This is a genomic window from Streptomyces sp. NPDC001796, assembly GCF_042892355.1.
Lineage (GTDB): Bacteria > Actinomycetota > Actinomycetes > Streptomycetales > Streptomycetaceae > Streptomyces.
On sequence record NZ_JBIAUC010000006.1, the window covers coordinates 291,897 to 405,534 of the forward strand.

General features: G+C 70.8%; 99 protein-coding genes, 2 pseudogenes and 1 riboswitch (1 of these 102 running past the window's edge). Of the genes and pseudogenes, 34 read left to right on the forward strand and 67 right to left on the reverse strand.

Going from position 1 to position 113,638, the window contains the following annotated elements:
• From ACFYZE_RS15520 to ACFYZE_RS15530, 3 genes are all read right to left on the reverse strand, one after another.
• Positions 1-1,093, reverse strand: a 1,093-nt coding sequence (locus ACFYZE_RS15520; protein ID WP_388993074.1) for an NADH-quinone oxidoreductase subunit C, incomplete at its 3' end; no start/stop codon positions are given.
• The gene (locus ACFYZE_RS15525; RefSeq protein ID WP_388993077.1) at positions 1,090-1,713 is read right to left on the reverse strand and encodes an NADH-quinone oxidoreductase subunit B; all 624 of its coding nucleotides are present in this window, start codon (positions 1,711-1,713) and stop codon (positions 1,090-1,092) included. The genes ACFYZE_RS15520 and ACFYZE_RS15525, both read right to left, overlap by 4 nt.
• Positions 1,704-2,105 (reverse strand): NADH-quinone oxidoreductase subunit A, encoded by a 402-nt coding sequence (locus ACFYZE_RS15530; protein ID WP_103841246.1) that lies wholly within the window; start codon positions 2,103-2,105, stop codon positions 1,704-1,706. Before ACFYZE_RS15530 ends, ACFYZE_RS15525 begins: the two co-directional genes overlap by 10 nt.
• Positions 2,106-2,529: 424 nt before the next feature.
• Here ACFYZE_RS15530 and ACFYZE_RS15535 point away from each other — a divergent pair, with 424 nt between their 5' ends.
• The 5 genes from ACFYZE_RS15535 (at position 2,530) to ACFYZE_RS15555 (ending at position 9,327) form a co-directional block, all read left to right on the forward strand.
• Positions 2,530-3,726 carry a sensor histidine kinase gene (locus tag ACFYZE_RS15535; RefSeq protein WP_388993080.1) on the forward strand — a complete coding sequence of 399 codons (1,197 nt, stop codon included), beginning with the start codon at positions 2,530-2,532 and terminating at the stop codon, positions 3,724-3,726.
• Positions 3,727-3,867: 141 nt separating this feature from the next.
• Positions 3,868-5,217: a sensor histidine kinase gene (locus ACFYZE_RS15540; protein WP_388993084.1), complete on the forward strand. Its 1,350-nt coding sequence runs from the start codon at positions 3,868-3,870 to the stop codon at positions 5,215-5,217.
• A gap of 159 nt (positions 5,218-5,376) precedes the next feature.
• Positions 5,377-6,036, forward strand: coding sequence for a LuxR C-terminal-related transcriptional regulator (locus ACFYZE_RS15545; RefSeq protein WP_388993475.1), 660 nt, complete (start codon positions 5,377-5,379; stop codon positions 6,034-6,036).
• A 290-nt stretch (positions 6,037-6,326) separates the two neighbouring features.
• Entirely contained in the window at positions 6,327-8,255 is a 1,929-nt protein-coding gene (locus tag ACFYZE_RS15550) for a 2-oxoacid:acceptor oxidoreductase subunit alpha (protein WP_388993087.1), read from the forward strand.
• Entirely contained in the window at positions 8,248-9,327 is a 1,080-nt protein-coding gene (locus ACFYZE_RS15555; RefSeq protein WP_388993090.1) for a 2-oxoacid:ferredoxin oxidoreductase subunit beta, read from the forward strand. Before ACFYZE_RS15550 ends, ACFYZE_RS15555 begins: the two co-directional genes overlap by 8 nt.
• A gap of 28 nt (positions 9,328-9,355) precedes the next feature.
• Here the strand turns inward: ACFYZE_RS15555 and ACFYZE_RS15560 are convergent, their stop codons facing one another.
• Positions 9,356-9,766: a winged helix-turn-helix transcriptional regulator gene (locus ACFYZE_RS15560; protein ID WP_388993093.1), complete on the reverse strand. Its 411-nt coding sequence runs from the start codon at positions 9,764-9,766 to the stop codon at positions 9,356-9,358.
• A 92-nt stretch (positions 9,767-9,858) separates the two neighbouring features.
• Between ACFYZE_RS15560 and ACFYZE_RS15565 the strand changes: the two genes are divergently transcribed.
• Positions 9,859-10,713, forward strand: a complete 855-nt coding sequence (locus ACFYZE_RS15565; RefSeq protein WP_388993096.1) for an SDR family oxidoreductase — start codon at positions 9,859-9,861, stop codon at positions 10,711-10,713.
• A 136-nt stretch (positions 10,714-10,849) separates the two neighbouring features.
• A complete protein-coding gene (gene rarD, locus ACFYZE_RS15570; RefSeq protein WP_388993099.1) occupies positions 10,850-11,842 on the forward strand; it encodes an EamA family transporter RarD in 993 nt (330 codons plus the stop codon).
• Between the two features lie 12 nt (positions 11,843-11,854).
• Here the strand turns inward: rarD and ACFYZE_RS15575 are convergent, their stop codons facing one another.
• A complete protein-coding gene (locus ACFYZE_RS15575; RefSeq protein WP_388993102.1) occupies positions 11,855-13,105 on the reverse strand; it encodes a tetratricopeptide repeat protein in 1,251 nt (416 codons plus the stop codon).
• Positions 13,106-13,502: 397 nt separating this feature from the next.
• On the opposite strand from ACFYZE_RS15575, the gene ACFYZE_RS15580 reads away from it, so the two are divergent.
• Positions 13,503-14,042 carry a hypothetical protein gene (locus tag ACFYZE_RS15580; RefSeq protein WP_388993105.1) on the forward strand — a complete coding sequence of 180 codons (540 nt, stop codon included), beginning with the start codon at positions 13,503-13,505 and terminating at the stop codon, positions 14,040-14,042.
• Between the two features lie 2 nt (positions 14,043-14,044).
• Positions 14,045-14,587 carry an NUDIX hydrolase gene (locus tag ACFYZE_RS15585; RefSeq protein ID WP_388993108.1) on the forward strand — a complete coding sequence of 181 codons (543 nt, stop codon included), beginning with the start codon at positions 14,045-14,047 and terminating at the stop codon, positions 14,585-14,587.
• A 52-nt stretch (positions 14,588-14,639) separates the two neighbouring features.
• Here ACFYZE_RS15585 and ACFYZE_RS15590 read toward each other — a convergent pair whose 3' ends face one another.
• From ACFYZE_RS15590 to ACFYZE_RS15605, 4 genes are all read right to left on the reverse strand, one after another.
• Positions 14,640-15,515 carry an ABC transporter permease gene (locus tag ACFYZE_RS15590; RefSeq protein WP_388993111.1) on the reverse strand — a complete coding sequence of 292 codons (876 nt, stop codon included), beginning with the start codon at positions 15,513-15,515 and terminating at the stop codon, positions 14,640-14,642.
• Positions 15,502-16,500 (reverse strand): ABC transporter ATP-binding protein, encoded by a 999-nt coding sequence (locus tag ACFYZE_RS15595; protein ID WP_388993114.1) that lies wholly within the window; start codon positions 16,498-16,500, stop codon positions 15,502-15,504. Before ACFYZE_RS15595 ends, ACFYZE_RS15590 begins: the two co-directional genes overlap by 14 nt.
• Positions 16,501-16,540: 40 nt before the next feature.
• The gene (locus tag ACFYZE_RS15600) at positions 16,541-17,776 is read right to left on the reverse strand and encodes an outer membrane lipoprotein carrier protein LolA (RefSeq protein ID WP_388993117.1); all 1,236 of its coding nucleotides are present in this window, start codon (positions 17,774-17,776) and stop codon (positions 16,541-16,543) included.
• Positions 17,777-18,090: 314 nt separating this feature from the next.
• Positions 18,091-19,101, reverse strand: a complete 1,011-nt coding sequence (locus tag ACFYZE_RS15605; protein ID WP_388993120.1) for a polyprenyl synthetase family protein — start codon at positions 19,099-19,101, stop codon at positions 18,091-18,093.
• A 945-nt stretch (positions 19,102-20,046) separates the two neighbouring features.
• Positions 20,047-20,212, forward strand: a riboswitch (cyclic di-AMP (ydaO/yuaA leader).
• Between the two features lie 4 nt (positions 20,213-20,216).
• Here ACFYZE_RS15605 and ACFYZE_RS15610 point away from each other — a divergent pair.
• Positions 20,217-20,732: a transglycosylase SLT domain-containing protein gene (locus tag ACFYZE_RS15610; protein WP_388993123.1), complete on the forward strand. Its 516-nt coding sequence runs from the start codon at positions 20,217-20,219 to the stop codon at positions 20,730-20,732.
• Positions 20,733-20,782: 50 nt separating this feature from the next.
• Here the strand turns inward: ACFYZE_RS15610 and ACFYZE_RS15615 are convergent, their stop codons facing one another.
• The 3 genes from ACFYZE_RS15615 to ACFYZE_RS15625 form a co-directional block, all read right to left on the reverse strand.
• The gene (locus tag ACFYZE_RS15615; RefSeq protein ID WP_388993127.1) at positions 20,783-21,595 is read right to left on the reverse strand and encodes an HAD family hydrolase; all 813 of its coding nucleotides are present in this window, start codon (positions 21,593-21,595) and stop codon (positions 20,783-20,785) included.
• A gap of 257 nt (positions 21,596-21,852) precedes the next feature.
• A complete protein-coding gene (locus tag ACFYZE_RS15620; protein ID WP_388993130.1) occupies positions 21,853-23,055 on the reverse strand; it encodes an FAD-dependent oxidoreductase in 1,203 nt (400 codons plus the stop codon).
• A 116-nt stretch (positions 23,056-23,171) separates the two neighbouring features.
• On the reverse strand, positions 23,172-24,416 hold the full coding sequence (locus ACFYZE_RS15625) for an ATP-grasp domain-containing protein (RefSeq protein ID WP_388993478.1): 1,245 nt from the start codon (positions 24,414-24,416) through the stop codon (positions 23,172-23,174).
• Between the two features lie 254 nt (positions 24,417-24,670).
• Here ACFYZE_RS15625 and fahA point away from each other — a divergent pair, with 254 nt between their 5' ends.
• The 7 genes from fahA to ACFYZE_RS15660 all read left to right on the forward strand — a co-directional run bounded on the left by fahA (position 24,671) and on the right by ACFYZE_RS15660 (position 32,997).
• Entirely contained in the window at positions 24,671-25,918 is a 1,248-nt protein-coding gene (fahA, locus tag ACFYZE_RS15630) for a fumarylacetoacetase (protein WP_388993133.1), read from the forward strand.
• A 237-nt stretch (positions 25,919-26,155) separates the two neighbouring features.
• Entirely contained in the window at positions 26,156-26,947 is a 792-nt protein-coding gene (locus tag ACFYZE_RS15635) for a GntR family transcriptional regulator (RefSeq protein WP_388993136.1), read from the forward strand.
• A gap of 51 nt (positions 26,948-26,998) precedes the next feature.
• On the forward strand, positions 26,999-27,226 hold the full coding sequence (locus ACFYZE_RS15640; RefSeq protein WP_388993139.1) for a ferredoxin family protein: 228 nt from the start codon (positions 26,999-27,001) through the stop codon (positions 27,224-27,226).
• Positions 27,227-27,241: 15 nt separating this feature from the next.
• Positions 27,242-28,585, forward strand: a complete 1,344-nt coding sequence (locus ACFYZE_RS15645) for an ABC transporter substrate-binding protein (protein WP_388993142.1) — start codon at positions 27,242-27,244, stop codon at positions 28,583-28,585.
• Positions 28,582-29,457 (forward strand): ABC transporter permease, encoded by an 876-nt coding sequence (locus tag ACFYZE_RS15650; protein WP_388993145.1) that lies wholly within the window; start codon positions 28,582-28,584, stop codon positions 29,455-29,457. The genes ACFYZE_RS15645 and ACFYZE_RS15650 overlap by 4 nt, the downstream gene beginning before the upstream one ends.
• On the forward strand, positions 29,441-30,208 hold the full coding sequence (locus ACFYZE_RS15655) for an ABC transporter ATP-binding protein (protein WP_388993148.1): 768 nt from the start codon (positions 29,441-29,443) through the stop codon (positions 30,206-30,208). Before ACFYZE_RS15650 ends, ACFYZE_RS15655 begins: the two co-directional genes overlap by 17 nt.
• A gap of 32 nt (positions 30,209-30,240) precedes the next feature.
• Entirely contained in the window at positions 30,241-32,997 is a 2,757-nt protein-coding gene (locus ACFYZE_RS15660) for a fumarate reductase/succinate dehydrogenase flavoprotein subunit (RefSeq protein ID WP_388993481.1), read from the forward strand.
• A 30-nt stretch (positions 32,998-33,027) separates the two neighbouring features.
• Here ACFYZE_RS15660 and recQ read toward each other — a convergent pair whose 3' ends face one another.
• A complete protein-coding gene (gene recQ / locus ACFYZE_RS15665) occupies positions 33,028-35,019 on the reverse strand; it encodes a DNA helicase RecQ (protein ID WP_388993151.1) in 1,992 nt (663 codons plus the stop codon).
• A 197-nt stretch (positions 35,020-35,216) separates the two neighbouring features.
• Here recQ and ACFYZE_RS15670 point away from each other — a divergent pair, with 197 nt between their 5' ends.
• Positions 35,217-35,819, forward strand: coding sequence for a Uma2 family endonuclease (locus ACFYZE_RS15670; protein ID WP_388993154.1), 603 nt, complete (start codon positions 35,217-35,219; stop codon positions 35,817-35,819).
• Positions 35,820-35,888: 69 nt separating this feature from the next.
• Here the strand turns inward: ACFYZE_RS15670 and nuoN are convergent, their stop codons facing one another.
• Genes nuoN through ACFYZE_RS15740 form a run of 14 tightly spaced genes read right to left on the reverse strand, consistent with a single transcriptional unit; the run spans position 35,889 to position 51,960 of the window.
• Entirely contained in the window at positions 35,889-37,538 is a 1,650-nt protein-coding gene (nuoN, locus tag ACFYZE_RS15675; protein ID WP_388993157.1) for an NADH-quinone oxidoreductase subunit NuoN, read from the reverse strand.
• Positions 37,535-39,106, reverse strand: coding sequence for an NADH-quinone oxidoreductase subunit M (locus tag ACFYZE_RS15680; RefSeq protein WP_388993160.1), 1,572 nt, complete (start codon positions 39,104-39,106; stop codon positions 37,535-37,537). The genes nuoN and ACFYZE_RS15680 overlap by 4 nt, the downstream gene beginning before the upstream one ends.
• Before the next feature lie 5 nt (positions 39,107-39,111).
• Complete coding sequence (nuoL, locus tag ACFYZE_RS15685) at positions 39,112-41,058, reverse strand: NADH-quinone oxidoreductase subunit L (protein WP_388993163.1); 1,947 nt, start codon at positions 41,056-41,058, stop codon at positions 39,112-39,114.
• 15 nt (positions 41,059-41,073) lie between these two features.
• Positions 41,074-41,373, reverse strand: a complete 300-nt coding sequence (nuoK, locus tag ACFYZE_RS15690) for an NADH-quinone oxidoreductase subunit NuoK (protein WP_023547474.1) — start codon at positions 41,371-41,373, stop codon at positions 41,074-41,076.
• Positions 41,370-42,209 carry an NADH-quinone oxidoreductase subunit J gene (locus tag ACFYZE_RS15695; protein ID WP_388993166.1) on the reverse strand — a complete coding sequence of 280 codons (840 nt, stop codon included), beginning with the start codon at positions 42,207-42,209 and terminating at the stop codon, positions 41,370-41,372. The genes nuoK and ACFYZE_RS15695 overlap by 4 nt, the downstream gene beginning before the upstream one ends.
• Positions 42,206-42,847, reverse strand: coding sequence for an NADH-quinone oxidoreductase subunit NuoI (gene nuoI / locus ACFYZE_RS15700; protein ID WP_388993169.1), 642 nt, complete (start codon positions 42,845-42,847; stop codon positions 42,206-42,208). The genes ACFYZE_RS15695 and nuoI overlap by 4 nt, the downstream gene beginning before the upstream one ends.
• Complete coding sequence (gene nuoH, locus ACFYZE_RS15705; protein ID WP_388993172.1) at positions 42,840-44,204, reverse strand: NADH-quinone oxidoreductase subunit NuoH; 1,365 nt, start codon at positions 44,202-44,204, stop codon at positions 42,840-42,842. Before nuoH ends, nuoI begins: the two co-directional genes overlap by 8 nt.
• On the reverse strand, positions 44,201-46,705 hold the full coding sequence (locus ACFYZE_RS15710) for an NADH-quinone oxidoreductase subunit G (RefSeq protein ID WP_388993175.1): 2,505 nt from the start codon (positions 46,703-46,705) through the stop codon (positions 44,201-44,203). The genes nuoH and ACFYZE_RS15710 overlap by 4 nt, the downstream gene beginning before the upstream one ends.
• The gene (gene nuoF, locus ACFYZE_RS15715; RefSeq protein ID WP_388993178.1) at positions 46,702-48,078 is read right to left on the reverse strand and encodes an NADH-quinone oxidoreductase subunit NuoF; all 1,377 of its coding nucleotides are present in this window, start codon (positions 48,076-48,078) and stop codon (positions 46,702-46,704) included. The genes ACFYZE_RS15710 and nuoF overlap by 4 nt, the downstream gene beginning before the upstream one ends.
• Positions 48,078-48,953, reverse strand: a complete 876-nt coding sequence (nuoE, locus tag ACFYZE_RS15720; RefSeq protein ID WP_388993181.1) for an NADH-quinone oxidoreductase subunit NuoE — start codon at positions 48,951-48,953, stop codon at positions 48,078-48,080. Before nuoE ends, nuoF begins: the two co-directional genes overlap by 1 nt.
• Positions 48,950-50,275: an NADH-quinone oxidoreductase subunit D gene (locus ACFYZE_RS15725; protein ID WP_388993184.1), complete on the reverse strand. Its 1,326-nt coding sequence runs from the start codon at positions 50,273-50,275 to the stop codon at positions 48,950-48,952. The genes nuoE and ACFYZE_RS15725 overlap by 4 nt, the downstream gene beginning before the upstream one ends.
• Positions 50,272-51,036, reverse strand: coding sequence for an NADH-quinone oxidoreductase subunit C (locus ACFYZE_RS15730; RefSeq protein ID WP_388993187.1), 765 nt, complete (start codon positions 51,034-51,036; stop codon positions 50,272-50,274). Before ACFYZE_RS15730 ends, ACFYZE_RS15725 begins: the two co-directional genes overlap by 4 nt.
• Positions 51,033-51,587, reverse strand: coding sequence for an NADH-quinone oxidoreductase subunit B family protein (locus ACFYZE_RS15735; protein ID WP_007383964.1), 555 nt, complete (start codon positions 51,585-51,587; stop codon positions 51,033-51,035). Before ACFYZE_RS15735 ends, ACFYZE_RS15730 begins: the two co-directional genes overlap by 4 nt.
• Before the next feature lie 13 nt (positions 51,588-51,600).
• Positions 51,601-51,960, reverse strand: a complete 360-nt coding sequence (locus ACFYZE_RS15740) for an NADH-quinone oxidoreductase subunit A (protein ID WP_359887413.1) — start codon at positions 51,958-51,960, stop codon at positions 51,601-51,603.
• Positions 51,961-52,765: 805 nt separating this feature from the next.
• On the opposite strand from ACFYZE_RS15740, the gene ACFYZE_RS15745 reads away from it, so the two are divergent.
• The gene (locus tag ACFYZE_RS15745) at positions 52,766-53,572 is read left to right on the forward strand and encodes a C40 family peptidase (RefSeq protein ID WP_388993190.1); all 807 of its coding nucleotides are present in this window, start codon (positions 52,766-52,768) and stop codon (positions 53,570-53,572) included.
• Between the two features lie 87 nt (positions 53,573-53,659).
• Here ACFYZE_RS15745 and ACFYZE_RS15750 read toward each other — a convergent pair whose 3' ends face one another.
• The 3 genes from ACFYZE_RS15750 to ACFYZE_RS15760 all read right to left on the reverse strand — a co-directional run bounded on the left by ACFYZE_RS15750 (position 53,660) and on the right by ACFYZE_RS15760 (position 57,201).
• Complete coding sequence (locus ACFYZE_RS15750; protein ID WP_388993193.1) at positions 53,660-55,480, reverse strand: FAD-dependent oxidoreductase; 1,821 nt, start codon at positions 55,478-55,480, stop codon at positions 53,660-53,662.
• Between the two features lie 246 nt (positions 55,481-55,726).
• Positions 55,727-56,377 carry a hypothetical protein gene (locus ACFYZE_RS15755; RefSeq protein ID WP_388993196.1) on the reverse strand — a complete coding sequence of 217 codons (651 nt, stop codon included), beginning with the start codon at positions 56,375-56,377 and terminating at the stop codon, positions 55,727-55,729.
• Positions 56,378-56,640: 263 nt separating this feature from the next.
• Complete coding sequence (locus ACFYZE_RS15760; protein ID WP_388993199.1) at positions 56,641-57,201, reverse strand: hypothetical protein; 561 nt, start codon at positions 57,199-57,201, stop codon at positions 56,641-56,643.
• 670 nt (positions 57,202-57,871) lie between these two features.
• On the opposite strand from ACFYZE_RS15760, the gene ACFYZE_RS15765 reads away from it, so the two are divergent.
• The gene (locus ACFYZE_RS15765; protein WP_388993202.1) at positions 57,872-59,083 is read left to right on the forward strand and encodes a hypothetical protein; all 1,212 of its coding nucleotides are present in this window, start codon (positions 57,872-57,874) and stop codon (positions 59,081-59,083) included.
• Positions 59,084-59,163: 80 nt separating this feature from the next.
• On the opposite strand, the gene ACFYZE_RS15770 is transcribed toward ACFYZE_RS15765, so the two are convergent.
• On the reverse strand, positions 59,164-60,453 hold the full coding sequence (locus tag ACFYZE_RS15770) for a geranylgeranyl reductase family protein (RefSeq protein WP_388993205.1): 1,290 nt from the start codon (positions 60,451-60,453) through the stop codon (positions 59,164-59,166).
• Between the two features lie 158 nt (positions 60,454-60,611).
• Here ACFYZE_RS15770 and ACFYZE_RS15775 point away from each other — a divergent pair, with 158 nt between their 5' ends.
• On the forward strand, positions 60,612-61,118 hold the full coding sequence (locus tag ACFYZE_RS15775) for a GNAT family N-acetyltransferase (RefSeq protein ID WP_388993208.1): 507 nt from the start codon (positions 60,612-60,614) through the stop codon (positions 61,116-61,118).
• A gap of 120 nt (positions 61,119-61,238) precedes the next feature.
• A complete protein-coding gene (locus ACFYZE_RS15780; RefSeq protein WP_388993211.1) occupies positions 61,239-61,556 on the forward strand; it encodes a PASTA domain-containing protein in 318 nt (105 codons plus the stop codon).
• Here the strand turns inward: ACFYZE_RS15780 and ACFYZE_RS15785 are convergent.
• The 5 genes from ACFYZE_RS15785 to ACFYZE_RS15805 all read right to left on the reverse strand — a co-directional run bounded on the left by ACFYZE_RS15785 (position 61,543) and on the right by ACFYZE_RS15805 (position 65,844).
• On the reverse strand, positions 61,543-62,238 hold the full coding sequence (locus tag ACFYZE_RS15785; RefSeq protein WP_388993214.1) for a demethylmenaquinone methyltransferase: 696 nt from the start codon (positions 62,236-62,238) through the stop codon (positions 61,543-61,545). The two genes, ACFYZE_RS15780 and ACFYZE_RS15785, sit on opposite strands and share 14 nt — an antisense overlap.
• Before the next feature lie 46 nt (positions 62,239-62,284).
• Positions 62,285-62,926 carry a hypothetical protein gene (locus tag ACFYZE_RS15790; RefSeq protein WP_388993216.1) on the reverse strand — a complete coding sequence of 214 codons (642 nt, stop codon included), beginning with the start codon at positions 62,924-62,926 and terminating at the stop codon, positions 62,285-62,287.
• Between the two features lie 7 nt (positions 62,927-62,933).
• Entirely contained in the window at positions 62,934-64,148 is a 1,215-nt protein-coding gene (gene mqnC, locus ACFYZE_RS15795; RefSeq protein WP_388993219.1) for a cyclic dehypoxanthinyl futalosine synthase, read from the reverse strand.
• 88 nt (positions 64,149-64,236) lie between these two features.
• The gene (locus ACFYZE_RS15800; RefSeq protein WP_388993222.1) at positions 64,237-64,962 is read right to left on the reverse strand and encodes a prepilin peptidase; all 726 of its coding nucleotides are present in this window, start codon (positions 64,960-64,962) and stop codon (positions 64,237-64,239) included.
• Between the two features lie 33 nt (positions 64,963-64,995).
• Entirely contained in the window at positions 64,996-65,844 is an 849-nt protein-coding gene (locus tag ACFYZE_RS15805) for a menaquinone biosynthetic enzyme MqnA/MqnD family protein (RefSeq protein ID WP_388993225.1), read from the reverse strand.
• 287 nt (positions 65,845-66,131) lie between these two features.
• Here ACFYZE_RS15805 and ACFYZE_RS15810 point away from each other — a divergent pair, with 287 nt between their 5' ends.
• The gene (locus ACFYZE_RS15810; protein ID WP_043442843.1) at positions 66,132-66,335 is read left to right on the forward strand and encodes a cold-shock protein; all 204 of its coding nucleotides are present in this window, start codon (positions 66,132-66,134) and stop codon (positions 66,333-66,335) included.
• Positions 66,336-66,476: 141 nt separating this feature from the next.
• On the opposite strand, the gene ACFYZE_RS15815 is transcribed toward ACFYZE_RS15810, so the two are convergent.
• Positions 66,477-67,052, reverse strand: coding sequence for a helix-turn-helix domain-containing protein (locus tag ACFYZE_RS15815; RefSeq protein ID WP_388993228.1), 576 nt, complete (start codon positions 67,050-67,052; stop codon positions 66,477-66,479).
• 69 nt (positions 67,053-67,121) lie between these two features.
• Between ACFYZE_RS15815 and ACFYZE_RS15820 the strand changes: the two genes are divergently transcribed.
• Entirely contained in the window at positions 67,122-67,838 is a 717-nt protein-coding gene (locus ACFYZE_RS15820; protein ID WP_388993231.1) for an AzlC family ABC transporter permease, read from the forward strand.
• Positions 67,835-68,149 (forward strand): AzlD domain-containing protein, encoded by a 315-nt coding sequence (locus ACFYZE_RS15825; protein ID WP_388993234.1) that lies wholly within the window; start codon positions 67,835-67,837, stop codon positions 68,147-68,149. The genes ACFYZE_RS15820 and ACFYZE_RS15825 overlap by 4 nt, the downstream gene beginning before the upstream one ends.
• A gap of 15 nt (positions 68,150-68,164) precedes the next feature.
• Here the strand turns inward: ACFYZE_RS15825 and ACFYZE_RS15830 are convergent, their stop codons facing one another.
• From ACFYZE_RS15830 to ACFYZE_RS15840, 3 genes are all read right to left on the reverse strand, one after another.
• Entirely contained in the window at positions 68,165-69,370 is a 1,206-nt protein-coding gene (locus ACFYZE_RS15830) for a cytochrome P450 (RefSeq protein WP_388993237.1), read from the reverse strand.
• Between the two features lie 70 nt (positions 69,371-69,440).
• Entirely contained in the window at positions 69,441-70,451 is a 1,011-nt protein-coding gene (locus ACFYZE_RS15835) for a DUF1259 domain-containing protein (protein WP_388993240.1), read from the reverse strand.
• Positions 70,452-70,597: 146 nt separating this feature from the next.
• On the reverse strand, positions 70,598-72,535 hold the full coding sequence (locus ACFYZE_RS15840) for an AMP-dependent synthetase/ligase (protein ID WP_388993243.1): 1,938 nt from the start codon (positions 72,533-72,535) through the stop codon (positions 70,598-70,600).
• 282 nt (positions 72,536-72,817) lie between these two features.
• Between ACFYZE_RS15840 and ACFYZE_RS15845 the strand changes: the two genes are divergently transcribed.
• Both ACFYZE_RS15845 and ACFYZE_RS15850 read left to right on the forward strand, forming a co-directional pair.
• Positions 72,818-73,105 carry a hypothetical protein gene (locus ACFYZE_RS15845; protein WP_388993492.1) on the forward strand — a complete coding sequence of 96 codons (288 nt, stop codon included), beginning with the start codon at positions 72,818-72,820 and terminating at the stop codon, positions 73,103-73,105.
• A complete protein-coding gene (locus ACFYZE_RS15850) occupies positions 73,105-73,941 on the forward strand; it encodes a MaoC/PaaZ C-terminal domain-containing protein (RefSeq protein ID WP_388993246.1) in 837 nt (278 codons plus the stop codon). The genes ACFYZE_RS15845 and ACFYZE_RS15850 overlap by 1 nt, the downstream gene beginning before the upstream one ends.
• Positions 73,942-73,945: 4 nt before the next feature.
• On the opposite strand, the gene ACFYZE_RS15855 is transcribed toward ACFYZE_RS15850, so the two are convergent.
• The 12 genes from ACFYZE_RS15855 to ACFYZE_RS15910 all read right to left on the reverse strand — a co-directional run bounded on the left by ACFYZE_RS15855 (position 73,946) and on the right by ACFYZE_RS15910 (position 90,798).
• Positions 73,946-74,233: a hypothetical protein gene (locus tag ACFYZE_RS15855; protein WP_388993249.1), complete on the reverse strand. Its 288-nt coding sequence runs from the start codon at positions 74,231-74,233 to the stop codon at positions 73,946-73,948.
• Between the two features lie 73 nt (positions 74,234-74,306).
• The gene (locus ACFYZE_RS15860; RefSeq protein ID WP_388993252.1) at positions 74,307-80,354 is read right to left on the reverse strand and encodes a DNRLRE domain-containing protein; all 6,048 of its coding nucleotides are present in this window, start codon (positions 80,352-80,354) and stop codon (positions 74,307-74,309) included.
• Between the two features lie 327 nt (positions 80,355-80,681).
• On the reverse strand, positions 80,682-81,371 hold the full coding sequence (locus ACFYZE_RS15865; protein ID WP_388993255.1) for a TetR/AcrR family transcriptional regulator: 690 nt from the start codon (positions 81,369-81,371) through the stop codon (positions 80,682-80,684).
• Between the two features lie 39 nt (positions 81,372-81,410).
• Positions 81,411-81,710 (reverse strand): DUF4229 domain-containing protein, encoded by a 300-nt coding sequence (locus ACFYZE_RS15870; RefSeq protein ID WP_388993258.1) that lies wholly within the window; start codon positions 81,708-81,710, stop codon positions 81,411-81,413.
• A gap of 106 nt (positions 81,711-81,816) precedes the next feature.
• Positions 81,817-82,341, reverse strand: coding sequence for a GNAT family N-acetyltransferase (locus ACFYZE_RS15875; RefSeq protein WP_388993261.1), 525 nt, complete (start codon positions 82,339-82,341; stop codon positions 81,817-81,819).
• A gap of 8 nt (positions 82,342-82,349) precedes the next feature.
• Positions 82,350-83,513 carry an aminofutalosine synthase MqnE gene (gene mqnE / locus ACFYZE_RS15880; protein WP_388993264.1) on the reverse strand — a complete coding sequence of 388 codons (1,164 nt, stop codon included), beginning with the start codon at positions 83,511-83,513 and terminating at the stop codon, positions 82,350-82,352.
• A 41-nt stretch (positions 83,514-83,554) separates the two neighbouring features.
• On the reverse strand, positions 83,555-84,010 hold the full coding sequence (locus ACFYZE_RS15885) for an Lrp/AsnC family transcriptional regulator (RefSeq protein WP_351844867.1): 456 nt from the start codon (positions 84,008-84,010) through the stop codon (positions 83,555-83,557).
• A 104-nt stretch (positions 84,011-84,114) separates the two neighbouring features.
• Positions 84,115-84,804 (reverse strand): UbiX family flavin prenyltransferase, encoded by a 690-nt coding sequence (locus tag ACFYZE_RS15890; protein WP_388993267.1) that lies wholly within the window; start codon positions 84,802-84,804, stop codon positions 84,115-84,117.
• A gap of 159 nt (positions 84,805-84,963) precedes the next feature.
• A complete protein-coding gene (locus tag ACFYZE_RS15895; RefSeq protein ID WP_388993270.1) occupies positions 84,964-87,210 on the reverse strand; it encodes an ArnT family glycosyltransferase in 2,247 nt (748 codons plus the stop codon).
• Between the two features lie 344 nt (positions 87,211-87,554).
• Positions 87,555-88,127 carry a Uma2 family endonuclease gene (locus tag ACFYZE_RS15900; protein WP_388993273.1) on the reverse strand — a complete coding sequence of 191 codons (573 nt, stop codon included), beginning with the start codon at positions 88,125-88,127 and terminating at the stop codon, positions 87,555-87,557.
• Positions 88,128-88,441: 314 nt separating this feature from the next.
• Entirely contained in the window at positions 88,442-89,344 is a 903-nt protein-coding gene (gene mqnP / locus ACFYZE_RS15905) for a menaquinone biosynthesis prenyltransferase MqnP (RefSeq protein WP_388993275.1), read from the reverse strand.
• Positions 89,341-90,798: a menaquinone biosynthesis decarboxylase gene (locus tag ACFYZE_RS15910; protein WP_388993278.1), complete on the reverse strand. Its 1,458-nt coding sequence runs from the start codon at positions 90,796-90,798 to the stop codon at positions 89,341-89,343. Before ACFYZE_RS15910 ends, mqnP begins: the two co-directional genes overlap by 4 nt.
• 190 nt (positions 90,799-90,988) lie before the next feature.
• Between ACFYZE_RS15910 and ACFYZE_RS15915 the strand changes: the two genes are divergently transcribed.
• The 4 genes from ACFYZE_RS15915 to ACFYZE_RS15930 all read left to right on the forward strand — a co-directional run bounded on the left by ACFYZE_RS15915 (position 90,989) and on the right by ACFYZE_RS15930 (position 96,803).
• Positions 90,989-91,387 carry a PLD nuclease N-terminal domain-containing protein gene (locus ACFYZE_RS15915; RefSeq protein ID WP_388993281.1) on the forward strand — a complete coding sequence of 133 codons (399 nt, stop codon included), beginning with the start codon at positions 90,989-90,991 and terminating at the stop codon, positions 91,385-91,387.
• Between the two features lie 552 nt (positions 91,388-91,939).
• Positions 91,940-92,905: an isopenicillin N synthase family dioxygenase gene (locus tag ACFYZE_RS15920; RefSeq protein ID WP_388993284.1), complete on the forward strand. Its 966-nt coding sequence runs from the start codon at positions 91,940-91,942 to the stop codon at positions 92,903-92,905.
• 156 nt (positions 92,906-93,061) lie between these two features.
• The gene (locus tag ACFYZE_RS15925; RefSeq protein ID WP_388993287.1) at positions 93,062-95,173 is read left to right on the forward strand and encodes a hypothetical protein; all 2,112 of its coding nucleotides are present in this window, start codon (positions 93,062-93,064) and stop codon (positions 95,171-95,173) included.
• Between the two features lie 85 nt (positions 95,174-95,258).
• The gene (locus tag ACFYZE_RS15930) at positions 95,259-96,803 is read left to right on the forward strand and encodes an ABC transporter substrate-binding protein (RefSeq protein WP_388993483.1); all 1,545 of its coding nucleotides are present in this window, start codon (positions 95,259-95,261) and stop codon (positions 96,801-96,803) included.
• Here the strand turns inward: ACFYZE_RS15930 and ACFYZE_RS15935 are convergent.
• The 8 genes from ACFYZE_RS15935 to hemL all read right to left on the reverse strand — a co-directional run bounded on the left by ACFYZE_RS15935 (position 96,800) and on the right by hemL (position 105,280).
• Complete coding sequence (locus ACFYZE_RS15935; protein WP_388993290.1) at positions 96,800-97,219, reverse strand: SRPBCC domain-containing protein; 420 nt, start codon at positions 97,217-97,219, stop codon at positions 96,800-96,802. The two genes, ACFYZE_RS15930 and ACFYZE_RS15935, sit on opposite strands and share 4 nt — an antisense overlap.
• 118 nt (positions 97,220-97,337) lie before the next feature.
• The gene (gene ccsB, locus ACFYZE_RS15940) at positions 97,338-98,420 is read right to left on the reverse strand and encodes a c-type cytochrome biogenesis protein CcsB (protein ID WP_388993293.1); all 1,083 of its coding nucleotides are present in this window, start codon (positions 98,418-98,420) and stop codon (positions 97,338-97,340) included.
• A complete protein-coding gene (locus ACFYZE_RS15945; RefSeq protein ID WP_388993296.1) occupies positions 98,417-100,282 on the reverse strand; it encodes a cytochrome c biogenesis protein ResB in 1,866 nt (621 codons plus the stop codon). Before ACFYZE_RS15945 ends, ccsB begins: the two co-directional genes overlap by 4 nt.
• A gap of 3 nt (positions 100,283-100,285) precedes the next feature.
• Positions 100,286-101,056 (reverse strand): cytochrome c biogenesis CcdA family protein, encoded by a 771-nt coding sequence (locus ACFYZE_RS15950; protein WP_388993299.1) that lies wholly within the window; start codon positions 101,054-101,056, stop codon positions 100,286-100,288.
• Position 101,057: 1 nt separating this feature from the next.
• Positions 101,058-101,693, reverse strand: a complete 636-nt coding sequence (locus ACFYZE_RS15955; RefSeq protein ID WP_388993302.1) for a TlpA family protein disulfide reductase — start codon at positions 101,691-101,693, stop codon at positions 101,058-101,060.
• Between the two features lie 66 nt (positions 101,694-101,759).
• Positions 101,760-103,079 carry a polysaccharide deacetylase family protein gene (locus tag ACFYZE_RS15960; RefSeq protein WP_388993305.1) on the reverse strand — a complete coding sequence of 440 codons (1,320 nt, stop codon included), beginning with the start codon at positions 103,077-103,079 and terminating at the stop codon, positions 101,760-101,762.
• Between the two features lie 195 nt (positions 103,080-103,274).
• Complete coding sequence (locus ACFYZE_RS15965) at positions 103,275-103,964, reverse strand: histidine phosphatase family protein (protein WP_366024205.1); 690 nt, start codon at positions 103,962-103,964, stop codon at positions 103,275-103,277.
• A complete protein-coding gene (gene hemL, locus ACFYZE_RS15970; protein ID WP_388993309.1) occupies positions 103,961-105,280 on the reverse strand; it encodes a glutamate-1-semialdehyde 2,1-aminomutase in 1,320 nt (439 codons plus the stop codon). Before hemL ends, ACFYZE_RS15965 begins: the two co-directional genes overlap by 4 nt.
• Positions 105,281-105,419: 139 nt before the next feature.
• Between hemL and ACFYZE_RS15975 the strand changes: the two genes are divergently transcribed.
• On the forward strand, positions 105,420-106,100 hold the full coding sequence (locus ACFYZE_RS15975) for a hypothetical protein (RefSeq protein WP_388993312.1): 681 nt from the start codon (positions 105,420-105,422) through the stop codon (positions 106,098-106,100).
• A gap of 242 nt (positions 106,101-106,342) precedes the next feature.
• Here ACFYZE_RS15975 and ACFYZE_RS15980 read toward each other — a convergent pair.
• A pseudogene (locus ACFYZE_RS15980) lies at positions 106,343-106,456 on the reverse strand (carboxymuconolactone decarboxylase family protein); the annotation flags it as partial.
• A 1-nt stretch (position 106,457) separates the two neighbouring features.
• Between ACFYZE_RS15980 and ACFYZE_RS15985 the strand changes: the two are divergent.
• A pseudogene (locus ACFYZE_RS15985) lies at positions 106,458-106,562 on the forward strand (transcriptional regulator); the annotation flags it as partial.
• Between the two features lie 125 nt (positions 106,563-106,687).
• Here ACFYZE_RS15985 and ACFYZE_RS15990 read toward each other — a convergent pair.
• Together ACFYZE_RS15990 and ACFYZE_RS15995 are read right to left on the reverse strand one after the other, a co-directional pair.
• Positions 106,688-107,050, reverse strand: a complete 363-nt coding sequence (locus tag ACFYZE_RS15990; protein ID WP_388993315.1) for a DUF952 domain-containing protein — start codon at positions 107,048-107,050, stop codon at positions 106,688-106,690.
• A 140-nt stretch (positions 107,051-107,190) separates the two neighbouring features.
• Positions 107,191-107,661: a hypothetical protein gene (locus ACFYZE_RS15995; RefSeq protein WP_388993318.1), complete on the reverse strand. Its 471-nt coding sequence runs from the start codon at positions 107,659-107,661 to the stop codon at positions 107,191-107,193.
• Between the two features lie 415 nt (positions 107,662-108,076).
• Between ACFYZE_RS15995 and ACFYZE_RS16000 the strand changes: the two genes are divergently transcribed.
• Positions 108,077-110,032, forward strand: a complete 1,956-nt coding sequence (locus ACFYZE_RS16000) for an amino acid transporter (RefSeq protein WP_388993321.1) — start codon at positions 108,077-108,079, stop codon at positions 110,030-110,032.
• A gap of 5 nt (positions 110,033-110,037) precedes the next feature.
• Here the strand turns inward: ACFYZE_RS16000 and ACFYZE_RS16005 are convergent, their stop codons facing one another.
• The 4 genes from ACFYZE_RS16005 to ACFYZE_RS16020 all read right to left on the reverse strand — a co-directional run.
• The gene (locus ACFYZE_RS16005) at positions 110,038-111,555 is read right to left on the reverse strand and encodes an ATP-binding protein (RefSeq protein ID WP_388993486.1); all 1,518 of its coding nucleotides are present in this window, start codon (positions 111,553-111,555) and stop codon (positions 110,038-110,040) included.
• Between the two features lie 50 nt (positions 111,556-111,605).
• Positions 111,606-112,316 (reverse strand): response regulator transcription factor, encoded by a 711-nt coding sequence (locus tag ACFYZE_RS16010; RefSeq protein ID WP_388993324.1) that lies wholly within the window; start codon positions 112,314-112,316, stop codon positions 111,606-111,608.
• A 435-nt stretch (positions 112,317-112,751) separates the two neighbouring features.
• On the reverse strand, positions 112,752-113,519 hold the full coding sequence (locus ACFYZE_RS16015) for an FMN reductase (protein WP_388993327.1): 768 nt from the start codon (positions 113,517-113,519) through the stop codon (positions 112,752-112,754).
• A protein-coding gene (locus ACFYZE_RS16020) for an LLM class flavin-dependent oxidoreductase (RefSeq protein WP_388993330.1) crosses the window boundary here: on the reverse strand, positions 113,516-113,638 show its 3' portion. It continues 999 nt past the right edge of the window; the window shows 123 of its 1,122 coding nt (coding positions 1,000-1,122); the start codon falls outside the window, past its right edge; the stop codon is at positions 113,516-113,518. Before ACFYZE_RS16020 ends, ACFYZE_RS16015 begins: the two co-directional genes overlap by 4 nt.

The following is a 113,638-nucleotide window of genomic DNA, read 5'->3' on the forward strand; positions in this document are numbered from 1 at the left end:
ACGCCGGTTTCGCCGGTTCGGTCGCGGGTTTCGCCGGACCTTCTGGGGCGGTGGGTTCCGGCTTGTCGAAGGCCGGGCGGGCGTGGTGCCAGGGGGCGTCCGAGCTGCGGGGCGCGACGTCGGGCCTCCGGGGCGTGCCCTCGGCTACCGGGGCCCCGGCTGCCGGGGCCTCGGCTCGCTGGGAGGCCGAACCCTCGGAGGCACTCCGCGCACGGCGGGGCCCAGCGGAAGGTGTCGCCGGCTCGGCACCGCCCTCGGCTCGTTGCGAGGCCGAACCCTCCGACGCGCTGCGGGCACGCCGGGGACCGGTCGGCGTAGTCGCCGTGTCCCCAGCCGCACGCTGCGACGCCGAACCCTCCGAAGCGCTCCGCGCACGCCGCGGCGGCGGCGCCGGCGTCTCGGTGGGCTCGCCCGCGGCCGGGGCCTGGCTCGCGGAGCCCTCCGCTGCCGTGCGGGTGCGGCGTACGGGGCGTTCGCCCGCCGCTCGGCCTGCGGCGCGGGCCGGGCGGGCGGGGGCAGGAGGGAGCTGTCCCTTGAGGGGGCCCCACTCGTTCGGGTCGGGGACGCCCGGGGGCAGCATCTGGCGGCGCTTGGGGCCACCGTGGTCGGACTCGCCCGGTTCCTTCGCACCGGGCCATGCCTTGGCGACCCGGGCCGCCAGCACGAAGTCCTTGCGCAGCGGGTGGCCCTCGAAGCCCTCGGGCAGGAGCAGGTGCTCCAGCGAGGGGTGGCCCTCGAAGGCGATGCCGAACATCTCGTGGGTCTCGCGTTCGTGCCAGGCGGCGCCCGCGTAGACGTCCACGGCGGACGGCAGGACGGGGGCCTCGTGCGGGACGGTCGTACGGACGAGGAGGCGGCGGACCGGGGACAGGGCCACCACATGGGCCGAGACGCGCAGGCCCGTGCCCGGCTCGTCGACCGCGCTCAGCCAGTCGAAGTACGTGCAGCCCAGCTCGTCGCGCGCGACCCGGAGCGCCTCGGTCCAGCCCGTCGGGGCTACGTCGACGGTCAGGACCTCGTACGACTCCTCGGCCGTGGCCTCAGGGCCGAAGAGTTCCTCGGCGGACGCGGGCAGCCAGCCGACGGCGGTCATCGCCCCTCCCGCTGATCCGGTTCGGGGGCCGACGACGGCGGCTGGACCAGGCCGCTCTGCAGGGCCGCGGTGGACGGCCGCGAGGATCCGTACCGCTCCCCCAGCGACTCGCGCGCGATCTTCTCCTGGAGCTTGAGGATGCCCTGGAGCAGTGCCTCGGGACGCGGCGGGCAGCCGGGGACGTACACGTCCACCGGGATGATCTGGTCGACGCCCTTGGTGACGGAGTAGGAGTCCCAGTACGGGCCGCCGCAGTTGGAGCACGCGCCGAAGGAGATGACGTACTTCGGCTCGGGCATCTGCTCGTACAGGCGTTTGATGGCCGGGGCCATCTTGTCCGTGACCGTGCCGGACACCACCATCAGGTCGGCCTGGCGCGGGCCAGGCGCGAACGGGATGACCCCCAGGCGGATGAAGTCGTGGCGGGCCATGGACGCGGCGATGAACTCGATCGCGCAGCAGGCGAGGCCGAAGTTGAAGACCCACAGCGAGTAGCGGCGTCCCCAGTTCAGGATCACCTTCATCGGCTCGGGGGCCAGGCGGGCCAGTGCGCCCAGCCGCTTGGGCTCCGGAAGCAGCACAGGTCCGGTGGCCTCGGTGGTCGAGGGGTTCACGTCCATGTCAGGACCCCCTTCTTGTACGCGTAGAGCAGTCCCACGGCCAGGAAGCCGAGGAAGACGAACATCTCCACGAGGGTGGTGGCTCCGTACCGCGGATCGGCGAAGACCGTGGCCCACGGGAAGAGGAAGATCGAGTCGACGGCGAAGATCACGTACAGGAACGCGTAGACGTAGTAGCGGACCTGCGTATGGGCCCAGCCCTCGCCGACGGGGTCGACGCCGCACTCGTACGTCAGCAGCTTCTCCGGCGTGGGCACGACGGGGCGCAGCAGCCGGCCCGCGCCGAAGGCGACGGCGACGAAGAGCACGCCGACGACGGCGAGCAGCCCGACGACGGAGTAGGACTGGAAGTAGTCCGCCGCCACGACAGCGACGGCGGTCGGATGCGGCACGTCAGCCCCTCGCTCCCTGACCTCGTGACCCTGGTGAATCCTGTGATTCGACGATCTGTACGCACGGGAGTCTAGGCCCTGCTAAAGAGAGGGTAAGCAGCCCGTCGCACGTTGAGATGCCCTGGTACGCGCCCCACTCGCCGGACGGCTCGCATCGCGTACCCCTGGCACGGCTCGGATCACCTCTCGCGGCGGTCGGATCGGCGGAGGGTGGGGAAACCCCGAGGAAGTCATGGCGGTCGGCCTCATGGTGCGGCGGCGCGGGGCGCGGCAGGCTGGCGGACATCACCGCACGAGGCCGGAACGTGACCGGACTAGACCAGGGGATATGACCGAACGGGGGCGGAGGGCCATGAACGAACGGGGTCGCGGGGCCATGAACGAATCGGGTCGGGGGGCCGTGGCCGAACGGGGTCGCGGGGCCGTGAACGAACGCATCACGAGCCGGGGCGTGCTGGACGGCGAGCGGCCGCCGCCCGTCCGCCCGGCGCTGGAGGAGCACACCTGGCGGGAGATCGCGCACCTTCTGGCGAACCTGCCGATGTCGCTGATCGGGTTCGTCTACGTGGTCACGGTGCTGTCCACGGGTGGGACGCTGACGGTGACCGTGATCGGTGTCCCGCTGCTCGCGGCCGGTCTGCTGGGCGCGCGGCAGCTCGGCAAGCTGGAGCGGGCGCGGGCCAGGGCGCTGCTCGGGGTGCGGGTGGAGGAGCCGACTCCGCTGCCGTTGCGCAGGAGCGGCGGGATGGTGCAGTGGCTGTCGATGACGCTGAAGGACCCGGTGGGCTGGCGGACCCTCCTGTACGACTTCATCCGGCTGCCCTGGGGGATCCTGAGCTTCACGGTGACGTTCACGTCGCTGTTCGTGCTGTGGCCGGTTCTGCCGTGGCTCGCGCGCGGGCTCAGCAATGTGGACCGGGCGATGGTGCGCGGTCTGCTGTCCCCCTCCGACGAGTTGGAACGGCGTATCGCCGAACTGGAGTCCGACCGTGGGGTGGTGGTGGACACGGCGGCGGCCGATCTGCGGCGCATCGAGCGCGATCTGCACGACGGAGCGCAGGCGCGCCTGGTGAACCTGGCGATGGGGCTCGGCCTCGCCAAGGAGAAGCTGCTCGAGGACCCGGACTCGGCGGCGGCCATGGTCGCGGAGGCGCACGGCGAGGTGAAGCTGGCGCTGCAGGAGCTGCGGGACCTCGCCCGCGGCATCCACCCCGCCGTCCTCACCGACCGCGGCCTCGACGCCGCGCTGTCGTCGGTGGCCACGCGCTGCACGGTGCCGGTGAAGGTCACCGTGGACCTCGACACGAGACCGGCCGCGGCGATCGAGGGCATCGCCTACTTCACGGTGTCGGAGCTGTTGCAGAACATCAGCAAGCACAGCCGTGCCGGGTCCGCCTCCGTGGAGGTGTGGCGGACGGACGAACGACTGCTCATCCAGGTCTGGGACGACGGCCGCGGAGGCGCGCGCCTCGACGGCGGCACGGGCATGGCGGGGCTCGCGGAGCGGCTGGACGCGGTCGACGGCCTGTTCGTCGTCGACTCGCCGGTGGGCGGCCCCACGACGATCACGGCGGAGCTGCCGTGTCGGGACCGCGGGGACGAGGGACGGCGGCGGAGGTAGCGACAGACCCGGTCCTGGTGTGTCCGGGGTGGGGAAAACCCCCGGTTGAAGACGCCGACGCGCTGCATGGCCGGGCCGGCGCGGGCACAGCAGGGTGGAGACACGAACCGGGATGGACGAACCAGCAGAACGGACAAGCCGATGGCCACGCAGTACGGGCAGGGGTACGGAGAGTGGGGCGGCCCTGGATCCCAGGGCGCCGGGGGGCGGCCGCACCGGCTTCCGGTGGCGCTGCGGGCACCGGTCGAGGCGCGCAGCTGGGGCGAGTTCTGCTACGTGCTGCTGAGCCTGCCGATCGGGATCGCGATGTTCGTCTACAGCGTCACGATGTTCTCGATCGGGGCGGGCCTGCTGGTGACGTTCCTGGGCATCCCGGTGCTCGCGGCGGCGCTCGCCGGGTGCCGTGGGTTCGGGGCGCTGGAGCGGGCCCGGGCGCGGGGGCTGCTGGGGCTGGAGGTGGCCGCTCCGGAGCCGCTGCGGACGAACGGGCGCGGGGCGATGGCGTGGATGGGGGCGATGCTCAAGAGCGGGACCTCCTGGCGGCACATGCTGTACACGGTGCTGCAGTTCCCGTGGGCGGTGTTCTCGTTCTCGGTGGGGGTGAGTTTCTGGACGTGCGGGTGGGCGCTGCTGACGTATCCGCTGTGGTTCTGGGTGTTCCCGATGTACGCCGGTCAGGACGGCATCCAGCTGTACGGCGACGAGACGCACCACGTGTACCTCGACAACCCGTTCGAGATCACGGTGACCGCGCTGGTCGGGCTGCTGATCACACTGGCCACGCCCTGGATCGTCCGGGGGCTGACGAGCGTGGACCGGCTGCTGGTGCACGGGCTGCTCGGGCCGTCGCGGCTGGCGACCCGGGTGGTGGAGCTGGAGTCGGACCGCGGGGCGGTGGTGGACACGGCCGCGGCGGATCTGCGGCGCATCGAGCGCGACCTGCACGACGGGGCGCAGGCCCGGCTGGTGGCGTTGGCCATGGATCTGGGGCTGGCGAAGGAGAAGCTGGCCGAGGATCCGCGGGCGGCGGCGCGGATGGTGGAGGACGCGCACGGCGAGGTGAAGACGGCGCTGCAGGAGTTGCGGGACCTGGCCCGTGGGATCCATCCGGCGGTCCTCACCGACCGCGGCCTCGATGCCGCGCTGTCGGCGGTGGCCTCGCGGTGCGCCGTGCCGGTGGAGGTGGAGGTGGACCTGCCGTCCCGGCCGGCACCGGCGATCGAGGGGATCGCCTACTTCACGGTGTCGGAGCTGTTGCAGAACGTGAGCAAGCATGCGCGGGCGTCGCGGGCGACGGTGGATGTGTGGCAGGCGGAGGACCGGCTGCTGCTGCAGGTGACCGACGACGGCATCGGGGGCGCCGACGCCTCCGGCGGGTCGGGGCTGGCGGGGCTGGCGGGACGGCTCGATGCGGTGGACGGCGTGCTGGTGGTGGATTCACCGGTCGGGGGGCCCACGCGGATCACCGCTGAGTTGCCCTGGCGGGCATAGCCCCCGGCGGTGCGGCACCGGATGGTTCCGCCCATCCGCCTGACACACCCCTCTTTCGCCCTCGCAGCGACCCCGCGCACGTCCCGATGCTGGAATGCTGGAGCCTGTCGTGCGGACCGGAGACAGGTTGCGGGGGTCGGGGGGATCGTGGAGGACAGGGTGCGGGTCGTCATCGCCGAGGATTCTGTGCTGCTCAGGGAGGGACTGACCCGGTTGCTGACCGACCGTGGGCATGACGTCGTCGCCGGTGTCGGGGACGCGGAGGCGCTGATCAAGACCATCACCGAGCTCGCGGACCAGGGCGAGCTGCCCGATGTCGTCGTCGCCGACGTGCGGATGCCGCCGACCCACACGGACGAAGGAGTGCGGGCCGCGGTCCAGCTGCGCAGGGCGCATCCCGGACTGGGTGTGCTCGTGCTGTCGCAGTACGTGGAGGAGCGGTACGCCACCGAGCTGCTGGCCGGCTCCAGTCGCGGCGTCGGCTATCTGCTCAAGGACCGGGTCGCCGAGGTGCGCGAGTTCGTGGACGCCGTGGTGCGGGTCGCCGAGGGAGGCACCGCGCTCGACCCCGAGGTGGTCGCACAGCTGCTCGGGCGCAGCCGCAAGCAGGACGTGCTGGCGGCGCTCACCCCGCGGGAGCGGGAGGTCCTAGGCCTGATGGCCGAGGGGCGGACGAACTCAGCGATCGCCCGGCAGCTCGTCGTGAGCGACGGAGCTGTCGAGAAGCACGTCAGCAACATCTTCCTGAAGCTCGGTCTGTCCCCGAGTGACGGGGATCACCGGCGTGTTCTGGCCGTGCTCACCTATCTCAACTCCTGATCGGCTGACACTGTGCCAGGTGGCGGGGGCCGGTTCCGGACATCACCGGGGCTCCGGCGTCGCCCGGCGCCACTGCGGTACCGAGCACCAAAGGATGAGCGGGGCGCGTCTTCACGAGCAGTCCGGGAGGTGGGGCACATCATGGCAAATCGGGGCGCCGGACCGTCTCACGATGGTGTCCATCATGCGAACGGCCGAGGGAAGGCGACCCTTACCGACGTAGGGTTGATCCTGGGAAGGCCGGTGGGACGGCCACTCCCAGACAGCCGCCTCGAGGGAGGTCCAGTTCAGTGACCAGCCAGGTCAGCAGTCCAGCGGGACAGGCGGACGGAGCCGTCGTAGGAGAACAGCGCAAACCGGCGGGCTCGAAGGACGTGCGCCGGCTGGACCGGGTGATCATCCGGTTCGCGGGGGACTCCGGTGACGGTATGCAGCTCACGGGTGACCGTTTCACCTCGGAGACGGCGTCCTTCGGCAACGATCTGTCGACGCTGCCGAACTTCCCCGCCGAGATCCGCGCGCCTGCCGGGACGCTGCCGGGTGTGTCGTCGTTCCAGCTGCACTTCGCCGACCACGACATCCTCACCCCGGGCGACGCCCCGAACGTGCTGGTGGCGATGAACCCGGCCGCGCTGAAGGCCAACGTGGGCGACCTGCCGCGCGGCGCGGAGATCATTGTCAACACCGACGAGTTCACCAAGCGCGCGATGCAGAAGGTCGGCTATGCCGCCTCTCCCCTTGAGGACGGCTCGCTCGACGGCTACAACGTCCACCCCGTGCCGCTGACCACCCTCACCGTCGAGGCGCTGAAGGACTTCGACCTCACCCGCAAGGAGGCCGAGCGCAGCAAGAACATGTTCGCGCTCGGCCTGCTGAGCTGGATGTACCACCGGCCCACCGAGGGCACCGAGGCGTTCCTGAGGACGAAGTTCGCGAAGAAGCCGGACATCGCCGCGGCGAACATCGCCGCCTTCCGGGCGGGGTGGAACTTCGGGGAGACGACGGAGGACTTCGCGGTCTCCTACGAGGTGGCCCCGGCCGTCAAGGCGTTCCCGGTGGGCACCTACCGCAACATCTCCGGGAACCTGGCCCTGGCGTACGGCCTGATCGCCGCCTCCCGCCAGGCGGACCTGCCGCTGTTCCTGGGCTCGTACCCGATCACTCCGGCCTCGGACATCCTGCACGAGCTGTCCAAGCACAAGAACTTCGGTGTGCGCACCTTCCAGGCCGAGGACGAGATCGCCGGCATCGGTGCTGCCCTGGGGGCGGCGTTCGGCGGGTCGCTGGCGGTGACGACGACGAGTGGCCCCGGTGTCGCGCTCAAGAGCGAGACGATCGGGCTGGCGGTCTCGCTGGAGCTGCCGCTGCTGATCGTCGACATCCAGCGCGGCGGGCCGTCCACCGGTCTGCCGACCAAGACCGAGCAGGCGGATCTGCTGCAGGCGATGTACGGCCGCAACGGCGAGGCCCCGGTCCCGGTGATCGCCCCGCGCACCCCGGCCGACTGCTTCGACGCGGCCCTGGAGGCGGCCCGGATCGCGCTGACCTACCGCACCCCGGTCTTCCTGCTCTCCGACGGCTACCTGGCCAACGGCTCGGAGCCGTGGCGCATCCCCGAGCTGGAGGAGCTGCCCGACCTGGGGGTGCAGTTCGCGCAGGGCCCGAACCACACCCTGGACGACGGCACCGAGGTGTTCTGGCCCTACAAGCGCGACCCGCAGACCCTGGCCCGCCCGTGGGCGCTCCCGGGCACCCCGGGCCTGGAGCACCGCATCGGCGGCATCGAGAAGCAGGACGGCACCGGCAACATCTCCTACGACCCCGCCAACCACGACTTCATGGTCCGCACCCGCCAGGCGAAGGTCGACCAGATCGTGGTACCCGAGGTGGAGGTGGACGACCCGCACGGCGCGAGCACCCTGGTGCTGGGCTGGGGTTCGACGTACGGGCCGATCACCGCGGCGGTACGCCGGCTGCGTGCGGCCGGGGAGTCGATCGCGCAGGCCCATCTGCGGCACGTCAACCCGTTCCCGCCCAATCTCGGCGCGGTGCTGGGGCGTTACGACAAGGTGGTGATCCCCGAGATGAACCTCGGCCAGCTCGCCACCCTGATCCGGGCGAAGTACCTGGTCGACGCCCACTCCTACAACCAGGTCAACGGCATGCCGTTCAAGGCGGAGCAACTCGCCGCGGCGTTCAAGGAGGCCATCGATGACTGAGACGACCACGGAAGGCACGGGCACGATCGAGGCGCTCTCGCTCGTCCCCAAGGCCGTGGCCAGGCAGTCCATGAAGGACTTCAAGTCCGATCAGGAAGTGCGCTGGTGCCCCGGCTGCGGTGACTACGCGATCCTCGCCGCGGTCCAGGGCTTCATGCCGGAGCTGGGCCTGGCGCGGGAGAACATCGTCTTCGTCTCCGGGATCGGCTGCTCGTCGCGCTTCCCGTACTACATGAACACGTACGGCATGCACTCCATCCACGGCCGGGCGCCCGCGATCGCGACCGGTCTCGCGGCCTCGCGGCGCGATCTGAGCGTGTGGGTGGTCACCGGTGACGGTGACGCGCTGTCCATCGGCGGCAACCACCTGATCCACGCGCTGCGCCGGAACGTGAACCTGAAGATCCTGCTGTTCAACAACCGGATCTACGGCCTGACCAAGGGCCAGTACTCGCCCACCTCCGAGGTCGGCAAGATCACCAAGTCGACCCCGATGGGCTCCCTCGACGCGCCGTTCAACCCGGTCTCGCTGGCGCTGGGCGCGGAGGCGTCCTTCGTGGCCCGCACGATCGACTCCGACCGCAAGCACCTCACCGAGGTGCTGCGCCAGGCCGCCGCCCACCCGGGCACGGCGCTGATCGAGATCTACCAGAACTGCAACATCTTCAACGACGGCGCCTTCGACGCGCTCAAGGACAAGCAGAGCGCCCAGGAGGCCCTGATCCGGCTGGAGCACGGGCAGCCGATCCGGTTCGGGGCGGACGGGGCGCGCGGTGTCGTACGGGACCGGCGGACCGGCGACCTGAAGGTCGTCACCGTCACCCCGGAGAACGAGGCGGACATCCTGGTCCACGACGCGCACGCCGCCTCCCCCACCACGGCCTTCGCGCTCTCCCGCCTCGCCGACCCGGACACCCTGCACCAGACCCCGATCGGGGTGTTCCGGTCCGTGGAGCGGCCCGTCTACGACACCGCGATGGCCGACCAGCTCGATGCCGCCATCGAGCAGAACGGCAAGGGCGACCTGGCCGCCCTGCTCGCCGGCGGGGACACCTGGACCGTCGTCGGCTGAGCACTCCGCTCGGAAACGACGGTGCGCTTCACGAGGCCCGGGCGGACAGCGCCCGGGCCTCGTCGTATGCCTGGCGGGCCTTCTCCACGTCCGCCATGCGGTCGTGGGTCCACAGCGCCAGCGCCCGTACCTGCTCGGCGGCCTCGCGGCCCAGGCCGGTGAGGGAGTAGTCGACACGCGGCGGGATCACGGGCTTGGCGTCCCGGTGCACCAGACCGTCGCGTTCCAGGGTCTGCAGGGTCTGGGTGAGCATCTTCTCGCTGACGCGGGCGGTCCGCCCGATCGCACGGCGCAACTCGCTGAAGCGGTGGGGGCGGTCGAGGAGCTCGATCAGGACGAGCACGCCCCAGCGGCTGGTGACGTGTTCCAGGACGAGGCGGTAGGGGCACATCGCCTCGGCGGCGTCGCGCCTGCCGGCGGTCCCAGTGCTTACTGTCATGCCAGTACCTTACTTCAAAGTGGGTACTTTCGCTTAGTTAGCGCACCTCCTAGGGTGAGTGTCGGAAAGCACCCCACAAGGAGATCCAAGTCATGAGCATCGTCGTCACCGGAGCCACCGGACACCTCGGCCGTCATGTGGTGGAGCAGTTGCTGGAGAAGGTTCCGGCCGAGCAGATCACCGCGGTCGTCCGCAACCCGGAGAAGGCCGCCGACCTCGAGGAGCGCGGCGTGCGGATCGCCGTCGCCGACTACAACGCTCCACAGACCTTCGACGGACTGTTCTCAGCCGGCGACAAGGTGCTGCTGATCTCCGGCAACGAGTTCGACAAGGGCCGCGTCCAGCAGCACCAGGTGGTCCTGGAGGCCGCCAAGGCCGCCGGCGTCGCCCTCCTCGCCTACACCAGCGCGCCCGGCAGCCTGAAGGCCGCCCTCGCCGACGACCACCGGGCCACCGAGCAGGCGATCCTGGACTCGGGCGTGCCGTACGTGCTGCTGCGCAACGGCTGGTACCACGAGAACTACACCGAGAACCTCGCCCCGGTCCTGGAGCACGGCGCCGTCGTCCAGGCCGCCGGCGCAGGCCGCGTCTCCTCCGCCTCCCGCGCCGACTACGCGGCCGCCGCGGTCGCCGTGCTGACCGGCGAGGGCCACGAGAACAAGGCGTACGAGCTGGGCGGCGACGAGGCGTGGGGCTTCGCCGAGTACGCCGCCGAGCTGAGCAGGCAGACCGGCAAGGAGATCGCCTACAACCCCGTCTCCGTCGAGACGTACGTGGAGATCCTCAAGGGTGCCGGGCTGCCCGAGCCGCTCGCCGCGGTCTTCGCCGGCGTGGACGCGTCCATCGAGAAGGGCGAGCTGGAGGTCACCACCGGCGACCTCTCCCGCCTCGCCGGGCGTCCGACCACCCCGCTCGCCGAGGCGATCACCGCCGCGCTCAAGGGCTGAACTCCCCCTTCGGGCCCTTGAGCTTCCCGACCCCCGCCTGTCATGACCGTATGCCGATACGGGCATGACAGGCGGGGGTCCTCGCGCTACCTTCGTGGAGGCTGCATCGGGCAGCCGCGAGCGTGAGGGAGGGCCCGTGGCCGGGGAGCCGAAGGGTGAGCGACGGACAGGTCTGCTGAACGGCTTCGCCGCGTACGGGATGTGGGGGCTCGTCCCGCTGTTCTGGCCCCTGCTGAAGCCCGCCGGGGCCATGGAGATCCTCGCCCACCGGATGGTGTGGTCCCTGGTCCTGGTCGCCGTCGCACTGCTGGTGATGCGGCGCTGGGCCTGGGCGGGCGAACTGCTCCGGCAGCCGCGCCGGCTCGCACTGATCACGGTCGCCGCGGCCGTCATCACCGTCAACTGGGGCGTCTACATCTGGGCCGTGAACAGCGGGCACGTGGTGGAGGCCTCGCTCGGCTACTTCATCAACCCTCTCGTCACCATCGCCATGGGCGTGCTGCTGCTGAAGGAACGGCTGCGGCCGGTGCAGTGGGCGGCGGTCGGGGTCGGCTTCGCCGCCGTGCTCGTCCTCACGATCGGCTACGGCCGTCCGCCGTGGATCTCCCTGTGTCTTGCGTTCTCCTTCGCCACCTACGGACTGGTGAAGAAGAAGGTCAGCCTCGGCGGTATCGAGTCGCTGGCCGCGGAGACCGCCGTGCAGTTCCTGCCGGCGCTGGCGTACCTGCTGTGGCTTTCGGCGCACGGCGAGTCGACGTTCACGTCCCAGGGGGCGGGGCACGCGGCGCTGCTCGCGGCCACCGGGGTGGTCACCGCACTGCCGCTCGTCTGCTTCGGGGCCGCGGCGATACGGGTCCCCCTGTCGACGCTGGGTCTGCTGCAGTACCTGGCGCCCGTCTTCCAGTTCCTGCTGGGCATCCTCTACTTCCACGAGGCGATGCCGCCCGAGCGCTGGGCGGGCTTCGCGCTGGTCTGGCTGGCCCTGTCGCTGCTGACGGCGGACGCGTTGCGCACCGCGCGGCGGGCCACGCGGACGCTCGGCGGGGCGATCCCGGCTGCGCGCGCCACCACGGCGACGGTGAGCGGGGCCGCGGACGCAGACGCGGACCCGGTGGACGCCACGCCGTAGCCGCCGTAGCGCCTACTGGACGGCAGGCCGCTCGCCGGACGCCTTGCGGGCGCGCTCGGCCAAGCGGCCCATGCGGCTGCGGGCCTTCTCGAGCTGGTCGAGGTCGTCGGCGGCGGGGCCTTCCTGGGCCGCGAGTTCGCTCCATACGGCGATGAGGTCGCGGCCGAGGTCCAGCCCCTGGACCGGTTCGCGTACGGCACGCCAGGCGGCGGCCGCGCTCTGCACATTGCCGTAGGCCCCGCGCGGGTCGCCGAGGCGGTACCGGATGCGGGCCAGGTCGAGCGACAGGTGGAAGGAGCGCAGGGGGTCCGTCGCCAGGTAGGCGATGTAGGCGGTGAGTTCGCGCAGGTGCAGGACGTCGGGGTGCTCGTCGCCGAGGGTCGCGGCCGACTCGGCGACGGCCTGCTCGGCCAGCCCGGATGCCTCCTCCAGACGGCCCTGCTTCACGGCCGCGCTGATCTTGGCCATGGGCTCCGCGACGGGCCCGTCAGCGCCGCCGGCCGGCCCGTCCCCGAGCACGGCTTCCGCCACGGAGTCGAACTCCCGCACGGGCGGCTCCTTGACCTCGTCGTCCTGGCCGACGGCGACGGGGGCGATCTCGGGGGCGATCTCGGGGGCGGGGGCGGGGGCGGAAGTGCGGTCGGGGGCGGGCTTCCAGTCGGGGGCGGAGTGGGCGCCGAGGTCGGGGGTGGGGTCCGCTTCCGTGCCGAGGTCGGAGGCGGGATCCGCTTCCGTGGTGGGAGGCGCGGCGACTTCGGGGGCCTGAACGGAGGAGTAGGGGGGCGTGGGCCCGGCGGTGGGATCGGGGGCTGCGGCAGCGGCGGGGGTGGTGGACGGTGCGCTCGGCATGACCGGCGGTGGGCCGAACGTTCCTGTCGGCGGGGAGACGGTGCCAGGGGCCGGCGGTGCGGGCGGCGGCGGGGTGCCACCGTGGTTCGGGGCACCGGGCAGGGCCTGGGCCGGCCCGGACGTCGCGGTGATGAAGGCGACCTGCTCGGGCAGGGCCTGGAGAGCGAACGGGGCGACGGCACGGCCGGGGGACGCGGGGGCGGCTGCGGGCGCCGCTCCCCTCCGTACCGGCTCCCCAGCGAACTCGCTGGAGCCGTCGACGTGCACCCGGATCGGTACGACGTAGCCGATCCGTTCGTCGTGCACCGAGGCGAGGACCGGGTGGCCCGTGGCGCGGGCCATGCGGTGGAGGTGGTCCAGGACGGCCTGCTGGACCGGCTCCCCGGGTCCCGCGGCCACCGGTGACCCGCCCACGGTCGCTCCCGGGCCCGGCACCCCGTCGCATGTCCCCGCAGGCACCCGGACCTCGATCGGCGTCACCCCGGACCCCACGCCCCCGTCGGATGCGGCCCCCACGAAGGAGCGGCCCCAATTCTGTCCGCGGCTGAGTCGAGACATCGTTCCCTCACTCGGGTCGGTCGGTCGGGGAAAGGCGCCGAAGTCCTCCGCCTCCATTCGGCGTCGGCTCCCCTCGTCTCCGTCCCCGGCCCTGGGTGCGGGGACGCACGGCACACCCCTTCGAGTCTCCCGCCCCCGTGCTCGTCCCCGCGTCACCGCCGCGTCACAGCCTCGTCCCAGGTGCCGGAGCCCGGTACCGAACCCGCACACCTCGGGTGAAGATCGAGGGGCGAGGAGCGACCGAGGAGAGGCGATGCAGGGGATCGCGCGGCAGGGGCCCGGAGGGCCTGAGATCTGGATCCGCGGGCCGGTGGCCGACGCGGCACGACCGCCGTCCCACGGGAGCGCGAGCCCACGCCGGTTCGCCTGGGTGGCCACCCACGGCGGCGCCGGCACCTCGACGCTCGCCACCGTCTTCGGCGGCTTCGACGCGGGCCGCGGCTGGCCCCGTCCCGAGCACGACGAACCCTCCTCGGTGCTGCTGGTCGCCCGCACCCACGCGACCGGCCTGGGGTCCGTCCTCCGGTCCCTCGACGTCTTCCGGCGCGGCGCGGCCCCGCCCGGCCTCACCCTGGACGCCGTCGTGCTGGTCGCGGACGCGCCGGGCCGGCTGCCGCGCCCGCTCGCCCAGCGCGTCAAGGCGATCGAGTCGATGATCGGCGTCCATCGTGTGCCCTGGGTGCCCGCCTGGCGCACCGGCGACCTGGGCGGCCGGCCACCCCGCGAGTGCGACCCACTGGCCCGCCTGGTCGGCCCGTTCACGCCCTCGGGCGGCGGATCGGGGGTGCGCTGAGCATGCGCTGGACCGTGCACGGCGAGCGGGCGCTGTACGAGACGCCCTGGGTGCGGCTGCGGGCGCTCGACGTCGAACAGCCCGACGGGACACGCTGTGAGTACCACGTGGTCCGGCTGCGGGACGTCGCCGTCGCAGCCGCCGTGGACCGCGAACAACGCGTGCTCATGATGTGGCGGCACCGCTTCGTCACCGACACATGGGCCTGGGAGCTGCCCATGGGCCTCGTCGAGGACGGCGAGGAGCCCGCCGCGGCGGCAGGGCGCGAACTCGAGGAGGAGACCGGATGGCGCCCGGGCTCACTGCGGCCGCTGATGTGCGCCCAGCCCGCGGCCGGTGTCACCGACTCCCGGCACTTCGTGTTCCGCACCGACGACGCCACGCGCGTCGGCGAGCCGACCGAGCGCAACGAGTCCGACCGCCTGGAGTGGATCCCGCTGCCGGAGGTACGGGCGATGATCGAACGCGGTGAGATCGTCAGCAGCGCCACGCTGGTGGGTGTGATGGCCCTGCTGCTCGACCTCGGGCCCGGCCCGGGCGGCTGACCGGCGGGGACGGCGGACCGTGATGGCGCGGCCGGCCCCTGCCCGCCCGCGCCTAGGCCGTGATGTCCTTCGCCGTGAACCGCGCCCACGCCGCCGAGCCGAAGACCGCCGCGTACAGGGCCTGCAGGCCGAGGTTGCGTATCAGGTCGTCCCAGTAGACCGGGTCGCGCATCAGATCAGCGAACGACAGCCAGTAGTGCGAGAAGAAGTACGGCTGGAGCGCGTGCAGCTGCGGTATCTGGTCCATGATCTGGACCGTGATGAGCAGGCCCACCGTCGTCGCCATCGCCGCGATGCCGCTGCTCGTGAGCGTGGAGATGAACAGCCCGAGGGCCGCGACCCCGATCAGGGACGCGGCGACGACCAGCGCGATCAGCAGGGCCCTGCCGAGGCCCTCGGCGAAGCTGATGCGCGTACCGGAGATCGTCGTCAGGTCGCCCAGCGGGAAGAGCAGGGCGCCCACCGCGAGCGCCGAGACGGCGACGACGAGGGTGGCGATCAGGCAGAAGGCGATCGTCGTGGCGTACTTGGTGAGCAACAGCCGGGTACGGCCCGCGGGGGCGACCAGCAGGTAGCGCAGGGTGCCGGAGTTCGCCTCGCCCGCGATGGCGTCGCCCGCGATGACGCCGATCGCCATCGGCAGGAAGAACGGGAGCGTCGCCGCGAGCGCGGTGAACACCAGGAACAGGCCGTTGTTGGTGATCTGCGCGATGAACGCGGGGCCACCGCCCCCGCCCCGCCCGCCGGCCCCGTCGCTCGTCTCGATCTTCACGGCGATCCCGACCAGGATCGGCACGGCGGCGAGCACGGCCAGCAGGGCGAGCGTGCGCCAGCGCCGGAACGTGGTCACCAGCTCGCTGCGCAGCAGCCCGAAGGTCCACAGCGGGCTCGTCCGGGGCAGTACGCCGGCCGGCTCAGCCTGCGACATCGAACCCCTCCCCCGTGAGCGCCACGAACGCATCCTCCAGGGAGGCACGTTCGACGCCGAAGCCGCGTACGCGGACTCCCTCCGTGACCAACGCGGCGTTCACATCGGAAAGTTCCCGGTCGTCAGGGTCGGCCGTCACCCGGTTCTCCTCCACCACCACATCGGCCACGCCCTGTTCCTTCAGGACGCGTGCCGCGTCGGTGACGTCCGGGGTGGTCACGACGAGGCGTCCACGCGCCCCGGCCACCAGGTCTCCCACCGCGCCCTGCGCTATCAGCCGGCCCTGCGCCATCACCGCCGCGTGCGTGCAGACCTGCTCGATCTCGTCCAGCAGGTGGGAGGAGAGGAAGACGGTCGTGCCGTCGGAGGCCAGTTCCCTGACCAGGGCGCGGATCTCCCGCATGCCCTGCGGGTCGAGGCCGTTGGTCGGCTCGTCCAGGACCAGGAGCCTGCGGGGCTGGAGCAGGGCGGCCGCGAGACCGAGGCGCTGCTTCATCCCCAGGGAGTACGCCTTCGCCTTCTTGCCCGCGGCCGCCGTGAGCCCGACCCGGTCGAGGGCGGCCGCGACACGCGTCCGACGGGTGCCCGGGTCGGCGGTGGGATCGGCGGCGTCGTAGCGCAGGAGGTTGTCCCGGCCGGAGAGGAAGCCGTACAGCGCCGGGCCCTCGATGAGGGCGCCGACCTGCGGGAGCACGGTGCGCGCGGCCCGGGGCATGGGCCGCCCCAGCACGCGTGCCGAGCCCGAGGTGGGCTCGATCAGGCCCATCAGCATGCGGATGGTGGTCGTCTTGCCGGAGCCGTTCGGCCCGAGGAAGCCGAAGACACTGCCCGCCGGGACGGTCAGATCGAGCCCGTCCACGGCGAGCTGCCCGCCGCGGTAGCGCTTGGTGAGGGCGCGGGTGGCGATGACCGGGGCCTCGGGGTCACTCGCCGCCCGCGCCGGTGAGTCCTTCGACTCCGCTTCCGCGGCGGGCAGTTCCTCCATGGGCTCTCCTGCTCCCCTTCGTCCGTACGCCGTACGGGGGTCACTTCCCCGCGTTCGCCGCCTTCACCAGCGCGTCCTTGGTGACCGCGCCCGCGTACACCTTGCCGTTGTCCGTGATCAGGGCGTTGACCAGGCGGGTGGAGAAGACCGTGCCCGAGCCGAACTTGCCGGTGACGTGGTCGCCGAGCGAGTTCAGGAAGCCGGAGGCCGCGCCCTCGCCGGACGGCGATCCGGACGGCACGCCGCCCTTGCTGCCGGTGTCGAACACGTAGATCGCGTTCCAGCCCTCGCCGATGGTCTTCGACGCGCTGCCCCAGGGAGTTCCCCCGGTGTCCTTGTGCTGCGCCTCGCGCCCGGCCCCCTCGTGCCCGGCCTTCAGGTCGTCGCCCTGGGTGACCTTCGTGCCCTTGGGCGGCGTGAAGTCGAACGTCGACGCGGCCGGCTTGGCGAACGAGACCTGGGTGAAGCCCACGTCCAGCACCGCCGCGCCGCCCTTCGCCGGGGTCAGCGTGAACTTCAGCGGCAGGCCGGTCTTCGCGTCCACCGCGATGCTGATCGCGCCGACCGTCGTACCCGACTGCTTCGGCCGGATGAGCAGCTTGTAGGCGTCCCGGCCCGCGACCTGGGCCGTGCCGTCGACCGCCACGGAGGTGGTCTTGTCGGCCGCCTTCAGGGCCTGATCGGCGAAGTCCCTGGGTGTGGCGGGCACGTCCTTCGGCGCCGCTTCGCCGCTCTTGTGCTCGCCCGCGCCGGTCGCGTGGTACGCCTGGTTGGACGCGCTGTCGTACGCCCACACCTGGTCGCCGTTGCGGATGACGCTGTACTCGGCGGCCTTCTCGATGAGCGAGAGCTTCTGCTTGTCCTGGCCGTCGGCGGCGACCCGCACGGTGTGGGTGCCGGAGGCCAGCTCCAGCAGCTTGGAGCTCGGGTTTGCGGCCGAGCCACCCTTGCCCTGCTCGCCCTGGGAGAGCGCGCCCGAGGCCAGGCTGTCCTCGAGGCCGCCCAGGTTGGGCAGGCCCAGGTCCGTGCTGATCGTCACGGTGCCGGACATCTGCTGGACGTCCGACTTGGCGATCTTCTCGATGAGCTGCTGCGCGCTGATCTTCGGCAGGTCGGGGTCCCCGGAACCGGCGAACGCCGGGACGAGCCCGATGGTCGCCGCCGCCACGCCCACGACCGTGACCGGGACGACGTACCGAGCGGCCCTGCGCCGCCCGTCGCGTACGTCCTCGACCTCCCGGGCGGGTGTGCTGTCGTCGGATTCGTACGGTGCCATGTGTGCCTTACCTCCGTCGTCGGCGGCGGCCTGTTGTCTGTGCACTCTCCCCAAGCTCTCGACTTCGCTCGAGCAGGGAGGTGCCCCCACCCCCTACGCCGCCATTCTCACCCGGACTCCGGTGAGGGGGTCCCCTCCATATGACCAAATCACCGGGAGGGAAGCGTCAGACCGCGGGGCCAACTCCGCGTACTTCTGGGGTATGACATGACGGGCGGGGCACGGTGCCTCACCCGTAGGGGTCGTCAGGGCGGGCCGAGAGGCGTGTGACGTGGCGCACGTCAGGCGCGGGGCTCAGTGGGGCGCGTGGCGCGTCACCCTGCCCGGTGCACCACCGCGTCGCACATCTCCGTCAGGGCCGCCTTCGCGCCGCAGTCCGGGAGCGGGGCCAGGGCCGAGCGGGCGTCCTGCGCGTAGCGGACGGCGTCGCGGCGGGCCTGCTCGAGAGCCGGATGGGCCCGGAGCCGGGCGAGGGCGTCGGCGTGGCGGGCGTCGTCCGTGAGGTCGGAGTCCAGCAGCTCGCACAGGGCGACGTCCTCCGGCAGCCCGTGCCGCTGGGCGCGCTCGCGCAGGCGCAGGACCGGGAGGGTCGCGATGCCCTCGCGCAGGTCCGTCCCCGGCGTCTTGCCGGACTCCTGGGAGTCGGAGGCGATGTCCAGGACGTCGTCGGCCAGCTGGAACGCCACGCCGAGACGCTCACCGTACTGCGTCAGCACGTCCACGACCGTCTCGTCGGCGCCCGACATCATCGCGCCGAAGCGGCACGCCACCGCCACCAGGGAGCCCGTCTTGCCGGCGAGGACGTCGAGGTAGTGCTCCACCGGGTCACGGCCGTCCCGCGGGCCCGCCGTCTCCAGGATCTGGCCGGTGACGAGCCGTTCGAACGCCTCCGCCTGGATACGGACCGCCTCCGGGCCGAGGTCGGCCAGGATGTGGGACGCGCGGGCGAACAGGAAGTCACCGGTGAGGACCGCCACCGAGTTGCCCCAGCGGCTGTTCGCGCTGGCCACCCCGCGCCGCACCTCGGCCTCGTCCATCACGTCGTCGTGGTACAGCGTGGCGAGGTGGGTGAGCTCCACGACCACGGCCGAGGGGACGACCCCCGGCGCGTACGGGTCACCGAACTGTGCCGCGAGCATGACGAGCAGCGGCCGGAACCGCTTCCCGCCCGCCCGCACGAGATGCTGCGCGGCCTCGGTGATGAAGGGCACCTCGCTCTTCGTGGCGTCGAGCAGCCCTTCCTCGACAGCGGCCAATCCGGCCTGGACATCGGCTTCCAGAGCCTGGTCCCGCACGCTCAGCCCGAACGGCCCGACGACGGTCACGTGAGGTCTCCTGTCTGCTGACGTCTGCTGACGATCACACGGTCGGTATCGAGGTCGGTCACTTGATCGATGACGTCGTCAGGCCGACTCGGCTCACCGAGTTTGTCGATCTGTCGCCGCCATCACTCAAGTCAGCGTATCCGGTCAGGTTTCGATCACCACGAGTGCCCGCTGTTCCAGGCCGGGCCGTATCGGATCACGAGAGGCATGTTCTTGATCAGGTGATACGAGCGGGTTTGGAGCGACATAGCGGAAAGCTCCCCCGCCCGGGGGCCGGCGACGCGCTCCGGCCCCCGGAAGCGCCCCTCGCATCCCGCTTCCGGAGCAGCCCCGCAACCCCCGAAGGCCTCCGCAGGACCACACGGCCCCCGGCCGCCCCGCTCGGCGCCATCACCCGGCCGGGCCCACGTCCGGTCCCGACGGGGACGCCCGGCACCCCGAGGCACGCGCGCGTACAGATCCGTACGGCTCTATACGGCCCGGCCCTTTACGGCTCCCTACGGCCCTCCATGGCTCTCCATGCCTCTCTACGGCATAGCGAGTGACGTCGGTCACGCGTTTCGATCCGGGATGAGGATTCCCGCAGATCCGGAGCATGTCCGAATTGCCCATTTTGAGCCCCATAAAAACCGCCACTCACAGGCGATCGCCGAACCTTTTGTCCGAATTGCCGCTTCAGGGCCCCGAATTACGGGTGGCGATCAAGAAAAGTGCGAGTGAATTAGGTCACGCCACCACAGAGCAAGGCGGGGCATCCGGAATCTCAACTTCCCATTTACTTATGCCAAGTTTAACCTTCCTCAACGAAATGGATCACATCCCTTATTCCCGCATTTCAAGGTCATTTACCTCGGAGTGTGACTTCCAGTCTTGTTCCCGACATGTGCTCTCGCATACCTTCCCAATCGATCCGAGCGGACCGCCGAATCCTGCCGCCGCTCGCGAGCCCATCCACCACCAACGGCAGGAGCGGGGGACCCAGGTAAGTCGCCGGACCGGACACAGCGCCGGAACGGCTTGGGGTGAAGCCGATTCCTCGGCACCGAGGACAAGGCCGGGCACCTCCCCGCCCGAACCCGACAGCTCACCTCGCAGGCGCCGGAGAGGACTACGACATGCCCGCTTTCGCCCTGCCCGCACGCCGTCGGGACCGCCGCTCCAAGGCCGCGCGCCTCACCCGTGCCCTCGCTGTCGCGGGGACGGGTGCCGCCGTTCTGGCCCTTCCGGTCCTGGGCGCCACCAGCGCTTCCGCCGCGACCCCCGCCTCCACGACGACCACGACCGCCGCCGCCAAGACCATGACGACGCGCGCCGGAAACCTCGACAGCTGGATCCGTCAGTCGCTGGTCGTCATGCGGCAGCACCGGATCCCCGGCTCCTACTACGGCATCTACCGCAACGTGATGCGTGAGTCGTCGGGCAACCCGTCCGCCATCAACCTCTGGGATTCCAACGCCCGGATGGGCATCCCGTCCAAGGGCCTCCTCCAGGTCATCGACCCGACCTTCCGCGCGTACCACGTGCCGGGCACGTCCTGGAACATCTACGACCCGGTGGCGAACATCACGGCCGCGTGCAACTACGCAGCCCACCGGTACGGCTCCATCGACAACGTCCACAGCGCGTACTGACGCTGTGCGCCGCGCGTACCGAGGCTGAGGCCGAAGGCTGAAGCCGAGGTCTAGCGGCCCCTGAAGAGTCTTTCGAGGACGACGGCGATGCCGTCGTCCTCGTTCGACTCCGTGATCTCGTCGGCGACCGCCTTGAGTTCGGGGTGGGCGTTCGCCATGGCGACGCCGCGCGCGGCCCAGTCGAACATCGGGATGTCGTTCGGCATGTCGCCGAACGCGATGGTCCGGGACGGCCCCAGACCCAGGTACTCGGCGGCGAGCGCCAGCCCCGTCGCCTTGGTGATACCGCATGGCTGGAGTTCGACCGTGCCGGGCCCGGACATGGTGACCGTCGCCAGCGAACCGACCGCGCTGCGCGCCGCCGTCGCCAACTCGTCGTCGGTCAGGGCGTGATGGCGCAGCAGCACCTTGCTGATGGGCGCGCACCACAGGTCGTCGCGCCGTTGGACCCGCACCGCGGGCAGCGTGGGGTGCGGCATGCGGTATCCGGGTTCGATGAGGGTGAGCCCGTCCACGCCGTCCTGGTCGACGGCCGCATACACCTGCCCCACCTCTGCCTCGATCTTGCCGAGCGCGGTCTCGGCCAACTCCCGGTCCAGGGTGACGGAAAACAGCAACCGGTCCGCGCCGGCGTCGTACACCTGCGCGCCCTGTCCGCACACCGCGAGCCCCCTGCCGCCCAGGTCGTCGAGCAGCGGCCGCACCCTGGGGGCAGGACGCCCCGTCACCACGAGGTGCTGCGCGCCGGCCGCGGCGGCCCGCGCCAGCGCGTCCCTCGACCGGTCGGAGAGCGTGTCGTCGCCGCGCAGCAGCGTCCCGTCCAGGTCAGTGGCGATGAGTGAATATGCGAGGGGTGCGGCCATGATCAGAGAATACGGATGGAACACCCCCACGACTCACCACGGACCAGCCGACGTCCGGCCACCCGTCGTGAACCGGCCGACCTGCGACTGACGTACGGCTGACCCCGGCCGGCCTCCGGCCCTTCTGCCGAGAACCCGTCGGCATCCGGGGCCCCTCCGGAGAACCCGTCGGCATCCGGCTCTGCAATCGTGGCCCTGTGGCCCTGTGGCCCTTCCGAGGGGGAAGGGCCACGCGGTGGTCCGGTGGCCGGCCGGGGTCAGCCGTGGGCCGTCGCCAGGTGCTTCGCCAGGCGCGGCGACGCGAACTCCGTGCCACAGACGAACCGCATCACCGGTCCGTAGGAGGCCGCCGCCGGCAGGCCCGTGAAGTACAGGCCCGGGACCGAGGACACGTAGCCGGCGCCGAGCCGGGGGGCGCCCCGGCTCACCGCCAGGCGTGTGCGCAGCTCATGGCCCAGGAAGTCCATCGCGGAGATGTCCACGCGGTAGCCGGTCGCGGCGATGACGTGGTCCGCGGTCATCTCCTCGGTGCGGCCCGTGTGGGTCCGGACCGTCAGGGCCGGGCGGCCGTCCGCCACGGACGCGCTGAGGATGCCGACGACCTCACGCACCTGCACGTTCTCCTGGAAGCGGTCGCGCAGCCACCACGCGCCGAGCGGGCCGAGGACGCGGCGCACCAGGTAGTGGCGGGTCCGGGCGGGCAGGAAGCGGTAGGGGTGGGGGTAGTAGCTCAGCGCCCACAGGGACCAGGCACGGCCGAAGGGCGACTCGGGGCGCAGCTTCGGCTGGTCCCACGGGGGCGCGCCGAAGGCGACCCTGCCCTGCCCGCGCGCCACGACGCGCACCCGTGCGCCCGCCTCGGCCGCCAGCGCCGCCGTCTCCAGCGCGGACTGGCCGGCGCCGACGACCAGCAGCTCCTTGCCGGAGAACCTGCTGAGGTCATGGTGCTGGGAGCTGTGCGAGACAGGACCGGTGGGCGTGGGGCCGTCGGCTGCCGCGGCGGCCAGCTCCGGCGGGAGGTGGGCGAGTCCCGACAGGCCGGTCGCCACCACGACCGCCCGGGCGGTGAACAACTCGCCCGAGTCCAGCTTGAGATCGAAGCCACCGCCCTTGCGGCGGTCCACGGAGACCACCCGGACCCGCTCCAGCTCGGGCACCAGCTTCTGCTGGAACCACTCCCCGTACGCGGTGAACGTCTCGACCGGGATGATGTCCTCGTCCGTCACCAGCCGGCGGATGCCCGCCGCGTCGCAGTAGTCGGCCAGGGTGTGGCCACGCTGGGGCGCGTCGATGTTCGAGGCGACCGGAGTGGACTTCAGGAGCATGCCCGCGGGCATGTTGTCGCGCCAGCTGACCATGGGCTCGCCGAAGACGCGGACCGGGATACCGCGCCCGCGCAGATGGGCGGCGGTGGACAGGCCGAACGGCCCGGCGCCGATGACTGCTACCGGTTGAATCACGAAGTCCCTCCCCAGGACGCAACGTGCCTACTTCGTGGTGGAGCGTGTACGCCTCGACGTACCGGTCGACCGCCTGCGATGTACCGGTCGTACGCCTCGACGTACCGGTCGTACGCCTACGACGTACGGGTCGTGCTGCCGCGGCGGTTGGTCCGCCACAGCTGATAGAGGTGCTTCGCGCCCGGCCGCACGAAGCGCGCGAGCATCGTGACGAACGGCAGTGGGTCGTCCCCCGCGAACCAGGCCAGTTCCGTGCCGCTCGCACGGACCGGCGCGTGCGGTGTCGTGTAGCCGCTGCGGCGGTAGGCGAGCAGGGCCGGCAGGTCGATGTTCTCCACGATGTACCGGTGGCCGGCGCGCTGTTCCCCCTCCGGTACGGCGCGGCCGGTCAGGTCCAGGTGCATGGCGCGGACGACGTCCACCCCCGACTCGTTCTCGAACAGCCGGAACTGGGCGCCCATGCGCGGGTTGAAGTCGAGCAGTTTGTACTGTCCGTCGCGCCGGTCGAAGCGCAGGTCGAGGTCGACGATGCCGGTGAAGCCGATCTGTTTGATGAAACGTGCGGCGAGGTCGGCGAGTTCCGGGTTGTCGACGACGTACGCGTTGGCCGTCATGCCAGCGTGGGGCGGCCAGGAGCGCACCTTGACGCCGGTGAACAGGGCGAGCGGGGTGGAGTCCTGGCCGAAGTAGGCGTGCACGATCCAGTCCTCGGCCTGCTCCCGGGGCAGGTACTCCTGGAGGATCACGCCCGGCCTCTCGCCCCAGTCGCGGGCGAGCCTGAGCAGCCCCTCACGGGTGGTGATCTTCGTCGTGCCGCCCACCGCGGGCCGTTGGCGGCGCACGAACGCCTCGCGGTTCTTCGCCACGAGCGGGAAGCGGGCCTCGTCGGCGAAGCGCAGAATGTCGTCGTACGACTGCGGGAAGGCCGCCCGGGGGCTGGGGATGCCGTGTTCCACGCACAGTTCGTGCAGGCCCTGCTTGCTGGCGAGGCGGCGTGGGAGCCCCGCCTCGACCCTGGGTAACAGGAAGGGTCCGGTCAGGGCGTCCTGGTGCTCGGCGATCAGGACCGCTGCCTCCTCGTCGGTGGGGACGAGGACCGTCGGTCGGCCGATACGGTGCCCGACGCGCAGCAGGCCCTCCACGAGCCGCTCCGGCTTCTCGGTCCCGGTGGTCGGCCACACGAAGGCGCGCCGCAGATAGCGGGAGGCCGCGGCCGGCGTGTAGCGGTCCTCCGTGATCGCATACATCGGTATACCGAGCCGGCCGAGGCTGCGGATCGCGCCGACCCCGCCGTGGTGCAGCGGGTAGTCGCCGAACTTCACGATGAGCCCCGGCACGTCGCGGTCCGCGTCGAACGGCACACCGCCGGTGCTCCTGGCCACGGGTCCCCCCACGTGTCCCCCCTACGGACCGGACCCACCCCGCCCGTGTCCCCCAAAGGACGCTAAGCCGGAATTGCCCCCTCCGACAAGACCAATACGGACATTGCAAACTCTTTAGACACTGCCCAAGACAGATGACTCACCCGTAACGTGTGCGGCGACCACATGGAACGCACTGGAACGCACCCCCATGCACGGCACACCCGAAGTGCACGAAAGCGAGGCAGCATCCCATGCCCCCCTTCGACGTCCCCGAGGGCGACCCCTTCGGCCCGCACAACCTTCCCTACGGCGTCTTCTCCCCCGCCGGCTCCGACGAGCGGCGCGTCGGCGTCCGTCTGGGCGACCATGTGCTCGACGCGGGCGCGGCGGCCACGGCGCTCGGCTCCCCGTACGCCTCCCTGCTGGCGCGTCCGTCCCTGAACCCGCTGCTGGCCGCGGGCCGCACCACCTGGTCGGATGTGCGGCGGGCACTGACGGCGTGGGTGACGGTGCCCGCGCACCGGGAGACCGTGGAACCGCTGCTGCACCCTCTCTCGGAGGTGACGCTGCACCTGCCCTTCGAGGTCGCGGACTACGTCGACTTCTACGCCTCCGAGAACCACGCCCGCAACGTCGGGCAGATCTTCCGCCCGGACGCGGCGGACTCCCTGACCCCCAACTGGAAGCATCTGCCGATCGGCTACCACGGCCGGTCCGGCACGGTGGTGGTGTCGGGCACGGATGTCGTGCGGCCGTCGGGACAGCGCAAGGCGCCCGCCGACCCGGCACCGGTGTTCGGGCCGTCCGTCCGTCTGGACATCGAGGCCGAGGTGGGCTTCGTGGTGGGCGTGCCGTCACGGCTGGGGCGGCCGGTGCCGCTCACGGCCTTCCGCGACCATGTGTTCGGGCTCTGCCTGCTCAACGACTGGTCGGCGCGGGACATCCAGGCCTGGGAGTACGTGCCGCTCGGGCCGTTCCTCGGCAAGTCGTTCGCCACGTCGGTCTCGGCGTGGATCACCCCGCTGGACGCGCTGGAGGAGGCGCGGGTGGCCCCGCCCGAGCGCACGCATCCGCTGCTGCCGTACCTGGACGACTCACAGGAGGAACCGGGTGGCTACGACCTGCGCATCTCCGTCGCGATCAACGGCCATGTCGTCTCCGAGCCGCCGTTCTCCACCATGTACTGGACGGCGGCCCAGCAGCTGGCGCACATGACGGTGAACGGCGCGTCCCTGCGCACGGGCGACCTCTACGGCTCCGGCACGGTGAGCGGCCCGACGGAGCAGGAACGCGGCTCACTGCTGGAGCTGACGTGGAACGGGCGCGACCCTCTCGAACTTCCGGACGGTAAACGGACGTTCCTGGAGGACGGGGACGTGGTGACACTGACCGCGTGGGCGCCGGGTCCGGGTGGGACGCGAGTGGGTCTCGGGGAGGTGACGGGGCGGGTGGTGCCCAGCCTGACCCAGGGGCTTTCGTCCGGATCGGGCCGGGCCTGATCCAACGAGAGGCCCTGGCCGCGGGCGGTCGGCCGTCGCTGCGGGCAGCCGTGCCTCCCCCGGAGCCTCAACGGCCTGGGGCCCCGGGGGCGGCACGGGTGGGCACTTACCCGGCAGTGGCAGATCTTGCCCTCGCGGCCATGGAACGCGCAGGTCACGAGCGTATGTGACGCCCCGGTACATGGCGCAACACTTCGGCAACACAGCTTTCCCTACCGCCTCGGTATGGTTCAAAACATGCCACCCACCGACCGCATCCGAGACCACGCCGGTCAGGGCGCCACGACCACCGTCGCCGCCCACCGCACGCGTCGCCGGCTGCGTGCGGACCAGGCCAGGCAGCTTGCCGATCTCCTCCGCCACCAGATCCTCACCGGTGGCTTCCCGGACGGCACGCTCCCGCACGAAACCACCCTCGGCACCGACTACGGCGCCTCCCGCAACACCGTCCGCCAGGCCCTCGACCTCCTCCGCGCCGAGGGCCTGGTGGACCGGCTGCCGGGAGTCGGCACGATCGTCGCCGCCCGCAAGTACCCCCACGGACTGGACCGGCTGATGGGCCTGGCGGAAACCCTGCACGAACACGGCCGCGTCACCAACGAGGTCCGCACCCTGGGCCCCGCCCCCGCACCCGCCCCCGTGGCGGAGCGCCTCCACGTCCCACCCGGCGCCGACGTCCTCTACATCGAACGCCTGCGCAGACTGAACGGCCTCCCCCTCTCCCTGGACCTCACCTACATCCCCCTCGACATCGGCACCGCCCTCCTCGACGCCGACCTGGAGAACACCGACGTCTTCCGCCTCCTGGAAGCCGTCACCGGCCAACACCTCGGCCACGCCGAGATCACCCTGGAAGCGGTGAACGCGGACGCCCACTCCTCCGCCGTGCTCCAGGCCCCCCGCGGCGCCGCCGTACTGATGCTGGAACGCCTCACCCACCTCGCCGACGGCCGGCCCGTCGACCTGGAGTTCATCCGTTTCCGCGGCGACCGCATCACCATGAGCGGTCTGCTGCACCGGTCTCTGTAATCCCTGTTCGCCCCCCTTTCGCCCTGTCCGGGCACCTTCCTGGAGACAGCCATGCCCTTGGCGCCCCAGCGGGCTGACGTGCCCGTGACCATCGACGAGTTGAAGTGCATCGACGGCTGCACCCTGTGCGTGGACATGTGCCCGCTGGACTCCCTCGCCATCGACGAGAGCAGCGGCAAGGCGTACATGCACGTCGACGAGTGCTGGTACTGCGGACCGTGCGCGGCCCGCTGTCCCACCGGAGCGGTCACGGTCAACATGCCCTACCTGCTCCGCTGAGAGGCCCGAACTCCCATGAAACGCACGACAGTCCCCCTCGCCACGGCCGCCCTCCTCCTTCCGCTCGCCGCCTGCGGCACGAGCGCACAGGCGGGCACCGGCTCCACGATCACCGTCACCGTCGGTTATCAGTCCAAGACCATCAACACCGTCACCGCGGGCACCCTCCTGCGCTCCCTGGGCTACTTCGAGCAGCAGCTGGGCGCCCTGCACGACGGCCACACCTACAAGGTCGTCTGGCAGGACTACGCGACCGGAGCCCCCATCACCGCGCAGATGACCGCCGGGAAGATCGACATCGGCTCGATGGGCGACTTCCCGCTCCTCATCAACGCGGCCCGGGGAAGGCAGCTGGGCCGCCCCACCCACCTGGTCTCCGTCACCGGCTACAACCTGCGCGGCGGCCTCAACACCATCGTCACCGCACCCGATTCGAAGCTCTCCTCCCTGCAGGACCTGAAGGGCAGGAAGGTCTCCACGAGCGTCGGCTCCGCCGCGGACGGCACCCTCGTACGAGCCCTTCAGCGCGCCGGCATCGACCCGGACAAGGGCGTCGAGAAGCTCAACCAGCAGCCCGCGGTGGGCGCTTCGGCGCTCGCGGCGGGCAGCGCGGACGCGCTGAGCCAGTTCGTGGCCTGGCCGGGCCTGCTCGCCTACCAGGGCAAGGCGAAGGCGCTGTACGACGGTGCGCAGCTGAACCTGCCGACGTTCCACGGCGTCACCGCCCGCGAGGACTTCGCGAAGCAGCGTCCGGCCGTCCTGGAAGCCTTCCTGAAGGCGCAGGCGCAGGCGACCGACTACCTGAACGCCCATCCCGTGGCCGCGGCCGAGAACGTCGCGAAGGCCACCGGCCTGCCCGCCGAGGTCGTCTACCTCTACAACGGCGCCCACGGCATCTCCACCTTCGACCCGGCCGTCAAGCCGCAGCTGGTGTCCGCGCTCAAGCAGGACGTGTCGATCCTTGAGTCCGAGAAGCTGACGGGCGACATCGATGTGGACTCCTTCGTCGACGACCAGTACGCGAAGAAGGCACTCGGCTCGGCGTACACGAAGGATCTCGCCGCGACGCCTCCGCCGGCCGCGAGCGAGGTGTGGTCCAAGGGCGCCGACACCACGCGGACCTTCAAGACCCCCGATGAGCTGCTGAAGTACGTGGCGCAGCACCGCTCGGACATCCGGGCCGCATACGTGCCCGACACCACCACCGGCACCCTGTGGTTCGCCGACAGGGCGGTGTGGGTGGTGGACGGCAGCCGGCTGCTCCCCTTCGTCGCGCCGTCCACCGCGCAGACGTACGTGGCGGCGCACCCGGGGACGCGCACGATCTCGTACGCCGACGCGCTGGGACGGGCGTCATGAGCCGGTACCGCCGGTATGTGCTGAGGGTGGCGTCCCTGGCCGCCGCCCTCGGTCTGTGGCAGCTGCTGACCGGCCTGAACGTCGACGTGTGGCTGCGCTTCTCGCAGTTCCCCACGGTCACCGAGGTGGCCCGCGCCTTCGCCGGCCGGCTCTCCGGCGTCGACTATTGGACGGACCTGACCGACAGCCTGACCCGCATCCTCACGGGTTTCCTGCTGGCGGCGGTCCTCGGGGTGGCCATCGGCGTGCTCGTGGCCCGCTCCCGCGTCGCCGAGGACCTGCTCGGCCCGCTGCTGGAGGTGGTCCGCCCGATCCCTGCGATCGCACTGGTTCCCGTCGCGATCCTCCTGTTCCCCAGCAACGAACAGGGCATCGTCTTCATCACCTGCACGGCCGCCTTCTTCCCCGTGCTGGTCTCGACCCGGCACGCGGTGCGCGCGCTGACCCCGGTGTGGGAGGAGGCGGTGCGGACCATGGGAGGCGGCCGGTGGCGGGTCCTCGGCTCGGTCGTCCTGCCGGGCGCGCTGCCCGGCATCTTCGGCGGCCTGTCCGTCGGCATCGGCGTGTCGTGGATCTGTGTGATCTCCGCAGAGATGATCTCCGGCCAGTACGGCGTCGGCTACCGCACCTGGCAGGACTACACGGTCGTCGACTACCCGGACGTCTTCGTCGGCATGGTGACGATCGGCGTGCTCGGCTGGGTGACGTCCACGGCGGTGGAGCTGCTCGGGCGCCGTCTGACCCGTTGGCTCCCGCGGACCTCCCACACCGCCGCAGACCGCGTTCCCCGGGAGCGCTCGGCCGCTTCCGCGCCGCTGACGCGCAACACCCGTACAGCCGTTGCGGAGGTCCCCGATGACCAGCTCGTCTGACGTCCTGTCGCCGTCCCGCACCGGTGCCGGCCTCAGCCTGCGGTCAGCCACGCTCGGCCGCCCGGGGGCACCGGCCCTCGAGGGCGTCGACCTGGACATCGCCCCGGGCGAGATCCTCACCGTCGTCGGCCCCTCGGGCTGCGGCAAGTCGACCCTGCTGCGGACGCTGGCCGGGCTGCTGCCGACGCTCGCCGGGACGGTGGAGCAGGACGGCCACCCCCTGAACGGGCCCGCCGCGGACCGGGCGCTGGTGTTCCAGGAGGACGCCCTGCTGCCCTGGCGCACGCTGCGCGCAAACGTCGAACTTCCCCTGGCCGTCAAGGGCGTTCCGCGCGCCGAGCGCCGTACCCAGGCCGACGCCTGGCTGGGCCGGGTGGGACTGGCCGACCGCGCACGGCACCTGCCGCACCGCGTCTCCGGCGGCCAGCGCCAGCGCGCGCAACTGGCGCGCGCCCTCGCCGCCGGCCCGAGCACCGTCCTCATGGACGAGCCCTTCGGCGCCCTCGACGCACAGACCCGCGCCGGCATGCAGGACCTGCTGGTGGAGGTGCTGCGCGGCACGGGCGCGACCGTCGTCTTCGTCACCCACGACGTGGACGAGGCCCTGTACCTCGGCGACCGGCTGGCGCTGCTCGGCACGGGCCGGCTCCTCGCCGTACGGGACGTGCCGCGCCCGCGCGACCGTACGGCGCACGACGACCCGGCGCGGCTCGCCCTGCGCCGCGACGTCCTCTCCTCACTCGGTTCCTGAGCACGCGAAAGGCGACCCTGGTGGACACCCCGATGGAGATCCCCGCCCTCACCGACGCCGAGGAACTCTCCTGTGACGTCCTGGTCATCGGCGGCGGCACGGCCGGCACCATGGCGGCACTGACGGCCGCCGAACACGGTGCGGACGTCCTGCTGCTGGAGAAGGCGCACGTCCGGCACTCCGGCGCGCTCGCCATGGGCATGGACGGCGTCAACAACGCGGTCGTCCCCGGGCGCGCCGAGCCCGACGACTACGTCGCCGAGATCACCCGCGCCAACGACGGCATCGTCGACCAGTCGACGGTCCGGCAGACCGCGACCCGCGGCTTCGCCATGGTGAAGCGGCTGGAGTCGTACGGGGTGAAGTTCGAGAAGGACGAGCACGGCGAGTACGCGGTCCGCCAGGTGCACCGGTCGGGCTCCTACGTGCTGCCGATGCCGGAGGGCAAGGACGTCAAGAAGGTCCTGTACCGGCAGCTGCGGCGGCGCGAGATGCGGGAGCGGATCCGGATCGAGAACCGCGTGATGCCGGTCAGGGTGCTGACGTCCGGGGGCCGGGCCGTGGGCGCGGTGGGCTTCCACACCCGCACCGGACGCTTCGTGACCGTCCGAGCGGGCGCGGTGATCCTCGCGACCGGCGCCTGCGGCCGCCTCGGCCTGCCCGCCTCCGGCTACCTGTACGGCACCTACGAGAACCCGACGAACGCCGGCGACGGCTACGCGATGGCCTACCACGCGGGCGCCGAGCTGACCGGCATCGAGTGCTTCCAGATCAACCCGCTGATCAAGGACTACAACGGACCGGCCTGCGCCTACGTGGCCAACCCCTTCGGCGGCTACCAGGTCAACCGGCACGGCGAACGCTTCGTCGACTCCGACTACTGGTCCGGGCAGATGATGGCGGAGTTCGCGCAGGAGGTGGCCTCGGACCGAGGCCCGGTGTACCTCAAGCTGAGCCATCTGCCGGAGGAGTCGATCTCGGCGTTGGAGTCGATCCTGCACTCGACGGAACGCCCGACGCGCGGCACCTTCCACGCGGGCCGCGGCCACGACTACCGCACCCACGACGTGGAGATGCACATCTCGGAGATCGGCCTGTGCGGCGGCCACTCGGCCTCGGGCGTCCGCGTCGACGACCACGCCCGGACGACGGTCCCCGGCCTGTACGCGGCCGGTGACCTCGCCTGTGTGCCGCACAACTACATGATCGGCGCGTTCGTGTTCGGTGAGCTGGCCGGCCAGGACGCCGCGCAGTACCAGACCTACGAGGGCGAGTTGCCTCAGGACCAGCTCCGCGAGGCGCACGAGCTGATCTACCGGCCGCTGCGCAACCCGGACGGCCCGCCACAGCCCCAGGTCGAGTACAAGCTGCGCCGCTTCGTGAACGACTACGTGGCCCCGCCGAAGTCCGGCGCCCGGCTCTCCCTGGCGCTGGAGGCGTTCGAGCGGATGCACGCCGACATCGCCTCGATGGGCGCCCGCACCCCCCACGAGCTGATGCGCTGCGCGGAGGTGACCTTCATCCGCGACTGCGCGGAGATGGCGGCCCGCGCCTCCCTGGCCCGCACGGAGTCCCGCTGGGGCCTCTACCACGACCGCATCGACCACCCGGAGCGCGACGACGCGTCCTGGTTCCACCATCTCGACCTGCACAAGTCCCCCTCTGGTGCGATGGAGTTCACGGCACGCCCCGTGGCTCCCTACCTGGTTCCGGTGGAGGGCTTCGCCCCCTTGGGGGGTGCCTCCCGGCGACTCGGCGAGGTGCGTCCCGAGCAGGTGGCGACCGCCGGGGCGCGGGATGTGGCACCCACCGCGGTGCGGCCGCGGCCCACGGCGGACGACAAGGCCGTCGCCTCCGTCGCCGACCGGGACGCGCCGACGTCGCCCCGTCTGCTCGACCTCCTCGCCCTGGCGGACGAACAGCCGGAACTCGCTGCTCTGCGGCCCTACTTGGCCGACCCCGACCCCTCCGTCCGCCGCACCGCCGTCACGGTGCTGACCGAGACCGTGCCGCTCGGCACCGGTCCGGCGCTCGCCGCCCTGCTCAGCGACGCGGACGCCGACGTACGTGTCGCCGCTGCCGCCTCCCTGCGGGAACTCGTCGAGACGCTGCCACCGGAGCCGACCCTGCGCGATGGCCTCGCCTGCGCCGTGTCCGAGCCCGACGCCGTCGTCCGAGCCGCCGCGCTGGACGTCCTGAGGGCCCTGCGGCTGGGCGACGCCGAACTGTTCACCGGTGCTCTCGCCGACTCCGACACGGCGGTCCGCATCGAGGCTGTACGGGCCCTGGTCTCGGTCGACGCGGTCGCACCGCTGGTACGAGCGGCGACCACCGACCCGTCCCGCGAGGTCCGCGTCACGCTCGCCAAGGCCCTCGGCACAATGGGCGCAGGAGGCTCCGGCGGCGGGGACTCGGCAGGACCGGACGGCGTCCTACCCGCCCTGACCACCCTCACCGACGACCCGGACGCGCTGGTCCGTGCGGCCGCCTACGGCGCACTGGCCGCTGTCGGCTGCCCGCCACCGCTCGCCGACCGCGCCACGGACGCCTTGTCCGACCCGGCCTGGCAGGTCCGCGCCGGGGCAGCCGCCGCGCTCACCGCAGCCGACCCCGAGGTGGCGGTCCCCGCCCTTGCCAAAGCCCTCGCCGACCCCAACGCGGACGTCCGGAAGGCGGCCGTCCTGGCGCTGACCCGGCACACCCGCACGGAGGACGCCCGCGCGGCCCTCGCCACGGCCACGACGGACTCCGACGCGGATGTCAGGGCGTACGCGGCACGTGCGCTGTGAGCCCTGCCGACCGCCTCATGGCCGGGCGGCTCATACCCAGTCGTCCGGCTCCGGCTCGCCGTCCGTCCCGGGCCAGGCGTCCGGCTCCGGTTCGTCGCTCGGCGCCGCGGCCTGCCGGGCGGCCGGCGCTCCGCCCAGCGAGGCGAGCACGCCGAGCACACCCTCCCCGTAGGTGGTCAGCTTCTTCTCGCCGATCCCGCTGATACCGCCGAGCTGCGTCATCGACGTGGGCCACACGGTGGCGATCTCCCGCAGCGTGGCGTCATGGAAGATGACGTACGCCGGGACGCCCTGCTCCCGGGCCTGTTCGGCACGCCAGGCACGCAGGGCCTCGAAGGCGGGGGCCAGCTCCGGGGGCAGCTCGGCTGCGGCCGCCTTCGGCCTGCGGTCGGACCGCGCGGACGGCGACGACGACCGGGGAGCCGCCGCCGGCTTCTTCGGCTCCTTGCGCAGCGGTACCTCACGCTCCCGTCGGAGCACCGCACCGCTGGCCTCGGTCAGCCCCAGCGTCCCGTACTCACCCTCGACCGCGAGCAGCCCCTGCGCCAGCAACTGCCGGATGACGCCCCTCCATTCGCCCTCGGTCAGCTCCTCGCCGATGCCGAAAACGGACAGCTGGTCGTGGTCGAACTGGATGACTCTGGCCGTGCGCCGCCCCAGCAGGATGTCGACGATCTGGACCGCGCCGAACTTCTGCCGCCGCTCCCGGTCCAGCCGCCACACCGTGGACAGCACCTTCTGCGCCGCGACCGTCCCGTCCCAGGTGTCCGGCGGCTCCAGGCACGTGTCGCAGTTGCCGCAGCCGCCCGACTCCGGGTCCTGGCCGAAGTAGGCGAGCAGTTGGCCGCGGCGGCACTGGGCGGTCTCGCACAGCGCCAGCATGGCGTCCAGGTGTGCCTGGGCCCGGCGGCGGAACGCCTCGTCGCCCTCACCCGACTGGATGAGCTTGCGCTGCTGTATGACGTCGTTCAGCCCGTACGCCATCCAGGCCGTGGACGGCAGTCCGTCACGGCCCGCCCGGCCCGTCTCCTGGTAGTAGCCCTCGACCGACTTCGGCAGATCCAGGTGCGCCACGAACCGCACGTCCGGCTTGTCGATGCCCATCCCGAAGGCGATGGTGGCGACCACCACCAGGCCGTCCTCCCGAAGGAAGCGGGACTGGTGGGCGGCGCGGGTGCCCGCGTCGAGGCCCGCGTGGTACGGCACGGCCTCGACGCCGTTGCGGGTCAGGAACTCGGCCGTCTTCTCCACCGAGTTCCGCGAGAGGCAGTAGACGATGCCGGCGTCGCCCGTGTGCTCCTCGCGCAGGAAGGACAGCAGCTGCTTCTTGGGGTCGGCCTTCGGCACGATCCGGTACTGGATGTTGGGCCGGTCGAAGCTGGCCACGAAGTGGCGGGCCCCCGGCATGTTCAGCCGCTGGGTGATCTCCTGGTGCGTCGCCCGGGTCGCCGTCGCCGTGAGCGCGATGCGGGGCACGTCCGGCCAGCGCTCGCCGAGCAGGGACAGTGCCAGGTAGTCGGGGCGGAAGTCGTGGCCCCACTGGGAGACGCAGTGCGCCTCGTCGATGGCGAAGACGGAGATCTTGCCGCGGGAGAGCAGGTCGAGGGTGGACTCCAGGCGCAGCCGCTCCGGCGCCAGATAGAGCAGGTCCAGCTCGCCGGCCAGGAACTGCGCCTCCATCACGCGCCGCTCGTCGAAGTCCTGCGTGGAGTTGACGAACCCGGCGCGCACGCCGAGCGCGCGCAGGGCGTCCACCTGGTCCTGCATGAGGGCGATGAGCGGGGAGACCACGACTCCCGTACCGGGTCTGACCAGGGCCGGGATCTGGTAGCACAGCGACTTGCCGCCGCCGGTCGGCATGAGCACGACGGCGTCGCCGCCGGCCACCACGTGCTCGATGACCGCTTCCTGCTCACCGCGGAAGGCGTCGTACCCGAAGACCCGGTGCAGGGTGGCCAGCGCCTCGCTCCCACCGTCCACCGCCGGCGCGCCCACCTCGGTCATCACAGCCGTCCCGTCCATCGCCCGTCCCCCGTCGGTCGTCCTTCGACCACTGCGTCCACGATAGGGGTCACTGCCGACAGCCCTGGAGTTATCCACAAGCGCCTCTCCGACCTCGGTCAAGGACACGACCATCGTTCACACGTGCGTGGGAGACCTGCCCGTTTCCGGTCGATAGTCTGAATGAACCGGCGAGACTCCGTCCCATGGGAGCACTGATGAGCGTCGCACCGAAGGCGTCCACGCCCACCTGGCCGATCCCGCCGGAGGGCGGCTGGACCGCCGACGACCTGGACCGGCTTCCGAATCTGCCTCCGCACACGGAACTGATCGACGGGAGCCTGGTCTTCGTGAGTCCGCAGACCATCTTTCACGAGCGTGCCATCGATTTCTTCAAGTGGCAGCTCCAGTCTCTGGCGCCTGCGGACCTCGAGGTGTTCCGCGAGTTCACCATCGACCTCGACCGCCAGAACAGGCCGGAGCCCGACGTGGTGGTGGTGCACGCGGACGTGGTGGAGGACCCGGGTCAGACCCGGTTCCCGGCAGAGGCTGTCGTCCTGGCCATCGAGGTCGTGTCGGAGGACTCCGTCTCCCGTGACCGCGAGACCAAGCCCCTCAAGTACGCCCGGGCCGGGATCCCCCACTACTGGCGCGTCGAGAACGAGAAGGGCCGCGCAGCCGTGCACGCCTTCGAGCTCGAGCCCACGACCGGCACATACACCAGCGTCGGAATCTTCCGCGAGCGGATGAAGATGGACGTTCCGTTCCCCGTGGACCTGGACCTCACCCAGATCAGGACGCGTCGCACCGACGAGCAGTAGCCCGAGCAGCGCACGGCCCGGCACCCCCCGAGCGGGTGCCGGGCCGTTGCCCGTAAGCGGCCGAACGCCTCAGCGCACGAACACCCCCGCCTGGTTCGCCAGGTCGAGGAAGTACTGCGGGGCCACACCCAGCGCCACGGTGACCGCCACGCCGAGCCCGATCGCCGTCATCGTCAGCGGGGACGGGACCGCGACCGTCGGGCCCTCGGGGCGCGGTTCGCTGAAGAACATCAGGACGATCACCCGGATGTAGAAGAACGCCGCCACGGCGGACGAGATCACACCGATCACGACCAGCGGGATCGCCCCGCCCTCCGCCGCCGCCTTGAACACCGCGAACTTCCCGGCGAAGCCGGAGGTCAGCGGGATGCCCGCGAACGCCAGCAGGAACACCGCGAACACGGCCGCGACCAGCGGTGACCTGCGGCCGAGCCCGGCCCACTTGGACAGGTGGGTGGCCTCGCCGCCCGCGTCGCGGACGAGGGTGACGACGGCGAAGGCACCGATCGTCACGAACGAGTACGCGGCCAGGTAGAACAGGACCGAGGACACGCCGTCCCGCGTGGTCGCGATGACACCCGCGAGGATGAATCCCGCGTGCGCGATCGACGAGTACGCCAGCATCCGCTTGATGTCGGTCTGCGTGATCGCCACGATCGCACCGCCCAGCATGGTGACGATCGCGACCGCCCACATCACCGGCCGCCAGTCCCAGCGCATGCCCGGCAGGACCACGTACAGCAGCCGCAGCATGGCGCCGAACGCCGCCACCTTGGTCGCCGCCGCCATGAAGCCGGTCACCGGGGTCGGCGCACCCTGGTACACGTCCGGCGTCCACATGTGGAACGGCACCGCGGCCACCTTGAACAGCAGGCCCATCACCACCATCGCGGCGCCGACGAGCAGCAGCACGTCGTTGCCCATGGTGTTGGCCAGCGCCGGGTCGACGTTCGTGACCGTGCCGTCGACGACCTGGGCGATCCGCGCGTACGACACCGAGCCCGCGTAGCCGTACAGCAGGGCGATGCCGAACAGCGTGAAGGCGGAGGCGAAGGCGCCGAGCAGGAAGTACTTGACCGCGGCCTCCTGCGACATGAGCCGCTTGCGGCGGGCGAGCGCGCACAGCAGGTACAGCGGCAGCGAGAAGACCTCCAGGGCGACGAAGAGGGTCAGCAGGTCGTTCGCCGAGGGGAAGACCAGCATGCCGCCGACCGCGAACAGCAGCAGCGGGAACGCCTCCGTCGTCGTGAAGCCCGCCCTGACGGCGGCCTTCTCGCTCTCGCTGCCCGGCACGGACGCGGCCTGCGCGGCGAACGAGTCCACGCGGTTGCCGTGCGCCGCCGGGTCGAGGCGCCGCTCGGCGAAGGTGAACACGCCGAGCAGGCCCGCCAGCAGGATCGTGCCCTGCAGGAACAAGGACGGCCCGTCGACCGCGAGCGCGCCCATCGCCGCGATATGGGCCTTGGTGGTGCCGTATCCGTCGGCGGCGAGCGCCACCACCGCGGCGAACGCGGCGGCGAGCGCGACGACGGACAGGAACACCTGTGCGTAATAACGGGACTTGCGCGGCACGAACGCCTCGATCAGCACCCCGACGAGCGCGGCACCGATGACGATCAGGGTCGGCGACAACTGCCCGTACTCGATCTTCGGCGCCTGGATCTTCGCGATCGGGTCGGCCGCGGTTGTCCACAGGCTGTGGACGGCTGTTGCGCTCACTTGGCCGCCTCCACTGCGGGCTTGGGATCGGTCTGGTGTACATCGGACATGGTGTGCTGAACCGCCGGGTTGACCAGGTCGGTGACCGGCTTCGGGTAGACACCCAGGAAGATCAGCAACGCGATCAGCGGGACGACCACCACGAGTTCGCGGACCCGCAGGTCCGGCATCGCCGCGACCTCCGCCTTCACCGGGCCCGTCATCGTCCGCTGGTACAGGACGAGGGTGTACAGCGCGGCGAGGACGATGCCGAAGGTGGCGATGATGCCGATCACCGGATGGCGTGTGAACGTGCCGACCAGCACCAGGAACTCACTCACGAACGGCGCGAGCCCCGGCAGGGACAGCGTCGCCAGGCCGCCGATCAGGAAGGTGCCGGCGAGCACCGGCGCCACCTTCTGCACGCCGCCGTACCCCGCGATCAGACGCGAGCCGCGGCGCGAGATCAGGAAGCCCGCCACCAGCATCCAGGCGGCCGTCGAGATGCCGTGGTTGACCATGTACAGCGTCGCCCCGGACTGGCCCTGGCTGGTCATCGCGAAGATGCCCATGATGATGAAGCCGAAGTGCGAGATCGACGCGTAGGCCACCAGCCGCTTGATGTCCCGCTGACCGACCGCCAGCAGCGCCCCGTACAGGATGCTGATCAGGGCCAGGACGAGGATGACCGGTGTCGCCCACTTGCTCGCCTCCGGGAACAGCTGGAGGCAGAAGCGCAGCATCGCGAACGTGCCCACCTTGTCCACGACCGCCGTGATCAGCACGGCGACGGGGGCGGTGGCCTCGCCCATGGCGTTGGGCAGCCAGGTGTGCAGCGGCCAGAGCGGCGCCTTCACCGCGAAGGCGAAGAAGAAGCCGAGGAACAGCCAGCGTTCCGTGCTGGTCGCCATGTGCAGCGAACCGTTCGCCCGCGCCTGCACGATCTCCGGGAGGGAGAAACTGCCCGCCTGCACATACAGGCCGATCACCGCGGCCAGCATGATCAGGCCGCCGGCCAGGTTGTAGAGGAGGAACTTCACGGCGGCGTACGACCGTTGTGTGGCGGCCGCCTTCTCGCCCTGCTCGTGGGCGCGGTCCCCGAAGCCGCCGATGAGGAAGTACATCGGGATGAGCATGGCTTCGAAGAAGATGTAGAAGACGAAGACGTCGGTGGCCTCGAAAGAGATGACCACCATCGCCTCTACGGCCAGGATCAGGGCGAAGAAGCCCTGCGTCGGCCGCCAGCGGCGGCTTCCGGTCTCCAGCGGGTCCGCGTCGTGCCAGCCCGCCAGGATCACGAACGGGATCAGCAGCGCGGTCAGCGCGATGAGCGCCACCGCGATGCCGTCCACCCCCAGCTCGTACCGCACCCCGAAGTCCTTGATCCAGGCATGGGACTCGGTGAACTGGTACCGGGCGCCGCCCGGTTCGAAGCGGAAGGCGATCACCGCGGCGAGCGCGAGCGTGGCGAGCGAGACGACCAGCGCCAGCCACTTGGCGGCGGTGCGCTGCGCGGCCGGGACCGCGGCCGTGGCGATCGCCCCCACGGCCGGGAGCACCGCCGTCGCTGTCAGCAGGGGAAAGGACATCGCTATCAGACCGCCCTCATCAGCAGGGTCAGGGCGACGAGCACCGCCGCACCGCCGAACATCGAGACGGCGTACGACCGTGCGTAGCCGTTCTGCAGTCGGCGGAGCCGGCCGGACAGGCCGCCGACCGAGGCCGCCGTGCCGTTGACGACGCCGTCGACCAGGGTGTGGTCCACGTACACCAGGGAGCGCGTGAGGTGCTCTCCGCCCCGGACGAGGACGACGTGGTTGAAGTCGTCCTGAAGCAGGTCGCGCCGGGCGGCCCGGGTGAGCAGGGAGCCGCGCGGGGCGACGGCCGGGACGGGCCTGCGGCCGTACTGCGCCCAGGCGATGGCCACGCCGATGACCAGGCACACCATGGTCGCTCCCGTGACCGTCAAGGCGCTGACCGGCGAGTGCCCCTCACTGTGCCCGGTGACCGGCTCGAGCCAGTGCAGGAAGCGGTCGCCGATGCTGAAGAACGCACCGCCGAAAACCGATCCGACGGCCAGCACGATCATCGGGATCGTCATGACACCCGGCGACTCGTGCGGGTGCGGCTCCGCGTGCTCGCCCCGGGTCTCGGCGGCGGGCTCCACGCTCGGTTCGGCCGGGGACGGGGTCGGGGCATGGCGCCACCGCTCCTCGCCGAAGAACGTCATCAGCATCACCCGCGTCATGTAGAACGCCGTGATGGCCGCGCCCAGCAAGGCCGCGCCGCCGAGGATCCACCCCTCGGTGCCGCCCTTCGCGAAGGCCGCCTCGATGATCTTGTCCTTGGAGAAGAAGCCGGACAGACCCGGGAAGCCGATGATCGCGAGGTAGCCGAGGCCGAAGGTGACGAACGTGATCGGCATGTACTTCCTGAGGCCTCCGTACCGGCGCATGTCGACCTCGTCGTTCATGCCGTGCATGACCGAGCCGGCGCCGAGGAACAGCCCGGCCTTGAAGAAGCCGTGCGTCACCAGGTGCATGATCGCGAAGACGTAGCCGATGGGTCCGAGGCCCGCGGCCAGCACCATGTAGCCGATCTGCGACATGGTCGAGCCGGCCAGCGCCTTCTTGATGTCGTCCTTGGCGCAACCGACGATCGCACCGAACAGGAGCGTGACGGCACCGACGACGGTGACGACCAGCTGTGCGTCGGGCGCGGCGTTGAAGATCGCTCCGGAGCGGACGATCAGGTAGACGCCCGCGGTCACCATGGTCGCGGCGTGGATCAGGGCCGAGACCGGGGTCGGGCCCTCCATGGCGTCCCCGAGCCAGGACTGCAGCGGCACCTGGGCCGACTTGCCGCAGGCGGCGAGCAGCAGCATCAGGCCGATCGCGGTGAGCTTGCCCTCGCTCGCGTCCCCGACGTGGCCGAGGACCGGGCCGAAGGCGAAGGTCCCGAACGTCGTGAACATGAGCATGATGGCGATCGACAGGCCCATGTCGCCGACGCGGTTGACGATGAACGCCTTCTTCGCGGCGGTCGCCGCGCTGGGCTTGTGCTGCCAGAAGCCGATCAGCAGGTAGGAGGCGAGGCCGACGCCCTCCCAGCCGACGTACAGCAGCAGGTAGTTGTCGGCGAGGACGAGCAGCAGCATCGCCGCGAGGAACAGGTTCAGATAGCCGAAGAAGCGGCGTCGGCGCTCGTCGTGCTCCATGTACCCGACCGAGTACAGGTGGATGAGCGAGCCGACTCCGGTGATCAGCAGGACGAACGTCATCGACAACTGGTCGAGCCGGAAGGTGACGTCGGCCTGGAAGCCGGCCACCGGCACCCAGCTGAACAGGTGCTGGGTGACGGTCCGGTGGTCGGCGGCCTTCCCCAGCATGTCGGTGAAGAGGACGGCACCGAACACGAAGGAGACGGCGGCGAGCACCGTGCCGAGCCAGTGGCCGACCGCGTCCAGCCTTCTGCCGCCGCACAGCAGCACGGCCGCTCCGAGCAGGGGCGCCGCGATCAGCAGCGCAATCAGGTTCTCCACGATTCTCCCGACCCCTTACAGCTTCATCAGGCTGGCGTCGTCGACCGAGGCCGAATGGCGGGTACGGAACAGCGACACGATGATCGCGAGCCCGACGACGACCTCCGCGGCGGCGACGACCATCGTGAAGAAGGCGATGATCTGGCCGTCGAGGTTGCCGTGCATCCGGGAGAAGGTGACGAACGCGAGGTTGCACGCGTTGAGCATCAGCTCGATGCACATGAACACCACGATCGCGTTGCGCCGGATCAGTACGCCGGTGGCACCGATCGTGAACAGCAGGGCCGCGAGATACAGGTAGTTGACCGGGTTCACTTCGACGCCTCCTCGGTCCTCTTGAGCGCCGGCCGCTTCTCCTCGGTGCGCTCAAGGCGCTCGGCGGCGTGCTGCTCCAGCGCCTTGAGATCGCTGATCGCCTCGTCGGACACGTCGCGGATCTGGCCGCGGGCGCGCAGCGTCTTGTTGACGGTCAGCTCGGACGGGGTGCCGTCCGGCAGGAGGCCCGCGATGTCCACCGCGTTGTGCCGGGCGTAGACGCCGGGGGCCGGCAGCGGCGGAACGTGCTTGCCCTCCCGCACGCGCTGCTCGGAGAGTTCGCGCTGGGTGCGGGCGCGCTCGGTGCGCTCGCGGTGGGTGAGCACCATGGCGCCGACGGCGGCCGTGATGAGCAGGGCACCGGTGATTTCGAAGGCGAACACGTACTTGGTGAAGATGAGGGCCGCCAGACCCTCCACATTGCCGCCCGCGTTGGCCTTGCCGGTTCCGGCGAAGTCCTTCAGGGACGCGTTGGCGATGCCCGCGAACAGCAGGATGCCGAAGCCGAGCCCGCACAGGAGGGCCAGCCAGCGCTGCCCCTTGATGGTCTCCTTCAGGGAGTCCGCCGCGGTGACGCCCACGAGCATCACCACGAACAGGAACAGCATCATGATCGCGCCCGTGTAGACGACGATCTGCACGATCCCCAGGAAATAGGCGCCGTTGGCGAGGTAGAACACCGCCAGGACGATCATGGTGCCCGCGAGGCTCAGCGCGCTGTGCACGGCCTTCTTCATGAAGACGGTGCCGAGGGCGCCGAGCACCGCGACGGTGCCGAGGACCCAGAACTGGAAGGCCTCTCCGGTGGAGGTGGAGTAGGCCGCGAGATCAGTCATCCGCCGATCACCTTCTTCGACGCCGGCTCACCCTCGCCGAAGGTGGAGGCGGCCTCCTGCGGTACCTCGCCCTTCGAGACGGCGACCTGGCGCACCGTGCCGGGCGCGGCCTCCGTCACCAGGCCCCGGTAGTAGTCCTGCTCGTCCGTCCCCGGGTAGATGGCGTGGGGCGTGTCGACCATGCCCTCTTCGAGGCCGGCGAGCAGTTGCTCCTTGGTGTAGATGAGGTTGGCGCGGCTGGAGTCGGCCAACTCGAACTCGTTGGTCATCGTCAGCGCACGCGTGGGGCACGCCTCGATGCACAGGCCGCACAGGATGCAGCGGGCGTAGTTGATCTGGTAGACCCGCCCGTACCGCTCGCCCGGCGAGTAGCGCTCCTCGTCCGTGTTGTCCGCGCCCTCGACGTAGATCGCGTCGGCGGGGCACGCCCAGGCGCACAGTTCGCAGCCGACGCACTTCTCCAGGCCGTCCGGATGGCGGTTGAGCTGGTGCCGGCCGTGGAACCGCGGAGCCGTGGTCTTCTTCTGCTCCGGGTACTGCTCGGTGAGCCGCTTCTTGAACATGGCCTTGAAGGTCACGCCGAAGCCGGCCACCGGGTTCTGGAAACCCGGCTTGGTGTCCTTGGGCTCGTCAGCCATCGGACGCCTCCTTTCCATCCGAAGATCCGTCACTCACAGTGTCCGCCCCACCACTGACAATCAGCTCCCGCTCCCGGCGCGGGCGGCGCCTCGGCACCGGCGGCAGCGTCTGTCCCGGCAGCGGCGGCACGGGGAATCCCCCGGCCATCGGGTCGAAGGCGGCGGGTTCCTCGGCGGGCCGTTCGGCCTCCTTGGCCTTCGCGCGGAACATGTCGATGACGAACGACACCAGGAGCAGTGCGAGGACTCCGCCCGCGACGTACAGCGCGATGTCGGCGAAACCGTAGTTCTCGTTGCGAAGCGCCCGTACGGTCGCGACCAGCATCAGCCAGACCACGGAGACCGGGATGAGGACCTTCCAGCCGAGCTTCATCAGCTGGTCGTAGCGGACGCGCGGGAGCGTGCCGCGCAGCCAGATGAAGAAGAACAGCAGCAGCTGGACCTTGATGACGAACCAGAGCAGCGGCCACCAGCCGTGGTTCGCGCCCTCCCAGACCGTGCTGATCGGCCAAGGGGCACGCCAGCCGCCCAGGAAGAGCGTGGTGGACACGGCCGAGACCGTCACCATGTTGACGTACTCGGCGAGCATGAACATCGCGAACTTGATCGACGAGTACTCGGTGTTGAAGCCGCCGACCAGGTCGCCCTCGGACTCCGGCATGTCGAAGGGGGCGCGGTTGGTCTCGCCGACCATCGTGACGATGTAGATGATGAAGGACACCGGCAGCAGCAGGATGTACCAGCGGTCGTGCTGCGCCTCGACGATCCTCGACGTCGACATCGACCCGGAGTAGAGGAACACGGAGGCGAAGGCGGCGCCCATGGCGATCTCGTACGAGATCATCTGCGCGCAGGAGCGCAGGCCGCCGAGGAGCGGGTAGGTGGAGCCGGAGCTCCAGCCCGCCAGCACGATGCCGTAGATGCCGACCGAGGCGACCGCGAGGATGTAGAGCATCGCGATCGGCAGGTCGGTGAGCTGCATCGTGGTGCGGTGCCCGAAGATCGAGATCTCGTTGCCGGAGGGCCCGAAGGGGATCACCGCGATCGCCATGAAGGCCGGGATGGCCGCGACGATCGGCGCGAGGATGTAGACCACCTTGTCCGCGCGCTTGACGATCAGGTCTTCCTTCAGCATCAGCTTCACGCCGTCGGCGAGCGACTGGAGCATGCCCCAGGGGCCGTGCCGGTTGGGGCCGATGCGCAGCTGCATCCAGGCGACGACCTTGCGCTCCCAGACGATGGAGAACAGCACGGTCACCATCAGGAAGGCGAAGCAGAACACCGCCTTGACGACGACCAGCCACCAGGGGTCGTGGCCGAACATCGAGAGGTCTTCAGCGGCGAGGTACGGGCTCATGCCTCCACCTCCTTGGGGGCTTCGGCGGCGGGCGTCGCCGGGCCGATGCGGACGAGGGTGCCGGGCTGTGCCCCGGTGTCGGAGGGGACGCCGCCGCCCGTGGAGTTCATCGGGAGCCAGACCACTCGGTCCGGCATCTCGGTGATCTGCAGCGGGAGTTCGACGGTTCCGGACGGGCCGCGCACGGCCAGCAGGTCGCCGTCCTCGACGCCCGCCTCGGCGGCGGTGGCGGCGGACACCCGCGCGCGTGCCGCGTGCCGGGTGCCGGCGAGCGCCTCGTCGCCGTCCTGGAGGCGGCCCTGGTCCAGCAGCAGCCGGTGGCCGGCGAGCACGGCCTCCCCGGCGGCCGGGCGGGCCAGCTGTCCGCCGATCTCCAGGGGGTTGGCGGCCCGCGGACCGTCCCAGGCGCCGAGGCGGTCCAGCTCCACGCGGATCGTGCGCAGATCGGGCAGCCCCAGGTGCACGTCCATCGCGTCGGCGAGCATCTGCAGCACGCGTGCGTCGGTCGGCATCAGCGGGCGGGTCATCTGGTCGGGCTTGAGCGCGGCCTCGAAGAAGCGGGCCCTGCCCTCCCAGTTGAGGAAGGTGCCGGCCTTCTCGGCGGCCGCCGCGACCGGCAGCACCACGTCCGCGCGCTCGGTGACCTCACTGGGCCGCAGTTCCAGGGACACCAGGAAGTCCACCTCGGACAGCGCTTCACGCGCGCGTGCCGGATCCGGCAGGTCGGCGACCTCGACGCCGGCCACGACCAGGGCGCGCAGTTCGCCGGTGGCCGCGGCCTCGACGATCTGGCCCGTGTCCCGGCCGTAGCGGTGCGGGAGCTCGGCGAGGCCCCAGGCGGCGGCGACCTCCTCCCGCGCGCGCGGGTCGGTGGCCGGACGCCCGCCCGGCAGCAGCGAGGGCAGCGCGCCCACCTCGACCGCGCCCCGTTCTCCGGCCCGGCGCGGGATCCACACCAGCCGGGCGCCGGTGGCGGCCGCGGTGCGGACGGCGGCGGTGAGGCCGCCGGCCACGGCGGCGAGGCGTTCACCGACGACGATCACAGCGCCCTCGGTGCGAAGTGCCTCCGCGGCACGTACGCCGTCCTCCTCCAGGCCGACCCGTCCGGCCAGCGCGTCCAGCCACTCGGTCTCGGTCCCGGGCGCGGCGGGCAGCAGCGTGCCGCCGGCCTTCTCCAGGCCCCGGGTGGCGTGCGTGGCGAGAGCGAACACCTGCTGGCCGTGCCCCCGCCAGGCCTTGCGCAGCCGCAGGAAGACCCCGGGCGTCTCCTCCTCGGACTCGAACCCGACGAGCAGGACCGCGGGCGCCTTCTCCAGGGAGGTGTACGTGACGCCGCTGCCGTCGAGGTCGCGGCCGCGTCCGGCGATCCGGGCGGCCAGGAAGTCGGCCTCCTCGCCGCTGAGCACGCGCGCGCGGAAGTCGATGTCGTTCGTGTCGAGCGCCACGCGCGCGAACTTGCTGTACGCGTAGGCGTCCTCCACGGTGAGCCTGCCACCGGTGAGCACCCCGGCCCGGCCCCGCGCGGCGAGCAGCCCCCGGGCGGCGATGTCGAGCGCCTCGGGCCAGGACGCGGGCTCCAGCTCACCGCTCTCGCGCCGCACCAGCGGCACATCGAGCCGGTCCTTCGTCTGCGCGTACCGGAACGCGAACCGCCCCTTGTCGCAGATCCACTCCTCGTTGACCTCGGGGTCGTAGGCGGCCAGTCGCCGCATGACCTTGCCGCGCCGGTGGTCGGTACGCGTCGCGCAACCGCCGGAGCAGTGCTCGCAGACCGAGGGGGACGAGACGAGGTCGAAGGGGCGGGAGCGGAAGCGGTACGCCGCCGAGGTCAGCGCGCCGACCGGGCAGATCTGGATGGTGTTCCCGGAGAAGTACGACTCGAAGGGGTCGCCCTCTCCGGTGCCGACCTGCTGCAGTGCGCCCCGCTCCAGCAGTTCGATCATCGGGTCGCCCGCGATCTGGTTGGAGAACCGGGTGCAGCGGGCGCACAGCACGCACCGCTCGCGGTCCAGCAGCACCTGCGTGGAGATCGGGACCGGCTTCTCGTACGTCCGCTTCTTCCCGTCGAAGCGGGACTCGGCGTTGCCGTGCGACACCGCCTGGTTCTGCAGCGGGCACTCTCCGCCCTTGTCGCAGACGGGGCAGTCCAGCGGGTGGTTGATGAGCAGGAGCTCCATCACACCCTTCTGGGCCTTCTCGGCGACGGGCGAGGTGAGGTGCGTCTTCACGACCATCCCGTCCGTGCACGTGATCGTGCAGGACGCCATGGGCTTGCGCTGGCCCTCGACCTCGACGATGCACTGGCGGCAGGCTCCGGCCGGGTCGAGCAGGGGGTGGTCGCAGAAGCGGGGGATCTCGATGCCGAGCTGTTCGGCGGCGCGGATGACCAGGGTGCCCTTGGGCACGCTGATCTCGACGCCGTCGATCGTCAGCGTGACGAGGTCCTCCGGCGGGACCGCCGCCTCTCCCCCACCTGAGGGAGCGCTGGTGGTCACGGTCATGCGTTCACCTCCGCGGGCTTGTCCGCCCAGGCCGTGGACTTGGCCGGGTCGAAGGGGCAGCCCCGGCCCGTGATGTGGTCCTCGTACTCCTCGCGGAAGTACTTGAGGGAGGAGAAGATCGGCGAGGCCGCGCCGTCGCCGAGGGCGCAGAAGGACTTGCCGTTGATGTTGTCGGCGATGTCGGCGAGCTTGTCGAGGTCGGACATCACGCCCTTGCCCGCCTCGATGTCCCGCAGCAGCTGCACGAGCCAGTACGTGCCTTCGCGGCAGGGCGTGCACTTGCCGCAGGACTCGTGGGCGTAGAACTCGGTCCAGCGGGTGACGGCCCGCACCACGCAGGTCGTCTCGTCGAAGCACTGCAGGGCCTTGGTGCCGAGCATGGACCCGGCGGCGCCCACGCCCTCGTAGTCCAGCGCGACGTCGAGGTGCTCCTCGGTGAACATCGGGGTGGAGGAGCCGCCCGGCGTCCAGAACTTCAGCCGGTGGCCGGGCCGCATGCCGCCGCTCATGTCGAGGAGCTGGCGCAGCGTGATGCCGAGCGGGGCCTCGTACTGGCCGGGGTTGGCCACATGGCCGCTGAGCGAGTACAGCGTGAAGCCGGGCGACTTGTCGCTGCCCATCGACCGGAACCATTCCTTGCCCCGGTTCAGGATCGCGGGAACCGACGCGATCGACTCGACGTTGTTCACGACAGTCGGGCACGCGTAGAGGCCCGCGACCGCAGGGAAGGGGGGACGGAGCCGCGGTTGGCCACGGCGGCCTTCGAGCGAGTCGAGCAGTGCGGTCTCCTCACCGCAGATGTACGCGCCCGCGCCCGCGTGCACGGTGACGTCGAGATCGAGCCCGCTGCCCAGGATGTTCTCGCCGAGGTAGCCGGCCTCGTAGGCCTCGCGCACCGCCGAGTGCAGCCGCCGCAGCACGGGGACGACTTCACCACGCAGATAGATGAAGGCATGCGACGACCTGATGGCGTAACACGCGATGACGATGCCCTCGATGAGGCTGTGCGGGTTCGCGAAGAGGAGCGGGATGTCCTTGCAGGTTCCGGGCTCCGATTCGTCGGCGTTGACAACCAGATAGTGAGGCTTGCCGTCACCCTGCGGAATGAACTGCCACTTCATTCCCGTGGGGAATCCCGCGCCGCCGCGCCCGCGCAGTCCGGAGTCCTTCACGTACGCGATCACGTCGTCGGGCGACATGGCGAGCGCCTTGCGGAGCCCCTCGTAGCCGTCGTGCCTGCGGTAGACGTCCAGCGTCCAGGACCTCTCCTCGTCCCAGAGGGCCGACAGCACGGGCACGAGCAGCTTCTCGGGGCTGGTCTCTCCCCCAGCCTCCGGCTGGGAGGTGCCCCCATATTGAGCGGACAAGGTCATCACTGCCCTCCCTCGTCGGCTACGGGCCCGGCCGGGTGGGCCGGGTCGGAGGCCGATGTGTCCTGCGGCGCGTCGTGCGAGCTGAGGTGCTCGGCCGGCGACGGCTGGTGCACGGCCGTGTCCCCGGCCTCGTCGTGCGGCCCGCCGTCCCGCGGGTGCACCACGCGCGCGGCGGGGGACTCCCCCTTGGCCAGCCGCAGCCCGACCAGGGAGGCCGGACCCGCGCTGCCGGTCGCCTCGACGGCCCCGTCCCGTTCGTCGGGGAAGCCGGCCAGCATCCGGGCGGTCTCCTTGAAGGTGCACAGGGGGGCACCGCGGGTGGGCGCGACCTGCCGTCCCGCGCGCAGGTCGTCGACAAGGCGCCTGGCCGTCTCGGGGGTCTGGTTGTCGAAGAACTCCCAGTTGACCATCACGACCGGCGCGAAGTCGCAGGCCGCGTTGCACTCGATGTGCTCCAGGGTGACCTTGCCGTCATCGGTGGTCTCACCGTTGCCGACGCCGAGGTGCTCCTGGAGGGCCTCGAAGATGGCGTCGCCGCCCATGACGGCGCACAGGGTGTTGGTGCAGACGCCCACCTGGTAGTCACCGGAGGGCCTCCGCCGGTACATGGTGTAGAAGGTGGCGACCGCGGTGACCTCGGCCGTGGTCAGGCCCAGCACCTCGGCGCAGAACCGCATCCCGGTGCGCGTGACATGGCCCTCCTCCGACTGCACCAGGTGCAGCAGCGGCAGGAGGGCGGACCGGGAGTCCGGGTAGCGGGCGATGATCTCGTGCGCGTCCCGCTCCAGCCGGGCCCGCACGTCGTCCGGGTAGTCGGGCGCGGGCAGTTCGGGCATGCCCAGGCTGACGCCCCGCTCCGAAGAAGAGGTGGTCACCGGTCGACGCCTCCCATCACGGGGTCGATGGACGCGACGGCGACGATGACGTCGGCGACCTGGCCGCCCTCGCACATCGCCGCCATGGCCTGCAGGTTGGTGAAGGACGGGTCGCGGAAGTGGACCCGGTAGGGGCGGGTGCCGCCGTCGGAGACGACGTGCACGCCGAGCTCGCCCTTGGGCGACTCGACCGCCGCGTACGCCTGTCCCGGCGGGACGCGGAAGCCCTCGGTCACCAGCTTGAAGTGGTGGATCAGGGCCTCCATGGAGGTGCCCATGATCTTCTTGATGTGGTCCAGGGAGTTGCCGAGCCCGTCCGGTCCCAGGGCGAGCTGGGCGGGCCAGGCGATCTTCTTGTCGGCGACCATGACCGGGCCGGGCTGCAGCCGGTCCAGGCACTGCTCGATGATCCTGACCGACTGGCGCATCTCCTCCAGGCGGATGAGGAAGCGCCCGTAGGCGTCGCAGGTGTCGGCGGTGGGGACGTCGAAGTCGTAGGTCTCGTAGCCGCAGTAGGGCTGTGTCTTGCGCAGGTCGTGCGGCAGGCCGGCGGAGCGCAGGATCGGCCCGGTGGCGCCGAGGGCCATGCAGCCCGCGAGGTCCAGGTAGCCGATGTCCTGCATGCGGGCCTTGAAGATGGGGTTCCCGGTGGCGAGCTTGTCGTACTCCGGGAGGTTCTTCTTCATCTTCTTCACGAACTCGCGGATCTGGTCCACCGCGCCCGGCGGGAGGTCCTGGGCGAGTCCGCCGGGGCGGACGTAGGCGTGGTTCATCCGCAGGCCGGTGATCAGCTCGTAGATGTCGAGGATCATCTCCCGGTCGCGGAAGCCGTAGATCATGATCGTGGTGGCGCCGAGTTCCATGCCGCCGGTGGCGATGCACACCAGGTGGGAGGAGAGCCGGTTCAGCTCCATCAGGAGCACCCGGATGACCGAGGCGCGGTCCGGGACCTGGTCCTCGAGGCCGAGGAGCCTCTCCACGGCGAGGCAGTACGCCGTCTCGTTGAAGAACGGCGTCAGGTAGTCCATGCGCGTCACGAACGTGGTGCCCTGCGTCCACGTGCGGTACTCGAGGTTCTTCTCGATGCCGGTGTGCAGGTAGCCGATGCCGCAGCGGGCCTCGGTGACCGTCTCGCCCTCGATCTCCAGGATGAGCCTGAGCACGCCGTGCGTGGACGGGTGCTGTGGGCCCATGTTGACGATCAGGCGCTCGTCGTCGGCACGGGACACGGACTCGACGACTTCGTCCCAGTCACCGCCGGTCACTGTGTAGACGGTGCCCTCGGTGGTCTCGCGTGCGGAGGACGGGGTGTGCGTGCTCATGAGTACGACCTCCGCTGGTCCGGAGCCGGGATCTGGGCGCCCTTGTACTCGACGGGGATGCCGCCGAGGGGGTAGTCCTTGCGCTGCGGATGGCCCTGCCAGTCGTCCGGCATCATGATCCGCGTCAGCGCCGGGTGGCCGTCGAAGACCAGGCCGAAGAAGTCGTACGTCTCGCGCTCGTGCCAGTCGTTCGTGGGATACACGGACACGAGCGAGGGGACGTGCGGGTCGGCGTCGGGAGCGCTGACCTCCAGGCGGATCAGCCGGTTGTGGGTGATCGAGCGCAGGTGGTAGACGGCGTGCAGCTCGCGCCCCTTGTCGCCGGGGTAGTGCACTCCGCTCACGCCCGTGCACAGCTCGAAGCGGAGCGCCGGGTCGTCGCGCAGGGTCTGGGCGACGGCGACCAGGTACTCGCGTTCGATGTGGAACGTCAGCTCGCCCCGGTCGACGACGGTCTTCTCGATGGCGTTCTCGGGGACGAGGCCCTGCTCCTCCAGGGCGCCCTCGAGTTCGTCGGCGACCTCGTCGAACCAGCCCCCGTAGGGGCGGGTGGCCGCGCCCGGGAGGCGGATGGAGCGGACCAGGCCGCCGTAGCCGGAGGTGTCGCCGCCGTTGTTCGCACCGAACATGCCGCGCTGGACGCGGATCTCCTCGCCGCCCTCCCCGCGCCGGCCGGGGAGGTTGGCGGCACCGAGGTCCTTCTCGGGGTTCACCCCGTTCGCGGAGCCGTTCGCCGCGTGGGTGCCGTTCGCGTCGCTCATCGCAGCAGCCCCTTCATCTCGATGGTCGGCAGGGCCTTGAGCGCCGCTTCCTCCGCCTCACGGGCCGCCTCCTCGGCGTTCACGCCGAGCTTGGAGGACTGGATCTTCTGGTGCAGCTTGAGGATCGCGTCCATCAGCATCTCGGGCCGTGGCGGGCAGCCGGGCAGATAGATGTCGACGGGGACGATGTGGTCGACGCCCTGGACGATCGCGTAGTTGTTGAACATGCCGCCCGAGGAAGCGCACACGCCCATCGAGATCACCCACTTGGGGTTCGGCATCTGGTCGTAGACCTGCCTGAGGACCGGCGCCATCTTCTGGCTGACCCGGCCCGCGACGATCATCAGGTCCGCCTGACGGGGCGAGCCGCGGAAGACCTCCATGCCGAAGCGCGCCAGGTCGTAGCGGCCGGCGCCGGTGGTCATCATCTCGATGGCACAGCAGGCGAGGCCGAAGGTGGCGGGGAAGACCGACGCCTTGCGCACCCAGCCCGCGGCCTGCTCGACGGTGGTCAGAAGGAAACCGCTCGGCAGCTTTTCTTCGAGTCCCATGACGTAAGGCCCCTCAGTCCCATTCCAGGCCGCCGCGCCGCCATACGTACGCGTACGCGACGAAGACGGTGAGCACGAAGAGCAGCATCTCCACGAGCCCGAAGATCCCCAGGGCGTCGAAGGTGACGGCCCAGGGGTAGAGGAAGACGATCTCGATGTCGAAGACGATGAAGAGCATCGCCGTCAGGTAGTACTTGATCGGGAAGCGCCCGCCGCCGACCGGCGTGGGGGTCGGCTCGATACCGCACTCGTAGGCCTCGAGCTTGGCGCGGTTGTACCGCTTCGGACCGATCAGCGTGGCCATGACCACGGAGAAGATCGCAAAGCCTGCCCCGAGGGCTCCCAGTACGAGGATGGGCGCATACGCGTTCACCGCTCCTCGCTCCTCTCAGTCGGCACTGACTGCTGGCGGTTGCGCTGGGCTCACATCCGCCCCACATGTCCCGAAAGCCCCGCTCGCCCCAGCGAAGATCACGGACATGTGAAGCAGGTCACAAGCCCAACTGCCGTGCATCTTATGCCCGCGGGTGTGTGATCTGCGACACGGGGGTCAGCACGTACTTTGTGATCTCCACCACCAGGCGAAGGATCATGAAGTCGGATGAGCGGTGATCTACGTACGCGAAGCAGTCGAGTGATCACCAAGAGGTGACATTTTCGTCCGTCTCCGCTGGTAGAGGCGGTCTTGCACTATCAAACGCCAAGCGTTCAAAGCAAATTGGCGCTGGGCCAGAACCCTTGGTAAAGGCACCCGTTCACACTTCAGAGGGAGGAGCGGGGGCGAATGTGGACGTGTGCACGCGTTCACGAGCAGAAGGGCGACTTCACGCACAGAGGTGCATGCATTCACAAGCGGCAGGGCAGGCGCACGGACCGAGGACCCCGCTGCGCGCGCGAGACGCCCCCGCGACGGTGACCGTTCCGTGACCTGCGCCACATCTGTGTGAGGGTTCAATAAAGCGGGCTTGGCCATCCGCCCCAACCAGTGGTAGGCCGGGAGCAATTCGGGACGTAACGACGAAAGCCCATGATCACAGGCCTGATCGCCACTGTCCGCTTTGCCCGTTACGGCGTCAATAAAGAATGACACGCCCGGGATTCAGGCCACCGATTGAACAACTGTGGCGCACCACACGTTTCTTGAAGGTATGGAGGAGTCCCTGGTACCGCTTGTCCCCATGTCCCACACCGCTCACATACGCAGCCACCGGAAGCCCCGCAACCGCAGCGCGTCGACCATCGCGATGCGGGCCGGAGTCGCCGGTGGTGTCCTCAGCACCCTGGCCGTGGCCGGAGCCTCGGCGGCATCGGCCGACGCGGCCGAGCCGGTGACCCAGACGCTCGAGCTGCCGACCCTGACGGCCGACGTGGCCACCCAGGTCGCACAGTCCGCGGCGGCCACCCAGCAGGCCGCGGCCAACTACCAGCTGCAGGTCGAGCGTGACGCGGCCGCTGCGAACGCCGCGAAGCAGGCCAAGGCGGACCTCGCGGAGGCCAAGAAGAAGGAGGCCGAGGCCAAGCGGAAGGCCGAGGCGGAGCGCAAGCAGGCGGAGGCCGCCTCGCGCAGCGCGGAGCGCACCGTCCTCACCGCCGCATCGACCGGCGTCTCGACGGGTTCCTCCACGGCCACCGGTTCGGCCGCGGAGGTCGTCGCCTTCGTCAAGGCGCAGATCGGCAAGGCGTACGTGTCCGGCGCCACCGGTCCGTCGGCGTACGACTGCTCCGGACTGGTGCAGACGGCCTTCAAGCAGGTCGGGATCAACCTTCCGCGGGTCTCCCAGGACCAGTCGACGGCCGGCACCCAGGTCTCGCTGAGCAACCTCCAGCCGGGCGACATCCTCTACTGGGGCGGCGCGGGCAGCGCGTACCACGTGGCGGTGTACGTGGGCGACGGCATGTTCGTCGGCGCGCAGAACCCCTCCAGCGGCGTCGGGGAGCACCCGCTGTCCTACGACCCGCCGTCCGGCGCGGTCCGCGTGCTCTGACCGAGCTCTGGCAAGCGGTACGGGGATTGCGGGGCCGCCGCCCACTCGGGGCGGCGGCCCTCCCGGCTCGTCCCCGGCCGACTCCGCTCACCCCACGTCGAACGTGTTCGGCAGGCCGAGCCGGTAGCGCACCTCGTCGACCCGCTTGAGGGGCTCGAGCTCCGGCGGGCGGTACAGCTCCCAGATACGGCACCGCTCGGCGTCCGCGCCGTCCGCGCCGTCCGCGTCCAGCAGCGCGTTGACGGCCCTGCGCGCCGACTCGTTGGCGCCCTCCATCGTCGCCAGGTCCACATCCGTCCGGACGTAGTCGCCCGCGAGGAAGAAGTTCGGTACGGCGGTCCTCGCCGAGGGGCGGTTGTACAGCGTGCCCGTCGGATGGATGAGGAGCGGCTCGCGGTTCTGCGGGGCGGGGCCGCCGAGACCGGTCACCGCCGGGTCCATGAACCAGCCGAGGCGGTCCTCGTCCCTCAGCGTGGTCTTCCCGGAGTCGTTGAGTCCGTCCTTCAGCTGGGCCCACAGTTCTGCGACGATCTCCTCCTTGGTGCACTCTCGGGCCGTCTTGCCGTACAGGATGCCGGGCTTGTCCCACTCCGAGATGATCGCGGACAGGCAGTCCCGGGCCTGGCCGTCGCCGTAGTCCCGCGAGAAGTCCCGTACGTCCCAGAACTGCGCCTGCCCGACCCCGGTCACCGACCAGGGTGAGTCCAGGCAGTTGATGTGCCCGTGGACGACGGGCGTGGGCGTGCGCAGATAGAACTGCACCCCGGTCATCCAGTCCGTCCTGAGCGCGTCGCACCGGGCGAGCCGCGGGTCGGCGGCGCGCAGGGCGGCCCCCCAGGTGCGGCGGGCGTGCTCGACGGGCATCGCGGAGACGTAGTGGTCGGCGGTGACGGTGCGCTCCTCGCCGCCGTCGCGCGCGGCGACCCTCACCCCGGTGACCCGCCCACCCGTGTAACTCACCTCACGGACCTCGGTGCCGAGCACGAACTCGACGCCGAGGGAGCGCAGGTGCGCGGCCCAGGGGTCGATCCAGGCCTCGCTGGTCGGGGCGTTGAGGACGCGGTCGATGTCGGCGTCGCCGTCCAGGCCGCGGCCGAGCATGCCCCACAGGATGAGGGCCTCGATGATGACGCGGCCGACCGTGCGCGTGGACGCCACCTCCGCGCGCGTGGCGACGAGGTTGCGGGTCTGGCCGATGCCGAGGAGGGTCTGGTACTCCGCGCTCATCTCCCCGGCCCGGATGAACTGCCACCAGGACGTCTTCTCCCACTGGTCCTCGCGGCGGGCGTCGCAGCTGGTGAGGTGGACCAGGAGGCGGTCGGCGAAGTAGGCGGCCTCATGGGCGGGGAGGTGGGTGCCCAGGTCCAGCACGGACAGGATCTGGTCGCGGAGCCAGGACGGGGTGATGTCGCCGGGGGCCGGCGGGGTGGTGACCCGGCGCAGGGGGAAGTGCAGGTCGGGGCGGCCGGAACTGCGGGCGAACAACTCCTCGGTGCCACTGCGCAGGTTGTCGTGGACGCCGTTCGCATTGCCGGGGAAGGGGATGCGGCGCATGGTGTCCGGCAGGTTCCGGTAGAAACCGGGGAAGAAACGGAAACCGTGCTCGCCGGGCAGCGGTCTGCGGCCACCGCTCCCCGTACCGGGCACGTCCATGGAGCGCGCCTTGCCGCCGAGGACGTCGTAGTACTCGTAGACGGTGACGGCATAGCCGCGCTCGGCGAGTTCCTGGGCGGCGCTGAGGCCCGAGACACCGCCGCCGAGCACGGCGACGTGCTTGCGGGTGGCGGCACGGGCGCTGCCGCTCGGCCGTAAGGCGAGCGCGCTCGCCACTCCCCCGGCGCCCGCGAGGAACCGTCTGCGGGTGTGGCCGGTGTTCTCCTGCGGCTGCTGCGCGTGTTCTGTTGTCATGAGTCCCGGAGGGTACGGAGGGACTCCGGAGGCCGGAAGCCCGATTTCCCGCCGCCACAGCATCCTCACAACAAAGGGGACACACCGATACCCGGCGTTTTCGTCCAGGGCGGGCCCGTCGACCGCATCTCCGACCGGGACCGGAAGGGCGCGCTACGGCAGGTGGCGGCCCGGCGTGACGAGGTGCTCGCACGCCGGGCCGCCGACGTCGAGGCGCTGAGCGGCTGGTCACAGCCGAGCGGCTGATCACAGCATTCGACGCCACACCACCAGGGCGGCGGCAATGCCGGCGATCACCGTGGTGCCGCTGTCCGCGCCGGTCTCGGCGAGGCCGCTGCCGCCACCCGCGGGCGACGGGGCGCTGCTCGCACCCGGTACGGCGGCCGCGCCGCTGCTCTGCGCCGGGCTCGGCGGTGTGGTCGGGGTGGCGGAGGACGCCGAAGAGGGGTGCGCGGACGGAGTGGCGGGCGCCGGGGAGGACGGGCCGGAGGACTTGCAGGTCTCGTCCGCGACGACGGTCATCGGCTGGATGTCGTCGTCGACCTTGCCGCCCGCGGTGACGTGGACCCGGAAGGTCTCCCCCGCGTACCAGTCGAGGGGGATGAGATCGACGGAGACGCCCTGCGCGGTCGGGTGCTCGATCGTCTTCGTGTCGACGAGCCGTTCGCCGCCGGGCATGCTCAGCTGCATGTACAGGCGGACGGTGGCCGGGGTGCCGGAGGCGTCCTTGTCGGTGACGCGGATGACGCCCTTGCCCGCGTCGCACACGGCCGCCGCCGAGAAGTCGCTGATGCTGCACGCCAGCGCGGTGTCAGCGGCACCGATGGAGAGTGCGGCCGCGGCGCCGACAGTGCCTATGACACGTGCCGCTGCCGCGGCGCGATGGGAAAGGAACACTCTTGTCCTTTACGGTCGATGAGGATGCGACGGGCGATCCGCCGGGCCGACAGGCGAGCCGCGGGAGCCCGAGGCCCCTCACGTCTACAAGCCCGTCGAGCCTGCTGTCAAAGGCCCGTCACCACAGGTCAAGGCACGATGAATGGCTGGTCATGATCCGGCCGGAGATCGGTCAGGAGATGGTCATGGCGGACCCGAGGCGCCCTACACACCGATCGTCTCGAAAGTCTTCTCCCGACTTCTGCTGATCCGAGGAACAAGCCCTAGTCCTCGCCGTCGTCGCCCTCGTCGAACTCGTCGAACTCATCGAACTCGTCATCGAGGTAGTCGTCCGCCAGGGCGTCGACCAGGTGCTCGTCGACCGGCTCACCCAGCTCGTCCTTGGCGATGAGCGTGCGGCACAGGATGTTCAGCGGGTACAGGCCCCGCTCGGGGCCGTCCTCCGGGAAGCTGACACACGGAGTGTCGAGAACACCCGGCGGCGTGTCCGGCCCGAACAGAGGCGGCATCGCAGCCGTGTCGGCATGGTCGACGTCGCGCTCGAACTTCCACACCATGCCCTTGGCGCGGCAGATCACTTCCCCGAGGTACCAGACGGCGCCCTGGACGAACGGGTCGAGCCGCCGGGCACGGAGCTCCGCATCCGACTGGAACCTCTCGCGGAGAAGGTCTTCGAGTTCGTTCAGGGAGTCGGGCCTGAAGTCGAGCCGCTCGGCGCCGGTCTGCTGCGCCCACTGGTCGAAGGCCTGCCGGCGCCCGTGCAGCCACGCGAGAAGCTCCGGGTGCCGCGTCGGGTCCGTGCCGTGATCCGCGGAAGTGGTCATGGGTGGTCACGGTAGCGAACACGCCAGTGCCCGGCGAACTGGCAAGTGCCGCCGCCGAGTTGACATGCCGAGCATCGGCAACTGCTGCACTGTGGGCCGTCCGGGGTTCTAGTGTGTGAGGGCGGCGGGCAGGGACATGTCACGGGGGCCCTATCCCGTCCGCCGGCCTTGTCCCATGAGCCCCCCACCAGGGACACGCATTGAGCACACCACTGAGAGTCCGGCTGCGCAGACGTCTGGCGTCCGCGCTCGCGGTCGCCTCTGCGGCCGGAATGATGCTGGTCGGGCTTCCGCCCGCCCTCGCGCACGCCGCGCCGGGCGACACCGCGAAGATCATCGGCGGCAAGCGCTGCGACGAGTACCACCTCGGCAAGACGTACTCCCGCACCCCTGCGAACTCCGGCGCCCCCGTCGGCGGCGGCCAGTTCGAGGAAAGCTGGGGCGGCCAGCCCGAACAGTACGTCTACGACAACACCTTCAAGGGCTGGGACAACCTCCCGGCCCCCAGTCCCGGGGATCTCGCCGCCGCCGGTGACACGGACGACGACATCGGCAAGTGGGACGCCGAGTACGCCCGGACGAAGAACCCGGACGACATGAAGCGGGCCGTCTACGCGCGCTACGGCCGGTTCAAGGCGACGGCGAAGAACCCGAACATCGGCTGGGGCAATTGGCTGACGGCTACGGCGGCCAGGCAAAGCTCCAGCTCGCCTCCGACGCCATGTTCACCTGGCTCGCGCTCACGCCGGACAAGTTCTGGGTCAACCTCAACCCGGACCAGCCCGACAAGATCATGGACTCCACCTTCGCGAAGACCGACGCCGGCCGCATCCTGCTGGACGCCGACTTCGCGATGAAGACCGACTTCGCGCACGCCATCAACCCGGACAAGAACCCGGACGCCAAGACGTTCTGGGACACCGTCCCCCGACGTGACGGCCTGCCCTGCTTCCCCTCCGTGCGGCTGTGGATCGAACCCGAGCCGGCGAAGGTCCGCGAGCAGGACGGCGGGATCTACATCCTCGACGCCCCCCTGAAGGTGTCGACCGAGTGGATGGACGTCAAGTACCACCCACCCGGCGCCCGCGTCTGCGACCTGACCGACCCGGAGAAGCACACCAGCGAGGCCCTGCTGCGCCGCTATGTGATGCCGCAGGTCGACAAGCAGGTCAACACCGCCCCCACGTACGCCGACCTGCGCCGCGTGTACAAGTCCCGCGTGGCCGCCGAGTTCATCCGCCAGCAGGACGCGAAGAAGGCCACCGACTTCCGGCCGGTCATCAACAGCAACGACGTGAGCCGGTGGCCGCTGCGCGCCCCGAACCAGGACTGGACCAAGCAGGGCACGTACGACAAGTACATGAAGTCCCTGCGCGAGGGCATCGACTGGTTCGAACTGCGCTACGGCGGCAAGGTCTACAACCAGGGCGTGGGCGGCGTCGACTTCTCCAAGCAGCCCGAGCAGAAGATCAGCCGGGCCCGCTTCACGGTCGAGCACCCGGCCCTGGACAAGACCACCAAGCGGTCCCTCCGCGAGGAGACCGGCTACCGCAGCACCTATACCGGCTACTTCGGCGGCAACGGAGCCGCGAAGATCGACAACGGCGGCAGCGTCCCGCCCTCCCCGACACCGACCCCGACGCCCACAGGCAAGCCCACCCCCACGCCCACTCACACCCCGGGCAGCCCGGCGCCGAGCAGCCCCGGCAGCCACACTCCGCCGGCCGGGACCCCGCCGCGCAGCGACGACGGAAACGGAGGCGGAGGCGGCCTCGCCGACACCGGCACCCGGATCGGAGTCGCTGCTGCCACCGCCGCAGTGCTCCTGGCCGCCGGCTTCGTCCTGTTCCGTGTGAAGCGCCGCCGCCCCGCACAGAACTGACCGGCACGCCCGGCGTCACGGAGTGACCGCGGCCCCCTTTCCACGTCCCGGCGGGAGGTGGAAAGGGGGCCGCTTCGCGATCACGAACGCGGAGCCACCTTGCTCAGTCCGTTGATGATGCGGTCCATCGCGTCGCCGCCCGTCGGGTCGGTGAGGTTGGCGAGCATCTTCAGGGTGAACTTCATGAGCACGGGGTGCGTGAGGCCGCGCTGGGTCGCGATCTTCATCACCTTCGGGTTGCCGATCAGCTTCACGAAGGCGCGGCCCAGCGTGTAGTAGCCGCCGTAGGTGTCCTTCAGGATCTTCGGATAGTTGTGCAGGGCGAGTTCGCGCTGGCCGGGGGTCGCGCGGGCCATGGCCTGGACGATGACGTCGGCCGCGATGTGGCCGGACTCCATGGCGTACGCGATGCCCTCGCCGTTGAAGGGGTTCACCAGGCCGCCCGCGTCGCCGACGAGCAACAGGCCCTTGGTGTAGTGCGGCTGGCGGTTGAAGGCCATGGGGAGGGCGGCACCGCGGATCGGGCCGGTCATGTTCTCGGGGGTGTAGCCCCAGTCCTCGGGCATCGAGGCGCACCAGGCCTTGAGCACCTCGCGCCAGTCCAGCTCCTTGAAGGACTCCGAGGTGTTCAGCACGCCCAGGCCGACGTTGCTCGTCCCGTCGCCCATGCCGAAGATCCAGCCGTAGCCGGGCAGCAGCCGCTCCTGGCCGCCGCGCCGGTCCCACAGCTCCAGCCAGGACTCCAGGTAGTCGTCGTCGTGGCGCGGGGACGTGAAGTACGTACGGACCGCGACGCCCATGGGGCGGTCCTCGCGGCGGTGCAGGCCCATCCCCAGCGACAGCCGCGAGGAGTTGCCGTCCGCCGCCACCACGAGCGGCGCGTGGAAGGTGACCTCGCGCTTCTCCTCGCCCAGCTTGGCGTGCACTCCGGTGATACGGCCGGTGCGGTCGTCGACGATCGGGGCGCCCACATTGCAGCGCTCGTACAGCCGCGCGCCCGCCTTCTGCGCCTGCCGGGCCAGTTGCTCGTCGAAGTCGTCGCGCTTGCGGACCAGTCCGTAGTCCGGGTAGGAGGCGAGATCCGGCCAGTCGAGCTGGAGCCGCACCCCGCCTCCGATGATGCGCAGACCCTTGTTGCGCAGCCAGCCGGCCTCTTCGGAGATGTCGATGCCCATCGCGACGAGCTGCTTGGTGGCGCGCGGCGTCAGACCGTCACCGCACACCTTCTCGCGCGGGAACGCGGTCTTCTCCAGCAGCAGGACGTCCAGGCCCGCCTTCGCGAGGTAGTACGCGGTGGTGGAACCGGCTGGCCCGGCCCCGACGACGATCACATCGGCGGTGTGTTCGGTAAGGGGCTGGGGCTCGGTCACGGCGGGTTCTCCCCAAGACTCGACGACGGCAACACCAGCGCCTGCGGCAGGCAGCGAGAAGGCCACGCGGAAACCGCGGCCGAAACAGCGTGCTGACGGGCACTGGACATGGGCAGTCTATTCAGCGTCACCGACCTCCCGGCTGAAGGGCTGCCCCCATGAACCGAGCTCTCCCCGACGTACGGCTGCGCGTCCCCACCGACGAGGACGCCTTCGCCTGGCACCGGGTGTTCGCCGACCCCGAGGTCATGGAGTTCCACGGCGGCAAGGCCGCCGAGCTGTCCGTCTACGAGGAGCTCACCGCCCGCCAGCGCCGGCACGACGCCGAGTACGGCTTCTGCCTGTGGAGCCTGCTCGACGACTCCGGGGAGGTCATCGGCTTCACGGGCGCTCAGCCGTGGCCGCGCGAGTGGGGTCCGAAGGGGGAGATCGAGATCGGCTGGCGGCTCGGGCGGGCGCACTGGGGCAAGGGGTATGTGACGGCGGCCGCCCGGATGACCCTGGAGCGCGTGCGTGCGGCGGGCGTGAGCAGCGTGGTCGCCATGGTCGACTCCCGCAACACGCGGTCCATCGCGGTCGCACAGCGGCTGGGGATGCGTCTTGCGGAGACGTTCACGACGCCTGCGTCGCAGCGGCAGGGCCACTGCTACCGACTCGATCTGTGACTCTGCGTGATCGACTGTCACAGAAAGACACCTGGCGCTTCCGGGTGGCACCCCCGGCCGGTTACCCTTCCAGTACCGCTGGGGGTGACATCTGTGCCTATACCACCCAAAACATCCGAAGTGCGCGTGCCGCGGCTGATCGGCCTGATGGCGATGGACGCGCGTGAGGCCGCCAAGCAGCAGGGCGTCCTGCTCGCCGCACCCGACCGGCCCGACTTCCACGACATCGTCGTCGACTACGTCGTGCGGCAGTACCCGCAGCCAGGCGCCGAGGTGCCGCGCGGTGCCGTCGTCACCGTCTGGTTCGACCTCGGCGAGGGCGAGGGCGGCGGCGGAGGAGCGGGCGTGCGCGAACCACGCGTGCCGCCACCGCCCAGGGGCGGAATGCAGCGCGAGCTGGACGAGCCGGGCGACCCGTACGCGGTCAGTCCTGCTTGAAGCCCCGGTGCAGGGCCACGATCCCGCCGGTGAGGTTCCGCCACGCGACCTTCGACCAGCCCGCCTTGCGCAGCCGCTCGGCGAGGGCCGGCTGGTCGGGCCAGGCGCGGATGGACTCGGCGAGGTAGACGTACGCGTCGGGGTTGGACGACACCGCGCGGGCCACCGGCGGCAGCGCGCGCATCAGGTACTCGGTGTACACCGTGCGGAACGGCGCCCACGTGGGATGCGAGAACTCGCAGATCACGACCCGCCCGCCGGGCTTGGTGACCCGGTACAGCTCGCACAGCGCCGCGTCCGTGTCCTGCACGTTGCGCAGCCCGAAGGAGATGGTGACGGCGTCGAAGGTGTCGTCCTTGAACGGCAGCTTCGTCGCGTCGCCCGCGGTGAAGGGCATCCAGGGGTGCCGCTTCTTGCCGACCTGGAGCATCCCGAGCGAGAAGTCGCACGGGACGACGTACGCACCGGCCCGCGTGAAGGGGAGCGACGAGGTCGCCGTGCCCGCCGCCAGGTCCAGCACCTTCTGCGCGGGCCGCGCGTCGACCGCCTTCGCGACCTCCTTGCGCCACAGCCGCGCCTGCCCGAGTGACAGCACGTCGTTCGTCAGGTCGTACCGTTCCGCCACGTCGTCGAACATCGAGGCGACTTCGTGCGGCTGCTTGTCCAAGGATGCGCGGGTCACGGGCCCATTGTGGCAGGAGGGTCCGACGCCACTGCGGCAGCCTCGGCTATCGGCGCCGGTGCACCAGGCGCCCGGCGACGACGGTCGCCACGCACGTCCCGGCTCCGCGCGCGGCGAGCGCGGTCTCGTCCGGGACGTCGAAGACGGCGAACGTCGCATCCATGCCGACGGGCGGCAGCGGCAGCGAGATCGCCTCGGCCAGGCTCCGTCCGGCCAGCGGATCGAGGCTCGGCGGCCCCACGGGAGCCCGGAACCGCTGCTCGACCGTCATCCCCGCCCGGTACACGGCGTCCACCACGGCGGGAGGCCGCAGTTCTCCCGCCACGGCGACGGTCCCGTGCGCCAGCATCCGCTGCACCCCGCGCCGCGCGCTCGCGCCCCAGCGGGCGTCGCTCAAGGAGAGCGCCGCGAGGGCTTCGCCCATGAGCGGCTCGGTACCCAGCTCATCGGCCTCACGGGGGTCCGGGTGGTAGGCCTGCTCCAGCAGTTCGGGCCCGTACGGATTCAGCAGTCCCGGGGTGAGCAGTCCGGGCCAGCGTCGGATCCGGGCCGTGGGACGCGCCGCCACCAGCTCCTCGTACGGTCCGACACCCGCGATCTCCCGGCCGTCGACGAGCAGCGCGCCGCCCGGCACGGCCGGCCGGGCGTCACCGGGGATCAGCAGGTCGGCGACGTGAAGCGTCAGCATCCGGGCCCTAGTTGGACGCCAGGAGCTTCAACTCCGGGTGGGCCGTGCCGCCCTCGATGGCCGTGGAGGAGATGTGGGACATCACGCGGTCGTCGACCGGGTCGTTGGCCGGGTCGTCGTGGACCACGAGGTGCTCGTACGTCGTCGACCGCTGGGCCGGGACGCGCCCCGCCTTCCGGATCAGGTCGATGATCTCCATCCGGTTGGAGCGGTGCTTGGCGCCGGCCGAGGAGACGACGTTCTCCTCGAGCATGATCGAGCCGAGGTCGTCGGCGCCGTAGTGCAGGGTCAGCTGGCCGACGTCCTTGCCGGTGGTCAGCCAGGAGCCCTGGATGTGCCGGACGTTGTCGAGGAAGAGGCGGGCGACGGCGATCATCCGCAGGTACTCGAAGATGGTCGCCTGGGTGCGGCCCTTCAGGTGGTTGTTCTCGGGCTGGTAGGTGTACGGGATGAAGGCCCGGAAGCCGCCCGTGCGGTCCTGCACGTCCCGGATCATCCGCAGGTGCTCGATGCGCTCGGCGTTGGTCTCGCCCGTGCCCATCAGCATGGTGGAGGTGGACTCCACGCCCAGCCGGTGCGCGGCCTCCATGATCTCCAGCCAGCGCTCGCCGCTCTCCTTCAGGGGCGCGATCGCCTTGCGCGGCCGCTCGGGCAGCAGTTCGGCACCGGCGCCGGCGAAGGAGTCGAGCCCGGCGGCGTGGATGCGGGAGATGGCCTCCTCCACCGACACGCCCGAGATACGGGCCATGTGCTCCACCTCGGACGCCCCCAGGCTGTGGATGACCAGCTGGGGGAACGCCTCCTTGATGGCGCGGAAGTGCCGCTCGTAGTACTCGACGCCGTAGTCGGGGTGGTGGCCGCCCTGGAACATGACCTGCGTGCCGCCGAGTTCGACGGTCTCGGCGCAGCGGCGCAGGATGTCGTCGAGGTCGCGCGTCCAGCCCTTCTCGGTGTCCTTGGGGGCCGCGTAGAAGGCGCAGAACCTGCACGCCGTCACGCAGACGTTCGTGTAGTTGATGTTGCGCTCGATGATGTACGTCGCGATGTGCTCGGTCCCGGCGTACTTGCGGCGGCGCACGGCGTCGGCGGCGGCGCCCAGCGCGTGCAGCGGCGCATCACGGTAGAGGACGAGCGCTTCCTCGGGGGTGATCCGCCCACCGTCGGCGGCACGGTCGAGCACGGCTGTGACATCAATGGACGTGAGGTCGGCCTTGTCGGTCACCGGGCTCCCTTTCGGCGGGGATGGACGGACACGTAAGGGTCGTGGACGGACCGAACCAGCCTACGCCAGCGCCTTTACGGGCCCGACGTCAGGCCGCGTACGCGCCGATGAGCAGCCCGACGAACGTGCCCGCGATGAGGAACGGCCCGAACGGGATCGTCGTACGCCGTCCGGCGCGCCGGACGAGGACGAGCCCGAGCCCGTACAGCCCCCCGAACAGGAACCCGGCGAAGGTCCCGAGCACCACGGTTCCCCAGCCGTACCAGCCGAGCACCGCCCCGAGCCCGGGCGCCAGTTTGACGTCTCCGAAGCCGAGGCCGTGCGGGTTGAGGAGGAACAGCAGGAAGTAGGCGCCGCCCAGCGCGAGCGCGCCGAGCAGTGCGGTGCGCCACCGTCCCGCGTGCTCGGGCGCCAGCGCGGCCAGCCCCAGCAGGGCGGGGGCGGCACCGGCCAGCGGCAGGGTCAGGACGTCGGGCAGGCGCTGCACCCGGAAGTCCACGAGGGTCAGCAGGACGCCGACGGGAGCGAGCAGCAGCCACACGGCCAGCTCCGGGCGCGTGCCGGTGGCGAGCGCGAGCACCGCGCACACCAGCGCGGTGACCGCACCCACGAGCACGGTCCCGGGTCCGTACGCCCGCCCGTCCGCACACCGCGCCCGTCCGACCCAACCGCCGATCGGATGCCCGTCCGGGCACCGGTCCCGCCACGGCTGCCCGGGCTCGACGGACAGCCGGTACGCGGCCCGGGGCACCAGCGCGCCGCCCGCCGCACCCCACACCGCGGCACCGACGGCCGCCCAGAGGTCCAGATCCACCCGGACAGCGTAGGGACGGAGCGGGCAACTCCCCTACCGTTCGAGCAGCTTCACCCTCACGTCCGCCGGGAAACCGGTCGTCGGGCCGACCCGTCGGGCGAACTCGGCGACGGCATCCAGCTGCGGGCCCCCGAAGCTGAAGTCGAGCGTCGTGAAGTACCGCTCCAGGACGTCCTCGTCGAAGGCCTCCCAGCGCGCCGCCTGCTCCGCGACCTTGCCGACCTCCTCCAGGGACAGGTTGCGGGAGGCGAGGAAGGCCTCGTGCACCGTGCGGGTGATGACGGGTTCCCGCTCCAGGTACTCGCGCCGGGCCGCCCACACCGCGAAGACGAACGGCAGGCCCGTCCACTCCTTCCACAGCGTGCCGAGGTCGTGGACGTCGAGGCCGAAGCGCGGTCCGTCGATGAGGTTGGCGCGCAGGGCGGCGTCGCCGATCAGCACGGCCGCCTCGGCCTCCTGCATCATCAGGCTGAGGTCGGGCGGGCAGGTGTAGTACTCCGGACCCACCCCGTACCGCTCGGCGAGCAGCAGCTGGGCGAGGCGTACGGAGGTCCGCGAGGTGGAGCCGAGGGCGACCCGGGCGCCGTCCAGCCGGTCCAGCGGGACCTGGGAGACGATCACGCACGACATCACCGGGCCGTCGCAGCCGACCGCGATGTCGGGGAAGGCGACCAGGTCGTCGGCGTTCTTGAGGAACTCGACCAGGGTGATCGGACCGATGTCGAGGTCGCCCCGCACGAGCCGCTCGCTGAGCTTCTCGGGTGTGTCCTTGGTCAGCTCGAAGTCGAGGAGGGTGCCGGTTCTCGCGAGCCCCCAGTACAGGGGCAGGCAGTTGAGGAACTGGATGTGGCCGACGCGCGGCCGGGTGCGAGAATTGTCCACATCGCGAGACTAGCCCCCGCCCCGTACGCCGCCGCCTCCGACCCCCGCTGTCAAGGGTTCCCGGAGCATTCAAACCTACGGGTGACGTGATCTTGACCTCTATTGCTTTTCCCTGCCCGCGTGCTACGCTCGCAGCAAGTTGCAGTTTGGTTTCCTTGCAGTACAGAGCCTGCGGAGCATGTGACCGCGGGCTCTCGTCGTTTTCAGACATATGCAGTTGTGCGGCGGTTCCGTTTTCACACTTGCAGTTCTGGAGCAGGGCAACCCTTTGGGCCCAAGGAGGGCTTATGGCTACCGGAACCGTGAAGTGGTTCAACGCCGAGAAGGGCTTTGGCTTCATCGCCCAGGAAGGCGGCGGCCCGGACGTCTTCGTCCACTACTCGGCGATCAACGCGAACGGCTTCCGTTCCCTCGAGGAGAACCAGCAGGTCTCCTTCGACGTGACGCAAGGCCCGAAGGGCCCGCAGGCGGAGAACGTCACCGCGATCTGAGATCGCTGAGTCCCTGATCCAGAACTGAGAGCAGTACCCAAGGAGCCCCGCGCCATTCGGCAGCGGGGCTCCTGCCTTTCGGTGAATTCTTCGCGAATTCTCCGGGATGCGCCGGCCTTCCCCACGACAGCCCAGGCGCGCTCACAAGTGCTGCATGACGAGCACGAAGGCGCTCCCGGGTGCCAGCGCCTCGTACGAATGGGCGACGTCACCGCGGAACGCGATGTAGTCCCCGGGGCCCAGTTCTACTTCCTCACCGCGCGGCCCGGCGAGAACCCGCCCCTCACTCACGACCAAGTGCTCCACGCTGCCCGGAATATGGGGTTCCGACACACGCGCGGCCCCCGGTTCCAGCCGGATGTGGTACAGATCCCGGCGCGCGCCGGGTGGGCTCGCGGACAGCAGGGTCGCCGCGTAACCGGCCTGCTCCGAGTGCACGGTCGGCCCCTGCCCCGCGCGGATCACCTGAACGGCCGGGGCGGGCGGTTCGACCAGCGCGCTGAACGGCACGCCGAGGGCGACCCCCAGCGCCCACAGGGTCTCCACGCTGGGATTGCCGCCCGCCGCCTCCAGCTGGGACAGCGTGGACTTGGCGATGCCGGCGCGCTTGGCCAGCTCGGAGAGCGAGAGCCCGGCACGCGTGCGCTCACGGCGCAGCGCGGCGGCGATCCAGTCCAGCGGGAGCCGGGGCGGTGGGGCGGCGGTGTCGCGGGTCATCGGCGTTCGCTCCGTCGGTACGTTCGTTCGCCTTGACGAACAGAGAGGCTGTTGTCCATTGTAGGAAACATGCGTTCGCTGTTCCGAACACCCGATGTCCTCCCCTTACCGACGATCGTGGACCAGGCCCTGCTCCGGGACATCTCCCTCGTCTGCCTCGCCAGCGGGGTGGTCGGCGTCTCGTTCGGGGCGATCGCGGTCGCTGGCGGGCTGCCGGTGTGGGTACCGGTGGTGATGTCTCTTGTGGTCTACGCGGGCTCCGCCCAGTTCAGCGCGGTGGGGATCCTGCTCGCCGGGGGCGGCCCCGTGGCTGCGGCGGCGACGGGCCTGCTGCTGAACACCCGCACGGCGGCGTTCAGCCTCGCGGTGGCGGACGTGCTGGGCGGCCACGGGCGCGCGACGCGGTTCCTGGGCGCTCATCTGGTGACCGACGAGACGGCGGCCTTCACCCTGGCCCAGCGGGACCCGGCCCGGCGCCGCGCGGCGTTCTGGATCTCCGGGATCGGGATGTACACGGTGTGGAACCTGAGCGTGCTCGGCGGAGCCCTCGCCGGGAGCGCACTCGGCGACACCGGCGCCTTCGGGCTGGACGCCGCCTTTCCCGCCGTCCTGGCCGCGCTGGTGCTCCCGTCCGTACGGGACGAGGCGGGCGTACGGCGGGCGGCGCTGGCCGGCGGCCTGGTGGCCCTCGCCGTGACACCGTTCGTGCCGGCCGGGCTGCCGGTGCTGCTGGCACTGGCCGGGCTGCTCGCGCTGGGCCGGCAAGGCGTGGGGAGGCGGGCATGACGGCGACGCTCGCCGCGATCCTGGCGCTGGCCGTGGGGACGTACGCCTTCCGGCTGGCGGGCCCGCTGCTGCACGGCCGTGTCGAACTGCCCGAGCGGGTCCAGCGGGTGCTGTCGGCGGGTGCTGTGGTGCTGCTGGTCGCGCTGCTGGCGACGGGCGCGCTCACCGAGGCGGGCGGCTTCGCCGGGTGGGCGCGCCCCGCGGGGGTCCTGGTGGCGGTGGGTCTGGCGTGGCGGCGGGCGCCGTTCGTGGTCGTCGTGCTGGGCGCGGCGGCCACGACGGCCCTGCTGCGGGCGGCCGGGGTGGCCTGACCGCCCGGCCGCGCCTCACCAGGTCACCGGCAGCTCCAGCGGAAAGCGGCGGATCGTTTCGGTGTCCCAGCGGATCTCCTCCGCCGGCACGGCGAGCCGCAGCGTCGGGAACCGCTCCACCAGACGCCCGACGGCCACCTCCAGCTCCGCCATCGCCAGCGGTACGGCGATGCAGCGGTGGCCACCCCAGCCGAACGTCATATGGGGCATGGGCGGCCGCTCCGGGTCGATGACGTCCGGATCCGGGTAGCGCTTCGGGTCGCGGTTCGCCGTCAGGTACGACACATGGACGAAGTCGCCCTTGCGGATCCGTACGCCGTCCATCTCCACATCCTCCAGCGCCACGCGGGGGATGCCGACCCCCTTGCGGAACGGAATGTAGCGGAGCAGTTCGTTGATGACGTCGGTCAGGGACTCCGGCCGGCTCCTCAGGTGCTCCATCAGCTCGGGCCGGGTCAGCAGCAGGTAGCAGATGTCGCTGATCTGGCAGGTGGCGGTGTCCTGCCCGCTGAGCACCAGCGTCAGCGCCATGACCGCCAGTTCCTCGTCGTCGAGGGCGTCGTCTCCGTCCTTGGCCGCGGCCAGCGCGCTGATCAGGTCGTTCCCGGGGGTGCGCCGCCGCTGTTCGACCTGCTCGAGGAAGTAGGAGCGCAGCGCGGCCTTGGCGTTCGCGGCGGTCTCGCGGCTGTCCGGCCCGGTCTCGAGCAACTGGTGCGCGTACTCCTGCATCCGTGCCCAGTCCTCACGGGGGATGCCGAGGACGTCGTAGATGGTCTGCTGCGGGAGCCGGTTGGACAGGTGCTGGACGAGGTCCGCCGGCGGCCCCTGCTCCGCCATCTCCTCCAGCAGGGTGTCGGCCAGCCGGACGATCTGCTGCCGCATCCGCTCGACGTGCCCCCGGGCGAAGCCCTGGGACGCCAGGCGGCGCAGGCGGCTGCTGTGCGGCGGGTCCATCACGTTGATGGACTCCGGGGAGACGATGGGCTCCGGGGTCAGGCGCGGATAGTCGTGCCCCATGATCGCCGCCCGGCTGAACCGCTGGTCGGTGGTCACCTGCCGTACGCCCTCGAAGTCGGTGATCAGCCAGGCGGCGCCGTCGCCGTACGGCAGCCGGATACGGGTGATGGAATCGCGGGCCATCAGCTCCGCGAGCGCGGGATCGAACTCCAGACCCTCGCTGAAGTCAAACGGGCACATCGTGGGTTCGGTGCTCTGGGTCATCGCGGGGTTCTCCCTCTTCCACGTGCTCTGTTGGCTCCTGGCCGCACCGGGGCGGCGGTACGACCTCTCTTCAGCCGACCGAGGCCGGTGCCACATTGGTGGCGTCCACGGCGGCGCGCAGGCCCCGGGCCAGCGTGACGGCGTTCCCGACGGCCCAGAAGTGGGTGAAGAACAGGCGGGGCTCGTCCCTCAGGCCGTGGTTGTGCAGCTCGACGAGTTCCATCCGGGCACGTCTCAGTGCCGCGAGGACGTCCTGGACCTCCCCGGCGACCATCGCCAGGTCGCCGCTGATCGCCACTCGCCCGGCACCCAGCGGCTGCCAGTTGAACGCGGTGGTCGACCCCAGACCCGGAGGCAGCACCATGCCGCCCTCGACGATGGTCTCCCGGCGGATGAAGAGGCTCTTGTAGATCCCGTCGTCGTACGAGCCCTTGACGCCCAGCGCGGCGTCGATGGCCGCCGTGTCCAGTGTGTGGCTCGACTTGGCGGGACGCTGCGGGCGCGGGGTGCCGGTGCGGTCGAACGCCGCACGCAGACCGCGGGCGACGGCCACCGGGTCGTGGCCGTGGGCGTGGACGTGCGCCCACCAGACGTTGGGCGTGTGGGAGAGCAGGTGCTTGTGGAGCGCGGTCACCGCGAGACCCTGTTGGTGCAGGACGTCGAGGAACGGCTGCAGTTCCTGTTCGGTGACGACCAGGTCGCCCATCGTCATCGTGCTGCCGTCGGCGTAACGGACGAAGGACACATGGGAGCCCAGCGCGAGCTCCGGCTTGATCAGGACGCCTTTCGAGATCACCGACAGGTCGTGGCGCGGCAGGCCCGTGTGGTACATCAGGTTGCGCTTCATGTCACCGCCCCGGCCCAGCGCCTTGGCCACGTCCGTCCAGTCGGACAGGGTGGTGCGCACCGGCCGGACCACCGCGTCACCGTGCCTGTGGTCCGCCGCGGCGGACAGGGCGCGGGCTGGAGCCTGCTGCGCGACGGCCAGCGCCGGCGCAAGGGCGGCTGCCGCGGCCAGCACGCGCCGCCGAGACGCAACCGCTCGGCCGTGGGTGTCTTGCTGTGGGTCCTCAGCCATCATGTCCGCCTCCTCGACGCCTCCTCGACCCGATGGAAGCACGGGGAGCTGCGGACCGCCGCCAGCACGGCCGCCCCTGCGGCCATGTGGGCTAGTGCTCGTTCGCGATCGGGTGAAGCCTTCGGCGGCGGGCGCGTGACCTACGGGCCCTACGGCGCGTACAGCTCCTCCACCTCCCGGGCGAAGTCCCGCATAATCGCCTCGCGGCGCAGCTTCATCGACGGCGTCAGATGCCCGGCCTCCTCGGTGAAGTCCACGGGCAGGACCGCGAAGCGGCGGATCGACTCGGGGCGGGAGACGAGTTTGTTGGCCTCGTCCACCGCGCGCTGCAGGACCGCGTCGAGTTCCTCGTCCCCGACCAGCAGCTCCGGCGGGACGGGGTGCTTGCCGTTCATCCGGCGCCAGTGGGTGATGCCGTCCACATCGAGCGTGAGGAGGGCGGAGACATAGGGGCGGCCGTCGCCGATGACCAGGCACTGCGAGACCAGGGGGTGGGAGCGCAGCCAGTTCTCCAGCGGGGCGGGCGCCACGTTCTTGCCGCCCGCGGTGATCAGGATCTCCTTCTTCCGGCCCGTGATCGTGAGGTAGCCGTCGTCGTCCAGCCGGCCGATGTCGCCCGTCGCGAACCAGCCGTCGGAGGTCGCCGGGATCACCCCGCCCGCGTGCGGGTCCCAGTAGCCGCGGAAGACCTGCCCACCGGAGAGCAGCACCTCTCCGTCCGCCGCGATCCGCACCCGGGTGCCGGGCAGCGGCCGGCCCACCGTGCCCAGCCGGGGCTTGAGCGGGGGCGTGACGGTGGCCGCGCCGGTCGACTCCGTCAGGCCGTAGCCCTCGAAGATCTCGATGCCGGCGCCCGCGTAGAAGGCGGCGAGGCGGGTCCCCAGCGGGGAGCCGCCGCTGATGACGTGGCGGAGCCGGCCGCCCAGGGCGCCGCGGATGCGGCGGTAGACGAGCGGGTCGTAGAAGGCGCGGGCCGCCTTCAGAGCGCGGCTCGGTCCGGGGCCGGTGCCGTGCTGCCGGGCCTCCAGCGCCTCGCCGTAGCGGCGGGCCACCGAGACCGCGCGTTCGAACAGAGCGCCCCGGCCGCCGCGCTCGGCCGCCGCCCGGGCGTTGTTGAAGACCTTCTCCAGCATGTACGGGATGACCAGCAGGAAGGTGGGCCGGAAGCTCGCCAGGTCGGCCAGCAGGTCCTCCGCCTTCAGACTGGGCGCGTGCCCGAGCCGTACCCGTGCGCGGATGCAGGCGACCGCGACCATACGGCCGAAGACGTGCGACAGCGGCAGGAACAGCAGCGTCGACGGCTCCTCGCTCGTCCTGGCGTGGAAGACCGGGTGGAGGAGCCGGGTGGAGTTGTCCACCTCCGCCAGGAAGTTGCCGTGGGTCAGCGCGCACCCCTTGGGGCGGCCGGTCGTGCCCGAGGTGTAGACGAGGGTGGCAAGGGTGTCCGGGCCGAGCACGCCCCGGCGGACCGCCACCTCCTGGTCGGGGACCGCCGCGCCCAGCTCGGCCAGCCGCTCCACGTGCCCCTTCTCGATCACCCAGGCGTGGCGCAGGTCGGGCAGGCGGTGGCGTTCCGGGCCGATGGCCGCAGCCTGGCCGACCGTCTCCGTGATCAGGGCCACCGCGCCGGAGTCCTGGAGGATCCAGCGGGTCTGGAACACCGAGGAGGTGGGGTAGACGGGGACCGTGACCAGGCCGGCCGCCCAGGCCGCGAAGTCGAGCAGCGTCCACTCGTAGGTCGTGCGCGCCATGACCGCGATCCGGTCGCCCGGCATCAGGCCCTCGGAGATCAGTCCCTTCGCCAGGGCGAGCACCTGGTCGGCGAACTGGGCCGCCGTCACATCCGTCCAGCCGCCGTCCGCGTCCCGGCGGCTGAGCACCCGGTGGCCGGGCGCCTCGCTCGCGTTCTCGAACGGCAGGTCGGCGAGCGAGCCATGGGTCACCGGCGGCACCAGCGGCGGCACGTAGGCCTCCCGGACCTCCCCGTTCAGCCGCCGGGTCTCCGGCTCCACCAGCACCGGGCGGCCGTCGTGGTCGAGGTCGACGGGGGCGGCGGACACGGGCGCGGACGAGTACGAGATGGGCATGGCAGCTCCTGGGGCCTGCAGCTACACACTGCTGTGCTGCATAGGTACGCGCGGTGCGGACCGAGACGTTCACCCGCGGCAGCGGCTCGCTGTTACCGCCGGTCAGGACGGCGATCGTACGGCGCCCGCGTGGGGACTCTGTGCGGGTTCGGGAATGGTCCGGGGATGGGGCTGTGCAGGCCTTGCCACACGGGTTTGAGGTGCCGTCAGGTCGCCGGTGACGTAGCCTTACCGCAGGTAACCTTACTCCGGAGTAAGCATTGGGCCGAACAAGGAGCCGCCATGACGACCGACCGTTGTCCGCGCTTCGCCGGCACTGCGCCCGGCCGCTGCCCGACCCACCGCCCGGGGCTGCCGCAGCCGGCGCCCCCGCGGCGCTGGTCGCCAGGGCGGCCGGCCCTGTCCGGTCCGCTGCTGCATCTCACGGCCGGCGAGTCCTCCGCCGCCCTCGCGCGGGGCGGTCTTCCGGCAGGCGTCGCCGAGACCACGGCCCGGCTCGCTCACCCGGCGTCGGGCGCGGTCCATGGGCAGGTCGTCGGCGTCTGCGGCCAGAGCCTGCTGGGGGCGTGATGTCCGTCGTCCTCGCCCGGCCCCCCGCGCTCGCGCCGCTTCTGGCCCGCGGCGCCCTGCTGTCCCCCTTCAAACGCCCCCGTCCGGACGCCGACTTCCCCCGCGACCGGCTCGTCCTGCCCGCCCTGCGCGTCGACCTCGCGCGGCTCGCGGCGTACGAGCGGGTGTGCGGCTTCCCGACCGGCGACGACACACTGCCGCCGACCTATCCGCACGTCCTGGGCTTTCCGCCGGCCATGCGGCTGATGAGCGACCGGGGCTTCCCGCTGCCGCTGCTCGGACTAGTCCACACGTCGATCGAGATCACCCGGTACGGGCCGATGCCGGCCACGGGGGAGTACGAACTCGCCGTGCACATCGGCGGACTGGCGCCGCACCGGCGCGGCACCGAGGCCTCGGTGGTGACCGAGGTGCGGGCCGGCGGGGATGTCGTATGGGAGTCGACTAGCACGTATCTGGCCCGGCACCGCTCCACGCACCCGGCCGGGCCGGCCGGGGACGGCCCGGCGGCGCTGCCCGCGGTCGCCGAGTGGCACCTGGCCGGGGACGTCGGCCGCCGCTACGGCGCCGTCTCCGGCGACCGCAATCCCATCCACGTCCACCCGCTCACCGCCCGGCTGTTCGGCTTCGAGCGACCCATCGCGCACGGCATGTGGACGGTGGCCCGCTGCCTGGCCGCGCACGGCACGCCCCAGCGCACCACGGTGACGGCGCGGTTCAGGGCGCCGGTGCTGCTGCCGGGGACGGTGACGTACGCGGCGGACGGGGAACGTTTCGAGCTGCGCGGTGGTGACCAGGTGCACGTCCAGGGAGAGGTGCGCCCGCTCACCGCGTAGGGCGTCAGGCCACCCAGCCCAGGACGAGGCCGCAGACCAGCGCGAGACCACCGGCGGCCCAGGCCGGCGCCTCGCGTTGCGTCTTCCAGCGTTCGACCGCGAGCGTGGCGAACACGGCGACGAAGAGCCGGAAGAAACTGTCGGCCAGTGACCCGTCCAGCGCGGTGACGATCTGGCTTGTTCCGAAGCCCACGGCGGTGCAGAGCAGGAGGGGTCTCGCCACCTGCCTCTCGGCCACCATGACCAGGACGGCGATGGTGACCACGACCTGCAGTATTTCGATGACCAGCATGACTTCCTCTCGTGTACGGGCGGATGGCGGCCGGGAGTGCACCCGACCGCCACCCGCTCAGTGTTCGTCCGACTTACTTGCAGCCGTTCTTCTTGCCCCAGTAGGTGTAGGGAATGAATCCCGGGTACGCCCAGGGCCAGTGCAGTTCGAGGCAGTGGTGGACCTTGACTGCCCACTTCGCCCTGCGTTCGATCACGGCGAGGTCGATCAGGAGCCAGTCGGCGACGGCGTTGGTGCCCGCTCCGAGGAACGCCGCGATGGTGGCCGCCTTCTGTGCCCACCAGGCCCAGTTCTCGGCGTGCTTCGTCTCGCTCTTGTTGAGCCGGATGCGCACGCCCCACCAGTGGGCCGAGAACTTCAGCTGCCCGGTCAGGTCCAGGTCGTTCACCGGATCACCCGGGTAGGTGTAGGCGTCGGAGTTGCCGCCGTAGACCGGGTCCGTGGTGAGGAAGCGACCGGTGGCCGGGGAGTAGAGGCGGACGCCCATCATGACCACGCTGCTGAGCGTGTTGGACGAGCGCTGGTAACCGCCGAGCCAGCCGTAGGTACCGCCGACGGCGGTGTCCAGCGCGTTGCCGTACTCGTCGTAGTGCTGGACCGTGCTGGACCTGGTGGTGTCCAGCGGCTGCTGGACCGTGACGTCACCGTGGATGTCGGAGAACTGCAGGACCACGTCCCCGCTCGCCGACGTGGTGGCGCCCAGGTCGCCCATGAGGTCCCGGACGTTGCGGCTGATGCCGCTGCCGGTCGCGCTCCACGTGGGGCTGTCGCAGCCGCAGCCGTAGTGGTTGGTGACCGTCGTGCTGTTGGTCCAGGTGCCGTCCGTGCCCTGGGTCTGGGTGGTCTGAACGCCGGGCCGGTAGGCGGCGTCGAGGCTCCAGGTGTTGCGGTTGGAGCCGACGGTCTCCGAGTTGACCAGGTCGTTGCTGTAGTACGACAGGGCCGTGCTGCCGCTGGTGGTGGTGCGGCCGAAGGCGTCGTACGCGTAGCCGCTGTTCACCAGGCGGTCGGCCGAGTCGTAGGAGTACGACGTGGTGGCCGTGGTGGCGTCGGCGGTGCTGCTGTCGCAGTCGTCCGACGTCGTCTTCAGCGAGCTGCGGTTGCTGTTGCCGTCGAAGCCGTAGGCACGGCTGGTGCATCCGGTGCCGCTGGTGTCGGTGGCCTGGGTGAGGCGTCCGGCACTGTCGTAGGCGTAGGCGGAGTCGATGCTCGGGCCGTCGGTCTGGGTGTGACCGAGCTGCTGCCCGATGGCCGAGTACTCGGCCGTGTCGGCGGCGACGCCGGTGCCGTCGGAGGCGGTGTACTCCCGGTCCGTCTGGTTGCCGGCCGTGTCAGTGGTGATGGCCAGGCTGTAACCACCGGGCATGCTCTCGGACTTGAGGATGCCGTCGGCGTCGTACGTCCCGGTGAAGGTGCCGGCGACCGAGTCGGTCAGGTTCTTCAGGTTGCCCGCCGTGTCGTAGCCGTACGTAACGGTGGAGGGCGCCGAGTCGGTGGTCTTCACGGTCCGGTCGAGGACGTCGTAGGCCCTGGTGGTGGTGTTGCCCGCGCCGTCGTCGTAGGTCAGGAGCCGGCCGAGCTGGTCGTAGGTGTAGGCGACGGTCTGGCTGCCCGAGGACTGGGTGGCGATCTGCCCGTTGTTCTGGTCGTAGGTGAGAGTGGTGGCGGGGATCGCCGTTCCGATGCCGCCGGTGATGGCGCTCTTCACGGTGCGGCCCGCGCTGTCCGTGGTGACGGTGGTGGTGCGGGTCACCCCGTTCGCGGTCTCGGCCTTGGTGGCCGTCTGGCCCCAGCGGCCGTAGGTGTAGGTGGTGGTGACCGCGTCGGTCGGGTTGCTGCCACCGTTGGTGATGGCGGCCGCGGGCGCGGTCTTGCAGAGCAGTCCGGCCCATTCGGGACGGGCGCCGCAGGTACCCGAGCCGTCAGCGGTGTAGTAGGTGTACGTCAGGGTGTCCGCGTCGGAGCCGGACGAGCCTGCGGTGCGGGTCGTGGCGACCCGGCCGGAGCTGTCGTACGACGTCACCGTGTCGGTGGTGGTGCCGCCCTGCTGGGACTTCTGCCGGCCGGTCGACCAGTCGTAGGTGTTGGTGACGGTGAGGGTGTCGCCGTCCGTTGCGTAGCCGGCGACCGTGGCACCGGTCACGGTGGTGGTGACCAGATCGGAGACCGCGGCGTCGCCGGGCCGGTTCTCGTCGTAGGTGTACGACGTGTGGGTCCGGGCCGGAACCACGCTGCCGGCGGCCAACGTGCCGCTGGTGCCCTTGAGGTCGCTGCTCAGGGTGATCCGGTGGAGCGGGCCGTACTGGTCGAGGAGCCGCTTGCCGTCGGTGGAGTACTCCGAGACGGTGGCGAGCTGCCGTGCGCGGTCCGCGGTGGACAGGTCGGTCAGGCCGAGTTCGGCCAGCTCGTCGGCGTCCCCGCCGAGCGCCAGCGCTCGGTTGGCGGCCGTGAGGCTGCTGACCTCGTGGCCGAACCGGTCGTGGTCGGTGGCGGTGATGGAGCCGCCGGGAGTGGCGGAGTTGGTCTCCTCGCCGTCGGCGTTGATGTAGGTGATGGTGGCGCGGCCGTAGGCGGACGACGCGAGGTCGCTGCCGGTGCTGGAGGACGGGACGCTGTCCGCCGGGAAGACGGCGGTGGCGTCGGTCGGTGCCTCCTCCTGGGCCCAGGTGGCGACCGTGTTCGCGTCCATCTGGTTCGGCGCGGAGCTGCCCGACAGCGGCACGTCGTAGACGACCGTGGTGGTCGCCGTACCCGACGTGGTGCTCGCGCTGCCCTCGGCCAGGGCCGGGCGGGAGGCGCTGAGCAGCATGCCGGAGCCCGCGGTCAGGGCCGAGCCCGCTTTGCCGTAGGTGAAGGTCCACGGCAGCTCACCGGGCTTGGCGAGGGTGGCGACGTGGCCGTCGGAGTCGTAGGTGTACTGCGTCTTCAGCGCGGGGCTGATGCGCGGGTCCCAGACCTGGCGGAGCCTGCCGGAGGAGTCGTACGCGTAGTCGGTGACGGTCTCGGCGGTGGCGGCCGAGGCACCCGGGTCGGTGGCCCACAGCTTGATCGCCTTGACCTGGCCCGCGTAGTCGCCGAACGACGAGCCGGTGGCCGTGGTGGTGTCGGCGTAGACGAACTCCAGGACCCGGCAGCCCTTGGTGGACGGGGCGGACTGGCAGGTGGTCGCACTGATCCCGGTCGTCGGGGAGATCACGTACTTCGGGCGGGCCAGGGTCTGGCTGCCGGAGGTGACGGTCTCCGAGACGGTGGTGACGGTCGAGTCGCTCACCGGGGTGGCCGAGGAGGACAGCGTCCAGGTCGGCGTGGCGGCCGCCGCCTTCGCGAACACGGTGGTGTTGGCGTCGGTGTCGGTGAGCGTGAACTGCGTGCCGGACAGCGTGCCCACCAGGGTCAGGCCCTCTTCGCCGGTCTCCGGCTGCCAGCCACCCGAGCTGGTCGCGGTGAAGGCGACCGAGCTGCCGTCCGCCCTGAGCAGTTCCGCCGAGGTGGCGGAGGTCTTGCGGATCTGCGTGAAGTCGCTGTCGGCGGCGTCGACGGCGGAGGTCCAGCCGCGGCCGAAGATCTGCGCCTGGCCCTCGCTGTCGTTGGCGTTGGCGCGCGAGGAGTACGTGCGCTCCACGTCGGCCATGAACGCCGAGGCGTCGGTTGCCGACAGGGTGTAGTCGCCGGTGAGTTCGTTCACCGTGCCGGGGCCGACCTCGGCGCTCGGGGCGGTGCCGGCGTCGCGGTCGAGGGTGACGTCGACGGTCTGCGAGTGTCCGGTGCTGATGCCGTCGGTGAACTCGGCCCGCAGCTGGATCACACCGTCCTCTGCCAGCGAGTTGACGGTGTTCCACACCAGCTTGGTCGCGGTGCCGTCGGTGACGGGGACCGGCCAGGAGGACACGGCGTTGCCGGAAGCGGTGACGTCACCCACGGGCACGGTGTGCCAGCTGTCGGTCTCGCCGCGCCGGTACTGCCAGGTGATCCCGGTGTAGAAGGTCATGCCCTTCGCCGACAGGGTCAGCCGGCGGGCGGTGGTGTCGCCGTCCTGCGGGGCGAGGATCGCCGCGCCGTCCGCACCCACGCCGAACGAGTACTTGGTGGTGGAGGTGGAGAGGTTGCCGCCGGAGTCGATCGTGCGGGCGTAGAGCGTGTGCCAGCCGCCGGCGGGGTCGATGGAGACGGTGAGCGCGTCACCGCCGTTGCCGTCGGTGGTGTCCAGCTTCTGGTTCGGCAGGGTGCTGTCGTCCAGCCCCCAGTAGTAGCCGGCGCCGTCCGACGAGGAGGTGTCGAGCGTGCAGGAGACGGCGGAGTCCGCCTTGGCCGTCCAGCCGTTCTCGACGTACGTGGCGCAGGAGACGGTCGGGGCGGCGGGCGCGGCCGTGTTCATCACGAACGTCGTGTAGCCCGACCAGGAGCCGTAGTCGGTGCCGTCGTAGGCGCGGACCCGGTAGCGCAGGTGCGCGCCCGCCGGGAGGGCCGAGGCGGACGGGATCGTCAGCTTGGCCGTCGAGCCGGAGGCCACCGACGAGGACGTGCCGGTGTACGAGTAGGTGGTGTCCGCGTACGCCGGATCCGCGGTGAGCTCGAACTGGGCCTTGGTGCTGGAGCCGTCCGGGTCGGTCACCTTCGCCGACAGGCTCGGCGTGAGCGAGGTGACGTACCGGTTGCCGTTGTAGGCGTTGACCTGCGAGGGCGAGATCGCCAGCGAACTGGGCACGGACGGGTAGGAGTTGTAGGTCACCACCAGCTTCGGCGCGTACCCGGCGGTGGTGTAGTTCGCCGAGCGGAAGCGCCGCCAGGTGGTGGAGTCGGTCTCGTCCGCGCTGCGGATCTGCAGGCCGTAGTTGGCGGAGCCGTCGGCCCACGCCTGCACGATGCTCTGCAGATTCCAGTTCGACCAGTTCGCCGGGCAGGACGAGGAGTAGCCCCAGTGGCCGGTGTTGTTCGCCGCGCCGGTCGTGGTGGTCGACGGCTGCGAGCCCCAGGTGATCGACGTCGACGACCAGGTGGAGGTGATCCGGCGGGCCTGGGTGGCGGCGCCGGAGGTGGAGCAGGTCGCCGAGTAGTAGTTGTACAGCGACATCGTGGCCGCGGTGATGTGCTTGCCCTTGAACGCCGACACGTCGAACTTCAGGTACGAGTGCGCCACATCCGTGCCGGAGTCGTACGTGCCCGACTTCAGCTCCTGCGAGGAGATCTGCGAGTCGGTGTAGTCCGGGTTCTGCAGCCACGTGTCGGTGGTGACCGCGAGCGTGGTGGTCGGGTCGACCGTCACCGGGTAGGTCGCGGTGGCCAGGAAGTGCTTGTCCGGGGTGAGCACCAGCGTCTGCGAGCCGTCGGACGCGGTCTCGATCCTGGTCGCGACCCGCTTCTGGTGGGCGGACTCGCCGGACGCCGGGTCCTTGGTGGAGTCCCACATCATCGGCGCCGGCGCCTCGGCGACCAGCTTGCCGCTCGTGTCCTTGAGCAGCAGGTGGCCGGAGGGGGCCTGGGAGACCTTCAGTCCGTCCAGGTCCAGCGGGATGCGGTACTGAGCGGTGCCGTCCGGCCGCTGATTGAGCGTCAGGTTCTCCGAGAAGCCCTGCGCCAGCGCGGTGACCGAAAGGGTCTGGCCGCTGCCCAGGTCGTAGGAGGCGGTGCTGTTCCTCACCTTCGGCGCGGGCAGCTTGTCCTGCCAGCCCAGCCCGAAGGACTGCTTGCCCTTGGTCACCGACGCCAGCTGCTTGTCCCCGCCGTCGGACACCGCGATGTCCGCCGCCGCGGCGTCCGGCGTGAGATCGGCGCCGGTGTCGGACAGCGAGGTGTCGATGTCCCTCCACTGCCCGTCCTGCTTCACCCGGACCGGTCCGGCGTACGCCTCCGTCTGCAGCTCCCCGCTGGGCAGGGCGTACGTCGTGGTGTCCGTCGTGCGGGCCGACAGCACCTCGATCTTCCGCTTCTGCGTCCGGGCCATCAGCAGGGCCGACGCCACCGAGTCCGCCGACGAGGCGGCCGGCTTGGGCTTCGACGCCGTGACCGCCTCCCTCGGTCCGGAATCGGTCGCGAAAGCCGCCCCCGTGCCCAGTGACACCAGCGCCGTCTCCGCCGCCAGCACCGCGGCCACCGCGAGGGCGGTCCGTCTGAGGCGGTTCACTCTGCGTGGCGACCCCACCCGCCACAGGCTGTGTCTCTTCAACACCCCTCCAACAACCGGTCAGGGATGCGGACGCACCCCCGAGTGGGGAGTGAGAAAAGGGGAGTCAGTTGTCATCCAGGTGAACGAGACTCCGCTGACCAGGGAGAATCCGTCCTCAGGTTTCGCTCAAGTCCCTTGTCCCCGAAAGACTTGACCCGTTCATGACCTGTCTGGCCATGAGTCGCCCAGGCAATCGCTGTAGGCAATCCGGACAAGCGGTAACCGATCAGGCACGGCTTTCTTACGCAGCCCCCGCGGAAAGCTCACGAAAACCGAGTCGATCCTTTACGAAACCGTGATCGGTGGTGTCCAGGGCCGCCCTTCCATCAGGTTGCCGAGCCCCGCCCAGGCGAAGTTCATCAGGGTCGACGCGGCCTGCCGGGCGGAGACACCGGGGGTGACGTTGGCCCAGGCGGCGAGCGACTCGGCGGCCCCGACCAGGGCCTCGGCGAGCCCGGCGACCTCGTGTTCGGGCAGGTCGGGGTCGTGCTGCTCCCCGAAGCCCTCAACTCCGTTCGAGCAGAGGGCGTCCCCGTCACGGGCCGCTACGGCGATGAGCCGGGTGACGAACGCGACGATCTCCTCGCGCATCGCGGCCACCTCGGCGGCGAAGGGTTCACCGTGCGTACGGGCCTGGAGGTGCAGGATGGCCCAGCCGTCCGGGTTCCGCGCCGTGTGCGTGAAGAAGGCCTGGAGCCCTTCCCAGAGCTGGCGGTCGGCGCCGGTCCCGGGCCGGACGCCGGAGCGGACCGCCTCGACGAGGGCGGCGGCCTCGCGGCGGATGCAGGCGCTGAAGAGGGATTCCTTGGAGTTCAGGTACAGGTACACCAACGGCTTGGACACACCGGCGAGTTCGGCGATCTCGTCCATGGAGGCGGCCATGTAGCCGCGCTGCCCGAAGGTCTTCACGGCGGCGTCGAGCATCTGCTGCTCGCGCACGGCCCGCGGCATCCGCTTGGTCTTCACGGAACCCATGCGGGCAAGACTACGGTCAGCCCGCTGCGACACAGGCTTTCAGGAAGTCTGCCCCTGCGTCCGCGCCGTGTCGTCCGCCACGTCCTCCTGGCTGCGGTTCGCCTCGAGGTTCGCCTTCATCCGGTCCACCCGCCGCACGATCTGCACCGACGCCCGGTCCCGCTCCTTGCGCAGCGCCACGAAGCTGATCGGCGCCGAGATCACCAGGGCCAGCAGGATGATCCACAGGCCGTTGGAGTCGCCGAGGCCGCGCGGGGCGATCCCCGAGTAGACGAGGCCCCAGACGACCACGAGGCAGCCCACGAGGATACCGAGGCGCATCAGCGTGTATCGGAGCATCTCAATCCACTCTTCCGTTCCGATCCGTTCCGAACGTTCCCAAAGCGCACCGTCCAGTGAAGCACGCCGGGGGCCCGATCTTGCAGCGGGGTGCGCGCGACCCTGCTCACCCCAGCGGCAGCAGCATGGTGATGTCGTCGCGGTCGTCCCCGGGGGCCACCCGGATCGCCTCGGGGACCCGGCCGACCTCCTTGTAGCCGCAGGAGCCGTAGAACCGCTCCAGGCCGAGGCCGCCGCGGCAGGTGAGCCGTATCGCCTCTATGCCCTCCAGGCCGCGGGCCGCGTCCGCTGCGGCGGCCAGCAGGTCACGGCCGTAGCCCTTGCCCTGGTGCCGCGGGTGGACCATGACCGTGTAGAGCCAGATCCAGTGGGTCATCAGGCGGTGCGTGTTGGAGGTGAGGAACGCGGTCGCGGCCACCCGCCCGTCCTCGTCCCGCCCGACGAGCAGCCGGCTGCGCCCCTCGCTCATGGCCACCAGGTGCTTCAGCAGCTCGGGGCGTATCGCGTCCGGGGTGACCGGCGCCACGAACCCCACGGCTCCCCCGGCGTTGGTCACATCGACCCAGAGGTCGAGGATCCCGTCGCGCAGGGCAGGGGTCATGGCGGGGTCGAGCGTGAAATCGAGAGCCACCGGCCGGGTCACACCCTCATCGGCTGCGGCTGTTCCCGGCGCGCCGGGTCCGGGCCCTCGTACTCCCGGATGATCTCGTACCGCGTGTTCCGCTCCACCGGCCGGAACCCGGCGTCGCGGATCAGCTCCAGCAGGTCCTCACGGGTCAGCTTGTTCGGCGTGCCGAAGTTGTCCGCGTCGTGCGTGATCTTGTACTCGACGACCGAGCCGTCCATGTCGTCCGCACCGTGCTGGAGGGCCAGTTGCGCGGTCTGGACGCCGTGCATCACCCAGAAGACCTTGACGTGCGGGACGTTGTCGAAGAGCAGGCGTGAGACGGCGAACGTCTTCAGGGCCTCCGCACCCGTCGCCATCTGCGTGCGGGCCTGGAGACGGTTGCGGACCTTGCCGTCCTTCATGTCCACAAAGTCGTGCTGGTAGCGCAGCGGGATGAAGACCTGGAAGCCGCCGGTCTCGTCCTGGAGCTCACGCAGGCGCAGCACGTGGTCCACGCGGTGGCGGGGCTCCTCGATGTGGCCGTACAGCATGGTGCACGGGGTCTTCAGCCCCTTCTCGTGCGCCAGGCGGTGGATGCGCGACCAGTCCTCCCAATGGGTCCGGTGGTCGACGATGTGCTGCCGGACCTCCCAGTCGAAGATCTCCGCGCCGCCACCGGTCAGCGACTCCAGACCGGCGTCGATCAGCTCGTCCAGGATCTCGGAGGCCGAAAGACCGGAGATCGTCTCGAAGTGGTGGATCTCCGTCGCCGTGAACGCCTTCAGCGACACGTTCGGCAGCGCCTTCTTCAGCTCGCGCAGCGACCGCGGGTAGTAGCGCCAGGGCAGGTTCGGGTGCAGGCCGTTGACGATGTGCAGCTCGGTGAGGTTCTCCGACTCCATCGCCTTGGCGAGCCCCACGGCCTCCTCGATACGCATCGTGTACGCGTCCTTCTCGCCCGGCTTGCGCTGGAAGGAGCAGTACGCGCAGGACGCGGTGCACACGTTCGTCATGTTGAGGTGGCGGTTGACGTTGAAGTGCACGACGTCGCCGTTCTTGCGCGTCCGCACCTCGTGTGCGAGGCCGCCCAGCCAGGCCAGGTCGTCCGACTCGTACAGCGCGATGCCGTCCTCGCGGGTCAGCCGCTCACCGGAGCGGACCTTGTCCTCCAGCTCGCGCTTGAGCCCGACGTCCATGCGGATACCTCTTTCTGAGACTGACTCCGTCAACCGTAGCCCTACGCCTCCTCCGGCAGCTCCCCGACCCTGTTCTCCCACTTCGTCGACAGCACGATCGTGGTACGGGTCCGGGAGACGCCCTTGGTGCCCGACAGCCGACGGATGATCTTCTCCAGGCCGTCGACGTCCGTCGCCCGCACCTTGAGCATGAAGGAGTCGTCGCCGGCGATGAACCAGCAGTCCTCGATCTCGGGCAGGTCCTTCAGCCGGCGCGCCACGTCCTCGTGGTCGGCGGCGTCGGAGAGCGAGATGCCGATGAGGGCGGTCACTCCGAGGCCGAGCGAGGCGGCGTTCACCGTGGCGCGGTAACCCGTGATGACGCCCGCCGCCTCCAGACGGTTGATGCGGTCGGTGACGCTCGGTCCCGACAGGCCGACGAGGCGCCCCAACTCCGCGTAGGAGGCCCGGCCGTTCTCCCTGAGGGCCTGAATGAGCTGCCTGTCCACCGCGTCCATGCGATCGAAGCCTTCCGGTGAAGAGATCCGATGAGAGATCTGCAGAGTTCCTGAAGTGATGAGTGGTGCTGTGCTGCTGATGCCTGGTGCGCCGGCGCCAACGGTCACCGGACGGGCCGGGAACCGCCGAGTTCGCCCTCCCAGCGGCGGTACAGCCGGTGGGGCACCCCCGCGGCGTCCAGCACCCGCCCCGCGACGAAGTCCACCAGGTCCTGGATGTGCGTGGCGCCCGCGTAGAACGCCGGCGACGCGGGCAGCACCACCGCGCCCGCCTCGTCCAGCGCCACCAGCTGCTTGAGGGTCTGCCCGGCCAGCGGCGTCTCCCGTACGGCGACGACCAGGCGCCGCCCCTCCTTGAGCGTGACGCTCGCGGCCCGCTGCAGCAGGTCCTTCGACAGCCCGAGCGCGACCCCCGCCACACACGCCGTGGACGCGGGCACGATCAGCATGCCCTTCGCCGGGTACGACCCGGAGGACGGCCCTGCGGCCAGGTCCCCGGCGCTCCAGTGCCGCACACGGTCTCCGTCGACGTCGACCACGAACGTCCCGGGCTTTCCGTCGGCGCCCCGTCCCAGCCACTCGCGCAGGTCCTCCCGCCAGTGGGCGTCCCGGAAGGCGATCCCGGTCTCGTCGAGCAGGGTGAGTCGCGAGGCACGGGAGACGACGAGGTCGACGCTCTCACCCGCGGCGAGGAGTCCGCGCAGCACGGCGGCGGCATACGGGGTGCCGGAGGCGCCGGACACCCCTACGATCCAAGGCTTACGCGGCGTCTCTCCTGGCTTGACTGGGTTCACGACACCGAGCCTATCCGGCGCCGCGGGGCAGGAACGGGCCAAGGGGCCGGTTACCGGAGCCCCCGCCGGCTCCTCGCCCGGTACCGGGACCCCCTCATGAGAACGGCCCCTCCGCCCGCGAGCGGAGGGGCCGTCCCGAGCGGCCGGTCGGTGGGCCGGTCAGTGGCCCGGCGTGCACCGGTACAGCGTCCGGGCCGCGGCCGCTCCGCCGGCCGTGCCCGGGACGGCGGAGTCCGTGCCGCCGTACGCCGAGGCCGGGACGGGGGTGCAGGCGGAGCGGACCCAGTCGGTGATCCGCGCCGTGGCCGTCGTCCCACCGCCGCCGAACGGTGCGCCCGTGCCGCGGCCACCGCCCAGGAGCACGTACCGCACCTTGCCGGTGTCGACCAGCTCCCGGAACTGCGCCTCGGTCGGGAACGGCACCCTGCCGCTGAAGCCGCCGAGCGGCAGGACGTGGGCGCCGGTGGCGAGGATGTACGGGGACGCGCCGCTCCAGCTGGTGGTGGCGAACACGTAGGCGGCCGAGCCCCGGTGCGCGGTGGTGTAGTCGAGCACCTTCCGCTCGGCCGCGGTGAGTCCGCCCTGCACGCCGAAGCCGCCGAAGCCGCCCACGCCACCGAATGCGCCCGTGCCGCCGCGGGCCGCCCGGGTGCCGCGCGTCGCGCCGCCGCCCCAGGCCGTTCGGCCCGTCCGGCCGGCCGCCGAGACCACCGAGCCGTGGCCGCGGTCCGGGGCGGAGGGACCGACCGCGCCCATGCCGGAACTGCTGTAGGACGGGTTGAACACCTGCACCGCCCACGCGCTCGGCGCGAGCAGCACCGCCGTGAGGGAGGCCGCCAGCCCGGCGAGGGCGAGCCGGCCGCCGGACGGCGTACGACCCGGACGGGCCCACACCAGCAGGACGACGGCTCCGAGACCGAGCACGCCCACCGCGGGCGCCAGCCACGGCAGGAACGACGGGAACTGGCCGGCGAGGTACGCGCTCCACGCCGCCGTCGCCGCCACCGCGCCCGGCAGCGCCCATGCGCGACGGCCGCCGGCGCGGTGGGCACGCCACAGCAGCGCGACACCGCCACCGGTGAGGGCGGCGAGCGGCACGGCGATCACGCCCATGTAGTACGTATGGCCGGCGACGCTACCCGCGCTGAAGACCAGGAAGTACGTGGTCAGCCACGTGCCCCAGAGGAGGAATCCGGAACGGGTCCGGTCGGTGCGCGGCCTGCCCCGGCGCCACAGGAGACCGCAGACGACGGCGACGGCGGCGATCGGGTAGAGCCAGCCGGTCTGGGAGGCGAGCGACGTACCGAACATCTTCGACCAGCCGTTCTGGTCACCGCCCCGGCCGCCGGTCCGGCGCAGGGCGTTCGTCCCGGCTCCCAGGGCGTCCCGCGTCCCGGTACGGCGGTACTGGGCGCCCCCGCCGACTCCGGTGCCGCCCGTCCGGCCTGCCCCCAGCCCCGGGCCCGCCGCCTGCCCCGGGGCCGCCCCCTGCCATGGGCCGCCCCGGCCGCCTCCGCCGCCCTGTGTGGCGCTCACGCTGCCCGTGGAGGCCGCGCTGATACCGAGGGAGGAGAAGCGGTTCAGGAAGTTGTAGCCGACCACCATGCTGAACGCGGAGTTGTTGGTGGTGCCGTCCACGTAGGGTCGGTCCCCGGCGGGGGTGAGGGTGACGGCGAGCATCCAGGACGCCGACACGGCGGTCATCACCACCGCGGACACGCCGAGGTGCGCCAGCCGCCTCCGCAGCGTGATCGGTGCCGAGAGCAGGTAGACCAGGGTGAGCGCGGGCAGCACCGCCCACGCCTCCAGCATCTTGGCCTGGAAGCCGAGCCCCACCCACACACCGGCGAGCACCAGTGGGCCCGGCCGGCCGTCGCGGGCGGCACGCTGGGTGGCCTCGGCCGCCAGCAGCAGACACAACGTGAAGGCGGGGTCCTCGACGGCGGTGCGGAAGAGCCCCACGGCCACCGGGGTCAGCAGGAACGCCGTGCAGGCGATCAGCGCCGCGTTCACGCCCGCCCAGTCGCGCACCAGCCGGTGCAGGACCAGTAGGCTCGCCAGCCCCTCGAGGACCTGAGGAAGGATCAGCGCCCACGGATGGAATCCGAAGACGCGGGCGGAAAGCGCCTGCGGCCACAGGAATCCCGGCAATTTGTCGAGCGTGATGGAATTCCCGGGGTCGAAAGATCCGTAGAAGAAAGCCTTCCAACTCTCCGTCATACTGCGGACGGCGTTGGCATAGAACGTGTGGTACTGGCTGTGGTCGATCCCCCATGCGTAGAGCACGGCGGCGAGCACGATGACGACCAGCAGCGCCGGGCGCGCGTATGCCGGCTGATCCGCCGGCGAACGCCACGGCGCGCGGCGAACGGCACCGGTGGGCGGGGTGAGGACTGTCGTAGCCATGCACAGCAGTCTTGGGGCACCGGGCGCGCCGCCCCACCGAAAAGGCCCGTTCCAAGAAAATTCTCGACAGAATCAGGACGATTCTTTAACCCGACCGGACGGCATTTCAATCAGCGAAGTGCCGCCCATTACCAGCCCTGTACACACCCTGCCCACATGAATAACACAGTGGACGCACAGCTTTTGAGCCGCGCAGCTTTCAGCTGACCGTCGACGCCCCGTCCCAGGCACTCGCGCGGGTTCTCCCGCCAGTGGGCGTCCCGGGAAGGCGATCTGAGTCTCGCCGAACAGCGTGAGCCGTGCGGGAGACGACGAAGTCGACGCCTGCCGGCGGGCGGAGGGGTTCAGGACCGGCTGCGCGCTTTCGGGTCCACGGGGAGGCGGCCGGTTGTGACCGTCAGCTTGCCCAGCGGGGAGTCGACGGTCAGGTCGGTGCCGTACGGAATGGTGTCGCGTCCCAGGTAGCCGTCGGGTCCCGGGTTCCACATCGTGACGACCTGGCCCTTGAGCGGGTCGAAGATCAAGTAGTTGGCGATGCCGCGGGAGGCGTACCAGCCGGGTTTGAGCTCGTAATCCCGCCGGATGCTTTCCGGGGACACCACTTCAGCGACGAACTCGATGAGGTCGGCCGGGTACGCACTGCGGTTCTCGGCCTCTTCCTCGGCCGGGATCACCGCGATGTCCGGGCAGAACTCGTTGGTGTCGTCGAACGGGAAGGCCACGTCGCTCACCAGGGCCCATCCCGACGGCAACTGCTCCTCGACGATCGCCCACACCCGCTGGATCGTCTTCCCGTGGAACGGCCTGACCGGGTTCATCACGATGCTGCCCTCGACAATCTCCGTCAGGTAGCCGGGGAACATGTCCTCCAGCCTGCTGAGCTGCGAGTGCAGGCGATCCGCGTTTGAGACGGTCATGACGGCCTCCTGGGGTCCTGCCCTCGATGGTAGGCCGCACGCTACGGGAGCGTGCGGCCGTGCGTGCTCCGTTCCGTCAGTGCCTCACCCGTGAGGCGATCCGCAGGACGTCTTGCCGGAGCCGTTGCGGCCGGCGAGCACGGTCCAGCCGGCGCAGGCGCCGTCGGGACGGGCGATATCGTGGCCATCGCCCTGGCCTGCGCGGGACCGGGCAACGCCCACCGGCTGCTGCCGAACTTCGAGGCCTGGGGCAGCGACGGGCACCGCATCTGTCGAGGTGAACTCCACGTGCTGGGTGCCGCGCGCCGACCGGCCTACGGGGTGAGTCCGCGGGTCAGCAGATCCAGCAGCGCGCACACGAACAGGGCGATGCCGATGAACCCGTTGACGCTGAAGAAGGCCCGGTTCAGGCGGGTCAGGTCGTGCGGACGGACGATCGTGTGCTCGTAGAGGAAGGCGCCCGCCACGATCACCAGGCCCAGCCAGAAGAAGAAGCCGGCGCCGGTGACGACCGCGTACCAGACGAACAGTGCCGTGGTGACGGCGTGACAGGCGCGGGCGCCCCAGACGGCCGCCGGGATGCCGAAGCGGGCCGGTACCGACAGGACGCCGGTCTCGCGGTCCGTCTCCATGTCCTGGCAGGCGTAGATCAGGTCGAAGCCGCCGATCCAGACGCCGACCGCGAGGCCGAGGATCACCGCGTCCCAGTCCCACCTGCCGCTGATCGCGAGCCAGCCGCCGACGGGGCCCATCGCCTGGGCGAGACCGAGGATGGCCTGCGGGAAGTTGGTGAACCGCTTGCCGTACGGATACACCACCATCGGGATCACGGCGATGGGGGCGAGCGCCAGGCACAGCGGGTTGAGCAGGGCCGCGGCGCCCAGGAAGAAGACGAGTGCGATCAGGGCGCCGGTCCACGCGTGCCGCACCGTCATCGCGCCGGTGACCAGCTCGCGGTGGGCGGTGCGCGGGTTGCGGGCGTCGATCTCGCGGTCGATGATCCGGTTCGCGGCCATGGCGAAGGTGCGCAGCCCCACCATGGCGACCGTGACGAGGAGCAGCCGTCCCCAGTGGATGTTCCGGTCCCACTGGTACATCGCGGTCAGCGAGGCGATGTACGCGAAGGGCAGGGCGAAGACGGAGTGCTCGATCATCACAAGGCGCAGGAACGCCCTGGTGCGTCCGGGCTGCGGAATCGCAGCGGAGGCGCTGCTCACAGGCCGTACTCCTTCCAGCGGCGGGTGACCTTCGCCGCCGTATCGGGGTCGGACAGGACCATGTCGGGCCAGCCGCCGTCCCTCGTGTAGCCCTCCTCGGGCCACTTCTTCGTGGCGTCGATGCCCGCCTTGCCGCCCCAGAACTGCTGGTAGGAGGCGTGGTCGAGATGGTCGACCGGGCCTTCGACGACCGTGAGGTCCCGGGCGTAGTCCGTGTTGCCGAGGGCGCGCCAGGCGACCTCGTGCAGATCGTGGACGTCGCAGTCGGAGTCGACGACCACGATCAGCTTGGTGAGGGACATCATGTGTGCGCCCCAGATGGCGTGCATCACCTTCTGGGCGTGCTTGGGGTACTTCTTGTCGATCGAGACGATCGCGCAGTTGTGGAAGCCCCCCGCCTCGGGCAGGTGGTAGTCCACGATGTCCGGCACGATGATCTTCAGCAGTGGGAGGAAGAACCGCTCCGTCGCGCGGCCGAGCGGTCCGTCCTCCGTCGGCGGGCGGCCAACGACGATGGACTGGAGCAGCGGGCGGCGGCGCATGGTGACGCAGTCGATCGTCAGCGCCGGGAAGGGCTCCTGGGGGGTGTAGAAGCCGGTGTGGTCGCCGAACGGCCCCTCCGGCAGCATCTCGCCGGGCTCGAGCCAGCCCTCCAGGACCACTTCGGCGTTCGCCGGTACCTGGAGCGGCACCGTCTGGCAGTCGACCATCTCGATCCGCTTGCCCGCGATGAAGCCGGCGAACAGGTACTCGTCGATGTCGCCGGGCAGCGGCGCGGTGGCGGCGTACGTCACGGCGGGTGGGCAGCCGAAGGCGATGGCGACCGGCAGCCTCTCCCCGCGCCGGGCCGCGACCTGGTAGTGGTTGCGGCTGTCCTTGTGGATCTGCCAGTGCATGCCGATGGTGCGCCTGTCGTGGCGCTGGAGGCGGTACAGCCCGAGGTTGCGGATCCCGGTCTCGGGGTCCTTGGTGTGGGTGAGCCCGAGGTTGAAGAACGAGCCGCCGTCCTTGGGCCAGGTGAAGAGGGCCGGCAGGGTGTCGAGGTCGACGTCGTCGCCGCGCAGCACGACCTCCTGGACGGGCGCGTCCGCGGCCTTCACCTTTCTGGGCGGCACGTGCGCCATCGCGCCGAGCTTCCCGAAGGCCTCCCGCACCCCGACGAACCCGTGCGGCAGTTCGGGCCTCAGCAGGCCGCCGATCTTCTCGGAGATCTCGTCGTACGACTTCAGGCCGAGGGACTTCAGCAGCCGCCGGTCGGTGCCGAAGACGTTCATCGCGAGGGGCATGCTCGACCCGCGCACGTTCTCGAAGAGGAGCGCGGGACCGCCGGACTTCTGCACCCGGTCGACGATCTCCCCGACCTCCAGATAGGGGTCGACCTCGGCTTTGATGCGCTTGAGGTCGCCCTCGCGCTCCAGCGCCCGGAGCAGGGACCGAAGATCGTCGTAAGCCATGCGTCCCAGTATCGCCGAGAGCCGGTTCGGGACTCCGGGCGCCCCGGGGGATCGGCCGGGGGCCCGCCCCCAGCGGAGCGGCTGTGCCGCGCAGCGGCCCACGGAACAGCACAGCCGCCACCCGCTACCCTGACCCCGTCACCGGGGCCCGTCGCACGCCCCTCGCCGTCTCCTGGGGGATCGCACCACCATGTTCAGGTATCTGCCTTTCCTGCTGGTCCTGGCGCTGTGGATATACGCCTTCATCGACTGCCTGAACACCCCCGAGGAGCAGGTGCGCGGGCTGCCCAAGGTGGTCTGGGTCATCATCATCCTGCTCTTCGGCGAGGTGCTGGTCGGCCCGATCGCCTGGCTGGTGGCCGGCAAGCACCGCGGCCCCGCCCCGGCGCACGGTTCCACGCCCTCCGAGTGGCACCGCAACCACCGCACCGCCTTCGTCGCACCCGACGACAATCCCGAGTTCCTGAGGTCCCTCAAGGAAGAGAACAAGAAGGACGAGGCCCTGCTGAAGGAGTGGGAGGCCGACCTGCGCCGCCGCGAGGAGGAGCTGCGGCGCCGGGAGCGGGGCGAGGGGCCCACGGCCGACTGATGGAGCCGGAGCTGCTCGTCTGGAGCCGAGGCCGCTCGTCACCTTCGAGAAGGCCGCCACCGTCCGGAGCTCCACCCGGGCCGCGGCCGAGCCGAGGTACGTGCAGTCCGGTGCGACCGCCCGGATCCGGGCGTTGGGGTCCAAGCCGGGCGCCGAGTTGCAGCGGGGTGTGCTGCCGGTGGGCCCGTCGGCGTCGTCGACGGGTCCCGCGGTGTCCGGCACGTCGTCCGCCGCCTACTGCTGCTGCTGCGGGCGGCGCACTCCCTACGTCTCGTCTGTGGCCAACTCCCCTCGTCCGCACGGCATTTGAACACAAGTATCGACTTGCCCCGCAGGCCCGTGGCGTAGATGGCGGTCGCCGGGATCGCCGCGACGGTCGGCGCGGTCGGCGCGCCGGTCCTGGAGGCGGTGAACAGGGTCCTCGGGCTGCTGGGCGGCCAGTAGGCAGCAGGGCCGGGCCGCCGCGCTTCCGCCTCGGGCCGGACGGGCCGCCGCGCTTCCGCCGGGGTACGACTGAGGACGTCGGTATCGACTCAGGCAGGGAGCACCGCAGTGAACGAACCCCGTATCCCCACCATCGACCTGCGCCCCTGGCTGGACGGCGCCCCGGACGCCCGCGCCCGGATCGCCCGTACCGTCGACGAGGCCCTGCAGAGCGCCGGGTTCCTGCTGGTCACCGGGCACGGCGTGGAGGCCTCTCTGCGCGAGGGGATCCGTGCGTCCGCGCGGGGCTTCTTCACCCTGCCCGTCGAGGTCAAGGAGAAGTACGCGGCCAAGGTCGGCGGACGCGGCTGGCTCGGTCCCGGAGCCGAGGCCAACGGCTACGCGGAGGGCACCGAGACCCCGCCCGACCTGAAGGAGTCGCTGACCTTCGCGACGCAGGAGCCGTTCGAGGACCCGGAGGTCAATGCGGAGTGGTACGCGCCCAACGTGTGGCCGGCCGAGGTGCCCGAACTGCGCGGGCTGTGCGAGGAGTACCTGGCGCGGATGAGGCGGCTGGAGAGCCGCCTGCTGTCGCTGCTGGGCGAGGCCCTGGGCCTGGAGCCGGACTTCTTCACCCGCCACATGGGCCACCCGACGTACGGCTTCAACATCAACTGGTATCCGGGCACGGAGGTCGTCGGTGAGCCGGAGCCGGGCCAGTTCCGCATCGGCCCGCACACCGACTTCGGCACCGTCACGATCCTGGACCGCCAGGCGGGCAAGGGCGGTCTGCAGGTGTGGACGGACGACGGCGGCTGGGAGGACGCCCCGTACGACCCCGACGCTTTCACCATCAACATCGGTGACCTGATGGCCCGCTGGACCGGCGACCGCTGGCGCTCGGGCCGCCACCGCGTCCTGCCGCCCCCGGCGGAGGCCCCCGCCGAGGAGCTGATGTCCCTGGTCTACTTCGGCGAGTGCACCCCGGGCACGATCGTGGAGTCGGTGCCGGCGCCGGTGGGGCGGGTGGCGTACGAGCCGGTGGACTCGCACGTGTATCTGCGGCAGAAGCTGGACTCGATCACAATGGGCTGAGAATCGGCCAAGACGGAAGACTTCCGCAACCCGACGGCCAGGCTGTGCACCGGTCCGAATCAACTGCCCATTTTTCAACGGCGGTCTGGGTATACCTCACTTCTGGGTACAGCTCACAGCAGCACATCGAAGCGGACCGCGCCGGGGGGAGATGCGGTGGACGACAGACGGCTGCACGGCCGGGAGCCTCTGTTCGACACCGAGCCGCCCGGCCTCGCCTCGCGGCTCGTCGGTCTGCGACCCCACCAGCTCCGCTCCTGCCCGTACGAGCACGACGGCGACGTGCCGTTCGTGGTGTTCGCGGGCGGTCGCGGCCTCGGCAAGAGCGCCCTGCTCGCCGAGGTGCGCGCCGCCTACCAGGGGCACACGCCCGTCGCACTGATCGACGGTGAGGAGCCGCAGTTCGCCGGGCCGCCACCGGAGCGGCCCGGCGAGGTCTGGTCACCGGTCGCGCAGGCGCTGACCACCGTCGCCGAGCAGCTCGCCGAGCCCGTGACGGGCGCCCGGCGGATCGGGTTCCCAAGGCTCGCCTCCGGGCTGCTCGCGGTCGCGGCGGGCGGCTGGGGCGACCGGGACGTCCCGCGCATCCGGCAGGAGGCCGAGCGGATCCTGCTGCTGAACGACTCCCGGTCCTTCCTGGACGGCTTCGCGGGCCGCTGGGTGAGCAAGGTGGTCGCCAAGCTGATCGCGTCCATGTCGAACACCGGGCCCGTCGTCGAGCCGATCATCGAGGCGACCCTGGAGTCCTTCAGCGAGGGCGTCTCCCCCACCCACCGCCGGCTGCGCAGGGCGGCCGGCTGGTACCGCGACTACCCGAACGCGGGCGGCAACCCCAAGCTGGGGCTCATCCTGCTGTCCGGGCACTTCCGGGCCGGCGGCGACTCCCGCACCCACGCCGAGCGCCATCTCGTGCGGGCCCTGCTGGCCGACCTGGACGACGCCTACGCCGGCGTGGTGCAGCGCTCCCGCCGCGTCGGCCGCCCGGTGATCCTCATCGACAACGTGCAGGAGCCCGCCGGACGCGGTCTGCTGGAGTGCGTCCTGCGTGACCGCGCGGACGGCATCCGCGACCAGGTCGTCTTCTTCTCGGCGCTGCGCGGCCACAGCCACCCGGCGCTGCGCAACGCGGCCCGCCGCACCCTGGCCGAGGTCGCCCGCACCACCGGCTGGGAGCCCGGAGCCTCTCCGTCCTCCCGGGCGCTGCTCGTGTCGCTGCCGCCGCTCAAACCCGACGACACTCTGCACATCGTGGGCGCCGTCTGCCGGGGCGTCGACGTGCCGCCCCAGCTTCCGCACGCCACGCACCGGCTCACCGGCGGCAGCCCGCTCGGCATCACCCTGCTCGCCGAGTCGGCCCGGCAGAACCTGCCGCGCGGGGCCGCCTCCCTCGGCGCCCTGCTCACCGGGGACGTCACCGTCCACGACGAGCACGACGGCCGCCCCGCCTACCAGGAGCTGCTGGACCGGCTGGTGCCGGGCGGCCGGCTGGACGAGCTGACGGTGCTCGCGGCCGCCCACGACCGCCCGTCCGCGCTGGCGCTCGCCCGGGACCGCCTCCCGGACGACTTCGGCGCGGCCGGGGTGCTCGGACTGGAGGAACGGCTCGCCGCGGAGGGCTGGCTGAGCGCGCCGGGACAGTTCGTCGGGGACCCTTTCCTGCGCGCGCTGCTCCTGCTGCGGCTGCACCACCTCGACGCGGGCCACGCCCAGTGGCAGGCGGCGCACCGCGCGCTCGTCGACCACTACGGCGAGCAGGGCGGGGCCGATGCCGCCCGCTACCGGCTGCATCACGAACTCGCGCTGGGCAAGGCGGACTTCGCCGTGGCCCATCTGCGCGACACCTTCACCGGCACGGATGCCGGCACCTGGCTGTCCACGCTGGTCTTCATCGCGTCCGCGCCCTACTTCCACGCCCACGACCCCGAGGGCCGGGACTTCGACGGCGGCCATGACCACGACCACCGGGCCGCGGTCGCACTCGGCCGCACGGACGCCGAACAGCGGCCGCCGCAGGGCGTGGATCCCGTCCTGCACCTGCGGGTGCGGCGGCTGCTGCACGCGGTGTGGCAGCTGACCGACCCGCTGGTGCTGCCCGATGTGAAGGTGGCCGAGCGGCTGCGCTTCGAACTGGAGCAGCTGTCGAACCTGCGCCCCTCGGGCACCGCCCTGCTGTGGCGGGCCTCGCGGGACTGGCCGACGGACGCGCTGGCCGGACGGCCCCTGCGCATCCCCGGCGACGGTGACGACGAGAGGGGGGACCGGGGATGACCTGCATGGCGGCGGGCCGGTGCGGTCCACGCGGCCGCGGTGGCCGAGGTGGTCCCCGCGGACCGCACGAGAACGGGGGGCGATGATGGCGGCACGCTGGTGGACCTGGCTGCGCGAGGACGTCTGGGAGATCCGCTTCCGCCGGTATGCGGCGCTGCTCCTCGCCGCCGTGCTGGTGGCCGGTACCGCGTGGGCCGTCGTCGCCTACGTCGGCCGGCAGCCCTCCTGCGCCCCGGGCGTGGCCCGCCTCGACGGCGGCGACGACTGCGTGGGCGTGTCGAGCACGGCGTACGACTTCGGGCAGCCGCGGTTCGCCGACGTGGTGAATGCGGTGTACCGGGAGAACGACCGTCTGAAGCCCGGCAGTTACGTCAGCGTCGCGCTCTTCGAGCCGTTCACCGCGCGGGATCCGGACAGCGTCGACGACACGCTGCACGAACTCCAGGGCGCCTACCTCGCCCAGTACCGGGCCAACCACGACACGACCGGGGAGACCCCCCAGATCCGGCTGGTGCTCGCCAACACCGGCCGGGACGGGTCCTACTGGCCGCGCGTGGTCGACCGGCTGACGCGGATGGCCGAGGGTGCCGACCGGCTGCGGGCGGTGACCGGGATAGGGCTGAGCACCGACAACAACCGTGCCGCCGTCAAGGAGCTGACCCACCGCGGCATCCCGGTCGTCGGCTCCTCCATCACCGCCGACAGCCTCGCCAACGGGGCCGACGGCAAGGATCCCTACCCGGGGCTCGCCCGTGTCGCCCCCACCAACAGCGACTCGGCCCGTGCGCTCGCCTCCTTCGCCCGGGTCTCCGGGGGCAGGGCGCTGCTGGTGTACGACAAGCCGGGCGACCCCTACACGCGCACCCTGCAGAGCGCGTTCGAGAAGCTGGTGGCCGGTTCGCCGTACCAGGCGCAGCCGTTCACGCCGCCCGAGGACCGTACGCAGGAGGGCACGACCGCGAACCAGTTCCGGCAGATCACCCAACTGGTGTGCGACACCCCGAAGACCACGGACACGATCCTGTTCGCCGGGCGCCACACCCAGCTGCGGCAGTTCGTCAACGCGCTGGGCGCGCGCGGCTGCATGGACCACCGGCTCACCGTGCTCACGGGCGACGAGGGCTCGTACCTCAACGGGGACAAGCGCCTCGACTGGAAGGCCCTCGCGCGGAACCTGTCCGTGCGCTACACCGCGCTCGCGCATCCCGACGCGTGGAAGAAGGAGACGGCGCGGACGGGCGGCAGCGCCGCGGACGCACAGGAGCTCGACGGCCTGATCGCGCGTGGCGCGAAGCAGCCGGTGGGGCCGATCGGGCCGGTGGATCTCGCCGACGGACAGCTGATCATCGCGTACGACGCCATGCGGCTCGCGGTGCAGGGGATGCGGGAGGCCACGCCGACCGGCGACGCGGTGCCCGCGCTGACGGACGTGGTGAACGAGTGGGCGTTCATGAAGGGCTCGCACCGGGTGGACGGGGCGAGCGGTTGGATCTGCCTCGACGTGCACGGGAACCCGTACGACAAGGCCGTACCGATCGTGGAACTCACCCCGGACGGGGGTGCGCGGTTCGTACGGATCGCCTGGCCCGAGGGCCGTCCGCCCGCCAAGGAGTGCCTGCCGCCCGCCTAGGCGCCGTCGTCAAGGACCCGGGCCAAGAACCCCAGCAAGCGTTCGAACCGCTCCCGCCAGCCCGGGTCCCTGTCCTCCCCGCTCTCGTGCGTGAACCGCAACGTCGTCCCCGTCGGGCGGCCCGGCTCCAGGTGGAAGCGGATGCGCCCCCGGCCCTGCACCGTGTACTCGGCGACCCGTTCCACGTCCCAGGCCGTGATCCGGCCCTCGGCCGGGCCGTCCGGGAGCCGCAGGCCCACCGCGCCGCCGAGCCGCGGTTCGAACGGCTCGGCGGGGGCCAGCCACTCCGCGAGGCCCGCGGCGGAGGCCAGCACCGGCCAGACCTCCTCCACGGGGCGGGGCAGGCGCAGCAGGTAGTGCCGTACGTACGCGTCCCCCCGGTGCTCGGCGGCGCCCTCTTCGATGGGATCGGTCATGACACCAGCGTCACTCCGGGTGGAACGTTCCGCATCCGAGCCTGCCGTACGGCGAAGGCCGGTTCCCATGACCCGAGTCATCGGAACCGGCCTTCGGCGCACAGGGAGGACGGCGGACTCACACGCCGGCGTACGAGTGCTTGCCGCTCACGAAGATGTTCACGCCGTAGTAGTTGAACAGCCAGCAGCCGAAGGCGATGAGCGCGATGTACGCCGCCTTGCGGCCCTTCCAGCCGGCCGTGGAACGGGCGTGCAGGTAGCAGGCGTAGGCGACCCAGGTGATGAACGCCCAGGTCTCCTTGGGGTCCCAGCCCCAGTAGCGGCCCCAGGCGGACTCCGCCCAGATGGCGCCCGCGATGATCGTGAACGTCCACAGCGGGAAGACGGCCGCGTTCACGCGGTAGGCGAACTTGTCGAGGGACGCCGCGGAGGGCAGCCGCTCCAGGACGGAGGTGGCGAAGGTGCCGGGCCTGCCGCCGGTCGTGATCTTGTTCTCGTAGGAGTCCTTGAAGAGGTACAGGATCGTGCCGACCGCGCCGACGTAGAAGACCGCGCCGCAGATGATCGCGGTGGAGACGTGGATGTACAGCCAGTACGAGTGCAGGGCCGGGACGAGCTGGTCGCTCGCCGTGTACAGGACGGTGACGGCGAGGCCCAGGTCGAGCAGGACCGTGGTGGTCAGGAAGAGGCCGAGCCAGCGCACGTTCTTCTTCAGCGCGAGCAGCGTGAGGTAGACGCCGACGGCGACCGTGGAGAACGTGATGTTGAACTCGTACATGTTGCCCCACGGCGCCCGCTCCACGGAGGCCGCGCGGGCGATCACGCCGCCGAGCTCCACGAGGAAGGCCAGCGCGGTGAGGGAGATGGCGATACGGCCGTAGAGGTCGCCCTGCTCGTCACCGCCGTGGGCGCCGGGGCCGTCGGGCACGTCACGGGCGCCGGCCGCGGCCCGGGTGACGACCTTGGGCCGCTCCAGAACCGCGGTGCCTCCGGTCTTGTTGACCGTGACCGCGGGCCCGGCGGCCTTCCGCCCGGCCTCGGTGGTGATCGCGTCGGCCGTGCGGGCGACCTTGCTGCGGCTGCCGAAGAGCCATTCGGCGATGTACGCGAAGAAGGCCAGGGTGTAGACGGCCATCGCGGAGTAGATCAGCGTGTTGCTGATGTTCGCGAGGTGTTCGTTGGTGGCGGTGGCGAGGGTCACTTTTTCTGAGCCCCTTCAGCGGCAGGTACGGGGGTTGCGGCGTCCGGCTCCTGTTCGGGGTCGGCGTCGGGGGTCGTGTCGTCGGCGGGCTCGCCGGACGGGTCGGACTCGGCGGACGGATCGGACTCGCCGGTCTTCGTGGGTGCCTGCTCATGGACGAGCGCGGCCAGGTCACCCAGTTCCTCGGGCACCTTCGCGGACTCGCTGCGGCCGAGGCCCGCCATCTCGACGACGGTGACGCCGTCGGCGCCGGTCGTCGCGCGCACCCACACGCGGCGGCGCTGGATGAACAGCGAGGCGGCCAGGCCGAAGATCGCGGCGATCGCGCCGCCGAGCGCCCAGCCGGTGCCGGGCTGCTGCACCACCTGGAAGCCGGCCCACGACTTGATCTGCTTGTCGAAGGTGATCGAGCCGTTCCCGCCCGGCAGCGTCATGGTCTCGCCGGGCAGCAGACGGGCCTTGACGATGTCGCCCTTGGCGTCCTTGTACGGCTTCAGACCCCTGGCCTTGGTGTCCAGCTGGTACACGTTCTGCGGGATGCCCGCGTTGACGCCCAGGTCGCCGTGGTACGCGGACACCGCGAGCACCGGGTAGTCGAGCGCCGGGAACTGGGAGAACATCGTGCCCTGGCCGGCGCCCGCGAAGGTCGGCACGAAGAACGCCGGGAAGCCGAGCTGCTCGGACTGGCCCTGGGCGTTCTTGTAGCCGTCGAGGACCTTGATGGCGCCCTGGGAGGTCACGTTGGAGTCGATCGGCAGCAGCGGCACCGCGTCATGGAAGACGACGTTCCCCTTGCCGTCGCGGACGGTGACGACGGGCGCGTAGCCGTGGCTGACGAGGTACACCTTCGCGTCCCCGATCACCAACGGCTCGTTGACCTTGATGGTGGTCTTCTTGTCCTTGCCGTAGGCGCCCTCGCTGTAGGTGATGTCCGCCTGGTAGGTGCGCGGGGTGCCCTTGTTGGGGCCGTTGCGCTCGTAGGTGCCGGTGAACTTGTTCAGGGTGAAGCTGAACGGCACCAGGTTGTCGTCGGTGAAGAGGTTGCCGGACTTGAAGTCGTCGTACTGGGTGAGGGTGTTGGAGAAGCCGTCGCCCTCGACGATCAGCTTGTTGCCCTCCGTCTTGTACAGCTGGCCCCAGGCGAAGGCGACCAGCATCACGACGAGAGCGATGTGGAAGACCAGGTTGCCGGCCTCGCGCAGATAGCCCTTCTCGGCGGCGACGGCGTCCCCGGCGACATGCGCGCGGAAGCGGCGGCGCCCCAGCACCGCAAGCGCGGCCTCGCGGACCTGCTCGGGGTCGGCGTCGGTGCGCCAGGTCGCGTACGCGGGCAGCCGGGTCAGCCGCTTGGGAGCGGCCGGCGGACGGCCCCTGAGCTGGCCGACGAACTGCCAGGTGCGCGGGATGATGCAGCCGATGAGCGAGATGAACAGCAGGATGTAGATCGCGGAGAACCACACCGAGCTGTAGACGTGGAACAGCCCGAGCTTGTCGTAGATCTGGCCGAGCGTCTTGTGCGAGTCCTTGAAGTCCTGGACCTTCAGCGCGTTCTGGCCGGTCTGTGGGATCAGCGAGCCGGGGACCGCGGCGAGCGAGAGCAGGAACAGCAGGATCAGCGCGACCCGCATGGAGGTCAGCTGCCGCCAGAACCAGCGGGTCCAGCCGATGATCTCCCGCGCGGTCCAGGTGATCCAGCCCTTGGCGCCGGGGGCGCGGGAGCCGCCGAAGGAGCCGGGCATGGCCGTCTCGACGGGGGCGGTGGACAGTTGGGAGCCGGCCTCGCCGAGGTCGGGCTCACTGCCCTGCGCCAGGATCTCGGGGGCCTCTTCACTGTGCACGTCGGTGCTCCGTGTGTCGCTCATGGATCAGACCCCCACCGTGAAGCCGTCGGACCAGCTCTGCATCTGCTGCACGATGCTGTCCCAGGCGCCGGTGACCAGCAGCAGCCCGGTCACGATCATCATGCCGCCCCCGACGCGCATCACCCACTGGTAGTGCCGCTTGACCCAGCCGAACGCGCCGAGCGCCTTGCGGAAGGCGACGGCGGCGAGCACGAACGGCACGCCGAGGCCGAGGCAGTAGGCGACGGTGAGGAGGGCGCCGCGGCCTGCGCTGCCCTGGTCGGAGGAGAGCATCAGCACCGAGGACAGGGTCGGGCCGATGCACGGGGTCCAGCCGATGCCGAACAGCGCGCCCAGCACGGGTGCGCTGACCAGTCCCGCCACGGGCCGCTTGTGGAAGCGGAACTCCCGCTGGGTGAACCAGGGCATCGCCCCCATGAAGAACAGACCCATGAGGATCATGAAGATGCCCAGCACCTTGGACAGAACGTCCTTGTGCTCCTGCAGCGTCGAGCCGAAGAACCCGAACAGCGCCCCGCTGGAGACGAACACGGCGGTGAAGCCGAGCACGAACAGGGAGGCGCCCGCGACCATCCGCCCGCGCCGGGCCTCGGCCAGGTCGGTGCCGGTGACCCCGGTCACATACGACAGATAGCCGGGCACCAGCGGCAGGACACACGGGGAGAAGAAGGAGACCAGACCGCCGAGCAGGGCGACGGGGAGGGCGACCAGCAGGGCTCCGTTGAGCACCGTGCCGTTGTAACCCTCGGCGGCGAGCGTGGAGACGGCCGTCACGTCACTTCTCCGCGACGACCGGGTCGAGCATCTCGCGCAGCTTGTCCTCGGTGAGGGCCTGCAGGGTGCGCGCGGCGATCTTCCCATCCCGGTCGATGATCAGCGTGGACGGGATCGCCTGCGGGTTGAGCGTGCCCTTCTTGAAGCGGAGCATCAGCTTGCCGGTCGGGTCGTACAGGCTCGGGTAGGTGACCCCGTACTGCTGCTCGAAGGCGCGGGCCGGACCGGTGCTGGTGTCGCGGGTGTTGATGCCGACGAACTGGACGCCCTTGCTCGCCGTCTCCTTGGCGACCTTGACGAAGTTGGGCGCCTCGGCGCGGCAGGGCGGGCACCAGGAGCCCCAGACGTTGATGACGACGACCTTGCCCTTGTAGTCGGCGACGTCGAGCTTCTTGCCGTCGATGGTGGTGCCGGACAGGTCGGGGGCGTCGGCCCGCTCGCCCTTCTTGACGGTCGCGATGCCGTCCTTGCCGGTGATGAAGTTGGTGTTGCCCGAACCCCCCGAGGTGCCGCCGGATCCGCAGGCGGACAGGACCAGCGCCGCGACGGCGGCCCCGGCGGTGGCCAGGACGGCGCGTCGGCGGCTGCGGCTACGCGTGCGGTTCAGGCGCTGGGGGGCGCGGCAGGCGGCACTCATGTGAAAAGTTTCGCATGTCCGTTCCGAGGATCTTGCGCACCCCCCTTGTGGGCGGAAACCCGCATTTCAGGCGGGGTTCGACGGGGTCCCCGAGGTGCCGCCCGAGGTCTTCTTGCCGGCACCGGAGGTTTCGGAGAGAAACGCCTTCCAGCCGCCGGCCGGCGCCTGCCCGACCCCGAGCGTGCGCAGCTTGGCCAGGACCTCGGGCCGCTGCGCGTCGATCCAGTCCGTGAACTGCCGGAAGGAGACGATGCGGACGTCGGCGCCCTTCTCCTTCTCGCGCGCGATGTGCTTGAACGCCTCTTCCACGGCGTCCATGTAGATGCCGCCGTTCCAGTGCTCGAAGTGGTTGCCTATGAAGAAGGGCGCCCGGTTTGTCTCATACGCCCGCTTGAATCCGGCTATGTAGGCCTGCGCTGCCTGCTGGCGCCAGCCCGGGTAGTTGTACGCGGGCGCCTTCGTGGAGTTCTTGGACTGGTTGGCCATGATGTTGTAGTCCATGGACAGCACCGGGAAGCTGTGCCCCGGGAACGGGATCGCCTGGAGCGGGTAGTCCCACAGCCCGTGCCGCTTCGTCGGCCACACCTGGTTGCCGCCGGGCGAGGAGGCGTCGTAGCGCCAGCCCAGTTCGCGGGCGGTGGGCAGCAGGTTGTCCTGGCCGAGCAGGCAGGGCGTACGGCCCCCGACCAGCTCCTTGTCGTAGTCGAAGGGCAGCGGCGGAAGGTCGTGCCAACCGGTGTTGGTCTTCCACTCCTTGACGAAGGCCTTGGCCTGGTCGATCTCGCTGCGCCACTGCTTGGGCGTCCACCACTTGACCGAACCGTGAGCCTCGCCACAGAAGTGGCCGTTGAAGTGGGTGCCTATCTCGTGGCCCTCGAGCCAGGCCCGGCGGACGTTCTCCAGAGTGGACCGGATGTGCGGGTCCGACAGATAGCCGATGTCGGAGGCGCCCGGCGCGTTGTTGGGCGGCAGGTACTTCCGCTTCTTCGACTCCGGCAGCAGGTAGAGCCCGGAGAGGAAGAAGGTCATGTGCGCGCCGTGCTCCTTGGCGAGGTCCAGGAAGCGCGGGAAGAGGCCGTTGCCGACCTCGCCGGCGCCGTCCCAGGAGAAGACCACGAACTGCGGAGGAGTCTGGCCCGGCTCCAGCGGCACCGGCTTGTCCGGCTGGTTCGGCTGCTTGCCGGTGTCGGCGGTGGAGCCGTCACCCAGCGGACGCGCGGTGGCCGTGGGGCTGTCGCTGGGACCGCCGGAACCGTCGGATCCCCCCTTGCCGGAACCGTGGGCAGGACTCGCGCCGTCATGCTGGGTACCGCACGCGGCGAGCCCCATGGCCGCCGCCGCACCCGCGCCGAGTCCTATCAGTCCCCGTCGGCTGATGTCCCGCATCCCGTCCCCATCTCATAGCGCCCTCTCAGTGGTCGCACAGTGAGAGGGCGCGATGGAGAGGCAGGTTCCGCTGAAACCGCATACCTGTCGCGGATTTTACGAAGATACTGCCTGATGCCAGGACTGCATACGTCTTGTGGCGAAGCGTACGCCGAGCCGTCAACCGTAGGACGTGGAAAGCTCCTTGTTCCGCCCTCAGGCCCCGAACGCCTTGCTGTTCCCCGGAGCGGACTTCCCCTTCGCCGGCTTGGCACCCGCGCGCAGATGCGGCGGCACCAGGTCGCGGGCCGGCTCGGTGTAGCCAACCGACACGATCTTGTCGCCCTGGTACGTGAACGTGGTGAGGGAGGCGAGCGTGCACTGCCGCTTGCGCGGGTCGTGCCACAGCCGCCGCCGCTCCACGAAGCTGCGCACGATCCAGATCGGCAGCTGGTGGCTCACGCACACGGCTTCGTGCCCGCGCGCGGCGTCCTTGGCGGCGTTCAGCGCCGCCATCATCCGGACGACCTGCTCCACGTACGGCTCGCCCCAGGACGGCTTGAACGGGTTGACCAGGTGCTTCCAGTTCTCGGGCCGCCTGAGCGCCCCGTCCCCGACACCGAACGTCTTCCCCTGGAACACGTTCTCGGCCTCGATGAGCCGCTCGTCGGTGGCGAGATCGAGACCGTGCGCCTTGGCGATCGGGGTGGCCGTCTCCTGCGCCCGCTCCAGCGGGGAGGAGACGACGTGGGTGATGTCCCGGGAGGCCAGGTGCTCGGCGACCCGCTCGGCCATCTGCCGGCCGAGCTCGGAGAGGTGGTAGCCGGGCAGTCTCCCGTAGAGGATTCCGTCCGGGTTGGCGACCTCGCCGTGCCGCATCAGGTGGACGACTGTGATGTCGCTCATGCCGCGGTTGCCTCCGCTGCTGCCCGGGCCGCCGCCGGAAGGGCGTCGGCGATCCGCTGGATGGCCCGCTCGTCGTGCGCGGTGGAGACGAACCAGGACTCGAAGGAGGAGGGCGGCAGGTAGACGCCCTGGGAGAGGAGCGAGTGGAAGAAGGCGGTGAACCGGAAGGACTCCTGCGCCTTGGCGTCCTCGTAGTCGCGCACCGGCCGGTCGGTGAAGAACACGGAGAACATGTTGGAGGCGTTCTGCAGCTGGTGCGCCACGCCCTCCTTGCTCAGCGCGTCCGTGACCAGCGTACGGATCTCGGCCGAGACGGCGTCGACCTTGTCGTACGCGGCGTCGTCGAGCAGCCTCAGCTGGGCGAGGCCGGCGGCGGTGGCCACCGGGTTCCCGGAGAGGGTGCCGGCCTGGTAGACGGGCCCGGCCGGCGCGAGGTGCGCCATGACGTCCTTGCGGCCACCGAACGCGGCGGCGGGGAAACCGCCGCCCATGACCTTGCCGAACGTCATCAGGTCGGGCTCGACCCCGTCGATGCCGTACCAGCCGGCCCCGCTGGTGCGGAACCCGGTCATGACCTCGTCGGAGATGTAAAGGGCGCCGTTTTCCCGGCACAGGTCCTTGAGCCCCTGGTTGAACCCCGGCAGCGGCGGGACCACGCCCATGTTCCCCGGGGAGGCCTCGGTGATCACACAGGCGATCTCGCCGGGGTGCGCGGCGAAGGCGGCGCGGACGGCCTCGAGGTCGTTGTACGGCAGCACGATGGTGTCGCCGGCCTGGGCGCCGGTGACACCGGGGGTGTCGGGCAGCGCGAAGGTGGCCACACCACTGCCCGCGGCGGCCAGCAGCGAATCGACGTGCCCGTGATAACAACCGGCGAACTTGATCACCTTGGACCGCTGGGTGAACCCGCGGGCGAGCCGGATGGCGGACATGGTGGCCTCGGTGCCGCTGGAGACGAGCCGGACCTGCTCGACGGGCGCGACCCGGGCGACGATCTCCTCGGCGAGAGCGACCTCGCCCTCACCGGGCGTGCCGAAGGAGGTACCGCGGGCGACGGCCTCCTGGACGGCCGCGATCACGTCCGGGTGGGAGTGCCCGAGGATCATCGGCCCCCAGGAACAGACGAGATCGACATATTCGCGTCCATCGGCGTCAGTCAGATAAGGACCATTACCGGACACCATGAACCGGGGCGTACCGCCCACGGCGCGGAAGGCGCGCACCGGAGAGTTCACGCCGCCGGGCGTGACGACCGCCGCGCGCTCGAAAAGAGTCTGCGAAACTGGGGCTTCGTACGGATAGCTCACACTAGCCATGGTGTCAGAGGCCTCGAAGATCCTGCGGACAGGTGGTTGAACGCACGTTTCGGCGGGCGGCCGTGGGGGAGGTCACTGACACGATGATCGGGTTGCGCGGCGGGGGCCACGCGTCCTAGAAAAGCAGTCGGGTGGAGATATGCATCGCGGTGGCGGACTGGGCGAGGGGACCGATGACCTGGGTCCTCGGCGTGCCCGGCGGGGAAGGCACCGGCGCGACGCGGAGGAAACGACCGAGACACGTCAGACGCAGGGTTCACAGGGTGGTCCTGTCGGTCCCGGCGGTCCTGAGCGAATCGACCGGCTGACGCGTATGGATGGCATGGACCATGTGAACCGTAGGCGGGATCGGCTCGGGGCAGGAAGCGGGAATGGTGGTCGGGTGGGGGTGACGTACAAGTACTTCGGCGCGCCGGACGGCGCCACGGCAGCCCGTGTCCCGATCTCGATGCGTCCCGAAGAGCTCGGCGGCGACGAGCTCGGCATGGGCGGCATGTTCACCAAGATCAAGCCGGAGACGATGGCGGCGATGGTCCTCACGGGCATCGAGGGCGTCCCGCTGCACAAGGTCCCACCGCTGGAACTGGTGGTCCTGCACCCCGACTACGCGGTCGTCAAACTCCCCATGACGGTCGTGGACCCGCTGCGCGGCATCGGTGAGGAACAGGTCGGCGCGGCGGCCTTCATCTGGTCGACGGTGCCGGACCGGGGCGGCCCGCGGGACGCGTTCAACGTGTACCAGTTGCTGCACGAGTGGCAGGACTTCTCGCATCGGCTGCATGAGGCGGGGCATCAGCCCTATTGCCTCGTGTGGCCCTGAGCTGCGACTTCGTGGGGTTCGGGCGGGGCTGGGCTCTCGGGTCCCGCTCCCGCCAGTGCCCCAGAGGGGCCGTCAGGCGGCCGGGGCACCTTGGTTCCGGTGAGGGCGCCGATCGGACCGGGCGGAACGGGCCGGGAGAAGGCCGAGGCCGTCCGCGCCGCACTCGGAGCGCCTCCTTCCGTGCAATGCCGCTGTACGGACCCGTCGCAGCAGGAGGAGCCCTGGCGGCTCCTCCCCGGCGTTCAGGCCGAGAAGACCTGCTTCGCGGTCGCGATCGCCGTCATGGCCTTGGGCCAGCCGGCGTAGAAGGCGAGGTGGGTGATCGCCTCGATGAGTTCGGTCTCGCCGACACCGTTCACTCTCACCGCCTACAGTGCCGCACCCGGCACACCCGAGCACGACGCCCTGCAACTCCTCGCCTCCTGGGCCGCCACCTGCGACTCGCCCGGTGTCGTCCGTTGACGGCCTCATCCGGCGGCCCCTCGCCTTCGACGGGGCCCGCACGGCCCTGATGCCGGTGCAGGTTCCCAGGGCCCCGGCCCTCGGTCCCGAGGATGCCCTGCGGCAGGCGCTGATCGACGCGCGGATCAGTCCGCGTTCTTCAGCCCGGCCGCCCGGCCCTCGTCGTCCCACTCGACCTCCAGGATCCGTGTGACGGCGTCGCGGTCGACCGGACCGAACACATGGGGGAACAGGGTGCCCTCGGCGACGCCCGGCGGCGGCGCGGGGACCGCCCGCTCCCACTCGCACCGCGCGGTGAGCCGGCTCTCGTCGAGGAGCAGCGCCAGCAACGGCCTCGGCGCGCCGCGGTAGAACGCGTTCACGACGGCCAGTGTCGTCTCCTCGTCGGGAGAGCAGTGGACGAAGCCGTCCTCCGCGAGGGAGGCGGGGGCGTACGGGCGGTCGGGAGCCGCGATCCAGTCGGTGAGCGGTACGACGTGATAGATCATGGCTCGATTCAACTACGGGTGCGCCCCGTCCTCCCGTGCCCGGGGGACGGGGAACGGGGGACGGGGAACGGTCCCAGTGCCCATGGGCAGGTACGTGAAAGCGGGGGCGCCCCGGCCGGGACGCCCCCACGTTCACTGCGTCACTTCACGGTGACGGTCACCGTCGGCGACATCGTCTTCGCGTGGACCACGCGGAGCTTCTCCTTGCCCATCCCGGTCAGCTTGGTGGCCAGGGCATAGGTGTAGCTGCTGCCCCGCTTGACCGTGACGGTCTTCACGGTGGCCCACTTGCTGCCGTCGTAGCGCTGGAGCTCGAGCCTGTCGCCCGTCTTCAGGCCCTTGGCCTGACCCGTGAACGTCACCGACTGACCGGACTTCACGTCGGTCCTGTTGGCGCGGATGGTGATCGACGTCGCGGTCATGGCCGGCTTGAGGTTGGGCTGGGCCGGCTTCGTCGCCAGGTTCGGCGACTTCGTCGACGTGCCCGCCACCGGGTTGGGCGCGACCGGGTCGGCCGCGAACGCGGCGGCCGCACCGGACGCCAGCAGCGCGACGGAGAGCGCACCGGCGGCAAGGACACGGGTGGAGTGCGTGCGAAGTGAGGATTTCACGTTTGTCTCCTGTGCTCGGACAGATCCCCCGTTGACGGACTCCCCCAGCGCGCGCACTCTTGAGGTTTCCATGTAACCGGTCCGGCGGCGACCCGGATGTCACCGCATTGCAGTAACGCCAACGCCCCCAAACCGGTTACCTCTTGTAATCAGAGCAGGTGGATCGGGTCACCTCGGCGAGCTAATTCTTACCTTCTTCCGCTTCGCGTCCGTGCCGCCGACCCATGGCGACCCATGGCGACCCATGCCGGCCCGTGCCGACCCGACCCGCGCCGCCCCTCCCGCCGCCGTGCGCAGGCCCCCGCCCCTCCCTCTGCCTACGCTGGTAGCGCGGCATCCTCTATGGCCACGTATGGGACGGATGTGCTGTAGGTGGCCGGGGCCGTTCACAGAGCCGTATGGCAGGAGCACGCCGATGGCCGCCACGGAGCACACTCGTCCGAGCCGGTTGCGGGCGTGGATGCTGCAGGGCCTGTCCGACATGGGCAAGGCGGACGTCCCGCAGGGTCCGTACGCCGAGCCGGAGCCCCCGCACAAGGGCCGGCGCTGGTGGCGCGTGATGTGCCTGACCGGTGTCGACTACTTCTCCACCCTCGGCTACCAGCCCGGCATCGCCGCCCTCGCCGCCGGCCTGCTCTCCCCCGTCGCCACGCTCGTGCTCGTCGTCATCACTCTGGCCGGCGCCCTGCCCGTCTACCGCCGTGTCGCCGAGGAGAGTCCGCACGGCGAAGGCTCCATCGCCATGCTGGAGCGCCTGCTCTCCTTCTGGCAGGGCAAGCTCTTCGTCCTCACCCTGCTCGGGTTCGCCGCCACCGACTTCCTGATCACCATCACCCTCTCCGCCGCCGACGCCTCCACCCACCTGATCGAGAACCCCCACCTCACCAGCGCCCTGCACGGCCACCAGATGCTGATCACCATGCTGCTGATCGCCCTCCTCGGTGCCGTCTTCCTCAAGGGCTTCCTGGAGGCCATCGGCGTCGCGGTCGCCCTGGTCGGCGTGTACCTGGCGCTGAACGCCGTCGTCGTGGTGGTGGGCCTGTGGCACCTGGTGACCGCCGAGCACCTGGTGACCGACTGGACCGGTGCCCTGACCGTCCAGCACGGCAGCGTGTTCGTCATGGTGGGGCTGGCCCTGATCGTCTTCCCGAAACTGGCACTGGGCCTGTCCGGCTTCGAGACCGGCGTCGCCGTCATGCCCCACGTCCAAGGCGACCCCGGCGACACCGAGGAGAAGCCCACCGGCCGTATCCGGGACACCAAGAAGCTGCTGACCACGGCCGCCCTCATCATGAGCGTCTTCCTGATCACGACCAGCTTCATCACGACACTGCTGATCCCGGCACCCGCGTTCAAGCTGGGCGGCCCCGCCAACGGGCGCGCGCTGGCGTACCTCGCGCACCAGTACCTGGGCGGCGGTTTCGGTTCGGTCTACGACATCTCGACGATCGCCATCCTGTGGTTCGCGGGCGCCTCCGCCATGGCCGGACTGCTCAACCTGATGCCCCGCTACCTGCCCCGCTACGGCATGGCCCCGCACTGGGCCCGCGCGGTGCGCCCCATGGTCATCGTCTTCATCCTGATCGCCTTCCTGGTCACCTGGATCTTCGACGCCAACGTCGACGCGCAGGGCGGCGCCTACGCCACCGGCGTCCTGGTGCTGATCAGCTCCGCCGCGATCGCGGTGACCATCGCCGCCCGCAAGGCCCGTCAGCGCCGTCTGGTGGTCGTCTACGCGGTGATCTCCGCGGTGTTCCTGTACACGACGGTCGTGAACGTCATCGAGCGGCCGGACGGTGTGAAGATCGGCGCCTGCTTCATCGCCGGGATCATCCTCGTCTCACTGATGTCCCGGCTCGCCCGCTCCTTCGAACTGCGCGTGACCAGCGTGACGCTCGACGACATGGCGGAACGTTTCGTGAGGGACATCGCCAGCCGCCGTATCCGCTTCATCGCCAACGAGCCCGACAACCGGGACCTCGACGAGTACCGGGGGAAGATCGAGCAGATCCGCAACGACAACGACCTCCCGCTGCAGGAGGACTTCGTCTTCGTGGAGGTGACCGTCGGCGACCCCTCGGAGTTCGAGTCCAGCATGACGGTCCGCGGCGAGGTCATGCACAGCCGCTACCGGGTGCTCACCCTGGAGTCGTCCTCGATCCCCAACGCCCTCGCGGCCCTGCTGCTGCACGTCCGGGAGAGCACCGGCTGCATCCCGCACATCTACTTCGAGTGGACCGAGGGCAACCCGTTCGCCAACTTCCTGCGCTTCTTCCTCTTCGGCCAGGGCGAGGTGGCCCCGGTCACCCGGGAGGTCCTGCGAGAAGCGGAACCGAACCGGGCGCGCCGGCCACGCGTACACGTCGGGTGACCCGATCAGTCACCCCCGGCGCTTGCTCCCCCGCCCACCGTGAACCCGATGACCGCCCCGCCCCCCTCACGCCGGTACGCGAACGAGGCGCCCCCGTGCGAGGTGGCGACCTCCCGCACGATCGACAGCCCCAGTCCCGACCCCGGCAGGCTCCGCGCGTCCGCGGCCCGGTAGAACCGGTCGAAGATCCGCATGCGATCCGGCTCCTCGATCCCGGGCCCCCGATCCAGCACCTCCACCCGTACGATCCCCAGAGGCGCCCCGCTCTCCGGCTCGTCGGAGTCCTCCATCTGGAGCGGATGCTCGGGACCGGTCACGACGATCTCGATCGGCGCCTTGGCGTCCCGGTCGAACTTCGCCGCGTTCTCCAGCAGGTTCGACACCGCCCGCTGCAAAGCCGTGGTACGGCCGTCGACCGTCGTGTCACCAGTGGCCCGGACGACGATCTCGCGCCCCGTGCGCCGCCGGGCGATCGCCGCCGCGTCCTCCGCGACGTCGGCCAGCGTCAGCCGTTGCACCGGCTCGGTGTCCGACTGCCCGGCCGCCAGCGCGACCAGCTCGTTCACCAGGTCGGTCAGCTCGCGGGACTCCTCCGCGAGGTCGGCGACCAGTTCCTCGCGGGCGGCGGGCGGCAGCTCGTCTATCCGGCGCAGCAGGGAGATGTTCGTCCGCAGTGAGGTGAGCGGCGTGCGCAGCTCGTGACCCGCGTCCTGCACCAGGCGCCGCTGGTCCTCCTCCGACTGGGCGAGGCGCCCGAGCATGCGGTCGAAGGAGCGGCCGAGACGGCCCACCTCGTCGTTCCCGGTGGCCGGCACCTGGATGCCGAGCCGCCGGGTGCGCGCCACGTCCTCGGCGGCCCCGGCCAGCACGACCAGCCGCCGGGTGATCCGCCGGGCCAGCCACCAGCCGAACAGGCCGGCGGCGATCACGACAGCTCCCATCAGCAGGGCCGTGCGCTGCTGGAGGCTGCGCAGCAGGTCCTCGGTGGAGCTGAGCTCCTGGGCGACCTGCACCCCGCCCCGGCCGTGGCCGAGCGCGACGGTCGCGACCCGGTAGACGTCGCCGCCGACGTCGACGTTCTTGTGCTCCAGCAGCTTGGCGGCCTTGGCACTGGCGGCGATCTTGCGGTCGTCGGCACCCACGGGCAGCGGCGGGTTGGAGTGGTCGACGACCGCGCCTCCGGGGCCCAGCACCTGCACGACCGTGCGGGCGGGCCGGATGATGTCGTCGCGCGGGGTGTCGTGGTCCTTTTCGGAGATGGCGAAGTCGTCCGGCATCAGCTGCTTCTGGCTGACCTGGTCCCGCAGGTCGGCGACGACCTGGGTGAACACGGTCTGCTGGTCCACGCGCACCAGGCGGGCCGCGGCGTCGTAGCTCAGGAAGCCGACGAGGACGGTGACGCCGGCGGCGACGGCCGCGAACGACACCGTGAAGGTCGTCCGCAGCGAGGACACCTTGCGCAACCGGGCCCGCAGCCGCAGCCGGCCGCGCAGCCCGGCCGGCAGCCGGTGCCACAGGCGCATCCAGAACCCGACCTCCACGTCGGCGCCCGAAGGGCGTGGTGAAGGAGGCACTAGTCCTCCCTCAGGACGTACCCCACGCCGCGTACCGTGTGGATGAGCGCCGGTGCGCCCGGCTCGTCGAGCTTGCGCCGCAGATAGCCCACGTAGACGGCGAGGTTCTTGGATCCGGGGCCGAAGTCGTAACCCCAGATGCGGTCGTAGATCGTGGCGTGGTCCAGGACGATGCCCGCGTTGCGGGCGAGCAGTTCCAGCAGGTCGAACTCGGTGCGGGTCAGCTCCAGCTCGCGCTCGCCGCGCCACGCCCGGCGCGCCTGCACGTCCATGCGCAGCCCGGCGACGGACACCTGGCCGGTGGGGGTCCTGTCCTCTTCCTTGGGGGCTTCGAAGGAGCCGCCGTTGCTGCGGCGCAGCAGGGCCCGGAGCCGGGCGAAGACCTCCTCGACGTCGAACGGCTTGACGACGTAGTCGTCGGCGCCCGCGTCCAGGCCGGCGATGCGGTCGGCCGTCTCGACCAGTGCGGTGAGCATCAGGATGGGCGTGCGGTCGCCCTCGGCACGCAGCACGCGGCACACCTGGAGGCCGTCGATGCCGGGCATCATCACATCGAGGACGAGCACGTCGGGGCGGCTGCGGTGGGCCTGGGCGAGAGCCTCCACCCCGTCGGCCACGGCAGTCACCTGGTAACCCTCCAGTGTGAGCGCGCGTTCCAGGGCATGACGGATGGCGCGGTCGTCCTCGGCGAGCAGCACTGTCTGGGTCACGCCCCCAGTCTGCCAAGGTCACGGCGGTGCACCAGCGGGTGGTGGAGCGAGGAAGGGGCTTCTTACCCGGCTCTCACCGCCTCGTCCGCGGTGACTTACCTGGTCGGGCCACTGTGTCGGCTGAGTCACAGCACCGCGGGACCCTCCGGGGAGGGGACGCGGAGAGCCGTCGAGGCGGGCCGCGACGCAGCGGCTGGGGGTGCCGGCCGACGGGGCGGACCCGTCGCCGCGCGCCATGCGCCGAGCCACCGGTCCGCCGAATCCCCGAGCCCGCCCGGCCCGTCATCCCAGGGCGTGGCCGGGTGCGGGGTCCGCCCGGCCGGTCCCGGATCCTCCCCCCCGGGGTCCGGAGACCGGCCGACGCGGAAGGGTGGGCCGGCACGACACGACGGCGGCGGCCCACCCTCACCCACGGCGTGATCCGGCCGAGAACCTCTAGCCGCGCAGGGCGGCCAGCTGTTCCTCGAACGGGACCACCCGGAAGCCGTGCGAGACGGTCGCGCCACGGCCGTCCCCGTCGGACGTACCGTCGCCGTCCCCCGCCCCGGCCGCGCTCTTCCCTCCCGCGGGCTCCCGCAGGGCACCGGCAGGCTCCGCAGCGGACGCGACGGGCTCGGCAAGGTGCCCGCGCGGCTCGGGTGCGGAAGGGGCAGGGACCGTCGCCTCCGCGTCCAGCCCCTGCCGGAGGGACCCCGCCCCCATCAGCCCGGCCAGCTCCCCCGCCGCCCGTTCGATCCGTTCCGGCAGGCCCTGCGCGCCCCAGTCCTCCGACGCGGCGTAGACACCCGTCGGGGCGACCACCGCGCGCAGGTAGGAGAAGAGCGGACGCAGCGCATGGTCCAGGACCAGGGAGTGGCGGGCCGAGCCGCCGGTGGCGGCGATCAGGACCGGCTTGCCCACCAGCGCGTCCTTGTCCAGCACGTCGAAGAACGACTTGAACAGCCCGCTGTACGACGCCGAGAACACCGGCGTGACGACGATCAGCCCGTCCGCCTCCGTCACGGCGTCGAGCGCGGCGGCCAGCGCCCGGCCCGGAAAGCCGTTCGTGAAGTTGTGCGCGATCTCCACGGCGAGGTCCCGCAACTCCACGACCCGCACCGACACCGGCGCCCCGCGCTCCACCGCGGCGGCCAGCCGGTCCGCGAGCAGCCGCGTCGACGACGGCACGCTCAGCCCCGCCGAGACGACGACCAGCTTCTTCATACGGCGCTCACCCCTTCCGTGGCGGTCTCCTGCGCGTTCTCCCCGGCTTCCTTGGCGGCCAGCAGCGACGCGTGTGTCGGCGCGTCCGGCACCCCGGCCGGCCGGTCCTTCGCGAACTC

What these genes read in the sequence shown, in the direction of transcription:
- ACFYZE_RS15525 (WP_388993077.1), bottom strand. Translation starts at nt 1,713, where the DNA reads ATGGACGTGAACCCCTCGACCACCGAGGCCACCGGACCTGTGCTGCTT.
- ACFYZE_RS15540 (WP_388993084.1), top strand. Translation starts at nt 3,868, where the DNA reads ATGGCCACGCAGTACGGGCAGGGGTACGGAGAGTGGGGCGGCCCTGGA.
- ACFYZE_RS15555 (WP_388993090.1), top strand. Translation starts at nt 8,248, where the DNA reads ATGACTGAGACGACCACGGAAGGCACGGGCACGATCGAGGCGCTCTCG.
- ACFYZE_RS15560 (WP_388993093.1), bottom strand. Translation starts at nt 9,766, where the DNA reads ATGACAGTAAGCACTGGGACCGCCGGCAGGCGCGACGCCGCCGAGGCG.
- ACFYZE_RS15565 (WP_388993096.1), top strand. Translation starts at nt 9,859, where the DNA reads ATGAGCATCGTCGTCACCGGAGCCACCGGACACCTCGGCCGTCATGTG.
- ACFYZE_RS15580 (WP_388993105.1), top strand. Translation starts at nt 13,503, where the DNA reads ATGCAGGGGATCGCGCGGCAGGGGCCCGGAGGGCCTGAGATCTGGATC.
- ACFYZE_RS15585 (WP_388993108.1), top strand. Translation starts at nt 14,045, where the DNA reads ATGCGCTGGACCGTGCACGGCGAGCGGGCGCTGTACGAGACGCCCTGG.
- ACFYZE_RS15590 (WP_388993111.1), bottom strand. Translation starts at nt 15,515, where the DNA reads ATGTCGCAGGCTGAGCCGGCCGGCGTACTGCCCCGGACGAGCCCGCTG.
- ACFYZE_RS15595 (WP_388993114.1), bottom strand. Translation starts at nt 16,500, where the DNA reads ATGGAGGAACTGCCCGCCGCGGAAGCGGAGTCGAAGGACTCACCGGCG.
- ACFYZE_RS15600 (WP_388993117.1), bottom strand. Translation starts at nt 17,776, where the DNA reads ATGGCACCGTACGAATCCGACGACAGCACACCCGCCCGGGAGGTCGAG.
- ACFYZE_RS15610 (WP_388993123.1), top strand. Translation starts at nt 20,217, where the DNA reads ATGCCCGCTTTCGCCCTGCCCGCACGCCGTCGGGACCGCCGCTCCAAG.
- ACFYZE_RS15615 (WP_388993127.1), bottom strand. Translation starts at nt 21,595, where the DNA reads ATGGCCGCACCCCTCGCATATTCACTCATCGCCACTGACCTGGACGGG.
- fahA (WP_388993133.1), top strand. Translation starts at nt 24,671, where the DNA reads ATGCCCCCCTTCGACGTCCCCGAGGGCGACCCCTTCGGCCCGCACAAC.
- ACFYZE_RS15635 (WP_388993136.1), top strand. Translation starts at nt 26,156, where the DNA reads ATGCCACCCACCGACCGCATCCGAGACCACGCCGGTCAGGGCGCCACG.
- ACFYZE_RS15640 (WP_388993139.1), top strand. Translation starts at nt 26,999, where the DNA reads ATGCCCTTGGCGCCCCAGCGGGCTGACGTGCCCGTGACCATCGACGAG.
- ACFYZE_RS15645 (WP_388993142.1), top strand. Translation starts at nt 27,242, where the DNA reads ATGAAACGCACGACAGTCCCCCTCGCCACGGCCGCCCTCCTCCTTCCG.
- ACFYZE_RS15650 (WP_388993145.1), top strand. Translation starts at nt 28,582, where the DNA reads ATGAGCCGGTACCGCCGGTATGTGCTGAGGGTGGCGTCCCTGGCCGCC.
- ACFYZE_RS15655 (WP_388993148.1), top strand. Translation starts at nt 29,441, where the DNA reads ATGACCAGCTCGTCTGACGTCCTGTCGCCGTCCCGCACCGGTGCCGGC.
- ACFYZE_RS15660 (WP_388993481.1), top strand. Translation starts at nt 30,241, where the DNA reads ATGGAGATCCCCGCCCTCACCGACGCCGAGGAACTCTCCTGTGACGTC.
- recQ (WP_388993151.1), bottom strand. Translation starts at nt 35,019, where the DNA reads ATGGACGGGACGGCTGTGATGACCGAGGTGGGCGCGCCGGCGGTGGAC.
- ACFYZE_RS15670 (WP_388993154.1), top strand. Translation starts at nt 35,217, where the DNA reads ATGAGCGTCGCACCGAAGGCGTCCACGCCCACCTGGCCGATCCCGCCG.
- ACFYZE_RS15680 (WP_388993160.1), bottom strand. Translation starts at nt 39,106, where the DNA reads ATGTCCTTTCCCCTGCTGACAGCGACGGCGGTGCTCCCGGCCGTGGGG.
- ACFYZE_RS15695 (WP_388993166.1), bottom strand. Translation starts at nt 42,209, where the DNA reads ATGACTGATCTCGCGGCCTACTCCACCTCCACCGGAGAGGCCTTCCAG.
- nuoI (WP_388993169.1), bottom strand. Translation starts at nt 42,847, where the DNA reads ATGGCTGACGAGCCCAAGGACACCAAGCCGGGTTTCCAGAACCCGGTG.
- nuoH (WP_388993172.1), bottom strand. Translation starts at nt 44,204, where the DNA reads ATGAGCCCGTACCTCGCCGCTGAAGACCTCTCGATGTTCGGCCACGAC.
- ACFYZE_RS15710 (WP_388993175.1), bottom strand. Translation starts at nt 46,705, where the DNA reads ATGACCGTGACCACCAGCGCTCCCTCAGGTGGGGGAGAGGCGGCGGTC.
- nuoF (WP_388993178.1), bottom strand. Translation starts at nt 48,078, where the DNA reads ATGACCTTGTCCGCTCAATATGGGGGCACCTCCCAGCCGGAGGCTGGG.
- ACFYZE_RS15725 (WP_388993184.1), bottom strand. Translation starts at nt 50,275, where the DNA reads ATGAGCACGCACACCCCGTCCTCCGCACGCGAGACCACCGAGGGCACC.
- ACFYZE_RS15730 (WP_388993187.1), bottom strand. Translation starts at nt 51,036, where the DNA reads ATGAGCGACGCGAACGGCACCCACGCGGCGAACGGCTCCGCGAACGGG.
- ACFYZE_RS15735 (WP_007383964.1), bottom strand. Translation starts at nt 51,587, where the DNA reads ATGGGACTCGAAGAAAAGCTGCCGAGCGGTTTCCTTCTGACCACCGTC.
- ACFYZE_RS15745 (WP_388993190.1), top strand. Translation starts at nt 52,766, where the DNA reads ATGTCCCACACCGCTCACATACGCAGCCACCGGAAGCCCCGCAACCGC.
- ACFYZE_RS15750 (WP_388993193.1), bottom strand. Translation starts at nt 55,480, where the DNA reads ATGACAACAGAACACGCGCAGCAGCCGCAGGAGAACACCGGCCACACC.
- ACFYZE_RS15760 (WP_388993199.1), bottom strand. Translation starts at nt 57,201, where the DNA reads ATGACCACTTCCGCGGATCACGGCACGGACCCGACGCGGCACCCGGAG.
- ACFYZE_RS15775 (WP_388993208.1), top strand. Translation starts at nt 60,612, where the DNA reads ATGAACCGAGCTCTCCCCGACGTACGGCTGCGCGTCCCCACCGACGAG.
- ACFYZE_RS15790 (WP_388993216.1), bottom strand. Translation starts at nt 62,926, where the DNA reads ATGCTGACGCTTCACGTCGCCGACCTGCTGATCCCCGGTGACGCCCGG.
- ACFYZE_RS15810 (WP_043442843.1), top strand. Translation starts at nt 66,132, where the DNA reads ATGGCTACCGGAACCGTGAAGTGGTTCAACGCCGAGAAGGGCTTTGGC.
- ACFYZE_RS15815 (WP_388993228.1), bottom strand. Translation starts at nt 67,052, where the DNA reads ATGACCCGCGACACCGCCGCCCCACCGCCCCGGCTCCCGCTGGACTGG.
- ACFYZE_RS15820 (WP_388993231.1), top strand. Translation starts at nt 67,122, where the DNA reads ATGCGTTCGCTGTTCCGAACACCCGATGTCCTCCCCTTACCGACGATC.
- ACFYZE_RS15825 (WP_388993234.1), top strand. Translation starts at nt 67,835, where the DNA reads ATGACGGCGACGCTCGCCGCGATCCTGGCGCTGGCCGTGGGGACGTAC.
- ACFYZE_RS15830 (WP_388993237.1), bottom strand. Translation starts at nt 69,370, where the DNA reads ATGACCCAGAGCACCGAACCCACGATGTGCCCGTTTGACTTCAGCGAG.
- ACFYZE_RS15835 (WP_388993240.1), bottom strand. Translation starts at nt 70,451, where the DNA reads ATGATGGCTGAGGACCCACAGCAAGACACCCACGGCCGAGCGGTTGCG.
- ACFYZE_RS15840 (WP_388993243.1), bottom strand. Translation starts at nt 72,535, where the DNA reads ATGCCCATCTCGTACTCGTCCGCGCCCGTGTCCGCCGCCCCCGTCGAC.
- ACFYZE_RS15845 (WP_388993492.1), top strand. Translation starts at nt 72,818, where the DNA reads ATGACGACCGACCGTTGTCCGCGCTTCGCCGGCACTGCGCCCGGCCGC.
- ACFYZE_RS15850 (WP_388993246.1), top strand. Translation starts at nt 73,105, where the DNA reads ATGTCCGTCGTCCTCGCCCGGCCCCCCGCGCTCGCGCCGCTTCTGGCC.
- ACFYZE_RS15855 (WP_388993249.1), bottom strand. Translation starts at nt 74,233, where the DNA reads ATGCTGGTCATCGAAATACTGCAGGTCGTGGTCACCATCGCCGTCCTG.
- ACFYZE_RS15865 (WP_388993255.1), bottom strand. Translation starts at nt 81,371, where the DNA reads ATGGGTTCCGTGAAGACCAAGCGGATGCCGCGGGCCGTGCGCGAGCAG.
- ACFYZE_RS15870 (WP_388993258.1), bottom strand. Translation starts at nt 81,710, where the DNA reads ATGCTCCGATACACGCTGATGCGCCTCGGTATCCTCGTGGGCTGCCTC.
- mqnE (WP_388993264.1), bottom strand. Translation starts at nt 83,513, where the DNA reads ATGGACGTCGGGCTCAAGCGCGAGCTGGAGGACAAGGTCCGCTCCGGT.
- ACFYZE_RS15885 (WP_351844867.1), bottom strand. Translation starts at nt 84,010, where the DNA reads ATGGACGCGGTGGACAGGCAGCTCATTCAGGCCCTCAGGGAGAACGGC.
- ACFYZE_RS15895 (WP_388993270.1), bottom strand. Translation starts at nt 87,210, where the DNA reads ATGGCTACGACAGTCCTCACCCCGCCCACCGGTGCCGTTCGCCGCGCG.
- ACFYZE_RS15900 (WP_388993273.1), bottom strand. Translation starts at nt 88,127, where the DNA reads ATGACCGTCTCAAACGCGGATCGCCTGCACTCGCAGCTCAGCAGGCTG.
- ACFYZE_RS15910 (WP_388993278.1), bottom strand. Translation starts at nt 90,798, where the DNA reads ATGGCTTACGACGATCTTCGGTCCCTGCTCCGGGCGCTGGAGCGCGAG.
- ACFYZE_RS15915 (WP_388993281.1), top strand. Translation starts at nt 90,989, where the DNA reads ATGTTCAGGTATCTGCCTTTCCTGCTGGTCCTGGCGCTGTGGATATAC.
- ACFYZE_RS15930 (WP_388993483.1), top strand. Translation starts at nt 95,259, where the DNA reads ATGGCGGCACGCTGGTGGACCTGGCTGCGCGAGGACGTCTGGGAGATC.
- ACFYZE_RS15935 (WP_388993290.1), bottom strand. Translation starts at nt 97,219, where the DNA reads ATGACCGATCCCATCGAAGAGGGCGCCGCCGAGCACCGGGGGGACGCG.
- ACFYZE_RS15945 (WP_388993296.1), bottom strand. Translation starts at nt 100,282, where the DNA reads ATGAGCGACACACGGAGCACCGACGTGCACAGTGAAGAGGCCCCCGAG.
- ACFYZE_RS15955 (WP_388993302.1), bottom strand. Translation starts at nt 101,693, where the DNA reads ATGAGTGCCGCCTGCCGCGCCCCCCAGCGCCTGAACCGCACGCGTAGC.
- ACFYZE_RS15960 (WP_388993305.1), bottom strand. Translation starts at nt 103,079, where the DNA reads ATGCGGGACATCAGCCGACGGGGACTGATAGGACTCGGCGCGGGTGCG.
- ACFYZE_RS15965 (WP_366024205.1), bottom strand. Translation starts at nt 103,964, where the DNA reads ATGAGCGACATCACAGTCGTCCACCTGATGCGGCACGGCGAGGTCGCC.
- hemL (WP_388993309.1), bottom strand. Translation starts at nt 105,280, where the DNA reads ATGGCTAGTGTGAGCTATCCGTACGAAGCCCCAGTTTCGCAGACTCTT.
- ACFYZE_RS15975 (WP_388993312.1), top strand. Translation starts at nt 105,420, where the DNA reads ATGCATCGCGGTGGCGGACTGGGCGAGGGGACCGATGACCTGGGTCCT.
- ACFYZE_RS15990 (WP_388993315.1), bottom strand. Translation starts at nt 107,050, where the DNA reads ATGATCTATCACGTCGTACCGCTCACCGACTGGATCGCGGCTCCCGAC.
- ACFYZE_RS16000 (WP_388993321.1), top strand. Translation starts at nt 108,077, where the DNA reads ATGGCCGCCACGGAGCACACTCGTCCGAGCCGGTTGCGGGCGTGGATG.
- ACFYZE_RS16005 (WP_388993486.1), bottom strand. Translation starts at nt 111,555, where the DNA reads ATGCGCCTGTGGCACCGGCTGCCGGCCGGGCTGCGCGGCCGGCTGCGG.
- ACFYZE_RS16015 (WP_388993327.1), bottom strand. Translation starts at nt 113,519, where the DNA reads ATGAAGAAGCTGGTCGTCGTCTCGGCGGGGCTGAGCGTGCCGTCGTCG.